We start from the raw sequence: 89462 nt of genomic DNA, 5'->3' as shown, positions 1-89462 counted from the left end.
TACTTTTGTCGATACGCTTTTACGCACAGATCTCGCCGTACGCAAGTATCCTAGCTACGCGGGGACTTGGCTCCTCCCGCGACCGGACTTTCACCGGCTAGAAGATGCGTGCTTAGCTGGGCACGCAAACACAAAAAAGCCTCCGTTTCTCAAGGAAACGAAGGCTTCTTCCATTTAAATTTAACCTTGCACAACAGCGACTACGATCGACAGGATAAAGAAACCAGCTGCCACTCCAATCGTTACCCGTTCCAGAACGAGTTCCATACCGCGTGCTTTCGACTTGCCGAAAAGATGTTCCGCACCCCCGGAGATGGCACCGGAAAGACCCGCGCTCTTCCCTTTTTGCAGCAGAACGACTGCGATCAGAGCAATAGAGAAAATAATGAGCAGTACTTCCAAAAAGATATTCATCCAATCCACCTCCTAAGTGAGAACACTTCGAAATCTATTTTCGTTAAACCTAATCATAAACAAATACAAAAACAGCATTATCATTATACCATTGCCCGTCGGGAATAACAACCGGTATCCTTATTTTACGCCTTGAAGTTTATAAACCCGTGCTTCATAAGGCCGCAGGGATAACTGGTGGAAATCCTCGTCTACCGAAACCTCGTAATTTCCGATAAGGAGTTCTTTGCTTTGGAAGCGGATCTCTTGATCCAGCTTGAAATCCGCCGGCTTTTCATAGAAATTCAGAACTACCAGCAGTTGTTCCTCGCCCAAGGTCCGGGTAAAAGCATAAATCTGCTCGTTTTCTTCATTAAGGATCGCGTATTTGCCATAGACAATAATATCATGTTGTTTACGCAACTCGATCAATTTCTTGTAGTAATGAAACACCGAATTCGGATCGTTCAGCGCAAGCTCCACATTGATCTCTTTATAGTTCGGGTTGACGGCTAGCCAAGGGGTACCGGTTGTGAACCCTGCTTGGGCTTCCCCGTTCCATTGCATCGGCGTTCTTGCATTGTCGCGGCCCTTCGCATAGATCGATTCCATGATCTCGGCAGCGTCATGCCCTTTGCTCAGGTAGTCTTTATACATATTAAGCGTTTCGATGTCCTGGTACTCTTCGATCGTTTCGAACCGGACATTGGTCATGCCGATTTCCTCACCTTGATAAATATACGGCGTACCTTGAAGAGTATGCAGCAGCGTGGCCAGCATTTTGGCCGACACGTTGTGATGCTCCCCGTCATGGCCGAAACGGGACAGCAGGCGCGGCTGATCATGATTGTTCAGGTAAATACTGTTCCAGGCTTTCCCCTCCAGCTTGGTTTGCCATTTGCTTACGATCTCTTTAAAGCGGGTCAGCTTCCACGGCGCAACCTCCCACTTGCCGGTCGGCCCCGAATCGATGCCCATCAGCTCGAATTGGAACACCATATTCAGCTCTTTTCCGTCGCTTCCGGCGAACAGCACTGCTTCCTCCGGTGTCACGTCGACCGTCTCCCCGACCGTCATGATATCGTATTTGGACAGCACTTCCCGGTTCATCTCCTGCAAAAACTCATGCACGCGCGGGCCGTTGATGTAATGCTCCCCGCTTCCCGATCCGTCCGAGCTGTCCGGTAACCCCGGCTCCTTGGAGATCACGTTGATGACGTCCATCCGGAATCCGTCGATGCCTTTGTCCAGCCACCAGGTCATCATATCGTACACCTCGCGGCGAAGCTTCGGATTCTCCCAATTCAAGTCCGGCTGCTTGGTGGAGAACAGATGCAAGTAATACTCGTCTGTTTGGGCATCATATTGCCAAGCCGGGCCGCTGAAGAAGGAACCCCAATCGTTAGGCTCCTTGCCGTCTTTACCCGGGCGCCAAATATAGTAGTCGCGGTACTCGTTATCTTTAGACTTGCGGGACTCGACGAACCAGGCGTGCTCATCCGAGCTATGGTTGACGACCAGGTCCATAATCAGCTTCATCCCCCGCTCATGCAGGCCGGCAAGCAGCTCTTCCCAGTCCGCCATCGTTCCGAACTCATGCATGATCCCTTGGTAGTTACTGATATCGTATCCGTTATCATCATTCGGTGACTCGTACACCGGGCACAGCCATACTACGTCGATTCCGAGCGTCTTCAAGTAATCCAGCTTGGAGATGATCCCTTGCAGATCCCCGATCCCGTCTCCATTGCTATCCATAAAGCTGCGAGGATAAATTTGATATACAACGCTTTCCTTCCACCATTTCTTCTCCATAATGGTGCCTCCTTCATTTTCTGTACTTTATTATTACCCTTTGACTTGGTTTCTAGATGGCTCGTTTTCTTTTCAATGTTTTCAGGTACGTAAACGTTTACCCTTTGAGCATACCTAGCCTTCCCAGTCCTCTGTAAAAGTAACCAGTCCAACAAGAAAGTGCCGGTAGATGATGGGCACAGCCGGGAACACCCCGTTGCACGGGAGTCGGATAGTCAACATCTACCGTTACTTCAACGCTTCTTGACCGTCTGCCGCTCGATTACCCGGTGCGGCACGACTTCGCTGGCCGCCGGCTGCCCGGTGGCGAGCATCTCGATCAGCTTCTCCGAGGCCATCCGGCCCATCTCATGAAGCGGCTGAGCCACCGTCGTAAGCGGCGGATTGCTCATCTCGGCCAGCTTCAGGTTGTCGTAGCCGATGACGGCCAGCTGATCCGGGACGGCGATGCCTAGCCTCGCCGCTACAGAGATGACGGCAATCGCCATCTCGTCCCCGGCGGCGAATACCGCCGTCACCTCGGGCGAGGCCGTAAGCAGCCGCTCTGCCGCCCCGCAGCCGCCTTCGAACGTGAAGCCGCCGTCTTGCACATGGTCCTCCCGAAGCGGGAGACCATGATCCCGCAGCGCTTGGCGGAAGCCCTCATATCGCGGCTGGCCCGCGATGCTGTCGCTCTCGCCGCCGCCGATCATCGCGATCTCCCGGTGCCCCTGGGAGATCAAATAGGCGGCCGCATCATAGGCCGCCTGCCGGTCATCGACTTTGATGAACGGTACGTCATCCCAGTCCGACTTTGTCGCCACCAGGACCAGTGGCACCCCCATAGCCTGGACGGCTTCATAATATTCCGGCTCAAGTACGCCGCTGGAATAAATGATTCCGTCCACCCGCTTCTCCCGCAGCACCTGCAAATATTTCATCGTCCGCTTCCCGTCTTCCGCGGTATTGCAAACGATGACGCTATAGTTGTGCTTATGGGCCACTTCCTCGATGCCGTGCAGAATCTCGGACGAGAATGAACTGGACACGCTGGGGAACAAAACGCCAATGGTCTCCGTCCGCCTATTCACAAGCCCTCGGGCAATGGCGTTGGGCTGGTACCCTAACTCTTCCACAGCTTGCTCCACTCTACGTTTCGTTTCCTCAGAATACCCTGGCAAGTTATTCAGAACACGGGATACCGTCGCCACCGATACGCCTGCCTGTTTAGCCACGTCCTTGATTGTTGAGCTCATCGACATACCTTCTCCAATTCGCGCTTTATCTTATCCACTTTGAATCGCAATGTTTACGTAAACGTTTACCTTTATGAATTTACTATAAATAACACGTTCCCTATTGTCAATTTAGTTTTCGCCTAACCAAAAAGACCCACCCGAATCAAATTCGGATGGGTCCTTGACGCTTATATTAGTGTTTCAGGTTGTAGAAAGATTTCAAGCCGTTGTATTGAGCCAGTTCGCCCAGTTGGTCCTCGATGCGGAGCAATTGGTTGTACTTCGCAATACGGTCGGTACGGGAAGGCGCACCGGTTTTGATTTGGCCTGCATTCGTAGCAACCGCGATGTCAGCGATCGTGCTGTCTTCGGATTCGCCGGAACGGTGGGAGATAACTGCTGTGTAGCCTGCGCGTTTCGCCATTTCGATCGCGTCGAATGTTTCAGTCAGCGTACCGATTTGGTTTACTTTGATCAGGATCGAGTTACCGATGCCGTCTTTGATACCTTTTTCAAGACGCTCAGTGTTAGTTACGAACAAGTCGTCGCCAACGAGTTGGATTTTGTTGCCCAATTTTTCAGTGAGCAATTTCCAACCTTCCCAGTCGTCTTCGGAGCAGCCGTCTTCGATCGTGATGATCGGATATTTGTCAACCCAAGAAGACAAGAGGTCAACGAATTCAGCAGGCGTGAAGGATTTGCCTTCGCCTTCGAGATGGTATTTGCCATCTTTGAAGAACTCAGTGGAAGCTACGTCCATACCCAGGAATACGTCAACGCCTGGTTTGTAGCCGGCTTTTTCAATGGCTTCCATGATCGAGGACAAAGCGTCTTCGTTGGAAGAGAAGTTAGGAGCAAAACCGCCTTCGTCGCCTACAGCTGTGTTCAAGCCTTTAGCTTTCAGAACGGATTTCAGGTTGTGGAAAATTTCTGCGCCTGTGCGAAGAGCTTCTTTGAATGTAGGAGCGCCTACAGGCAATACCATGAACTCTTGTACGTCAACGTTGTTGTCGGCATGTGCGCCGCCGTTTACGATGTTCATCATTGGAACTGGCAGTTGTTTAGCATTGAATCCGCCGAGGTATACATACAAAGGCAGGTCCAAAGCGTCAGCAGCAGCGCGGGCTACGGCCATCGAAACAGCCAGGATTGCGTTTGCGCCGAGTTTGCCTTTGTTGTGCGTGCCGTCCAAAGCGATCATCAATTTGTCGATGCCGAGTTGATCAAGCGCGTCCATACCGATTACTTCAGGAGCGATGATTTCGTTCACGTTCTCAACGGCTTTCAATACGCCTTTACCGAGGTAACGGGATTTGTCTTCGTCGCGAAGCTCAACAGCTTCGTGAGCGCCGGTGGAAGCACCGGATGGAACGATTGCGCGTCCGATTGCGCCGGACTCCAGATATACTTCAACTTCTACAGTCGGGTTGCCGCGGGAGTCGAGGACTTCGCGTGCGTATACGTCAGAAATAATAGTCATTGAATATTCTCCTTTGTGGGTTATAGTAATAGATTGCTATTCGTAAGTTTAACCAAAAATACTGTAACGGACACCAGAGCCGCTATTTAAGCCAAACCGGGCTATTTCAAAACCTAACGGACACCAGAGCTCTTAATGGTCTACTTTGATCGGAAAGCACCACTTCAACCAACAGATAAGGGCTGCCATGTCCGTTAAAAAATATAACTTGGCGTTTCGGGCGTTTTAACGTCCGTGGTGTCCGTTAGCCTGCCGCAAAAGCAAAGCAGGTCAGGGGATCAAGACAATCCTTAAGGGACCGGACCACTGCCTAGGTTGTGCACGACCTCTGCAAGCCAGTCCCTTCGGCTTGCTCCTCCTGCCGCAACATGACTACCTTAAGCCTTGCGGCTCGCGATCATCGATTGACCGGTCATTTCCGCCGGTTTCGGCAGACCCATCAGATCGAGGAGTGTTGGAGCCACGTCGGCCAAAATGCCGCTTTCGCGCAGGATTACGTTCTCGTCAGTTACGATGAACGGAACCGGGTTGGTTGTATGCGCCGTGAACGGACGACCATTCTCGTCGAATACCATATCCGCGTTACCGTGGTCAGCGATGATAATAACAACGCCGCCTTTGGCTTTAACCGCGTCTACGACTTTACCAACGCATTCGTCGGTCACTTCTACCGCTTTCTTCGTCGGCTCCAGCATGCCGGAGTGTCCGACCATGTCCGGATTGGCGAAGTTCAAAATGATCGCATCATGCTTGTCGGCTTCAATTTCCTTCACGCAGGCTTCAGCCACTTCATAAGCGCTCATTTCAGGCTTCAGGTCATAGGTAGCTACCTTCGGCGAATTGATCAGGATGCGTGTTTCGCCCGGAAGCTCAACATCGCGTCCGCCGCTGAAGAAGAACGTGACATGCGGGTATTTCTCGGTTTCCGCGATTCGAAGCTGCTTCTTGCCTTGCTGTACGAGCACTTCACCGAACGTATTATCCAGGTTCTTAGGCGAGTAAGCCACATAACCTTCCACGGTTTCGGCAAACAGAGTCAAGCAGACAAAGTGCAGATCTTTCGGGAATTTCGGTCCGCGGTCGAAGCCGTGGAAATCCTGGTTCGTGAACACGTTGGACAGCTGAATCGCGCGGTCCGGACGGAAGTTCAGGAACACGACGGAGTCGCCGGATTCCACCAAAGCAATCGGTTGGTCATGTCCGTCGACAATGACCGTAGGCATCACGAATTCGTCGAATACCGATTTCTCGTACGATTCCGTTACGGCCGTAATCGGATCGGTATATTTCGGGCCTTCGCCGTATACCATCGCACGGTACGATTTTTCAACGCGTTCCCAACGCTTGTCGCGGTCCATCGCATAGTAGCGGCCTTGTACCGTGGCAATTTTGCCCACGCCCACTTCTTCGATTTTGGCGATCAAGCGCTCGATGAAGCCTTTCGCACTGTCCGGAGCAACGTCCCGGCCGTCAAGGAAAGCATGGATATACACGTCGTGCATATCTTCCTTCTTCGCCAGGTCGAGCATCGCGAACATATGATCAATGTGGCTGTGCACGCCGCCGTCGGAAAGAAGGCCGTACAAGTGCAGCTTCTTACCCTTCGACTTCGCGCTGCGAACCGCATTTACCAGCGTTTCGTTTTGGAAAAACTCACCTTCGCGGATCGACTTGGAAATGCGGGTCAAGTCTTGATAAACGATCCGGCCGGCGCCGATGTTCAAATGGCCTACTTCGGAGTTCCCCATTTGGCCTTCCGGCAAGCCTACGGCTTCACCGCAAGCGGTAAGGGTTGTGTTCGGATACTCCTTCAGGTAACGATCGTAGTTAGGCTTGTTTGCCTGAGCTACCGCGTTGCCTTCCACTGTATTCCGAAGTCCGAAGCCGTCCATGATGATCAGTGCTACTGGTTTTGGAGTGGCCATCTTACTTTGCCCCCTCGACCAATTGGATATAGGATGCCGGTTGCAGACTTGCGCCGCCCACGAGAGCGCCGTCGATGTCGCTTTGGCCCATATATTCCTTCACGTTTTCAGGTTTTACGCTGCCGCCGTATTGGATACGGATCTTGTCGGCCACTTCAGAGCTGTACAGATCTTTCACCAGACTGCGGATATAAGCGATTACTTCGTTGGCATCCTGAGAAGTGGAGGATTTGCCCGTGCCGATCGCCCAAATTGGTTCGTAGGCGATAACGACTTGTTCGGCTTGCTCCGCGGACAGTCCTTTCAGAGCCGCTTCGGTTTGAACCTTCACGACATCCTTCGTTTGGCCTGCTTCGCGTTCTTCCAGCTTCTCGCCGACGCAAGGAATCGGAGTCAATCCATGCTTGAATGCGGCATGAACCTTTTTATTCACGATCTCGTCGGTTTCTGCAAAATAAGCGCGGCGCTCGGAGTGTCCGATAATGACATAGTCTACGCCCAACTCTTTCAGCATTCCGCCGCTAATTTCACCGGTGAATGCACCTTCGTCTTCGAAATGCAGGTTTTGAGCGCCGATTTTGATCGACGTTCCTTTGGCCGCTTCCACCAAAGCCGGAAGATTGGTGAACGGAGCGCAAATCACGCTCTCTACGCCTTCTACTTCCGCTTTCCCTTTAATGTCTTCGAAGAAAGCTTTTGCTTCGGAAACGGTTTTGAACATCTTCCAGTTCCCGGCGATAATAGGTGTTCTCATTGAGCACACTCCTTCAAACTTATAGGTAACTCAAATAGTCATCTTTTGAGCTTCAAGAATCTTACTTATCGTTCAGAGCCACAACGCCCGGAAGCGCCTTGCCTTCCATGAACTCCAGGGAAGCGCCGCCGCCTGTGGAGATGTGGTCCATCTTGTCGGCCAATTTGAATTTCTCTGCAGCTGCCGCGGAATCGCCGCCGCCGATAATCGTATAGCCTTCAGTTGTTGCGCAAGCTTCAGCCACTTCTTTTGTACCGTTTGCGAAAATATCGATTTCGAATACGCCCATCGGTCCGTTCCAAACGACCAATTTGGAGTTCTTGATGACATCAGCGTAAAGAGCGCGAGTTTTCGGTCCGATGTCTACGCCTTCCCAATCTGCAGGAATGCTGTCGATGTCCACTTCTCTGTGGTTAGCATCAGCGCTGAAGTCATCAGCAATGACAACGTCAACCGGCAGCATGAAGTTCTTGCCGAGTTTCTTGGCCTTCTCGATAAAGCCGAGCGCTACGTCAAGCTTGCTGTCATCCAGCAACGATTGACCGATCTCGTAACCTTGAGCTTTAAAGAAGGTATAAGTAAGACCGCCGCCGATCAGCACGTTATCCGCAATGTTAAGCAGGTTGTCGATAACATCGATTTTGTCCTTAACTTTGGAACCGCCGATGATCGCTGTGAAAGGACGATCCGGATTCGACAACGCTTTGCCGAGAACGGACAATTCTTTTTCCATCAACAAGCCGGATACAGCCGGAATTTGGTGAGCGATGCCTTCTGTCGATGCATGCGCACGGTGAGCGGCGCCGAACGCGTCGTTCACGAACAGATCAGCCAGCTCGGCAAATTGTTTTGCAAGCTCCGGATCGTTCTTTTCTTCGCCCGGATAGAAACGGACGTTTTCAAGCACGAGCACGTCGCCGTTGTTCATAGCGTCAACTTTCGCTTTTACCGCTTCGCCGATTGCTTCGTCAGCTTTGGCTACTTCTTTCCCGAGCAATTCGCCAAGGCGTTTAGCAGGCAGCGTCAAACGCATATCTTCGTTCACTTGGCCTTTTGGACGTCCCAAGTGGCTAGCCAGGATCACTTTCGCGCCATTTTCGATCAAATACTTAATCGTCGGCAGCGTCTCGCGAATCCGGGTATCATCCGTAATTTTGCCATCTTGCATAGGTACATTGAAATCTACGCGGACAAACACGCGTTTGCCGGTTACTTCCACATCACGTACACTTTTCTTATTCATCTCCACGTTCCTCCTATAGGTATGCGCGGCGCCCACCAGGGCTTGAGCACAGACAGGCTGCGCATTTCCGTTGCGACTTCGACTCTTGATTTCTCTCCTAAGCGGTACTACTTCTCTTTTTATATAAAAAAACGGTGTGTGTGTGAATGTCGGATTACATATAAAACCATGAACCAAAGAGGAGTCCTCCATAAAGGTTGCTCCTCTTCGGTAATGTTATCAAGGAAAAACGATATTACTTAACTTTTTTTGCGAAGTATTCCAAAGTACGAACCAATTGAGCAGTGTAGGACATTTCGTTGTCATACCAAGCAACCGTTTTAACCAGTTGTTTGTCGCCAACAGTCAATACTTTAGTTTGTGTAGCGTCGAACAGGGAACCGAAAGTCATACCTTTGATGTCCGAAGATACGATTTCGTCTTCTGTGTAGCCATAAGTTTCTGGGTCGGAAGCAGCTTTCATAGCTTCGTTGATTTCAGCTGCAGTTACTTTCTTCTCAAGAACAGTAACGAGCTCAGTCAGGGAACCAGTTGCAACTGGAACGCGTTGAGCCGCGCCATCCAATTTGCCTTGCAGTTCAGGGATAACCAGGCCGATAGCTTTTGCAGCGCCAGTTGTGTTAGGGATGATGTTCTCAGCAGCAGCACGAGCACGACGGAAGTCGCCTTTCGCATGCGGAGCATCCAAAGTGTTTTGGTCGCCAGTGTAAGCGTGGATCGTAGTCATCAAGCCTTCAACGATACCGAATTTGTCTTGAAGCGTCTTAGCCATAGGAGCCAAGCAGTTCGTTGTGCAAGATGCACCGGAAATAACGGTTTCCGAACCGTCAAGGATTTCATGGTTTACGTTGTAAACGACAGTTTTCATATCGCCTGTAGCAGGTGCGGAGATAACGACTTTCTTAGCTCCGCCTTTCAGGTGAAGCTCAGCTTTTTCTTTAGTAGTGAAGAAGCCTGTGCACTCAAGCACGATGTCTACGCCAAGCTCGCCCCAAGGCAATTCTTCAGGGTTGCGGTTAGCAAGAACTTTAACTTCTTTGCCGTTTACTTTGAAGAAGCCGTCATGTACTTCAACTTCGCCGTCGAACTTGCCTTGCGTCGTATCATATTTCAACAAATGAGCCAACATTTTTGCGTCTGTCAGGTCATTGATTGCTACTACTTCGATGCCTTCCACATTTTGAATACGGCGGAAAGCCAGGCGTCCGATACGTCCAAACCCGTTAATACCAACTTTTACACTCATGAATAGATCCTCCCAGTGTTTTTTTTATTATTCAAGACAGGCTGAATAACCCGCCATGAGTAAACCATTTAATAAACTTTCTTGTTTTGAGTGCGGAAAAGAGTTATTCCGCTTTGCGGCTCTCGCTTCGCTCGATCTCTTCCACGATTTGTTCCGCCGCGGCTTCATCGATCACAAGAATATCTTCGTGTCCGAATTTCAGCACGGCAAGAATAGCCTTCGCCTTGCTCTTACCGCCCGCGATGCCAATGACGGTTTCGGTACTCTTGATGTCTTCCAGCCGAAGACCCAGAGTCAGCATTTTGTGAACGACAACGCCATTTTCATCAAAATAGTATCCGAATGATTCCGCTAACGCGCCTTCCTTCTGCAGCTCTTGGACCACGGAAGATTCCAATTTGCGGCGGCGCGCCATCTCCATAGCATCACCGATTCCATGAATGATAATCCGCGCCTCGCGGATCATCTCTACGATATCGTGGATGTTAGGATCGCCTACGAGTGACTCGTACGCTTCTTTTCCGAGCAAATCAGGCACATGCAGCAGACGATAGCCCGCTCCAAGCCGTTTTGCCATCCCGGAGGCAATCGTGTTGGCCTGTATCTCCAGACTTTCACCCAATCCGCCTCTCGCCGGCACAAACCAACATTGCTTCAGCGAAAGATTTGCCGGCGGGCTAAGTTGCTCCGCTACCTCGGCAATAGTAGAACCGCCGGTAACCGCAACTACGTCCTGGCTGCTCATGGCACCAAGCAGAGCTTTGGCTCCTGCCCGGCCCAGTTCCTTCTTCGTCAGCGGGGAAGCCTCGCTGTCGCCGGGAACGATCACAACCTTACGAAGTCCGAAAGCCTTCTGAATTCTTTCTTCCAGATTGGATAATCCGAAGATTTCCTTAACGATCGGCTCCAAAGCCTCCAGCAGTTTCCTGCCCGAATCACTGATTCTCATGCCTATATTCTCGATTTCAATCAGGCCCTGAGCCTTCAGGAGATCCGTCTCGGCCCGCAACACTCGTTCTGTCATGTTCAGCGATACCGCAAGCGTTCTGCGGCCAATCACGTCCGACAACAAGATCTGGTGAAGAATGGTATACCTTTTCTTGAGAATTTCCATGAGATCAGGAAGAAGCTGCTTTTGCATTTCCAAAATAGTTCGCATGCTTTCCACTCCTGCAAGCTTCGTCTTCTCTCTCCTTCTCCTTGGTCCTAAAATGTCCCGGGTAAACTTTTTAAGTCCCACTGATATTCTAACCAATTTTTTGCTCTGATGCAAGCCTGACGTCCGTATAATTTACATTCTCGCCAAAGCCTATGCATGGCCTGATTTCGAACCTTTGGGGGACAGGCCCAGACAATAAAAAGGCTCCTTAGTGTTGTAATAGACGTCTTACCATCTATCCGACCATAAGGAGCGTTGCTCTTTAAGAGGTTGTTCAAATAGTCATCTTTCCACGACGAAGCAGATTATGAAGCAGATTCGACGTCGAATCTTGAATTCAGCCGGGCCTTCCGTTGCTCACGTACCCATGAAAGCAGATGCTTACGAAGTCGTTTTCTACGAAAACGTTTAGCTCCGCTACTCAGTCCCTAACTTCATCCGACCTAAAGCGTTTTGTAAAAACGCACTCCGGAAGCATACGCTTCGGTCCTGAAAACCCGACTTTTTGAACATGCAATTAAACTACATATATCCGTAAGCTTTAAAAGGCCGCTTTAATTGATATCGCGCTTTTAGGGGCCATCGAGAAGGAGAGTTCCGCTTCTCCTCGCAGCCGGAGTGATACATTCTCTACACCCTCCCCATCATTAAACAAAACGACGGCAATTGAATCATCCGTATTTTTGAAGGCGACGGAGCGAATGTGGTCTACGGAGCTGTCGGAGTGTATTCGCACCGCTTTGGGGCGGATGATCTTACTGAAATGCGCCAGCGCGTAATAATCCAGCGTATAGGTCAGCTCGCGGGTTTGTTGATTGACCGTCACGATGCCGCGGCAAGTACTGCGCCCGAATCCCGGCACCACCGGGCCGTTGTTTTCATCGAGGGCCATGTTCCATAACACGAACGATTTGCTATGATTCCTTAGGATCTCGATCCCCGTCCGGAACACATTGGAGAAGGCCGGCTCGAAGGCAGGAATCCATTCTCCGCCCGATCCTTCGGTGAAATGAACTTCCTTGGCCGGAAAAGCCCGGCTGACCTCGCTCTGTGCCGACGCCTGACCTCCGTACCAGTGCCAGGCCACGCCGTCCACCTCTTCCTCCGCTTGGTTCAGCACCGTCAGCGGGTACTCCGGTTTATCCCAGTTGTGATCATAACAGAGAATCTTGGTGGAAATTCCATTCCGCCGGAAGGCAGGCTTTAGAAAATCTTTGATGAACTCACTCTGTACTTCAGGCAGCATCAACATGCCGGGGTAATGTCCCGGAACAAATAACGGTTCATTCTGCGGAGTTACGGCATAGATCTGAAGCCCGTTCTCTGCGTAGGCCTGAATATACCGTACAAAATACTCCGCATACGCTTCATAATATTCTCTCTTCAGCTCCCCGCCGATCATGGAGCCGCTTGTCTTCATCCAGCCCGGCGCACTCCATGGCGAAGCCATGAGCTTGAGTTCCGGATTCCACTTTACCGCCTGCCGCAGTAATGGAATGATGTCCTGCTCGTCATGGGCGATCGAAAACCGGTTTAACGCCGGATCTGTTTCTCCCTGGGGAAGATCGTCGTAGCTGTACATTTCCCTAGCATAGTCCGAAGCTCCCATAGGGTTACGAACCACCGAAAGCCCGATCCCCTCATTTGGATCAAACAGTCTCTGCATTACTTCCGCTTGCTGCTCCTCATTCAAAATCTGGTTCATCAAAAAGGCGGCTGAATCGGTAAAAGAGGCTCCAAAGCCGTCCATTTCTTGAAAAGTCCGGGTTTCATCCAAAACCACCCGGACGGCTTCCACACCGATGTCAGCCGGCGTCAATTCCTGAGGGGATTTCTTGATGAACAGCTCGCGTTCTCCCAAAGATTCATATATCGTAAGCTCCTGCATGCTGTGTCCCTCCGTTTAATGGGTTAATCCGTTTTTACTTTATGCCCAGTTTTTCTTTGTTTTGCTTCATCTTCTCGCTGCGAATTTCAACGATCTTACTCCAGTTGTTGTCTTCCAGGAACTTTTTGTAGATCGACAAATTGTTGTTGAATTCATCGTCGCTCTTGGAGCGGATCATGCTGACGAGCGACGTGCTCCACTGGGTGTTGATAGCGGTCAGGGCGCGCGCTTCCTGCGTTCCTTGATCCGGATTTGTATTTTCCAGGATGAAATGCGGCTTCATTTTGCCTTTGCCCCACTCCTGCATTTGCTTGATCGCCTCAGGGAAAGCGTCGGCGCTCAGCGCTTTATGACGGTCATGTCCGAAGAACATGAATTCGCCCATCCGGTAATCCTTTTTGAATTTATCGGCATTGTTCAATTGAAGGTCTTTCACTTCCGGCGTGAATTGCACGCTTCCGTCGGCGGCTTTCGTGTATGTTTCGCCTTCGATACCGTAGTTCATCAGCATTTGGCCTTCTTCGCTCAGCAGGTACGTGAACACCTGAATCGCTTTAGCCGGGTCTTTGCATTTCTTCGTGATGAAGCTGACCATCCAACCGGAAATGCCGGACTGGTTCAAGGTCGGCTGGTTGCCGACAGTGCTTTGTGGACCGTCGATCGCGATGTATTCTTTTCCCGGATTCGCGCTCATGAAGATTTGCAGATTGCCGCCTTGCTGCGGCGTGCCGTCAAGCAGCAGCGTAGCGTATTTGCCGGACTTCACTTTCTCTTCAAAGGCCGGGCCGTCATCGGCAAAGCTGTCGTCGCTGATCGCTCCGTCGCGGTACGACTGATTCAGCGTTTTCAGCCAGGTCAGATAGTCTTCATCGAGGTTACGGTCGTAGAACCCGCCGTTCGCGTCTTCCAGGGGCACTCCGATGAAGTCCTGCAACACATCGCCCAAAGAACCGGTGCCGGTGCCGATCGAGTTAAAGCCGAATGGGAACAGTTCAGGGAATTTCGCCTTGATTTGCTGCATCGAATTTTTGAAGTCGTCCGGCGTAGCGAAGCTCGGCTGCCCCAAAGCTTCATAAACATCCTTCCGAATCACGAACGCTGTCTTCGCCGGAATGTTACCGCTGTCATAATCCTCTTGCGTATTGGAGTAGTTCGGATAGCCGTAAGTTTTGCCGTCTTTAAGCTGGAACCAGTTCAGTGTGTCTTGAGCCGCTACTTTATTGAAGTAAGGATCGTATTTCTCGGCCAGCTCCGTCAATGGAAGCGCCCAGGTTGCCGCCTTCTGTGCGGCCGGTGAATTGTTGTCGAACGTCGTGAGGATGTCCGGCATGTCGCCTCCCGCGAAGAAGGTGTTCAGCTTCGTGTCGTCGCCTTTGATGAATTTGATGTTGATATTCAAGTCTTCCTTAATCTTCTTGGTGACCACATCATTACCAAAGTCGGTGTTCCACCAGTCGGCATTCACATACCAGGTCAAGTCCGTAGTCTCTTCTTTCGTATCCAGCTGCCAGGCCGGCTTCTCCGGATCCGGCGTATATCGTCCCTCCAAGGACACCTCTTTGCCGGAGCTTTTCGAGCCGCCGCCGGATCCCCCGCCGCAGCCCGTTACGACCAGCGCCGCTGCCAAAAGTGCCGTGCCCACCTTAAGCCCTGTTTTGCCAAAAGCCTTGTTCATCTTCAACATCCAAACCCCTCCTCTTTTGTATTAAAGCGCTTTCTAATCCGCCCGGAGCCTACCCCGTATCGGTCGTTTTCCCCGGTTTCACAACATATACCTTATCTCTACTCCTTCACCGCCCCCAGCATCATGCCCGAGATAAAGTACCTTTGCAAAATTGGATACATCACAACAATCGGCAAGGTTGTAATGACGATCGTTGCTAGTTGAACCCCTTTCGTCGTCGTTTCAATGACGACCGATCCCCCGATATTCTGCATCGACTGCGTCTGGGACTGAACGATAATCTCGTACAGCTTCATTTGCAGCGGATAGAGGGCCTGATCGGTAATGTACAGCTTGGTCGTCATGAAATCGTTCCATTGTCCGACCCCGTTAAACAAGGCGATCGTCGCCATGGCCGGCATCGACAGCGGAATAAATATTTTCAGGAAAATGCGCCAGTCTCCGGCCCCGTCGATCTTGGCCGACTCTTCCAGCGAATCCGGGACATTTCGGAAGAAATTCATCAGGATGACCACATCGTAGTAACTGAACAGCGCAGGGATGATATACACCCAGAAGCTGTTGAGCAGCCCCAGCGATTTAATCAGCAAGTAGGTCGGAATCATACCGCCCGAGAAAAACATGGTGATCACGCCCATCGCCACATAAAGCTTGCGGCCGCGGACATATTTTTTGCTCAGACCGTAACCGATCATGGCGCAGAAGAAAACGTGCGTAATGACGCCGAGAAATGTTTTTGAGATCGAAATAAAGAAGGATTGCCAGATGCTCGTATCCCGAAAAACAGCCTGGTAGTTCTCCAATGAAAACTCCTTCGGCCAGAAGACGAAGCCCCCCTCAGCCAGCGATTTGCCGGAACTGAAGGATGAAACGATGACGTTCCAAAGCGGTACCACGATGATGATCGTAAAAATACTCAGTAAAATCAGATTTATCGCATCAAAGACCCGGCTATCGAGATCTTGTTTAGCCACCGTTCTGCTCACTCGGATGCCCCCTTACTAAAGCACGGATTGATTATCGTTCAATTTGCTGGTGACCTTGTTTGCCGTGACTAACAGAATGACGGAAACAATCGAGACACCCAGGCCGACCGCCGTAGCGTAGGAAAAGTCGCCTTGCGTCATCCCCATGCGGTAGACGTAGGAGTTAATGACTTCCGCTCGGGCCCGGTTCTGCGAGTTCATCAGCACCAGTGTTTGATCCAGGTTGGAGCCGAGCAAGCCGCTGATCGTCAGAATCAGGTTCAAGCTGATGATCATTTTCATGTTCGGAATGGTGATGTTCCAGATTTGCCGCAGCCGGCTGGCTCCGTCAATCTTGGCCGCCTCGTAGTAGGTCGGGTCGATCTTCGACATAATCGCCAGATACAGAATGGTTCCCCAGCCCGCTTCCTTCCAGATGTCGGACAACGTGGCGATCCACCAGTACTTGCCGGCATCCAGCATAATATTGTGAGGTTGAGAGATCACCCCGAGATCCAGGAGCAGCTGATTGAACATCCCTGTCGTTGAGAACCAGGTAATCAGCATCCCGCCGAGCACGATCCAAGACAGAAAGTGCGGCAGATAGGAAACCGTCTGAACGATCTTTTTGAATCGGGTGTGACCGACTTCAAAGATCATGATCGCCAGCACAATCGGAATGACGAAACCGATCAACAGCTTCAGAAAGCTGATCCCCAGCGTATTGACGACCGAATCCCAGAAATATTTGTCGGACAGAATGATTTTGAAATTTTCCAGTCCCACCCACGGGGCCGTGTCCAACGTATCGATGACCGTGTAGTTTTTAAAAGCGATCGTCAGTCCATAAATCGGAATGTAACAAAAAATAATCATAAAAATGACGCCAGGCAAAATCATCGACTGCAGTTCCCATTGCCTTCCGTAGTCGACCATAAAGTCTCTAATCCTTTGCCCCATGGGCTTTCTCTGCTCCAAATGCGCGTCTGATTTGGCCATCCCTTGGTCCCCCTTTTGGCTTCCATGCAATAAAAACGTTTTTATTTTCACATATAAAAATCTATCCCTGGCCCCGCCGAATTTTCGCGGATTCTTCAGAATACAGCCTTCTTACTCTTGACCAAGGTCGTTTCTTTGGATTTTCACTTGGCTTGATCCTCTGACAACCAGTTCTCCCGCCAATTTCTGTTTCTTGCCCTGTTCCTTCTTCTGAATCATGCGTACCAAATGGTCGATGGCGAGCACGCCCTGCCTGGCGATCTGGTTCCTCACCGTTGTTAATGGAGGCGTGAAGTATTGCGCGATGTCGATATCGTCAAACCCGACCACGCTGATGTCTGCAGGAACGTCGAATCCATGGGATTTCAGCGCGCGGATACAACCGATCGCACTCAAGTCGTTCCCCGCCAGGAACGCATCCGGCAATTTGTCCGGGTGCATATGAAGAAATGATTTTACCGCGTTGTAGGTGCCTTCTTCCTCAAAATAACCTTGGAGCACATAATCTTCATCCACGAGTAACTGATGCTCCCGCAAGGCCTCCAAGTAACCGTCCCTCCGCTGCACGCTGTCGAACATCGTGTCCACGCCGGAGATATAAGCGATTTTCTTGTGTCCGAGACTGATCAAGTATTTGGTTGCTTCGTAACCGGCCACGAAGGAATCGAAAATCACGCTGCCCATCGTTTCATTCTCCAGAAACCGATCCAGAAACACGGCCTTGATCTTTTCCTTCATCATCATGCTGACGTCTTCATCATCGATGCGCAATTCCTCATAAATAATGACGCCGTCGACCCGCCGGCCCAAAATATTGCTCATTATGACCTGTTTGTCGCGGGTTACAAATACGTTCAGCCCATAGCCGAGCCGGTCGCATTCACGGGCCATCGATTCAACCAGCGTATAGAAGTAGGGACCCGATACGCTGGTTGTAAAGAAGCCCAGCATTTTCGTTTTGCCTGTTTTAAGCTGCTTGCCGTTCAAATTCGGAACATAATTCATTCGTTTCGCCACGTTTAGCACATGCGATTTGGTCTCGGGGTTCAAAACATCGACATTGTTTAACGCATTGGAAACTGTCGAGATCGATACACCCGCCTCTCTAGCCACATCCTTGATGGTAACCTTACCCATATCCAATCTTCCTTTTTATAAAAACGTTTTTATAATTCTAAATTAGCATAGAAGCGCTTTCATGACAATGCCTATTTTGCAAAAATAGTTCTCGTCTACCACTCTCGCCCGTTCTCCATATATTCCCCTGGAACTTTTTTAGAGAACTTGCTTGCTTTTTAAACTCGTATGTCATATAATCATTTTTGCTACGCTAAATGGATGTAACTAATTCATACAACTTGCGCCCGTGGTCCAATGGATATGACGTAGGCCTCCGGAGCCTGAGATCGAGGTTCGATTCCTCGCGGGCGCGCCATTATACTTATCAGCAGATTGCTGGATATCATATGTTTTACCCACTAACCCTTATGCACGGGTTTTTTTATTACACAGAGTTTGACTTTCTTTGACTTTCTGTTTTAAATTGTTTATTATGAGGTTAATATTCATCGATTCCGTCAATTCTGAAATTGATTGAACCGATTTCGTTCCCATGGTTGATCCAACAAATAAGGAGGTTTTATCGGTGAGTTATATTCCTATGGTCGTTGAACAAAGTAACCGCGGTGAGCGCGCTTATGACATTTACTCCAGACTGTTGAAGGACCGCATCATTTTCCTGGGTTCTCAGGTGAATGACGTCGTCGCAAATGCGATTATTGCCCAAATGCTGTTTCTGGACGCGGAAGAGCCGGGCAAGGATATCCATCTCTACATTAACAGCCCTGGCGGTTCCATTACAGCCGGTATGGCCATTTTCGATACGATGCAGTTCATTAAGTCCGATGTCTCCACCATTTGCGTGGGTCTCGCGGCTTCTATGGGCGCCTTCCTGCTGAATGCCGGCGCCGAAGGCAAACGCTACGCGTTGCCGAACAGCGAGATCATGATTCACCAGCCGCTCGGCGGAGCCGAAGGCCAAGCTACCGATATTGAAATCCGTGCCCGCCGCATTCTGAAGATGCGCGACAAGCTGAACAAGATTTTGGCCGAACGCACTGGCCAGCCTCTTGACCGGATTGAGAAGGATACGGACCGTGACTACTTCATGAGTGCTGCCGAAGCTAAAGAATACGGCCTGATCGATCGCGTTATCGAAAAAGTTACGCCCCAAGGCGTATAACTAAACTTAATATCGCATTGAAGCCAAGGACCGTCCCAGGAGTGTATCACGCTTGCGGGACGGTCCTTTTCTTATTCACGGTATCTTGCCATCAGAAACGGGTTACTCTTCGATTGTCTTGCATTTTCGCCGATTCGATGAAAAAATATGAGCAGAGAAGTTAGCTATCAACTAAGGAGTGAACAAGATGAGCCACACCAAGGAACAACAATGGACCGAGGTTCGCCGGACGCTTGCCCAAGTGGCCACCGGAACTAAAAAGGCCGAACTGGTCGTTAAAAACGGAACGCTCGTCAATGTATACACCGGACAGCTTCAAGCGCATACCGATGTAGCCGTAGCCGCAGGGCGGATCGCTTATGTCGGCGATGCCAGCCATACGATCGGCGAAGATACGGTAGTGCTGGATGCGAAGGGACGGTTTATCGCCCCGGGCCTGCTGGACGGACATATGCATGTCGAGAGCACGATGCTCTCGGTCACCGAGTTCGCTAAAGCCGCATTGGCGAAAGGTACGACCGGCATTTTTATGGATCCTCATGAAATCGCCAATGTGTTTGGAGCCGACGGCGTACGCTGGATGCACGAGGAAGGGCGGGCTTTGCCGCTGAAGGTATATACAACCTTCCCTTCATGCGTTCCCGCCACGGACAACCTCGAGGACGCCGGAGCCGAGCTGAACGTAGCCGATATCGAGGACGGGATGACCTGGGAAGGAGTCGAGGGGCTCGGCGAAGTGATGAACTTTCCGGGCGTCGTATACGGCGACCCTAAAATGACCGGTGAGATCGCTGCGACATGCCGGGCAGGCAAGGCGGTCACCGGCCATTTTCCGAGCGAGGACGAGCCGATGCTGCAAGCCTACATCGCCACAGGCGTTACGTCCTGCCATGAGACAGTGACGCGCGAGCAAGGCCTGCTGAAGCTGCAGCTCGGCATGCATCTCATGATCCGCGAGGGCTCCGCCTGGCATGATGTGAAGGAAGTGATCAAGGTCGTGACGGAAGATCACGTGCATCCCGGTAACATCATGCTGGTCACGGACGACGTTTACCCTCAGACCCTGATCGAGAAGGGTCACATGAACCATGTCGTCCGCCGGGCTATCGAGGAGGGCGTCGAGCCGGTCACCGCCATCCAGATGGGTTCGATCAATACGGCCCGCTATTTCCGGGTCGACGGTGACGTCGGCGGCATCGCGCCGGGCAAATGTGCCGATCTGCTGCTGATCGACAGCCTGAAAGACATGGAGCCGTCCACCGTCATCACGGACGGCAACGTGGTGTTCGACGGTGGCGAGCTGCAGATGGCCTTCCCGGCCTATGCTTATCCGGAAGCCGCACGGCAGTCGGTGCACTTGGCGCGGCCGCTGGAGGCGCGAGACTTCGCGCTGGCGAGCAGCCGTAAGGATGCCGCCGCCGAAACGGAAGTGAACGTGATCCGCGTGATCGAGAACAGCGCACGAACCGCACGCGGCACTGCACGGCTCACCGTAAAAGACGGCTTCATTCAGCCAAGCTTGGAGCAGGATGCCATTATGCTGGCCTGCATCGACCGCCACCACGGCACCGGGCAAATTTCCCTGGCCTTCGCACAGGGTTTTGGATTGCAGCGCGGCGCGGTCGCATCGACCGTGGCGCACGACAGTCACAACCTCCTGGTCATGGGTACAAATTCGGAGGATATGGCTTTCGCTGCGAATGAGTTAGCCAAGCTCGGCGGCGGCATGGTCGCCGTTCTGGACGGGCGGATACTGGCCTCCGTACCGATGGTTATCGCCGGGCTGATGTCCGATCAACCACTTGAGGTCGTCGTGAAGGAAGTTCAGGCGCTGGAGCAAGCGTGGAAGACTCTGGGCTGCGAGCTGAACGCGCCATTCATGACGTTCTCGCTGATCGCCCTGCCTGTCATCCCCGAGCTGCGCATTACCAACCGTGGCCTAGCGGACGTCGACAAGTTCGAGCTGATTCCTGTAGAGATCGAATAATAATGCTTCATTAATATAGGGGCGTCCCTTTGCCATCAATGATGACTAGGGACGCCCCTTCAGTTTTAATAGATCTTAATGGAAGATGTAATATCGCCCGTTTGAAAAGCGAATGAGTGTATCTTACTAAAATCAACTTGGCAGAACGAGATTCAGTATTCACTAACTTCCGGCCCGTCCTTCTGTATAAACACATGCGTGCTTTAGCCTTGGACGCGTACGTTCGGCGCGTTGTGCTGCAACCGGGAATGACGCGTCAGCTCTGCGTAATATCCATCCTGTTGGAGCAATTCCTCATGAGAGCCTGCCTCCACAATTCGTCCGCTGTCGATGACGATAATCCGGTCCGCATGCTGTACAGTAGACAGCCGGTGAGCAATAACCAAGGTGGTTCGCCCGGCAGCCACGACGCTTAACGCATGCTGGATCAGTTGCTCCGTCTGAGAATCGAGGTTGGCGGTTGCCTCATCCAAAATGAGGATCTTCGGCCGGAAAACCAGAATCCGGGCGAAGGAAATCAACTGGCGTTCTCCGGCGGAGAGCCCGCTTCCGCGATTGGACAACTTCGTATCATAGCCGCGCCCCAGCCGCTTGATCATCGGATGCGCGCCGACCTGGCGGCAGGCCTTGATGACCTCCTCACGGGTAATATGCTCCTGGAAGAGGCGAACATTATCCACGATCGTTCCGGAGAACAGGTAAGGCTCCTGCTGGACCAAGCCTACGATTCGGTGCAGGTCCTGCTGAGGCAAACGCCGAATATCTATGCCGTCAATCTCCACGCTCCCGCGGTCAACATCATAGAAGCGGGCCAGAAGGTTAACGAGAGAGCTTTTCCCAGCGCCCGTGGTGCCGACAATGCCGATAAATTCTCCCACTTGTATATGCAGATTCAGACCATGAAGCACCTCTTGCCCGTCTACATAGGAGAATCGCACCTGATTGAAGTCTACCCGCCCTCGTACAGCGGCAGGGGCCAGCGTCTTCTTTTCTTCCGGTGCGGGCTCCCTAACCTCCGGTTGGGTAGAGAAGATGCGCCACAGCCGGTCCATGGACACCGTGGTGGATTGAAGGGTATTCCACTGTTGAGTAATTTGGTTAATCGGTTGAAAGAACTGGCGAATATAACTGATGAATGCATACAGTACGCCGAATTCGATTTGCTGGTCGAGCACGGCAAACCCGCCAAGCCAGATGACAAACGCAACGGCCAGATTGCCCAGGACATCAAAGGATCGGTTAAAGAGCACCGATGCGCGGACCTCCCGAAGATTCGCCTTCAAGTAGGAGGTGTTCCGATTCGTAAAACGGTCTTCCTGCTCTTGCTCCTGATGAAAGGACTGAATCAGGCTCATACCGGATAAGTTCTCCGCAGTAAAGGCGATGAGCCGGGAAAGCAGCGAACGGGCCTGCTGGTAGCAGGATCGCAGATGCTTCCGGAAAGCCACCGCGATGCCCGTAATGATCGGAAACAGGATCAGGCAATACAGGGCAAGCCGCACATCCAGCGCAAACATAAAGACTATAACAAGAATGAGGGAGAGTCCATCCCGGACGAGACTGAACAGAACCTGGGTGAAGAACTGATTGATCGTCTCGGTATCACTGGACTCATTCGTGACAAGCCCTCCCATAGAGTTCCGATCGAAGAAGGACATGGACTGTCCGGTGATATGCTTGAACAGGTCTTTGCGCAGGAGAGCAACAATGCTCTGTCCAACACGCTGCAGCAGGTTCGCCTGAACATAGGAGAACACACCACTAAGCGCTTCGAGAAGCAGATATCCTACCGCCAGCCCGATCAGAATTTTAGAACCGTACGCACCGAAGAGCACCTTTTCATCTATCGCGTATTTGATCAGGAACGGCTGGAGCAGATCGGCCGAAATAGCTAGGAAGGCACAAATGAAAACCCCGAGAAAGGATTTGCGGTGAGGCTTGGCATATGAAAATAGTGCCTTGAAGGCTTGACGGCGTTCTTCCGGAGAGACGGTGTGCTTATTATCCTCGCGCTGCTTGGGTTCAGCCGGCATGGTTACCCTCTCCTTCCTGAATCTCATGCAGGGAAGCATACAGACCCTGGAGGCGGAGCAGCTCCTCATGAGTTCCCTGCTCGGACAGCTTGCCGTCCTCCAGTACAATGATATGATCAGCGTGCTTAACGGCACTGATCCGATGAGCAATAATAATCGTCGTCTTTCCTTGTCTAGACTGGCGCAGATTCGCTAGAATCTTTGTCTCCGTTACGGCATCCACGGCGCTCACGCTGTCGTCCAGCAGAAGAATCGGAGCCGATTTGATAAGCCCCCGGGCCAGACTGGTTCTCTGACGCTGCCCGCCGGAGAGGGTGAGCCCCCGCTCGCCAAGCTTCGTATCGAATTGATCGGAGAACCCGGTGATACTCTCGTGCAGCTCTGCCAGCCTTGAAGCTTCCTCGACCTCATGCAGCTCTGCGTCCCGATTGAAAAAGGCGATATTGTCGCGGATGGTGGTACTGAACAGGAAGCCATCTTGAGGAACATACGCAATCTGTGTGCGCAGGCTGCATAGAGACAGATCCCGAATATCCCTTCCTCCGATGTAGATCGTTCCGCGAGGAGCATCATATAGACGCAGCAGCAGCTTAACCAGGGTCGTCTTGCCGCTCCCGGTGCGTCCTACAATCCCTAAGGTCTCGCCGGGCTTGATCGAGAAGCTGATATCATCCAGGCTCGCTTCCCCGGCATCAGGATAAGCAAAGGTCAAATGGTGAATATCGATGCCAAGGTGCTGCTCGGACGGCGGAAGGGTGTCATCGCCCTCCTTGATTTCCGGTTCTACCGCCAGCAGCCGGTTCAATCTGTCCAGAGATGCCCGGGAACGCTGCATGGTATTAATGACGTTCCCGATGAGCCGCAGCGGATTCATAATCATGCGAAGGTACAAGGTTAAGGCCACGAAGAGACCCAGCGACAACTGTCCGCGGGTGACCAGAAGTCCGCCGTAAGCGATTGCAACAGCCATCGAGACAGCCCCTGTGAAGGGAAGGAGCGCCTGGAACATGGAGGTGATCTTAACCAGGGAGAGCTGACGATGCAGGATGTGATCCACAGCAGCCCCGAAGCGGTCGCGAGCTATATTTTCCGCAGCAAAGCTCTTGGTCACCTTTACGCCTTCGAATTGCTCCTCGGCAGACTCCGTCATTGAAGCCAGCGCTTCCTGAACCCGTCGGGAACGGTCGCGGATTTTCGGCCCGAAGCCGATAACCATAAAGGGAATCGCGAGCAGCGGCAGCACGCAGACCAGAATGAGCAGTACCGGAATATCGCTCACAGCCATCATAACGACCACGGAGATGATCAGCACGGACGCATTGGTCATTTGATTCAGTCCGTTGGCAATCGACTCGCGTACTCCGGTCACGTCGTTCATGACATAGCTGAGCAGCTTGCCAATTCCGTTTCGAGAGTAGTACGACTCGCTTAATTGAGTGAAATGATGAAAGAGTTCTTGTCTTGCCCGAAACTCGAAGATCCGTCCCAGGCGGTGATTGATATACTGTCCAATGCCGAAGCAGAGCCCGTATACAATCGCAATTCCGACCAGAAGCATCGCATAATCTCCGACATCGGATCTGGTCAACGCCCCGCTTTGCAGGTGGTCGGTGAAATCACCCAACACCTTGGGGAAGTAAGCATACGTAACATTTGCGGCAATCAGAGACAACACCGCAGCCAGGTAGAACATTAAATGGGCCTTCATGTGATTCAACAGTAATGTTTTTCCACGCACAGACACCTGTCCTCTCTTTTAGATCTCAGCCTTTTATTTCGATCAACATGGATCATCTATAACATGACCTATGCACTTCAACCCACTAACTGGTATCCGGGTGCTTGTCGTGGCCTTCATGGCTACATAAGTTCATCAATCTGTTTTTCTATCGTCGTTGTAATCTTCTCTTTTTAAGTCTTTATGATTTTATTACCCATTGGGGGAGATATTAAGATTAAGAGTTCATTCCATATAGATTATAGGCGATTTGCTAATGTCAGTGCTACAAAAGGTGAAGATTAAAGAGCTCCTTCGAACTTGTTTCCAAATGTTCTTCTGTTGTCCAGATGGCACAGCTTGCTGAAAAGGATACCCGGTTATTGGTAGCCGTGGACCACTAGTACCTATGCAAGCATTTCTTCCCGTTCCTTGAAGAGAACAGCTTTAATTGGGTTACCAAAGCCAAGCGTAACACATCGTTGTTCGTCTTCTTTCAATCGCATGGCTGCTGCAGCAGCTATTTGAACATAAAGCAATCACTGCGATGTTCCGAAAGACGCGCACTATCACGCCCACCTTGGACTTTCGTTTGCCGGCGAAACCTTATTGGCTATTGCGATCTTTGAACAAAACAAAGAAAAAACGAGTAGTGATGAAGGCTGCACCCACGGCGAAATGGTTCGCAGCCTCTTCCACACTCGTTGCTAGGTACGTCATAAAAACCCGCAAAGAGTATTATCTACTACTTTTTTGGGCAACGCGCAAACCCGAGGTCTACCGGGGTTTCCTCGGGGTGCATAGTTCATAAAAATAAGCTCCTATGAAAAACGATTCAATGTCACCTTTAGGGTTTTGATTTCATAGGGTGCCAATGATATTTCAATTTGCTGTTCGAATATCGTCAAGTCTGCCTCAGGCTCTTCCAACAGATTCGTTTCCTGTGCTGTCTGCACCGTACCCAGGGCCGGGTTCATCTCCATCGCGGCTGTAGTCCGGATACCTCCGAATTCATATAAGCGAATGATCAGTTCCCGTCCAGCCTCGGCTTTTTTTATCGTATCAATCATCACGTTGCGGGCATTGATCCTAAGCATGCCCATTTCATTTGACTCTTCTGCGGCTCTCCGAACAGGCACAGCCAGCAAAGGTGCATTCAATTCACACGCCGCCTCCTGCGTCCCCGCTTCGTACCAGCCCCCGCAGTGCGGTAATAGAGAATAGGTAAATGTATGCTCTCCTTGGTCCGCTTCGTGGTCCGGATAAATGCCGGATTTAATCAAGCTGAGGCGGATGATATGATTATGGATGTCATGGCCGTATTTGCTGTCGTTGAGCAAGCTGACTCCGTATCCGCCTTCGGACAGATCCACCCAACGCTGGGCCACCGACTCGAAACGGGCCATGTCCCAGCTCGTATTCCAGTGTGTCGGCCTTTCCACGTTTCCGAACTGAATCTCGTACGTGGCCTTCGTCGAGCGAATTTGCACCGGAAAGGCTGCTTTTAACAACTGCTGATGCTCATGCCAAAGGACACGGGTCTTGAAGTCAATGCGGGGATGGTTCCTGTATACCGTCAGACGCTGTTCGATGACAGAGCCCTGGTATCGGTAGACCAGCTTCAGCACACCGCGTAATGGACCTTTCTCCAGGACAGTAATCTCCTGCAGATCGTCTACGACGGTCATCTTATCCTGATAAAAGATGTCGATGTCCCAGGCATCGTACTTTAGAGGTTTATCCTCGAATACCTGAAGCACGTTGGCCGGCTCTCCCGGTTTCAGCACCTCTCTCCCTATCCGTTTGTCATAAAGCGAGCTCAATTGCCCCCGCTCGTTCAATAGGATGGTATAGAAAGGAGTCTCCAGACGATCGATACCGATGGCCCATGTCAAGTCTGCCTGTGCAGGCACAGAAATGGATGTGAGGGAACGAATTCCCCCTGCCTCAAGATCAACCTCAGGCCGGCCGTAAATGGTAGTATAGCCGTACCCCGGCACGTTCTCGACTTGTACGAGTATCCGATCGGGCTCTGACAAATCCTGCTGGGTTTGCAGCTTCACACCTGATACTGAATACCAGGACCGTGAACCGTCTTGGATGAAGCCAACGTCTATGGAAACCGGGAAGGAACGCTCCCATCCCAGCGCATTATAGACGCGTATTGCCGTTTCCCCGGATGCCGATGGTTCGATCCCCCCGGGGGATATAGTTCCCTCTAGGACAGCTAATCCCGTCTCCATAGCCGAAAGCGCGAGCGTCTCCGCTTCCTCATACTCCAGCCTGCTGTCCTCATAGACCTCATGGATCGACGAGCCCGGAATGATGTCATGGAACTGGTTGCGCAGTACGATCTCCCAGCACTTATTAAGCTGCTTCGTCGGATAAGCATGCTCCGGATCAAGCGCCAGTCCGAAGGCATTCAGAAATTCCGCCTGATGCAGCAGATATTCCATCTTCCGGTTCATCCTTTTAATCCAGCCCTGTGAGGTATATGTGCCCCGATGATACTCCAGATACAGCTCACCGTCCCAAAGCGGAAGCTTGGGGTGTTCCTTGACGTGTTCTTCCAGTCGGGTAAAATAACGCTCTGCTCCCCCCGGCGTAACCTGCGGGGCTCCCGGCATATCTTCATAACGCCGCACGGCCTCCAGCATATCCCGGGTCGGGCCTCCGCCCCCGTCTCCCCAGCCATAGGCGATCAGCAAATTATCGTTCAGGTCTTTCTGACGATAATTGTCCCACAAGCCCTGAATGGATTCGCCGGTTACATTTCCGTTATAGGTATAGTAGGTGCTGTGGTAGTTATCAGGGGTCGTGATGAAGTGGGTCAAAATCTCCGTCCCGTCGATGCCTCTCCAGGTGAAAGTATCGTTCGGGAAACGATTATACTGACTCCAACTGATTTTCGTTGTCATGAAATAATCGATTCCGCTTTTCTTGAGAATCTGAGGCAATGCCCAGCTATAGCCGAAGACATCCGGCAGCCACAGGACGCGGTTGTCAACGCCGAACTCCTCCCGAAAGAAGCGTTTGCCGATCAGAATTTGCCGCACAAGAGATTCGCCAGAAGGGATGTTACAATCCGATTCCAGCCACATCGCACCGGTCGCCTCCCAGTGGCCGGATTTGATGCGCTCTTTGATTCTTCCATACAGTTCCGGGAAATCTTCCTTCAGATAGGCGTATAACTGAGGTTGTGACTGCAAAAATACATATTCGGGAAACCGCTCCATCAACGAGAGGGCTGTTGCGAAGGAACGGGCCGACTTCTGGCGGCTATGCCGGATTCTCCAAAGCCAGGCCACATCGATATGGCAGTGGCCGACGGCGGTAATTTGGGGACGCGGTCCGCGCGGGATTTTCTTCAGCCGCTCCTTCAAGACACGCCGCGATTCCGCGGCAGAAGCGTAGAAAGATTGCGAGCCGGGCTGACGCCAATCCAGATGCAGGAATGCCTCATCTACCACTTCGACGAGCCGGTGCTTCTCCGGACTGCTTTCGTTCAACTGCTGAGCGGTCTGCAGGACATGGAGCGACGTGTAATAAAGATCGTCCACGTCTTCATCCAGAATGGCGAGCTCCAGTTGTTCAATGCGATGCATGAACGACGAACGGCCGTCCGGCATCTTAAGTCCGCTCCAGGCATAGATCGCCAGCTCTACCGCCCCTTTATCCAGGGTATCTTGCGGAAAGAACAACTCCGTATGGTTGCGGCTCAAGCCCTGCCATAACTGTCCATCAAGATAGACTTGGGCCTCGCACCCTCGGGTACCGCCGGAACTTGCCTCTCCCAGCCGGAGCAACCCTACGGGATCTTTCCCCTTCCATTCCCCGGGGAACTTCACCGACGCGATAAACCATGCATACCTGTCGGCTCCTCCCCACTGATCACCGGCAACTACGATGTCCGCTGACGCGGCAAGTCCCCGTGCCATGTTCAAGTCTTCAACATCCGGAATAAGCCGTACATCGTTCAAAACCCGCGCTTCCCTATACCTGAGTCCGGCGAGTTCCTGAATTCTGGACGCTAATTTCCGTTCCAAAAATTTCACGTTTGCACACCTCTTCCTTCGCTCATCCGTCGGAAGCTACTCTCCTAAAATCATGCGAATTGCTTGAGCAACTCCATCCTCATTGTTCGTACCGGTCACGGTATCCGCAGCCAACTTCACCGCTTCCTGTGCATTGCCCATAGCGATCCCGAGCCCTGCGGCAGTAATCATCTCCAGATCGTTCAAGCTGTCTCCGCAAGCGGCGACCTCCTCCATCCGGATATCCAGGAGTCTGCAGACCTCCCGGAGCCCGCTGGCCTTGTTGATGCCGCGAGGATTGATCTCCAGATTGCGGGGGCTTGAATTGGTGACTTCAAAATGGCCCAGCGCCTCCACGCGCGCGCGGAGCGCTTGCAGCAGTACCGGCTCATCGCAATGAATTCCGAACTTGAGCCAAGGATCGCCATCCGGGCGTTCCAGTTCCTCCGGCCAGTTCTCCGAGGTGAACACATGATCCACCGTATAGGCCCAATAGCGGCAGCCTTGGTCCTTGGCGATGCCATGCAGTTCTTTCATCCACTCCTCGGTCAGGATGTGCCGCACCAGCAGCGAACCCGGCGAGGTCCAGACCTCGCTCCCGTTCACCGAGACGAGCGGCGACTCCAATCCGAGCTGTTTCACATAACGCTCAATGCTTTGAACTTCCCGGCCTGTGGCGAACATGACAACAATACCGCTGTCTATAGCCCGATGTATCCACTCGCAGGTATTCTTGGATATTTCAAGCTCCCGGTTAAGCAGCGTTCCATCCATATCCAGCGCGAGCAGCTTGTATTTTGACACTACATTCGCTCCCTACATTTTGATCTCCATATGTGTAATTTGGGAATCGCTCTTGGCGGCAAGCGCCGACAATTGCTTCCTCAAATCAGGGGCCTTGTTGGATAATACAAAATGAATACGCACTGCGCCTTCATCAAGCATATCCATCTTGAACGACTTCACCCGGATTCCTTCATCCCGAAAATAGTTCAGAAACATCCCGGGGTCACCGTCACGGTCAACCGTGACGGTGTAGGATGTCGTCTTACTGGACGGGAGGAGCCATTGCTCCACTCGCTGCAATACGAATAAGCTAATGAGTACGCATACAAAGGTGAGTATGGCTCCGAAATAGAAGCCGGCTCCGATACTGATCCCCATGGCGGCGACAACCCACAAGGAAGCCGCCGTCGTGAGCCCTGATATTTTATTGCCGTTTCGAAGAATCGTACCTGCCCCAAGGAATCCGATACCGCTGATAATTTGGGCCGTTAAGCGCGCAGGGTCCATACGCACATTCGGTTCATTGGCGAACTGACCGAAACCGTAAGTTGAAATTAATGTAATCAGGGTCGAGCCGAGACAGACCAGAATGTGCGTGCGGAATCCCGCATGATGCTGGCCACGCTCCCGCTCCAGACCGACTACACCGCCAACGAACAGAGAGATGCCGATTCGAATGGCTATCTCCAGGTTGTCAATGTGCCATATTGCGGGATTCGCAGTCACTTCCATCGTCCTCCTCTAGACAAGACGTCCATGTCCTTCGAACGGATAGTCAATCGCAATGCGCCCTGCCTGGGTATCGCCAATGCCGCTGTACAGATCGGCCTTGCCGTCCGGGCGCATTACGATGCCTGAAGTAAAGGCGCAATCCACTAAATGAGGCGTCTTGGCAGGTCCCGGCGGGTAACAAGGCCGGCTGCCGATCAGATGAAGATCTGTCGACTTGCGCGTCGCAGGATCAAAGATGAAGGACATGTTCAGGTATACCTTCACCTCGCCCCCGTTCTCATCCTTATCCCGGTAGCAGATATGTCCGATGACGCCGATTTTACCGCTGTCGAGCAGATAAGCCTGGTTGACGCCGCCCCATTCGCCTTCGCCAAAAATGCCGTGGATGTATGGAGCGTTCTCAATCACATCTGCAGTAAGCTCCTCCAGACGGTTGATGACCGTGAAGCCGATCATCGATTCACTGCCGTACTTCCCTTTCGTCTCCGCCCCGCGAGGACGCGAGAAGACACCAATCTTGCCGTCCGCGAGCTGAACGAGACGGATATCCTTCATCTTGTTGGGACCGCTTGTGAAGTAGTAGAGATTGTGAAGATCGGTTCCGCGGAAGAAATAGCCAAAATACGTGCTTACTCTTCCACCTTGATAGTGGACATGCGTGCCGCCCATCACAAGCTCATTGCCGATCTCACTGATATACGGATCTTCCAGAGTATAGATCATGCCGTTCTCTACCAGTGTCCACTCATCCTGTCCCGTCTCTTCGAACAGGCGGACCCAGGAGCGTGCCCATTCTTCGCGGCGTTCTACCCGGCCGAACAAATACCGTTTCCCGTCCCGCTCGAACGGAATCGAGATGTTATAGACATCGAAGCCATCTACGCCATGAAATGTTAAAGTCGCGCTCTCATAAACCTTCTTCTTCGCTTCAAATTCAATTCGTTGCTGCAATAGGTTCAATTTCTCCACTCCTATTCATTTTTTGAAATCTTTTATTTTTGGGAAGCCTGATATTCCTGGAACTGTCGTTGATATTCTGCAACGACCTTATCCAGACCCGCCTTCTTCATCTTTTCAAGCGCTGTAGGGAAGACCTTGTCATAATCCTGAACGCCCATGTAGATCGGGGTAATACTTGCCGCTGCTTCCGACATGATATTGGTGTATTCGGCTCTTACATCGGTAGGGTCGAATACAAAGTTCGCTGCAACACTGTTCACCGCATTCAAGTTAGGCTCGAACAAGACCTTGTTGTTATCCGGGATGCTGTTTTCCAGGTCAAACCGCATGAGATTTACATTACCGTTTTGCGAGTCAGAGCCTTTATATCCCGGCTTGTTATTGTTATTCGGATCGTTGATCGCTTTAAAGCCCTTGTCCCCGTCCTTGGTATAATGCTTGCCCTCAATGCCGTATTGAACCAGGTCATAGTTCTCTTGGCTGGCCAGCATCCAGTCCATGAATTTCACAGCTGCCTCTGGGTGCTTGCTGTTAACCGGAACCGCATTGCCGTTCTTAAAGGTAAGGGGACGCAAGTATTCCTTCTCGGGATTGAACCATACGACACCGATGTCATCGACTTTAGCTTCCGGATTGTTCTTCTGCAGTGAGCCCAGGTTGCCGCCGGTTCCAAAGTTTACGAACCATTCACCGCTATCCAGCTGTGCCTTTACCTGCTCCTGCTTCATGACCAGGATATCCGGATTAGTAATACCTTTGGTATACATTTCGCGCATGAAAGCCGCATCTTTCTTGAACTCTTCGGTCTCGATCCAGGACTTGACTTCGCCATTCTGATTCACGTAGAAGAACTTATCCTTTACGGTGAACGGGAACGTATCATAGGTCCGATGCAGAATGGAAGTATGCAGCGAAACCGGATCAAAGTCGGCACGGGTGCTGTAATACGGCTTGTTGCTGCCCTTCCAGTTCTTCATGACGACTTCCCAGGCGCTGATCAGCTCTGCTGGGGTCTTCGGCTCCTCCAGATTATTCTGGCGGAGAACGTCGCGGCGGATGTTAAACTCGCCTTCGCTCGCCATTTCTACCCAGTAAGATGGTACTGCATAGTACTTGCCGTCAATTTTGGCCCCGTCGAAAATATCATCCGGAATGTACTTCTTCAAATTCGCTCCGTACTTGTCAATCGCCTCGGTGATATCAGCCAATGCGCCGCGATTATAGTAACTGGAGAATGGCGTGCGGTCCTGCATGATGTGGAACAGGTCGAAGTCTTCGCCGGTAGATAACATCAGGTTCAGTTTCTGATCCCACGCATCGCTCGGAATATAGATTTTCTCTACTTCAACACCCACCCCGTCTGCAGCCAGCTTCTCGTTCACTTTCTGGAACACTTCTTTGTAGTCTTTTTGTTCGGTACCAGGAACGACGTATTTGATTTTGACCGTTTCGACAGGCTTATCGGTATTCTCCGATTTTGCGTCAGGCGTGTTGCCCCCTTTATTGCCGACATTGGCTGATTCCTTGCCACCGCTACATCCAATTAATGTAGAAAGGACGAGAACCGTAGCTAATAGTAATGCATAATGCTTTTTCATAAAAAATAGCGACCTCCTCATATAGAGCTTTATTTATATAAACCCCGAAGGGATTATATCAACCTTTGACCGATCCGATAACGAGTCCTTTAACAAAGTACTTCTGCAAGTAGGGATACAGGAAGATAATCGGCCCGATCGTCACGATTGCCGTCGCCATTTTGACGGATTCAGTCGGCAGCGTCATATCGCTGGCTCCGGCGAGCATCGTCATCTCGTTCAACATGCTGATTTCCGATTTCAACTGCAGGAGCATAAATTGCAACGGGTATAGTTCCTTGGTATCGATCAGCATGATCGCATTCCACCAGTTATTCCAGTAATCCAATCCGTAGAAGAGCGCAATTGTCGCCAGGACGGGCTTACAAAGCGGCAGATAGATTCGGAAGGCAATCGTAATATCGTTGGCTCCGTCAATGGTCGCCGATTCACGCAGCGAGTCGGGCACCCCGTCCATGAAGTTCCTCACCAGAAAGAGGTTGAACGGACTGAACAGTAATGACGGAATAATGAGTGCGAATATGTTATTGGTCAATCCGAGCGACCGGTTCATCAAATACCAAGGTACAACCCCGGCGGTGAAAATCATGGTAATAAAGAAATAGAGCGCGAGCAGATTGCGGTTTTTCACATTTTTATTCGCCAACGTATAGCCCGCCATCGAAGTCACCAGAATCGCTAGAATCGTGCCGACGAGCGTAACTAAGATCGAAATCCCATAACTCTGCATCACCTGAGAGCCGCCCGTGAAGATTAACTTATAGGCATGCAGGGAAAACTTCTCCGGGAAAAGACTATATCCGTTCTTTAAAATGGCATCCTCATCCGTGATTGAGATCATCAACACCAGTAGCATCGGAATCAGACAAAGTGCCGAATATATTGTAACCAGGGTGTACATGATCGTCTTGCTAAGGGAAAACCTCTTCATTTCTATTCCTCCTAAAACCTTCCTTTGGCTGGCTGTTGCCGGAACCGTATTCTAATACAAAGCCCCGTCCTTGAAATATTTGCGGGTAATGGCATTTGTTCCGAAGACGAGAATGAACCCGACGACGGACTGGAACATCCCGACGGCCATCGCCTCGGAAGGGTCGCCGATCTGCCTTAAGGAACGGAATACATACGTATCGATGATATCCGTTGTTGAATACAGGGTCCCGTTGTCGCCAATCAGGGCATAGATCATGCCGAAATCCCCATACATGATCTTACCGATAGAGAGCAGCGTCAGGATGATCACCGTCGGCATCATCAGTGGAATCGTAATGCGCAGGCACATCTGCCACCGGTTTGCCCCGTCAATCTCGGCCGCTTCATACAAAGTCTCGTCGATCCCGGTAATCGTAGCCAGATAAATAACGGCGCTCATCCCCGCTCCCTTCCATACATGCATCGTGGTGAGAATAGCCGGCCATACCTTCGCTTCGGTATACCAATTGATCGAGGAGATTCCGAACTGATTTAGCATTTTGTTCACGATCCCCATATCCATGGAGAAAAAGGCATACAGCACATAGCTGATGACGATCCAGGAAATAAAGTTCGGAAACAACATGACCGACTGACTGATCTTGACGAACAGCTTCTTGCGCAACTCGTTCAGCACGAGTGAAATGACAAGCGCCATCAGCGTACCGAAAGCAATAAAGAGTAAATTCAGGAATATCGTATTGAAGGTGACCGTAAAGGCTTTATTCGAGCGAAAGAAAAACTCAAAATTCTTCAACCCCACCCATTCGCTGTGAAATATCCCTTTTGTATAGTTGAACCGTTGAAAAGCAATGATCATATACGGATACGTCATATACCCGAAGATAAAGGTGTAAACCATCGCGGGCAGAACCAGCAGATAAGACGTCCCGTTTCTTCGGATATCGGAGAACACCCCGAGTCCCCGTCGCTGTTTCTTTTCCAATTTCTTATCCTCCCATGCATTTAACATTTCTTGTCTAAGGCGTCGCCTGATTTAAACTCTATCCCACTACCTGAACGATGCCTATTTTAAATACCGGTTTTGGCTTCTACAATCCGGCTAAAGGGCTTTCAAAATTGCAATTCCAGTTTCAATAACCGGCTAAGTCCGGGATTTCCACGGTTAACTGGACCGGGAAGTGATCGGAGGGATAACGTCCGTTCTCGTGATAATCGTTGATTTCAATCGCATGCAAGGCCGTACAATTCCGCTGGAAGATCCAATCGATATGTTCCAGATTCCGTGTGCTTTCAAAATTGTTATAAGTGCCGTCATGGATATAGCTGTGTCCCAAGGCTGCCCAAGTATCTTGAAGATTCGCTTTCTCGATTCGTTTAAAAAGGCTGCTGGTCTCTTCCATATTGAAGTCCCCTCCAAGAAACAGAGGAATCTTTGGATCATCTACATATCTTTGAATCCGATCCAACACGATATCAATACCTTGAGACCGGGCCTCCTCTGTCAATCCCAAATGCGTATTGAAATAATAGAATGCGGCCTCCCCTTCATTAAGCATTCGGAATTTCGCCCAAGTACAAATTCTTGGATATTTTGTCTCGTGCTTGCTGAAGCTGCCCGGCGAATCCGGGGCGTCACTAAGCCAAAATTGCCCCCAATCCACTATCCGTAACTTATCTGAGCGATACAGGATATTGTTGTACTCGTCTTCTGTATTGCCATAGCGGGAGATACCGACCGATCCATAAGGAACTGGAAGCCCCTCCAGGATATCTTGAATCTGTTCTCTATACCCTTCCTGCATTCCCAGAAGATCGGGGCCGAACGATTCAATGGCTCGAATCACGAGGGACCGTCGGTTCACCCAGGCAATATTACCCGTTCCTGACCGGTTCCTGATATTGAAGGTCATTATTTTTAATTGCTGTGAAGCTGCTTCTGATTTTTCTGTATCCATCTACTCCACGCTCCTTCTACACAACATCTCTCCGCCGCTTCACTTCGGCAGGTGATGCTTACTTTTAGCGTAGCCAGCGTGACTTGCTGTTGTCTATTTTGAAATCCGGAGAACTCTTCCACAATGTGGCGCACGGCTTCCAAATATCCGAACTGACTTTCATTTTTGCGAAATGGAGTACCTTTTTAGCCGGATATGTCCTATAGTGAAGAAGTTATATTGCTGCAATGGGGGGATTCTTCATGCGGACCACCATGAATCGGCTTGTTCGATATAGGGCGTTCCAGAAGCTTACAATTTCATACTTTCTGCTCATTCTCTTCACGGTCAGCCTGCTGTCGAGCGTTCTCTTCTATCTCTTCTCCAAGAGCGCCGTGAAGGAAATCGACCGCAATTCCAGGGCAATGTTATCCCAAGTCACTTATGCCTCCGACGTGGTCTATAATCAAGTCATGGCGATTGGCAACGCGTTGCTCACCCAACCGGAGATCACCTCGTTCCTGAATGATACGAAAGAAGACAAGACGAGCAATTATCATGTCTTTCAACAGCTATCCCAGATTAAAAGCGGCTATCCTTACATTTACAGCATCGGAATCTATCGGCCGTCGACGATGACAACGGTTGATACAGCCGGGCTTCCGTTCGACTCCTCACTTTACGCCATCAGTGCGGAGCAGTATATGGAGTTCTATCCGCGGGGTTTGATTGCCCCTGACCGCAATCAGACGCCTCTACAGTTCCTGACCTTTCTGCTATACCCGGATTTTTCATTTCGGACTTCCGACAACCCGCTCATCTACATCAACGTAGAAGAGCAGTCGATCCTGACGACAATCCGCAAGATCAGTAAGGCGGATTCTGCCAACAACGTGTTCGTCATGAATAATGAAGGAAGCGTCCTATCCCATACAGACTCCAATCTGTTTCTGGAGGACTTGTCCGGCGAACAATACGTACAGCGGATTCTAAATCAGCATGAGACGGAGAACAGCTTCACGATCGATATCCATAATAAGAAACACCTGATCACTTATGTGAAATCAGAAGAAATGAACTGGTATTTTGTAAGCGCTACCCCTTACTCTGGACTAATCTCCAATATTGACAGGTTACGCAATGTCACATTGCTAATTACGGTAGGCATCGTGCTGGCCGGTTTGCTGGCTTCCATTTTCCTGACGAAAAATATATATAAGCCGCTTTCGACACTGTTTGAGAAGATCATGCCGGATTCCCCCGCTCCCGCTTCGCCGTTCATTGACGAATATCAGATAATGGCCGAAGTGTTTACTTCGCTGGAGGAGAGAGAGAAATCCATGCAGTTCGTAATCAACCGGTCGTCCCGGACGATCCGGGAGCATTACATGCATTCGTTGCTCCGCGGTCATCAACTTGACAACTCTGTGCCGGGAGAGCTGATTCGAGATATTGAAGGAAAGATTTCAGGACCCTATTTCTGTGTCATGGTATTCAAAATCGACGAAATGGAGCCTGCCCGGGAACGGACGGAAACCGAGCAGCAACCCCTCCTGGGGTTTGCCCTCGGCAATATTGCGAAGGAAATGCTGGACCCTTTTGGAGCGTGCGATTATCTGATTACGGGAGGGAATGAGGCGGTTGCTATCATCCAGTATGCGAAGAATGAACTTCCTGAGGAATTTAAGCCTGCCCTGTACAATATACAGAGCTTTCTGAAACGTTATTTTAAAGTGACGGTCTCTATCGGGGTTGGTGACATGAGCTACGGCAGAAAAAACATTCCGTTCTCCTATACCTCGGCTCAGCAATACGTCAAGTATCGGTTGATCTATGGAAAGGAATCAATCCTGGATGCGCAAACTACCCGGTCGCATATTATGACTACCGTAAGCTACCCGACCGGCTGTGAGAAAAAGCTGATCGAGGCTGTCCAATCCGGCAAAACGCCTGTCATACAAGAAGCTGCCGAACAGTTTATCGAGCAAATCTCATCGGGCTCCGTTAACCAGGTAGTCACGTACAGCATTCAACTGATGCTCTCCCTGCGCAAACACTTTGAATATTTGCAGCATGTGCCTGAATCCAACTTCAATGAATACCTGGACACGATTACCGATATTGAGACAGCTGAGAACATGGCGGAAATCATAGAGGTCTTCAACCGCTACTGTGCCAATATTTGCGCCCTGATTGAAGAGAAGAATCATTGGATGAATGCGCAGAAGCATAATATAGTCATTGAAAAAGTGCAAAACTACATTCAAGAGCATTATGCCGAGCCCAGCCTTTCGCTGGAGATGGTCTCCAGTATTGCCGATCTTTCACCCAGTTATCTCGGCAAGCTGTTCAAGAACGCTACCCAGCAATCATTTAGCGAGTATCTGAACCATGTCCGCTTGGAGAAAGCGAAAGTGCAATTGGCATCCTCTCAAGAAACCGCAGCAAAAATCAGTGAATCCGTGGGCATATATAACATTTCGTATTTCTCCACGTTGTTTAAGAAGAAGTATGGACTGTCCCCTTCCGCTTACCGGGAGCAGATCGCAATGAGGGCAACGGGTGTTCCTGAGAAATAGCAAAAAAGAAAGATAGCGTCCAGTAAAAAGCAGTCGGCCTGATCAGGTCGACTGCTTTTTATAATCACTCCATATCGAAAGCGCTTATCTGAATTTGAAAGTTCTTAATTAATATATGAAAGGGAAAACCAGTTTTTAAAATAGACGCCTGATAGTAGCTCTATCTATGATTGAAGAAGCACTGCAATAACAAAGGGGGGATACACTCACGGAAAGCAATCGCTCAATGAAGAATAAGGAACGAGGAGGGCTTAATGTGAAAAGAAAGGCCGTGAAGGCAGTCTCTTATGTGCTTTTGATCGGGATGTTGGTTCCGATGTTTTCCGGCATGGGTATAAGGGGGGCTAGCGCGCAAACGAACGATGACAAACTGAAGATTATCAGCTTTAATGTGATGACGAGTTCGACCGAAACGATTGAACGGGAACAAGACGGGAAGACCCGGGGAGAAATGCTCACAGCTCTGATTAATGGGAAGCAGCCTGATTCCATGGGTCTGAATGAGATTACTCCGGAATGGATGAACTATCTTCAGAGTAGTGTGCTCACTTACGGGTATCAAGACGGAGCAACCTATGCCCTGACAGGCAATAAGGCAGAAGACGGCACAACAGATTTAACAAGCGGCTACAACGAGTATTCACCCATTCTTTACAGAAGTGATCTATACGAAGTTGAAAAAACCGGAGGTTACTGGTTCTCGGAGACCCCCAACGATAAAACCTCCAAATATACGGATATACTGGGTGATCAAGGCGGAGTTCTTTATAAAGGGATGTCCAAGCCCCGTGTCATGTCCTATGCGGTTTTTAAACTCAAAGGAACAAATGAAATCGCATACATCCATGTCAACTCCCATTATGACCACCAAACCTCGGACTATATCCAACGCCTTTGCTCCATTCAGGTCAAAAAAACAGCGGATGAACTGGTCTCCCAATATCATGCGCCTGTTGTCCTGACGGGAGATATTAACGCTACGGAGAAATCCGAGGGCTATAACTATCTTGCAAACGGGGAAAACGGTTATCTGAATGCCAAATATGTGACCCATGACTATTCGACGCTTCCCAGTTCAGCCGGCTTCGGCAAAAACTACAATGAAGGAACCAAAGACGTTATTGACCATATCTTTATCTCGGCAGGCAATATCGGCGTCTATAAGCATGACATTATCAGAAATGAGTATCTTTCCGATCACTCTGCCGTATATGCGGAATTATCGCTGAACCAAATGCCGAAATTAGACGCTATTGAAGTAAATCATAAAGCTGTTGCGGAGCTTTCAGGAAGCCGCTTCTCCTATGAACTGTTTTTGGCTGAAAATGATCTGTCCCTAAACGTGAAGCACAACGTCGGATATACGGTTACCGCACGTATCAACGAGGGTCCGAATCAGGATTTTACCGGAGCCGGGGGACAAAGCACATTAAATTTCAATATCACACAGGCGGATAATTCTATCCTTCTTTACGTAACGGATACTGCCGGACGCGTGACAACCTACACCTTAAGAATCTATCAAGAATCCGGGGAAGCAAATCCGGTCATTTCGGAGATTTATCCTAATGCCAGTCCGGGATATAAATACTTTGAAGTCACAAATCTTGGCACAAAGTCCATGTCCACGGAGGAATACGCGTTCCTGTGGGGAAATATCGGAGCGGATCCTGCCCGGGGAGATGCTGCCGTTAATTGGGAAGGCCGGCTGGAATTATCCGAGAACAGAATCATCAAGCCGGGCGCATCCGTAATTTTCTGGTTTACGTACAATACGGATGGCGTATTCCCCCATGAACCGAACGTTGCAGATTTTAACGCGCACTATTATACCGCCCTCACCGCAGAGGACATCATTATTTTCAGCGCCTCGCAAGCCTTTAAGGGGTACGCCGTCTCTGATACGGATCCAGATAAGACAGTAACCTTTACCATGGGAGCGAATAAGGACCGGGGAATGCGTATTGCTTATGCAAAGGATAGCCAGGGGCAACCATATGACTGGACGAAAAAATCTACAAATTCTTCGTTTAACGGCCCGACGGTTTCCGTCTCCTCCTATAAATCCATCTCTACGAAAGATTTGACACCAAACCAGTTGTTCAAATTCAAATCTGTAGAAGGCCAAAAGATTGCTGCCTCCTCTGACATCATAGATGCCCTTTATGCATCGCCCGGCGTATATGATAAGAAGATTGGCAACGAACCCAAGGATGCCTACGCAAGGATTGAAGCGGGGGAATATGACACCTATCATCTTGTGCATGCAGAAGGCGATAATATGGATAATTTGGGCGGCTCCCTCGCAGGATCATGGGCATTTTACTCCAATGTCCAGTTCGGAGGCAACGGAGCTGAGTCGGCCACTTTCTCGGCAGCGGTAAAAGAAAGCAACGCATCAGGCATCATCGAGATTTACATTGACGGCAATTCCGACGGCAGTCTGACAGGGGCCAAAAAAATCGCTTCCCTTACTACAACGCCGACCGCGGCCGATTGGAGTGTCTTTAAGGAATTCAATGTAGACTTCAGTGAACGGATCACGGGTACACATCATGTCACCTTGGTGTTTAAACCGAACGCCGGGAAGACGTATGTGGGGAATTTGGATTATTTCATATTTATTCCGTACGTAGCCAAGGCTGATCTGACAGAACTGATCGAGCTCACCTTCCTTCTGGAGGGCGAACCGTTAACGTCAGATACCCCGTTGAATGCCGCCCAGGGGAAAACGGTCTACACCATGAGCGCGGAAGCAACCTACTTGCCGTCAAATGCCGATTTTTCAATCAAGTGGTCATCGTCTCGTCCTGATATTGCGACCATAAATGAAACAACCGGCCAGATCAACGTGCTAAGATACGGGGACTTTTCTGTACAGGCTTCCGTATATTCAAACTATAAGCTGTTCAATACCTACACCGCACCGACCCTGTCCACCAACTATAAAGTATCCGCTTTTAGCTATATAGAAGGAGAATGGGCTTCTGAGTTTACCCCCGGGAAAGACAAAACGCCCAATGCGAAGAAGGCTGCTGCAGCCGCTACGGGCATGTCCGGAAACTTGACCAATGGCTTCAATTATATAGGAGATGTGGTGGACAGCGGCAGCATGACCATTAACTCCGTGGATTTCGGGAATAACGGCATTCAAAGTTTCATAATGAACATGGCGCTCAAATTTTCAAACTGCGGGGGAACTGTCACCATCTATGTTGACAGCGTTGACGATGCCCATAAAATCGGCTATCTGACGGCTGCTGTTACTCCGGATGCACCCGACAACTATAATACTTATCTTAAGTATACGGGAACAATAGAAAAGTCTGTTACGGGCGTACATGATATCATTCTTACGTTTTCAACGGATAGAACGTATGTCGGTAATATCGACTACTTGATTTTTGAGGAAATGGAAGCACCTTCCCAAGGCGAGGATATAGTGAAACCCGTGATTACCTTGCGGGGGAACGCTCTGGTGACCCTGAATGTAGGCTCCGAATATTTAGATGCCGGCGCCACTGCCATGGATGACCAAGATGGAGATATTACAGACCGGATCATCACCGGTTACAGCTGGAATGGGCTTCCTGCGGACGGAATCAGCACCGTGACGCAATCTACCTACAAGGTCCATTACAATGTCAGAGATCTGGCCGGAAATGTGGCAAACGAGGTCGTCCGGACGGTAGTCATCGGAACAGATGGCGAATCGGATACGGTGCAACCGGTAATCACGCTGTTGGGTGACGCAACGGTGTATGTGGCAAACGGTGCGGTATACACGGATGCCGGAGCCGTTGCCGCAGATGACCGGGACGGGGATATTACGCATCGTCTGGTAACCACCGTTACTTTTGCCGACAAGTTGGTAGATGCCGTGAATACTGGGTTGGCAGGAGCCTACAAGGTTCACTATAATGTGCAGGATGCGGCGGGCAACGCGGCAGTGGAAGTCATCCGCACAGTCCATGTGGCCGCACCCGTGAATCAACCGGGGGTTGAGGAAAATCCGGGTTCCTGGACCCCTTCCCTACCCTCCACACCGGTTCCTGTGCCCCAGCAGCCCGATGGGATCCAGCGGCTGAGCCAAGGAGATTTGAAGCCGGAAGGAACGGGTAGCTTCACTGTACAGTGGAGCAAAGACAAGGAAACGCTGCTGCTGCCGGCGGATGTGGCTGGCGCTGTAGGAGAAAGCAGCACTCTGAAGCTGGTGAAAGAGCTTTTAACTCTTGAACTCCGCGGGCAAACCCTGCGCAAGCTGCTGGAAGATGCCGGTAAGGGCGTACAGGAAACACAAATCAGGATTACGACCGTAGCCGCTGATTCCGGACTGATAAAGCAGGCAGTGGGAAGTGTGGCCATTCCGGGAGCCGTTCAATGGACAGCGGCCAGTGAGCCGTATAGCATCAAAGTGGAAGCTGTAGACCAAAACGGCGATCCGTTTGCCCAGGTCTCGGCATTGGAAAATGAGAAGATTGTGCTTACCATCAAGACCGGATACGATGCCGATCCCGAGTTGTTGGGCGTATATGCCATCGGAACCGATGGGCAGCTCGTTTATGTGGGCGGCCAATGGACCGACGGCAAGATTACCGCTGAAGTCCCGCTGGGAGGACAATATGCGGTACTGGCATATGCCCGCAGTTTCGAGGATGTAAGTGACAGTCACTGGGCCAAAACCGTCATTGTACGGATGGCGGCGAAGCACGTCTTTGATGGAATTGATGATACCAGATTTGAGCCTCAGAGGGCGCTCACCCGGGCCGAGTTCGCCGCCATGCTGATACGGTTGCTCGGGACAACCCCGGTTTCAGGCGGCACATCGGCAACCCGGTTTGCCGATGTGCCGCAGGAATCCTGGTATGCGGCAGCAGTGGAGACCGCTGCACAGGCAGGCCTGCTAACCGGTCGGAGCGGTAACGAATATGAGCCGGAAAGCACTTTAACCCGGCAGGAAATGGCCGTCATGCTGGTTCGGGCCTATGAAATGGAAGCAGGCCGTCAGCTCGCGGTCCCTGCGGGAAGCAAGTTTTCCGATGCTGATCAAATCAATGCATGGGCCAAGGATGCTGTAGCTGCTGCCAGCGCGGCAGGATTGCTCCAAGGTCGGGACGGCGGGCAATTTGCTCCGCAGGAACAGCTGACCCGCGCCGAAAGTGTCCAGGTGCTCTACAATTTGCTGAAAAGCTTAAAGTAGAAACCGGAGGGTTGTTAGAAGCTACATCTCCCCGCCGAATTTGTTATGTATTTTTCATTGTAATCTCTTCTAAAAAAAGACGGTGCAAGGATCTTTCCTTGGCACCGTCTTTTTCTTTATTTTCTCGATTTAATTCCGAGCTCAGGGAATGAGAAATAGAACTCGGGGAATCCGAACACGTACGGAAGATAGTCGTACAGCTGGAAGAAGATCACAACGCCGTTATCTTTTAAATAGAAATCCGGGTTGTTTCCGATGGTCTTAAATCCACCGAAATACCCTTCGGTTTGCTGAAGCTGCTTGGCAATGGAAGGATCGACGATGCTGCGGAAATTCGGATTGGCTCGCAATACTTCGTCGAGCGTCAGCAGCTTTCCGTCACTCAGACGGAACGTCAGCCCTTCTCTGACGCTTATGCCATGCGCCCCGCCTGTATAGGCATAGGTTTGCACAAGAATGCTCAGCAGCCCGCCACGGTTGTATGTGACGGTGTAATTGCCGAGGAACTCGTAGGGACTGCCGTTGGGTGAGGGCTGGTTGTTCTTCGCTTCTTTGAGTGATTCTTGCATAAACTTATCGGCTCTGGATTGGAGCAAGGTGTTGATCTTCTCCTCGGCTTGTTTGCTTCGCAAACCGCTGACCTGAGGATATTGTATCTTGATGGAGGCCTCGGGAATCACCTTCTCCAAGTTACGGGTGCTGATCTTGATATCATTTAACCGGTGAGGCGTCAGATTCAGCGCACTTCCCGCCTCATTCCACTGCGTGGTGTAACCCAAATTGTCCGAAAGCACCTTCACTGACACATAGGGGTTGCCGTCAACCACTTTCCATTCGTAGGGAAGGATCTGCGTGCTTCCGTCTACAATCGCTTTGGCCCCCGTTTCTCCGGGTTGAAGCTGTACGACTACATTCTGCCGTTTTAATGTATACGTATTGGATGATTTGTCGTACTTGACCGGAATCTTTAAGTCCTTTCGGATCATCTCCAGAGGAACCAGGACGCCTTCTTTACCCTGCAGGCCTTGCTGTTTGAGCGGTTTTCCCTTCAGCGTAATCTTGACCGGCTGGCCGGCCTCAGGCTTTTGGGTTTGCTTCGCCAAAGACTGGCCATATGCATGGGCTTGCGCATGAACCGGGGCTCCCGGCCCAACGATGCCGCCCCATCCCGAAACCAGCAAACCGATGGCGAGCATCGCGCTCCCTATTTGAAAAACGAACTTTTTCATTTCTCAACCTCATCTCTTCACGGAATTACACCCATTATTTCCGCGAGCGAGGAAAATCATGTAGACCTTCTGGAGTTTACTTGCCGATTGTACCCGCTACGGCGTCGCTCCGGATTTCTCCTTCGATGGGAACCGCCAAAGCCGATGCCATGCCCCCGTTCCCCTCGGAGCTGATTCTGCCGAGCTCCGTGGCTTTCCCGTCAGCGGTTACGGTGCCGTAAACCAGTAATTCCGACATGAAGTTATCGGAGAAAAACACCGCTTCGCCGAAAGACTTCGGAGGTGTCCCGCTCTCGCTTTTTTCACCAAGACTATCCTTCTGCCACTTTACGACCAGCAGACCCTCCTTGTTGACTTCCGCATACCAGGTCATCCCTTTATAATCGCGCTTCAAACGCAGCGCCTCTCCTTTAGGATAGGTGTTAGTGATTGTAAACCCCTCTCCCGTTTCCGGAAGGGGCTTGAAGCTATCCTCATAGACCAGCTCCAGGCGGGAGGCCACTTCCCGGGCTTCCGTCAAATCCCCGCTCATGAGAGTCGTATAATCGGCCTGTCCGGAAGGCGTCCGGATCACCGCCCGGTTCTCTTCCTTGTTAAAGGATACGGCCCCGCCGAGCTGCTCGGAAATGAATCTTAGCGGCACATAAGTCCGCCCCTCCTTCACGGTAACCGGCACATCGATGGCCACCTTTTTACCGTTGATTTCTGCGGTCTTCTCTCCCGCTTTCAATGTAATCGTCTTCTGATTGGACGGGCTGGACACAATTACAGTTTTCTTTTTTGATTCATAGGAAATGTTCCAAGCAGGATCCTTCAAAGCAACGAGTTGAATTAAGGTACGATTATTCACGGTCAATACTTCCACTTGCAATCTTCCGTTGACGAATACACTCGCTTCCTCTTTTACGGCGGGTGCTGCGGAGGCCGAACCCTGGGCCGCAAGCAGGGAGCTTAAAATGCCCGCCATAACTGCTGTTCTCTTTAAGTTGATCATCGTTTAGGACCTCTCTTTACTCGAATTTAAATTATAGACGCAAAAATACGGGGCAAAGTTTCCGCTACCCTACATCCATCCCTACCCCCGATTAAATCTTCACAAACAAAAAAAGAGCGTGTTATCCACGCTCTTCTCAAAGGCATTATTCCCGGCCGCTCTTAAGCTCGGTCCAGAAACGGTCATATACTTGCAGCTTGTCGCCGACATCCTGTAACCACTCGGTCCGGGACAATTCGTCTTCCGACAAGTTGATCATCTTATCGTTGTTGTATTCTTCGCTATGAAACTCGTGAGCTTTCGTGTTCGGATCGCTGTAACCGATCGATTCATAGTTTGTGGCGCTATTCTCGGGATCGAGCATGAAGTTAATAAACTTCTCTGCAAGCTCCTGATGCTTTGCGCCTTTTGGAATCGCATAGTTATCGGACCAGATCGTGCCGCCTTCCTTAGGCACCACGTAGGCCACGTCCGGGTTATCCTTGACGATGACGGAAGCGTCGCCGGACCAAACCGTAGCGATCCAGCCTTCCTCTTGAATCATCTTTTGCTTGATATTGTCGGTGTCAAAAGCGAGCACGCTTGGCAGCAAGTTCTTCAAATCTTCCACAGCTGCGGTAATTTCGCCTTCGTCCGTCGAGCTGTTGGATTTCCCGGCTTTTTTCAACGCCATGCCAATAACCTCGCGGTTATCGTCAAGAAGGATGACTTTTCCTTTGTATTCCGGATTCCAGAGATCTTCCCAGCTGTCGATTTCGTCTTTCACATATTTCGTATTGTATGCGATGCCTGTGACGCCGGAGGTATAAACTACAGAGTACTTGTTATCCGGGTCAAAGGACGGGTTCTTGTAGGTATCGGCAATATTCGCGAAATTCGGGATATTGTCCTTGTTCAACGGGGCCAGCAAATCCTGCTTGATCATGGTCGCAACCATGTAATCGGAAGGCTGGATCAGGTCATAGCCCGAGCCGCCCGCCTTGATCTTGGCAAGCAAGTCTTCATTGTTGGCAAATACGTCATAGTTGATCTTCACGTCGTACTCTTTTTCAAATGCCGCAAGCACATCCGCGTCAAAGTTGTCAGCCCAGCTGTAAATATTCAGCGTTTCCTTGGATGATCCGCAACCGGATAACACCGTAAGCACCATAGCGGCTGCCAGCGCCAGGCCGGCCCATTTCATTTTTTTCAATTCTTTATCTCCTCTCTTTCTTACATCTATGATAAGTTGAAGTATTGAATGGATGCGGAGCAAGTACATAAAATGTTCCTACAATCGCTGTTGGTTCCAGATTTCTTGATCTTATAGAATCAAATGCAGTAGAAATCCGGATCCAAAGGCGAGCGTTCCACTTTTTCGGAATCATTTTACTCCCTTGCTTACATCTTATTCTTTAGTTCATCTAATTTATAGATGATCCCGTTGGTAATAATTCCATCAACTAACTCCGTTAAAACGGTAAGACAGAGCGTTTCTTCTGACCCTTTCCTCTATTTAACACGAACTGGGCCAAGAAAATCAATGTCACACTCACCAGGATCAATAGGGTACAAAGCGCGTTAATTTCCGGGGAAATACCCCGTTTGACCTGTCCGTAGATGTAAATCGGCAGCGTCGTCGAGCTTGGTCCGCTGACGAAAAAGCTGACCATGAAATCGTCCAGCGACATGGTGAATGCAATGATCGCTCCCGAGATGATCCCCGGCATAATCTGCGGCAGGGTGACATGGCGGAAGGTCTGCCAAGCATCGGCCCCAAGATCCTGGGCCGCTTCTTCCAACTGGCCTCCCATGCCGGTCAGTCTCGTCGTCACAATCACATAAACATAAGAAATGCTGAACGTGATATGCGCGATAATAATCGTCAACTTGCCGAGCGGGATATGAAATTGGGTAAATAGCACAAGCAGAGACAAGCCCATAATAATATCCGGAATAATAATCGGCAAATAAAGCAACCCGCCTATGCCGGCTTTACTTCTTCGTCCGACTTTACGGATAGCAATTGCAGCCATCGTTCCCAACAGCGTCGAGAACACGGTCGATACCAGTGCCACGATCAGCGTGTTGCTGAGCGCCTCCATGACACGGCGGTTGCTGAACAAGGAGACGTACCATTCAAACGTAAACCCGCTCCAATCCGCGGCAAGCCGAGAACTGTTGAACGAATACGCAATGATAAAGGCGATGGGCAAATAAATAAAGATCATGACCAGCAGGGAATGGATCCCGAGCAGCGGGTGATTCTTGCTCTTCATCAGCGCCCCTCCTTTGCAGTCATGTGTCTGGATGTCATGGCTTTATTGAAGAGGGCGATCAAGATCAGCGACGTGATCACGAAAATAACCGACAGCGCAGAGCCGAAGGGCCAATTTCGCGCCCCAAGAAACTGGCTTTGGATAATGTTGCTGATCATCGCCGATTTGGCTCCGCCGAGAATATCGGTCACCACGAACATTCCGGTTGTCGATACATAAACCAGCACCGAACCGGTCATGATTCCGGATTTGGTTTGCGGCAGCGTAATATGCCAGAACGATTTCCAACCGGTCGCTCCCAGATCGCTGGCAGCCTCAAGCAGTTTCTTGTCCATTTGCTCCAGCGCCACATAAATCGGCAGCACCATGAACGGAATGAAGGTGTATACCATGCCAAGCAGCACAGCCCCCTTCGTATAAAGCATTTGAAGCGGCTCTTGGATGAAGCCTAAGTCGAGCAACAGATTGTTGACCACGCCCTGCGTCCGCAGCAAAAGCACCCAAGCATAGGTACGGATCAGGAAATTGATCCAGAACGGAACCGTGATTAACGCGAGTCCCCAAGTCTGCATTTTCGGCCCGGCATTCGCAATATAATAGGCCAGCGGATAACTGAGCAGCAGGCATAAGGCCGTTGTCACTATGGACAGGACTATCGTGTCCCAATAAATGCCTAAATAAAGCGGGTCGAAAAACGTGGCGTAAGCGTCGAGATTAAAATGAAATACCACGTTGCCGAGATCGTCCCGGCTCATAAAAGAAATCCCTACCACGATCAGCATTGGCACGACCAGGAACAGGCTCAGCCACAGGAGGACCGGCAGAAGGCCCATGCTAGATTTCTTCATGGCCCGATTACCACCTCATCCTCCGTATTCCAATTTACGCCGACTTTCTCTCCAACCTGCCAAGTGCGTTCATCGGTAAAATCAAGTACGATGGATACCGTCATCGGCTCATCCTCAAGCTGAACGACCAGTTTATGGATGCTCCCCAAATAAAGGACGTCCAACACTTCGCCGATGCGCTTGGCTCCGTCCTGCGAACGGACGGCCCTCAATTTTTCCGGACGCACGGCAAACAACCGCCCATCCTGTGAGAAAATATTGTTCTCTCCCACAAATGTAGCGGAAAACAGCGTAGTCGGCGTAGCGTAGATTTCCCGCGGCGTGCCGATTTGCTCAACCTTACCGCTGTTCATGATCACGATCCGGTCGGACAGCATCATGGCTTCCTCCTGATCATGCGTAACGTACACAAACGTAATACCAAGACTGCGCTGCAGATGCTTCAGCTCCGATTGAAGGTTCTTCCGAAGCTGCAAATCCAGTGCGCCTAGCGGTTCATCCAGCAACAGCACCTTAGGCTTGTTTGCAATCGCGCGGGCAATCGCTACGCGCTGCTGCTGTCCGCCGGAAAGCTGGTGCGGATAACGCTTGACCAGCGGCGTCAGCTGAGTCATTTCTACCGCTTCCTGTATACGTTCCTGCTGCTCTTTGGCCGGCAGCTTTTTCATTTTCAGCCCGAAGGCGATATTGTCCTCTACCGTCATATGCGGAAACAACGCATAATGCTGAAAGACCAGGTTCAAATCCCGGCGATTCGGTGGCAGACTCGTCAGATCGGCACCATCCAGCAGGATTTTCCCCTTGGTCGGATACTCGAATCCGGCGATCATGCGCAGAATCGTTGTCTTGCCGCAGCCGCTCGGGCCCAGCAAGGTCAGGAATTCCCCTTCCTTAATGGTGAGCGAAAGCGGGTGCACAACGACTTGTCCAGCAAAGTATTTTTCAACCCCGGACAATTCAATCATTTATGCAGCAACTCCTTCATAGGTTGTGATTGTGGTTAAAGTCAGCTTTAAGAAAAAAAAAGCCATATCCATTGGTATGGCTTTATCAGGTCCAACGATTCATTTTTTGCATATTCACTATACCTTGTTTTAGTCCCGGTTACAACACTTTTCTAGGGAGGTTGCCGGATCTCGGGCGCAATGCCGATGCTGTTCCACAAAGAAACAAGCCCCCGCCGGAAGGCGGAAGCCTGTTTTCAGAAACATGTTGCAAACTTGTTACAGCTCGCTCCAATTAATTGTAACTTCAATATACCCTTCCGCATCCCTTTCGGAGCCGCTGCTAATCATAGAGCTTTCCTTCGTGCTCTCTCCCATCAAGGATACGCTGGATTCTGTAGAAGCATTTAGCACATCGGCATAACTGCGCTTCTTCAGATAATCGGAATACAGCTCATTCAGTTTTTTCGCGTCTTCTTTTGTTTTATAAATCATCAGTACGGACTTTTTGCCGCCGGAACTAGTATCATTGAGATGAGTTGTCTTGAAGTCTGCCGGAAGCGGAAAATCGGAAGGAAGATGCTGCGGTCTCTTTGAAGAGCTCCCCGATGTGGCCGGAGGCTCAGTCTGAGTCGGCGGAGGTGTGACCACCGGCGAGGCGGAAGATCCGCCGCTGCTGCCGATGCGTACTTTGTTGTTAGCAGCGTCAAATTCAACGGGAACTTGAAGCGCCTCCGATACGGCTCTTACAGGCAGATAGGTCGTGTTGTTATAAGTAATAGGAGTCAGTACCTTACCCTTACTGTCCACCGGTTTAAAATCCTTGTCATTTACAACGATGCCAAGACTGGTATTAAGATAAGCCTTGATTTCCTGCAGGTTGCTTCCCGCATATACTCCAGCGGCACCTGTTGTCAGCATTCCGATGATGGTAGCGCCTGCCACCCATTTCTTTTTGACCATAACTCGTCTCATCTCCCGTCACTACCATTTAATGGACTACCTACGAATTTTAGAATAAATCCCTAAAGATAGTAACAGGCCCATGAGTCTCACTCAAGGTGCTTTATCCCCATTCGATTAGTTCTAACACCCTAAATTCACCCAAATAAACCTAATACCACCACAAGCAAGTCGGCAGGGGCTCGGTTTCTGGGAGTGAGTGGATCCTTATCGCCGTGCCGGAGGGCGGTGCTCAATTCTTAACTAACCCCAACAATCCCCCATCGCTTGACGCTGTAAAAAGAACAGGTTGATTCTTCCGGTTAAATAGCAAGACGAGGGGCTGCTGCCCAGGCTCAAATATGACGATTGCCTCACGAATCATATCGTCAAACCATTCGTTGTGCACGCGTGTATGCAGCGGAACCTTCATTAATATGCCTTTGGGAAAGTCCAAGTTGCTGCGTCCGTTCAGTCGCATGTCAGCTAAAACGACCTTCATCTTATCGCTGAGCTCATTATCGAACTTTACTCTTTTGATCAGCACGTTTTTATCCAGATCCACAATTTCAATAAACCCCTGCGGCGGCTCCTCCTTAGCAGCGACGATATCCGCTTGGCTATAGCATCCAATCATTAGGGCAACGCACAAAATCCCGGTGATCCACTTGCTCCGTAATCGCATCCTCATATCCCTCCATCAGTGAACAAAATTGTGAAATAGTGAGACCATACGGCTCGGATATAATATGTGCATACATATCCCTAAAAAACAGTACAAAAAAGAAGCCAAGTCTCATGACAGTTACAACTGCCTTGAGCCCGGCTTCGATTCGTTTCTTATTTCATTTCAAAAATGACGCTGAGCGTTGTCTTCAAAGTCACTTCGCCCGGCTCAATAGCTGTGCTCGCGGCTGAATCCATGGTCTTCATCTGAAGAGCTTCATTTTGCATATAGACCGGAGTTTCTCCTCCGCCCGATTGCGTTACGCTTACTACTACCCCAAGACTGCGGCCGGCGGATTTGGCAATCGCTCCCGCTTTCAACTTGGCATTGTTCATCGCCTTCTCGATTACTTGCTCCTGGTATTGATCCGGATTCTCGGTGCTAAACCGGATATTGTCGATGCGGTTGGCTCCGGCTTGCGAAACGCCGTCCAGCAGTTGACCGACTTTTGCCAAATCGCGATAAGTCACGTTCAACGTATGCTGCGCGGTGTATCCTTTTACCTTTTGTCCTTCTTTTTCGGTGTAGGTATAGTTAGGCTGTACATAAAATTGACCGGTTTGAATGTCCTTCGCGTCAATCTTCCAGGTATCCTTCAGCAATGTATTGATTTTAGCGATCTTTGCCGCATTTGCAGCTTGCGCTTCTTTTGCCGTATCGGCCTGTGTTTCCACGCCCAGCGACAGATAAGCGACATCCGGCTTGGCTGAAATTTCCCCGCTCCCTACGACGCTAATAATATTCTTCTGCAACTCATTGTCGGCATAGACCGGATGGTTGGAATTGATCGATCCACTCAAAAAAGTCCCTCCTACCAGCAAAGTTCCTGCTATTAACACTGCGCCTACCGGCTTTATCCAGGTTTTCATGTCATGACCCTCCATTTATTGGTGAATTTAACTACTAAACGCAATACAGAATCAAATGTTGCAGGACATACCATAATCAAATTAAATTATCTTACTCCTGTTATGACCGATCGCTTAATCCTGAAAAACCAAAAGGGGATGAAACCGCTCGCATGAACGGAGTCATCCCCTTCTTTTGTTGGATAACAAAAGTGAATTGGAGTAATCTTACTGGTTCTCCAATTCCTCTTTGCTAACCAGATTGATCAAAGCGTTTGCAGCCTGCTCGGCGTCTGCACCTTCCGCGCTGATGTAGATTTCGGTGCCGGTGCTGATGGCAAGGCTCATTATACCCATGATACTCTTGGCATTCACTTTTTTATCGTCTTTCTCAACGAAAATTTCGGACGAGTATTTATTCGCTTCCTGAACGAAAAGCGCCGCCGGCCGGGCGTGAAGACCCGTTTTCAGACGAACGGTTACCGGGTTTTTGATCATCAAACCTTACCCCCTATTACAATTTCGATCACGTGTTCAACAATGTGAACATTTATAATTTATATCATTATATCATACACAGCCTGCGTCACACTAGCAAAACAACTTTAGCTCCCCCGAATTTTTTCCGCCAGCTCGTCAATTTTGCGCAGCCGGTGGTTGACACCGGATTTGCTCACCGTCCCTTTTAACAACTCGCCGACTTCCTTCAGGTTCATATCCGGATGCGCCAGACGCACCTCGGCAACCTCCCGCAATTTATCGGGCAGGTTTTCCAGGCCCATTTCCTTCTGCAGCAGCTTGATGTTGTCGATTTGCCGTACCGCCGCGCCGATCGTCTTGTTCAAGTTCGCCGTCTCGCAATTGACGATCCGGTTGACGGAATTACGCATATCTCGCATGATCCGCACGTCCTCGAATTTGAACAAAGCCTGATGCGCACCGATGATATTCAACAGCTCGATGATTTTTTCGCCTTCCTTGATATAAAAAATAAAGCCTTTTTTCCGTTCAATGCAGCGCGCATTCAGATGAAACTCATTGGCCAGATCGACCAGCGATTGGCAGTGCTCTTCGTACATGGAGGAAATCTCCAGGTGGTACGAAGACCCTTCGGGATTGTTGACCGAGCCTCCAGCAAGAAAAGCTCCCCGCAGGTACGCCCGCTTACAACAGTTTTTCCGGGTAAGCTCCGGATTAATCCCGGGCGTGAAAATAAATCCTTCCGAAACAATATGAAGTTCTTTCAGGACTTCCTGAACCCGGCCAGGGATCCGTACGATGTAAACATTGTTCTTCTTGAGACGCATTTTCTTACGTACAAGAAGTTCCGTATGGATCTGGAAATGCTTCTTCAACAAAGAATAAATCCGCCTTGCTATCGCGGCGTTTTCCGTTGAGATATCCAAAATGACCTTTTTGTTCGAAACCTGAACCGAACCGTTCATTCGAATCAGCGCGGACAACTCCGCCTGTTCACAGCAGGCATCGGCTTCGACCATGGTCAATTCTTTTTTGGTTTGCGCCGCAAACGACAAGGGACTCACCTCTTTCGTAAAATCCAGTTTTGCACCAGCTGATAAATATGGTGGCTCAATTTGTCCGCATCATGCCGCAAATAGCGGCGGAACAGGACAAGCGTATCCGCGATGACTTTATAGCCCCGGCCTGTCACAACATCCCAATCGACCTGAACGGGCTTGGCGCCTTTCTCGGCGTAGAAATCCTGGACCTGGGTCGGGATTTCGCCATCGTTGACAATGACGTAATCAAACAAGTGGTGACCCACATGCTCATACACGGCTTGCAAATGGTCGCTCACCGTGTAATCGTCGGTTTCGCCCGGCTGGGTCATCACATTGCAGACGAATATTTTAATCGCGCTCTCATTTTCCAGAACCGCCTCGGCCAGCTTGGGCACCAGCAAATTCGGAATGATGCTCGTGTACAGGCTTCCCGGTCCGATCAGAATCGCATCGGCTTCCCGGATAGCCTCGACAGCTTCCGGTAAAGGTTCGACCTCTTCCGGCTCGAGAAAAATCCGCTTAATTTTGCCGCCGGCTTCCGGAATCTTGGATTCGCCCGTAATAATCGATCCGTCTTCCATCTCCGCATGCAGCACGACGGCCTGGCCTGCGGCCGGCAATACGCGCCCGCGTACGGCAAACACGCGGCTGAGCTCACGGACGGCGGTGACGAAGTCGCCGGAAATGTCAGTAATCGCAGCTAGAATCAGGTTGCCCAAGCTATGGCCGGCCAAACCTGATCCGGAAGCAAAGCGATAGCTTAACATATCCGACAACAGCGGCTCCACGTCCGCCAGCGCGGTCAATACGTTGCGGATATCCCCTGGAGGCGGCATTTGCAGCTCGCTCCGGAGAATTCCGGAGCTGCCTCCATCGTCGGCTACCGTAACAATGGCCGTGATATCGAGCGGCTTTTCCTTCAATCCGCGAAGCATGACGGATAAGCCGGTTCCCCCGCCCATCACCACGATTCGCGGCACTCTTCCTTCCTTGGCCCGATCTATCACTTCTGACTCACCTCTTGACTTTCTGAGCGGCCTCTAATGCCGGTCCCGGCCCTCGTCCCGGTGACTCACGCGAATACTCTCCGTTTCGCTGGTCCCGAGCATCCGGCCCAAATATTCCGCGATCGCAACCGAACGGTGTTTGCCGCCGGTACAGCCGATCCCGATAATGACCTGGCTTTTTCCCTCTTTATGATACTGAGGCAGCAGGAAGTGCAGCATGTCTAGCAATTTGGTCAGGAATACCTGGGTTTCCGGCCACTTCATAACATAATCATATACTTCACTGTCTTGTCCCGTGTGTGGACGAAGCTGCTCTATATAATGCGGGTTCGGCAGGAAACGGACGTCAAACACCAGGTCGGCGTCGATCGGTATGCCGTACTTGAACCCGAAAGAAGTAATATTAACAGATAAATTGCTGCTCTCCAAGTGGGAGAACCGGGAAATGATCTTTTCTTTAAGCTGCCCCGGCTTCATGTTGCTGGTATCGATCACTTGAGTTGCCGACAACTTCAGTTCCTCGAGCATCTTGCGTTCCAGCCGGATTCCGTCGAGCGGCATTCCTTCCGGCGCCAGCGGATGGCGACGGCGGCTTTCCTTATACCGCTGTACAAGCACGGCATCGGTTGCGTCCAGGAACAGGATTTCGCTTTTGATCGTAAAATGGTCCTTGATATACCCGAGCGATTCCGACAGCGCCGTAAAGAACTCCCGGCCGCGCAGGTCAATGACTAGCGCCACTTTGGCGATCTTACCCTTCGATTGCTCGATGAGTTCGGCAAACTTAGGGATAAGTACCGGGGGCAAATTGTCAACGCAGAAAAATCCGAGATCCTCCAAGCTTCTTACGGCCAACGACTTTCCGGCTCCAGACATGCCTGTGATAATGATCAGATTGGCAACAGAAGAAATATCTTTTTCCGGCATCCTTTTCCCTCCTCGCAAAGTCTCCTATTCCTCTATATCTCTTGCATGGATTCCTGATTACTGCTAATTAAGAACGAAGGAACAAACCGGCGGCCCCAACCATTCCGGCATCGTTGCCCAAAGAAGCGGGAACGATTTGCAATCCTTTTTGAACCGGTTCAGGAGTATGCTTCGCAAACACACTGCGTACTTCATCAAACAGAATATCACCGGCTTTAGAAACGCCGCCGCCGATAATGAACAGTTCAGGGTTCAGCACGACAGCTACTGCGGCCAGCGATTTCCCAAGATAGAATGCAGCACGGTTTACGATGCGTACAGCCGTTTCGTCGCCGGCTTTAGCCGCGTCGAATACATCCTTCGCCATGATGTTGTCCACAAGGGCAAGAGACGTACGTTCGCCGCGGGCAACGGCATCCTTAGCCATCCGAATGATTCCGGTAGCCGAAGAAACCGTCTCCAGGCAACCCATTTGGCCGCAGCCGCATTGAATCGCTTCCAGATCGGGAACGACAGCCATATGTCCAAGTTCCCCAGCCAGGCCGGAGAAGCCTTGATAAATTTTGCCGTCAATGATAATACCGCCGCCGACCCCGGTGCCCAGGGTATAGCATACGCAATTTTCGACGCCTTTGCCTGCGCCGCCCCAAGCCTCGCCGAGTGCTGCCACGTTGGCGTCGTTGTCTATTTTGATCGGCTTGCCCAAACGTTCTTCCAAGATTTCACGGATGTGAAGATCCTTCAAACCTACATTCGGCGCAAAAATAATAATGCCTTCGCGAACGTTAGTAAAGCCGGCCACCCCGGCACCTACACCTGCCACTTGCTCCCACTCAAAAGGGGATTGTTCCACAATCAGGCGAACGTAACGCTCAATGTTATTAATGATCGTCTCCGCGCCTTTCTCCGTTTCGGTGGGCCCTTCGTAAGTATGAAGAAGCTGACCTTCCTCATTACAGATGCCGACTTTAATCGCCGTCCCGCCCAGGTCAACACCAATGTAGATTTTTTCAGACATTGTACAAGCCACCTTTTTCTCTTAAATAGTAAATGATAAAAGTTCGAGTTCAAAAAGTCAGGTTTTCAGGACCGAAGCTTATCCTTCCGAAGTGCGTTTTTACAAAACGCTTTAGGTTGGATGAAGATAGGGACTGAGTAGCAGAGCTAAACGTTTTCGTAGAAAACGACTTCGTAAGCATTTGCTCATGAGGTACGTGAGCAACGGAAGGCCCGGCTGAATTCAGGATTCGACGTCGAATCCTCATCCTGATCTACTTCGTCGTGGAAAAATGACTTTTTGGACAACCTTAAAAAAGAATATTCCTACGTACCAACTATAAGCGAACCCTCCCGTTCGGTCAAGAGACGCAGGGAGACCGAGAATCCAGTAAAGACAAGGCTTCCGGGCAATATGACAACGATCACAGCCCCATAAGTTCAGTGTCCGGCCAGGTCCTTCCGGCAAGGGTATAGGCGGCCTGTCCTTACTGTGGAATGGAAACGATATGCGAGAGCAGTACGCCCATGCCGATATAAAAACAACCCCGACTCCTACCCAAGGAAATCGGGGCTATCCATTATGTTAAGACAATATCCGCTTTTGCCCTTCCAAGGCGCGGATCGGTGCGATATTTTGCGTGAATTCCAGAGTTCCGAGATAACGCCCGTCCTCACTGCGGACCGCGAAGTAACGGATGTACACAAATTTATCCTTGACCGGAATCCAGAAATCCTCGGCATCCTTTTTGCCCGATTTAAATTCCGCCAACAGTTCTTCTACGACGTGTACGCTTTGGGGCGGGTGACAGTTCTGAACCGTACGGCCGATTACCGCTTTAGTCCGCGCAAATATGCGCTCCTTGCCGTGCGAGAAATACCGGACCACATCATTCTCATCGATAAAGGTCAAATCGACGGGCAGGTGATTCATGACCGCTTCAAGCTGCTCCACCGACAAAATGCCGGTTTGGAATTTCACGAAGCCCTGCGGTGGCGTTTCGCCTTTCCCCTCCTCTTCTACGGCCGCCAGGCCGGGAAGCGGTACGCGTTCAGGAACCCATTCCTGCTCGGGAGCCGTCAGGCAAAAGCCGATCTGGTCGGATTCCCGGGCGATTCGCACCCACTCGTCCTCCGTTAATTTCTCAAGCGCCATCGGAAGCAGGATGTTCTCCTCTTTAAAGATCATGGCATTCACTTCCTGGATAATCCGCTCAAGATCAATGGACAGCGTCTCCTTGTCCCCATCATAAGCGGCCAGCTTGCCCTTGACCTCCTTGATCATCATGCGAATGCCATCATCGACGCCCCACATAACTTTGGTCGGCCCGTAGATCCCGTACTTCTCCAGATAAGGGAAGAGCAAATTTTCCTTGCGGCTGTAATGCTTGTCGAGATCCATCAGCAGGTTCAAATCCTCCAGCAGCTTTAATATGATGTCCTCGGAGTCTTCTTTCCGGATTTTATCCAGATGCAGTTCCAGCTTAAAATTAACCAAACGCTCAATTTCGCGATTCTCCAGTTTGAAGGTATGCACGGGATGTCCGGGCTGCTCCTCCGGCTTGGAAGAACGGTGAATATCCTCAATCGATCCTTTAAAAATCGCCGTATGCACGGAACACAACCGTTGCACTTCCTCAACCGGAATGCCTTCCTCTTCCATCAGCGCATGCTCCATAGCGGAAATCTCAGATACCGTGACATCGCCTACCGCTTCTTCAAAACGCGCTTTGACTTCCTCCACGCTCTTCCCCTGGTGCAGCTCCTTGATGATTTCCTTCAGCAGAGCCTGACGGCGCGACTGTTCCGGCACCCCATGCTCCCGGTTATTGATGAGTTCGCTCATTGCACGGATCTCCCTTCGTTCTTCCATCTCAATCTATTTGCACACCAATAAGTAAAATTCAATTGATAACCATTCTCATATAAAAAAAGTAACATGGCGGGCAATTTGAACTTGTGATCAGAATCACAAATTTATTATGTTGTTCTTGGCAGTTTATTTTTCCTCACCAATTTGCAACAATAGAGTCGAAAAGCCAGAAAGGAAGGATCCCAGTTATGATACCAGGCAAAAACATTCTATATATTGAAGATGATCCCGAAATCGGGGAATGGGTCAGCAGAGATTTAAAAGAGCGCGGCTATAGCGTCACCTGGCTCACCAGCGGAGAGCGGGCGATCGAGGAGGCAGCCTCGTGCAACTTGGCCATTCTCGATGTCATGCTGCCCGGACTGGACGGATTCACCGTCGGACAGCGGCTCAAAAAGCAATATCCGGGACTCCCGATCTTGATGCTGTCCGCCCGAACCTCTATCGACGACAAGCTGCAAGGATTGCAATTTGCCGACGATTACCTGACCAAGCCTTTTCATCCCGATGAATTGGCTGCCAGGGCGGAAGTACTGCTCCGCCGCAGCGGTCCTCCTTCAGCCGAACCTCTGGAGCTTCGCCACCTGCTCGTCTATGAGAAGGAGAATATCATCAAGAACCGTGAAACCGGCGAAGAAATTATGCTGACGGGAAAGCAATTTCACATTTTTCAATACCTGCTGCGGCATTTAGGTCAAATTATGACGAAGGAACAGATCTATGAGGCGGTTTGGGGTGAGCCCTATCTGGACGGGGATAAAACTTTAATGGTGCATATCCGCCATATGCGCGAAAAGCTGGAGCGTGACCCCGCCGCGCCCGAAATCATCGAGACGATCCGCGGGATCGGTTACCGGGTACGGGCATGAGAAGACACAGCGGCCAGCCTTTCAAGAAGTTCCGCAACTCGCTGTTGTCCCGCTATTTGGGCATCATCGGCTTCGCGCTTGTATTTATACCCATTCTGATCCCGGTGAGCTTTTTGGCGTCATGGGGCGTCAACCGGGCTTTCTTTCCCGCGTCTGTTCCAGACAAAACGGAGGTCGTCCGTTCCTACGGATCGGGACTACAATTGGAGAATGCTTGGCATAATGCAGCCTCATCTCTAAGCGGCAAAACCCCCGAGGAAATTAACGAAAGACTTCGGGCTTTAAAGCAGGATTATCCTGATGCCTCTATGTTTTGGGTGGATGCGGAGGGACTGACCCGCCTGCAATTGCCGGAACAAAGCGGTTTGCCGTCCAAATGGACGCCGGAAGATGCAGTTGCCTATATGAAGCATGCCGTGGATTCCGATCCTTTTACCGTCGTCGCTTTTATTGGCGGCAAAAGTCAGGCCGCTGGCCAAGGCTTTATGGTGTTTGAGCTCCCGCGCAAAAATATGAAACCGTTGACCGGAGGCCGGGAAGGGGATTATCGGTTTTACGGATTCTTTATCTTCTTGATGTTCTCCTTCTTTATTCTGATCTCGTATTTATTCTTTCGCGACATCCGCAAACGCCTGCTTCGGTTGGAATCCGGCATGACCCGTACCGGACCGAACGGATTGCCCGTCCGCGTCCCGTTGGGCCGGCCCGATGAAATCGGACGCCTGGAGCAGGCCTTTAACCATATGGTTGATGAGCTCGATGACAGCCGACGCCGGGAACATGAAGAGGAGGAGCTCCGCAAAAGCCTGATCAGTAATTTGTCTCATGACTTGCGGACGCCGCTGACCGTGCTTGGGGGCCAGCTCTATTCCTTCCGTAAAGAGCCATTGTCGGATCAGGGTCAACAAGCCTTGGCGCTGATGGAGACCAAGATTAATGACCTGAGCGGTCTCATCGATCATCTCCTATCCTACAATCTGCTCGCCAGCGGACGCTATGCTATGAATCTGGAGGATCGGGACATGCTTCGCGTCGTGCGGGTGAGCGCCGCCGCTTGGTACCCGCTGTGGGAAAAAGCGGGAATCGAGGCCGATATCGATCTGCCGGAGGATCCCTTGATTTGGCACATAGATGAGCAGGGTTTCCGCCGCGTACTGGATAACCTGTTCCAGAATCTGGTCCGTCATGCGGGATCCGGCGGTTATGTCGGCATCTCGATCGAACAGCGCCACCGGAAAACGGCGCTGGTCATCGCCGATCGCGGCCCAGGACTTGGCTCCCTTTCCCCTGCCAAGGGTGCCGGGCTCGGCCTGCAAATCGTCGATCTGCTGCTGCGGGAAATGGAGCTGGTGCGGGAGACGGTGTCTTATCCTGAAGGAGGAACGAGGGTGTACATTTATCCCCTTCAGTAAAATTGAGTTATCGTCCATATAGGTTATACTGTAAATATTCATTGTTCGGTCGTGAAGCACACGCCGCTTTGGCATATTTCCCTCCCCGATGGGGAGGCGAAGTTGTCAGGGCGGCTTTTTGCTTTTCTACCCCAATACCCAATGAATGAGAGGATGGTGTTATTAACGATGTTGAGGTTCGAACAAGCTTATAAGGAATGGATTCAAGCAGCTATTGAGGAGGAACAAAACATTAGAAGACGCGAAATATTGGAAAAGGGTCTCGGCCATGGCACAATTGAATTCTTGCGTTCGGTTTGGTTCCCTGCCGTAAAAAACTTCGATCACCTATATCCGGAATGGGAAGTACGAGATGCAAACAACGGCTACCGTTACGTGGATCTAGCCTACCTGCCGGGTGGCGCAGCAAAGGGAGGCATCGAGATTCAAGGTTACGGACCTCATGCAAGAGATCTCGATGTACGACGCTTTAAAGACTTATGTTGGCGGCACTGTTTAATGGCATTGGACGATTGGATTTTTCTCCCGGTAGCCTATCCTTCCATCACCGACGAACCCAAACGCTGCCAACAGCTGGTGCTCGCTTTTATCGGAAAGTTTATCAGCACGGATATACCTTCTTCCTTGACCTGGCTCGAAGCGGAGACACTTCGTTACGCTAGACGGCAGTTTCGCCCGTTTACACCATCAGAGCTAGCGACCCACCTCAGAATAACCCCTCAGCATGCAAGGAGAATTCTTCATAAACTAGTCGATCTCCGTCTTCTGTTCGTCGCCGGAGGCCAGCTACGTTACCGTACGTATGGGTTACTGGGTTGACCTTTTCGCTGAATGTACTCAATAACCGCTGGAGTTTCTTTAGGCAACCATTTTGCCATCCGCCTGTGAACTTCCTGTTTCTGGTCCCTCTGCGCCTAACGAACTCATCAAACCTTATTTGGGCTAAATACCACGTTTTGAGATTCTAACGAATCCAAGTAACCTTATTCCGAGCAAACTGCTACTTTCTATGCCTAAATTTACTCAATAGCGCTGCTGGAGTTCGTTAGATCTGATTTGAGGTCATTTTTTTGCAAATAAGCGCGATACGATTCGTTAAATGCTGGGTTGGTGGGGGTCCAACCAAAGATTTAAACAAAATTTAAACTTGGCCCCCCTTCACCTTTAAACTTCGGACGATATGATCATTACCGAGGTGATATTACGTGAATCATGAAATGATTATTCAAACGAAGGATTTAACTAAAAAATACCGTGGACGGCCAGCGGTGGACCATTTGAATCTGGAAATAGCCAAAGGGGATATCTACGGATTCCTCGGCCCGAACGGAGCCGGCAAAACGACAACAATCCGCATGCTGCTCGGTCTGATCCAGCCCACTGAAGGCTCTATCCGCATCTTCGGCCGCGAGCTGCGCAAGGATAAACTCGCAATACTCCGCCGGATCGGGTCGCTCGTTGAGTACCCGTCCTATTACGGCCATCTGAACGCCGTAGACAACCTGGAAGCGATCCGCCGCATCCTGGGCGCGCCGAAGTCGCGCATCGACGAGGTGTTGGAGATCGTCTCGCTGACGAGTGAGTCCCGCCGGGCGGTTAAAGGCTACTCCCTCGGGATGAAGCAGCGGCTTGGCATTGCCGCCTCCCTGCTTGGCAGCCCGGATTTACTCATTCTCGACGAGCCGACCAATGGTCTTGATCCCGCCGGAATTCATGAGATCCGCGAGCTGATCAAGAGCATGCCGGCCCAGTACGGCATTACCGTGCTTGTCTCCAGCCATCTGCTGGGCGAAGTCGAGCAAATGGCCAACCGGGTAGGTATCATCCGGGAAGGGCAAATGGTTTTCCAGGATACGATCCAGAATCTGCGGCTTCAAGCCTCGCATGACATGGAGCTGGTCGTCTCCGAGCCCGATTCCGCGCTTTGGCTGGCACGCGACCTGGGTGCTGCCGGTATCTTGAAGGAGGGCACGCTGGTATTCCCGGGCATGAAAGATCCGCAGGTGGCCCAACTCGTCAAGCGTCTGGTCGAGAACGGCCATGACATTTACCGGGTGGAACAGAATAAAAAGTCGCTTGAAGATATTTTTATGGAAGTTATCGGGGAGGGAGTCCGGTCATGATGCTACGTTCTTTGTCGGCCGACTTCCTCAAAATCCGCGGGAAAGGAATCTGGTTCCTTATTTTTCTGGCCCCAATCGGTCTTGTCGCCATGCAGGCGCTCAATTTCGGGCTGCGGCTTGATTACCTGAAAAAGCAGTACGCGGAGGACCTCTGGGGCGGCCTGATCGACAATGTCGTCATTTTCGTTCCCATTGCGATTTACCTGGGCGTAACCTTGGTCAGCTCTTTGGTGGCTAATGTGGAACATCAAATGAGTTCCTGGAAACAACTTCTGGCGTTGCCTATTTCCAGAACCGCCGTGTTCAGCGGCAAGTTTACGCTTTGTTTTCTGCTGCTTACGGCGTCCTGTATATTGCTGCCGATCTTTACGATCGTGCTGGGCCTGGCGCTTGGTTTCGGTACTGATATTCCGCTGAGCGACATCCTGCGGATGGGCTTCTTCCCTTACCTGGGCGCGCTGCCTTTGCTCGCGCTTCAGTTGTGGCTGTCGCTAACCTTCCGAAACCAGGCTCTGCCGGTGACATTTGGGGTAGCGGCAGCCATCATATCTCCGTTTGCCCTGCAGCTTCCGGAATGGTTCCCGCTCAATTGGCCGACCTTCAGTTACAGCGGCCCTCATACCAGTTGGTTCGTCGGCGCAGGCATCATCTGCGGCGCCGTTATCATGGTGATGGGTATGATCCACTTCAACCGAAAGGATGTGGAATAAATGGGCTCCTTTTTCCGTGTTTTGTCTTCGGAAAGATTGAAAATGTCGAAGTCGCGCATCTGGCTGCTTCTGCTGGCCAGTCCCCTGTTGTCTACGTTGATCGGCGCGCTGACCGAAACGTCGTATAGCGATGCGAACCCTTGGACCGTCATGCTCGGCGCCATGGCCACGCTTCATGCCTTGTTCTTCCTGCCGATTATGTCCGGCCTGTTCCCGGCCTTCCTATGCCGGTACGAGCATACCGGCGGCGGCTGGAAGCAACTGCTTGTCCTGCCGGTCTCGCGAACATCCGTTTATCTGGCCAAGTTCACCGTCGTGGCTGGCCTGCTGGCCATTTGCCAGCTGCTGTTCCTGGCCGGCATCCTTGCCGCCGGCTGGATCCAGGGCTTCACGGCCCCGATCCCATGGGCCGCAATCGCCTCCAGCCTGCTGGGCGGTTGGGTTTCCTGCCTACCGCTTGTTGCGCTGCAGCTCGGCGTGTCCCTGAGCTGGGCGAGCTTTGCCGCTCCGCTCGCCCTGAATGTCTCGCTGACGATCCCCAACATACTGATCGTCAATTCGGCAAAAATCGGCCCATTCTATCCGTGGGCCCAGCCCGTTCTTGCCATGATGCCAACCAGGGAGGAGAACTTCGGCGCGTTTAACCTTCCGCTCGAAAGCTTGATGATTACCGTCGTCGGCAGCTTCCTCCTGTTCTTCGCAGTCGGACTGATCCATTTCCGACGCAAGGAAATTTAACGCCTGCCAAACAAACAAACCGTCCGGAAGGAGCATCCCAAAGCATCTATAAAGCTAAGGGGGCGCTCGCTACCCGGGCGGTTTTTCTATGGATTGGAACTTTTCTTACTCTATTTGGTATAACAATCGTTCTTTTGATAAAAATATTCTAGCTCACATCGGGCCTGACGCCCGCTTAATGCGCCCCGCCGCTGCCTATGCAGCGGCTTTTTTCGTTCCTCCCGCTTCATTTCATGACAGTTGTCACCCTCATTTCATGACACTCCTTACTAACGACGGTTCCATCCCTCCGGTATTCTATGGATAAGATCAGTAATAACGGAGGCGAACTTATGGAAGCCATTATAGAAATGAAGCATGTCAGCAAAATGTTTAAGGATAAAAAAGCGGTCAACGACCTTTCTTTTCGAATTGAAAAAGGCTCGGTTACGGCAATTCTGGGACCCAACGGGGCGGGCAAAACTACCGCGTTATCGATGATCCTCGGGTTACTTGAGCCAACGGAAGGTGAGATCAAAGTGTTCGGCAAAGCCCCCAAGGACCAATCCGTCCGTGACAAGACCGGGGCGATGCTTCAGGAAGTCAGCATTATGGACCGGCTGAAGGTCAGAGAGGTACTGGACCTCATCCGCAGTTACTATCCGAACCCGATGGATATGGAATCTCTGATAACCCTGACCGGGCTTCAGGACAGCGACCTCAAGCGATACGCGGAAAAGCTGTCCGGCGGACAAAAGCGCAGTCTCGGCTTCGCTCTCGCCATGGCGGGCAATCCCGACCTGCTCTTCTTCGATGAGCCGACGGTCGGACTGGATATTACCGCCCGCCGCCGATTCTGGGACAGTGTCCGGAAGCTGGCCGGACAGGGTAAAACAATTATTTTCACGACCCATTATTTGCAGGAAGCTGACGATACCGCCGATCGGATTCTTCTTTTTCATAAAGGTGCCCTGGTAGCAGACGGAACGCCGGATGAGATCAAGTCCCGGATCGTGAAACGCTCGGTCTCCTTCATGCCCCGCCAAGATGGACCGGGATTCCGCCAACGGCTCAAAGCCTTGCCGCTGCTAACCGATCACTATGACAGGGATGGACGGATCTACGTGAATACGGACGATACCGACCTGGCGCTGGAGTCCATTTTTGCGGAAAAGCTCGAGGTTCGGGATATCCGGATCGACCAAGGGCGATTGGATGAGGCTTTTGAACAACTGACCGTAAATCAAGAGGAGGCCGTATAACTATGAAAACGTCCATGCTGTTAAAACAATGCAAAGCCGAGCTGTTGCGGGTAATCCGAAATCCCTACTATGTATTCTGGTCTCTGTTGATGCCGATCGTGTTCTACTTCATCTTTACCCGGGTCGTCAATACCGGGGCGGACAATCAGGCGGAATGGGCCGCACATTATCTCATGTCGATGACCACCTTCAGTGTAATGGGCTCTGCCATAATGACCCTCGGCATTCGTCTGGTACAGGAACGGACACAGGGCTGGACGACTTTCATGCGGGTGACGCCTTTGCCTGGCCCCATCTATTTCTTTGGAAAAATGTTCAGCCAAACGGTAATGCATCTTCTCTCAATCATCTTCATTTTTGTGGCGGGTGTTCTGATCAACAACGTATCGCTGCCTATCTCTATTTGGATCTACAGTGCATTGTGGATTCTGATCGGCTCCTTGCCATTTCTGGCCATCGGTACGCTGGTCGGCACCATGAAACGGGTCGACACGGCCAGTGGAGTCAGCAACGCCATTTACATGGCTCTCGCTGTTATCGGCGGCATGTGGATGCCGATGGAAGTCCTCCCGAAGCTCATGCAAAACATCGGAAAATGGCTGCCTTCCTACAATTTTGGCAACGGAGCATGGGAAATTATTCGCGGGAATGCGCCGCATTGGAGTAATGTTGTGATTTTGCTGGGCTATCTCATTCTGTTTATGATACTATCCACGTATATCAGAAAAAAACAGGAAGTGGTGTAGCCCAAAATGTCAACCGGGAAAAAGTTCACGCTGTTTCCGAGAAAATACGGATTATTTCCTTTCATGTGGCTGATCTATATTGCTCTGCCCATATTTAATATCCGTAACGAGACCGGCCTGAAGCTGATCCTCGGCTACGCATTGATCGCCTTGTTCGTCGTAACATACCGTCAACTCTACATGGTAACGGGAAAAGCCTTTTCCTTATGGCTCGCGCTGCAAATGGCGATCATCGTCGTAATGTGCATGTTCTACAATCCGTTTAACCTGTACATGGGTTTTTTCACGGCTAATTTTATCGGGTGGTATACCGATCACCGCAAATTCAATATCGCCATGATCGCCTTTGCTTTGGTCGAGCTTGTGCCCCTATCGCTAGCAGTAGCAAGTATATCTCTAAATGATTTCGTCTTTACACTGCCCTTCTTTGCCATTATGCTGGCGTCCCCTTTCGGGATCCGCTCTATGGTCCGCAGACAGAACCTCGAAAAGGAGCTGGATCTGGCGAATCAGCAGATCAAAGAGTTGGTGAAACGGGAAGAGCGCATGCGCATCGCCAGGGATTTGCATGACACCTTGGGGCACACCCTGTCCTTGATCACTTTAAAAAGCCAGCTCGTAGAAAAGCTGGTACTCAAAGATCCGGAGCGTGCCCAAACGGAAGCCGGGGAGATCCAGCGGACCTCCCGGGCCGCGCTTCGCCAAGTGCGGGAGCTCGTCTCCGATATGAGGGCCGTAAGTGTGGCGGAAGGTCTGGCGGAAGCCGGGGAAATCCTCCGGGCCGCCGACATTTCTCTGGACATTGAAGGGGATGCTGCTTTGGAAAGTGTATCTGACCTGACGCAAAACATCCTCAGCCTTTGCATCAAAGAGGCTGTCACCAATATCGTAAAGCACAGCGAGGCAAGCCGCTGCTTCATCACGATCAGCACAACCGATGCGGTCGTTAAAGTGTCGGTGGAGGACAACGGAAACGTACTCGAAACGGGAGACACGATTGCCGCTGCCGCCAAGGTTGATCCCGGTAACGGGCTCAAAGGAATGGCCGAACGTCTTTCCCTAATTGATGGTTCCTTGTCTTTATCTTCCGGGGAGAAAAACGGTTTGCGGCTTCTGGTAACCGTCCCCTTAATCGTTAAAGAACAGAAAGAAGGTGTATCGGCGTGATTCGCATTGTCATCGCGGAAGATCAACGCCTCCTGCGAGGCGCGCTCGCCTCTCTGCTGGATCTCGAAGATGATCTCGAAGTCATAGGACAAGCGGCGGACGGGGTTGAAGCGCTTGACCTGATTGAGCGGCTCCAGCCCGATGTCTGCCTGATGGATATCGAAATGCCCCGGCTTAGCGGGCTCGATGTCGCAGACAAACTGAAGGCGCAAGGGTCTCCGTGCAAAGTGATTATTTTGACTACCTTCGCCAGACCGGGATACTTTGAAAGAGCCGCCAAGGCAGGCATTCAAGGCTACCTGCTCAAGGACGAGTCCAGCGATGAGCTGGCCGAAGCGATTCGACGTGTCATGGCCGGACACCTGGAAGTATCGCCCGAGTTGGTTTTCGGCAGCATGCGGGAGGAAAATCCCCTTACCGCGAGGGAACAGGATATCCTAAGGCTTGCAGCAGATGGAAATAGCGCCGGCGAAATCGCCTCAAGCCTGCATTTGTCCTACGGGACGGTTCGCAATTATATTTCCGAGATTTTAAACAAACTCGAGGTGAAGAGCCGGATCGAAGCCGTCCGTCTTGCTGAAGAGAAGGGCTGGATTTGAGATGCTGTCAAAATAAATAAGCGCCGATTAACCCTGCTACCAAGGTTAAACGGCGCTTTGCTTATGCCAAAATAGATCGCGCATTGCGAAGGACGGCTCTCATAAATTCCGACTCCGGACTAATATGTCCTGCGATATGGATTCGCCGCTTTCTCACGTCCAAACTTTTGAATTGATCCGTAAGAACAACCCCGGAAAACGGAAGTCCCTCCGGCAAAACAACCTCGAATGGATAGTCTTTAATCTGACTCGTAATCGGACAAACGACTGCAAAACCGGTCAATTCATTAAAGTCGGCCTCGGACAACACAATTGCCGGTCTCCGACCAGCTTGTTCATGACCCGCTTGCGGATCAAAATCGAGCCACACCAAATCTCCGCGCCGCGGATGGGTCAAATTAACTCATCCCCTTCAACACCGAGATCGATCTCCTCATGACGAGCATCCGGCTTAATCTTTGAAAGCAGCCTCTGCAAATGAGCTCGTAGCTCCTCATTCGATTCTTGCGGTTTATCGACAGGACGAAGTAACAAGTCATTTTCTGGTGTCACAATAATCTCAACTTCAGTTCCCTCTTCCAGATTGAGCCGTTTCAGTAATTGATTCGGAATACGAATAGCTGTACTATTTCCCCACTTGCTGAGCGTTGCCGTAGTCATCACTGTCGCATCCTTTCCTTTCTGATGAGCCAATTATAACTCACTCCTCCCAAAGTGTATATACATAGGATATACGACTGATCAGCCGTTGATACCAAAATTTACACTTCTAGCTTACAGATAGTCTACTCCGGCATCTCAAAAAGCCTTTCCCATAGTCCGGCCCGGTCAGGCCGGGCGGATTAGGGAAAGGCTTCTCATTTATGCTATCTTACGGGTTCAAAGTCTCGCTCCAGTCATGTACCATGCTGCCTTCGAGGTATTTCTCGCAGTCCATCGCGGCCATGCAGCCCGACCCGGCAGCGGTGATTGCCTGACGGTAGCGCGTATCCTGTACATCTCCGCAGGCGAATACGCCCGGGATATTCGTCTCCGTCGTACCCGGCTTCACGACAATGTAGCCATGATCGTCGGTAGTAATCGCGTTACCCAAAAACTTCGTGTTCGGTGTATGCCCGATCGCCACAAAGACGCCGTCAGCCTCCACGAGTTCTTCCTGATTGGTTTCATTATTTCGTACCTTCAAGCCTTTCACTATGCCGGTCTCATCCGTTTCAACCGATAGCGGAGTCCGGTTCAGCGCCCATCTCACTTTCTCGTTGCTCTTGACCCGGTCCTGCATAATCTTGGAGGCCCGGAGTTCGTCCCGCCGGTGCACTAACGTCACGCTGGAACCGAAACGTGTCAGGAAGTTAGCCTCTTCCATAGCGGAGTCACCGCCGCCGACCACGACAATCTTTTTGCCGCGGAAGAAGAATCCGTCGCAAGTCGCGCAAGTACTGACCCCGCGACCGACGTTTTCCTGCTCGCCCGGAATACCGAGATATCTCGCCGAAGCTCCGGTCGACAAAATGATGCTCTCCGCTTCCAGTTCTTCTCCGCCCTCTACCTTCACTTTGAACGGACGACCGGTCAAATTCACTTCTTCCACCCAACCGCTTCGGAACTCGGCACCAAAACGTTCGGCTTGTTTACGCATATTGTCCATTAGCTCAGGTCCCTGAATGCCCTCGGGAAATCCCGGAAAGTTCTCCACTTCGGTCGTCGTCGTCAACTGCCCGCCCGGCTGAACTCCTTCAATGACAAGCGGGTTCAAATTCGCGCGGGCCAGATAAATGGCCGCCGTCAAACCTGCGGGACCGGTTCCGATTACAATTGATTTATACATGGCGCCTCCTCCTTGAAATATGTAATTCTCAACATAAAAGATATTCAAAAGCCAGGCCTCTAAAGCCTGACTTATTGAAACTCATTCTTATAGAGGTTGTTCAATAAGTCACCTTTTGATCAAGAAGTAGCCCAGGTTGCATACCCGGCGTCGAGTCTTGAATTCAGAAGGGCCTTCCGGTACTCACGTAGGTTTTGCCTACGCTCCGCTCCTCAGTCCCTCCTTCATCCAACCTTCTCGGTGCTGAAAAGTCGACTTTTTGAATATCTACTTATACTAAGTTTTACCCAAGTTGGACTTGCTTTACCCGTTTTTGTACAGCTATTGGACGGAAGGAAAGATGGTTTCCATCTTCTCCTTCACTCCGCATACTTCATCGATCCGTCGGGTATACCGGCGGGCCGTGGATGCCGAAATCCCATAGCGCTCCGCCACAGCTTCGTAAGTGACAGGACGATGGTGGATTTTGGCCGTCAAATATTCCAGCGCGGCGGCCCATCCTTCGATATGCGTAATTTCGGGAGTCTCCGGATATAATAGGGTGAGAAATTCCGCCCATAAGGTTTCAAGATCATGCTGCTGCTGAAGGTCAAAGCTCCGCTTCATCTGCTTCAACGCCAAATCGACGACCGCCTGCCACTCGGTCTTCCAGACCGGTAAACCAGATGCGACCCGGCTGGGATCTACCAGCGTGGTTTTTTCGCCGAAGCAGACGGGCAACGGGTGATTAACGCCCAGGTTACGAAGGACGAACAAGGCGATATCTTTTAAATACTGATCTTCTTCAGGTTCCAGCAGAAAAGCCTTCAGCGCTTCCTCCACTTCCAGGTCGGCAATCAGGCCGAATGCCTGGATGACCTGCAGCTTCGTCTTTGCGTCCCCGTGGCGCAGCGCCCAGAAAAAGGACGAGCGTACCAACGGATTCCCGCTAATTTCGGAAGCCAGATTGTCTTGGGACGTTTCCCAATGCTTGAACTGCTCTTCAAATGGAAGATGATAATGATAGCTAACCGTCATAGAGCGGGAAATTTGAGCCCCGGTCGTCTCCCGTTCTTCCAGGCCCTGCAAATAAAAGTCCGCTACTCCGCTGCCAGGATCCAGCCTCTTAACCTTGCGCCACAATGTCTTGGCAGCGCTCATACGCTGCGTATGATAGGCCGCTACCGCGGCATAATGATACAACGAAGGGTCCTGGTCCATCTCTCCATTTCGAAGCAGCCGGCTAAAATGTCCGAAGGCCGCTTCATGCTCGCCCAGAATCCCCATCGTTGTCGCTAACTTAAACACATGCTCCTGGTGGAAAGGAATGATTTTGCGCAACCGGCCCGAAAGCTCCAGCAGTGCAGCGCTATTGCCCGCATGCTGATAAAATATAGCCAAATTGCACAGCCCATGCAGATTGCCCGGCTCTTTCTTCAGTACCTCTCCGATCGTATCCATGGCTTTGTCGAACAGGCCAAGATAGTAATAGCCAAGCGCCAAATTGTTGTGGGCCGCATGGAAATCCGGGCGCTTCTCCACGATTTCTTCCAGGATCGCCACGGCTTGCGTAAACTTGCCTTCTTCCAGCAATTCACGGGCCCGGTCGTGCTCGACTACGCCTTCCATTGATTTGATGCTCTTCAGCTTCGTCGGACGATCCAGCTCGTATTGGAGCAGGTCCATCATTTCCTCCGCCTCCGTCAGGAACTGGCCGTTAGCATCCTCTTCCAAATACGTTACAAGCGCCTCTTCGGCAGCCTCGAAATTATCCATGTTCGCATAGTTATTTGCCATATAGAAATAACATTCCGTCATATTCGGGTCGATCTCCTTCAGAACGACGGATAACGCGGCGTTAGACGCCTCGTAGTCCCCCATTTCCGACAAAATCCCCGCCATATTGCAATGGTTTACCGGATTGTTCGGTTCATACTCCACCGCTTTGCGAAAATATTTTAATGCCTTGTCGTAGTGGTAACGGTCCAATGAAGAGACAGCCCGCTCAAAGAAAAAGCCCGCATCCATAGAGATCGGCAGTACGTTTCCCCGTTTCTCTTCGGGTTCCCTTTTCTCTTTCAAACAAGGCACCTCCCTTTTCTTACTCTCAAGTCTTATTCTCCATCTCACAGTATACCATAGTGAAAGCTGTCCTCCCACGGGAAATACTTACGGAAAATTGCACATTCAAGAGGAATTTCCACCAGCAAAAGGAAAGGTAGAGGATTGTCGAATCAGATGGAAATTGAATGTAAGGCGACCAAAACAAAAAAGACGGTCCCAAGACCGTCTTAAGATTTACTCAGTAACCTTTATTTCGTTAAAAGAAGCGGAATCATCGTTCTCCGCCGTCCCTCGAACGTGGCCAATTCGCGCACACCGAGCTCGTACAACAACGCCCGCGCCTTGTCCAGATGCTCGCTCAACTTGAGCGGATCATGCGCGTCCGAACCAACCGTAAGCGGAATGCCCATCTGTACGGCAGTCTCCAGAATCCGGCGGCTCGGGAACATTTCCGCCACAGGCTTGGACAGCCCGGAAGCGTTCAGCTCCATCGCTACGCCGGCCGCTTTGACCGCGCTCAGCGCTTGCCGCTCCAATTCGATGGTTTCCTCTTCTCTCGCCGGGTCCGGCCGGTTTCCGAAGCGCTTAATCACATCGAGGTGGCCCATGATGTCGTACAACCCGGTCCGTGCCGCTTTGGCTACCGCATCATAGTACCGCTCATATACGGCAAACACATCCTGGCCCTCCCAGTTATGCACTTGCCGGAAGTCCGAAATATCCCATTCCCCGAGGAAATGAACCGATCCGATCACATAATCCCAAGGATACTCCCGGATAATGGAACTGATCTGCTCTTCCCAGCCTTCGATGTAATCTCCCTCTAAGCCTACCCGGACGTCGATCTGACCGCGGTACTTTTCCTTGAGGGCAAACGCCTCTTCCACATAACGCGGCAATTCTTCCATCGGCATGGCCATTTCCGGATAATAGGTTGCCGGATCGACATGCAGCAGCGGCATATGATCGGACAGCCCGATTTGGGTCAAACAGATCTCAATACCGCGCTGTACGTACTGTTCCAACGAACCAACGGCATGCCCGCAACGGGCGTGATGGGTATGATAATCGATCAGCATCCTGGATCACCCCGCCTTAGTCGCGGCGCGGCCGTTCATGACGCCGCTCCAGTTCGCGCATGATGTCATCGAGCGGCAAGTTGCGCTCGCGCAGCAGCACCAACAGATGATAGATCAAGTCGCTAACCTCGTATCGCAGCTCGTCGTTATCCCCATTCTTGGCGGCGATGATGGATTCGGCGGTCTCCTCGCCTACTTTTTTCAAAATTTTATCGATACCTTTATCGAACAAATACGTGGTATACGCGCCTTCCGGGCGTTCTGCGTAACGTTCGGCGATCAGACGCTCCAATTCGTCCAGGACCGCAAATCGGCTGCCAAGATCCGTGCTTTGCACAACCTGATTTTCGGGAACGAATTCAGTCCAACCGGTAGATGCTCCGGGTACTGCGTCGCCTGCCCCAACGGCCGCCGTACGGAAGAAACACGTATCCTCTCCGGTATGGCAGGCCGGTCCTTGACGGTCCACTTCCACAAGCAGCGTATCCCCATCGCAATCATAGCGGAGCGCACGAATTTGCTGGGTGTTGCCCGATGTCGCGCCCTTATTCCACAATTCGGAACGGGAACGGCTCCAGAACCAGGTTTGGCCGGTTTCCACCGATTTGCCTAAAGAGTCCCGGTTCATGTAGGCGAGCATTAGCACTTCTTTGCTGGACGCATCCTGAACGATGGCCGGAACCAGTCCGTGCGCATCCCATTTGATCTCCTGCACAAGCGCCTCCAGCGGCAGGGAAAGCTGCAGCGATTGGTTTTGTGTCATCGTATTTCCACCCCTCTGGACTTCAGGTCCTTCTTTAAATCCGGTACTGCTATTTCTTTATAATGAAAAATCGTCGCCGCCAGCGCAGCGTCCGCCTGTCCTTCCGTGAATACTTCATAAAAATCATCCGCCTTGCCAGCGCCTCCGGAAGCGATGACCGGAATCCCTATCGAGCGGCTTACCGCACTCGTAAGCGGCAGATCGAATCCGTCCTTGGTGCCATCGGCATCCATGCTCGTCAGCAAAATCTCGCCCGCACCCCGCGACTCGGCTTCTTTGACCCAATCCAGAGCTTTAATTCCGGATGCCTTGCGACCGCCATGCGTATAGACTTCCCATTCCCCCCACGCCGGATTGAACTTGGCATCCACCGCCACAACGATGCATTGGGAGCCAAAACGGCGCGCTCCGTCGGAGATCAGCTGAGGGTTCAGGACGGCCGCCGTGTTGATGCCGATTTTGTCGGCCCCGGCCCGCAAAATGCGTTTCATATCGTCGACTTGCGAGATCCCGCCTCCGACCGTGAAGGGAATCGCAATTTCTCCGGCAGTCTGCCGGACGACTTCGATCATCGTAGCCCGGCCTTCATTCGAAGCCGAAATATCGAGGAATACAATCTCGTCCGCCCCTTCACGATCATACAGCGCGGCCAATTCAACCGGGTCTCCGGCATCGCGGAGATTAACGAAATTGACGCCTTTCACAACCCTGCCGTCCTTCACGTCCAGGCATGGAATGATTCGTTTTGCCAGCATCGTCCTCTCAACTCCCCTTCTCTATTTCACTGCCGATGAAATGGCTTCGAGCGCCGCCGCTAGGTCAATATTGCCGGTGTAAAGCGCCTTGCCGACAATGGCCCCGCCGATACCTTGATCGGCGTAAGCGGCCAGTTTCAGAAGATCGTCCTGCACGGTTACTCCGCCGGATGCAATCACCTTGCGTCCCGAAGCCTGAGCGAGCGAACGAATGGCCTCCACGTTCGGCCCTTGCATCATCCCGTCCCGGGAGATATCGGTGAAAATAAACGTCTCCGCCCCTTTGGAGGCAAGCTCTTTGGCCAACACTTCCGCTTGGACCTCGGAGGTCTCCAGCCAGCCGCGCGTCGCCACGTATCCGTTACGCGCATCAATGCCGATGGCGACCTTGTCGCCGTAGGTGCCGAGCACAGCCTCGGTAAAAGCGCGGTCTTCAATCGCCGCGGTGCCGATGATGACCCGGCTGACGCCGAGGCCAAGCAGCCGTTCTACATCGGCCAGCGTCCGCAGGCCGCCGCCGACCTGAACCGGCACCTGCACGCTGCGGGCTATCTCGCCGATGAGCGCATCATTCACCGGATGCCCGGCTTTGGCTCCGTCCAAATCGACCAGATGGATGAAGCTTCCCCCTTGCGCTTCCCAAGAGCGGGCGACTTCCACCGGATTCTCATTGTATACCGTCTCACGGGCATAGTCCCCCTGGACAAGCCGTACACATTTCCCTCCCCGGATGTCGATCGCCGGGTATATCACGAATGAAGACATGTTTCTTCCTCCCGTTCTTTTATATATAAAGTTTGTCGCGGAGTTCCCTTCATTGGAAAAATTCCAACGAAATTGCGTTGTAACACTCAACGCTGGTGGCCTGGTTGGATATTCTCCAATCATTTTGGCCTTGTCGAGCCCGATTCGGGTACATTTCGGTCACCTCATTGGATAATCTCCAATGAATCAGCCCGCTCTGCCTACTTGGACCCTTTTCGTTGGATATTCTCCAACAAGGGGATCCACCCTCCGCCACTTGCCCTTTGCTCAAATAGTAGTCTAGTTACCTATTTCCGCTCAGCCAGCGACAGGAAGTTGCGAAGCAGCGCCATGCCGAGCTCGCCGCTCTTTTCCGGATGGAACTGCATGCCATATACGTTCCCGCGGCCCACGATGGCCGTAACCGGATGGCCGTAGTCCGTAACGGCCAGCAGATCTTCCCGGCGCTCCGGCAGCACGTGATAGGAATGGACGAAGTATACATGTCCTTCCTCAAGGCCCGTCAGGAGCGGGCTATCCGGCTGCAGGAACGCCAGCCGGTTCCAGCCCATATGCGGCACCTTCAGGCCGCCCATAGGGCCACCGGCACTCGCTGCGGCGCCATGATCGCCGCTAGTGCTGGTGCCCGCATCGGCACTGCCGCTTACCGCGCTGCCTCCTGCAAAGCGCACCGCCTTGCCCGGCAAAATGCCGAGCCCCTCGTTCCGCCCATGCTCTTCGCTCTCGCTGAAGAGCAACTGCATGCCGAGGCAAATGCCGAGCAGCGGCATTCCCGCCGCGGCCGCCTGGCGCACCACGGCGTCCAGCCCCGACGCGCGGAGATGCTCCATCGCGTCGCCGAAGGCGCCTACGCCGGGCAGCAGCACGCCGTCGGCGCCCAAGATCGCGTCAGCGTCACCGGTGACGAGCCCCTCGTAGCCGAGCCGCTCGACAGCCTTGCTGACGCTGTGCAAATTTCCCATGCCGTAGTCGACAATTGCAATCGTCACCTACAGCACTCCCTTCGTCGACGGCACGCCCGTCACGCGAGGATCCAGGCTCGTCGCCTCATCGATAGCACGGCCGAGCGCCTTAAACACGGCCTCAATCATATGGTGCGTATTCTGGCCGTAATGCACGATCACGTGCAGCGTGATCCGTGCCTCCAGTGCCAGCTTCCAAAGGAATTCGTGTACGAGTTGAACGTCGAAGCTGCCGACCCGGTCGGACGGATACTCCGCACGATATTCAAAGTGCGGCCGGTTGCTGACGTCGATAACGACCTGCGCAAGCGCCTCATCCATCGGGATGAATACGCTGGCGTAACGCTTGATGCCCCGCTTGTCGCCGAGCGCCTCACGGAGACATTGCCCCAAACAGATGCCGATATCCTCAACCGTGTGATGATCATCGATATCGATATCCCCGTGCGCCTGCACCGAGAGATCAAAATGCCCGTGCTTCGTAAATAAATCCAGCATATGGTTCAAAAACGGAACATCCGTCTCCAGCTCCGATTGACCGGTGCCATCGACCGCAAATTGCAGCTTGATGTCCGTTTCATTCGTTTTGCGGCTGATTTCCGCGCGGCGTTCCCGCGCCTCAGAATTATTGGTTGTCATTGTTCGTCCCCGCCTTTCCTTCTTTAAGCAGCCGGATCTCAATCGCCCGGGCATGACCTTCCAGGCCTTCCCGACGCGCCAGCTCCATGATCGTCGCGCCGTTTTGCAGCAGCGCTTCCTTGCTATAGTAAATCAGACTCGATTTTTTAATAAAATCGTCCACATCGACCGGCGACGAGAACCGCGCCGTGCCGTTGGTCGGAATAATATGGTTCGGTCCGGCAAAATAATCGCCCACCGGCTCCGAGCTGTATGGACCAAGGAATATAGCCCCGGCGTTTTCGATCAAGCCGAGATATGCCATCGGCTCCTCCACGATGAGCTCAAAATGCTCCGGCGCCAGCTTATTGATAACGTCGATTCCCTCAACCACGGAATCGACGAGAATGACTGCGCCATAATCCCGAACCGACGCTCCGGCGATGTCCCGGCGCGGCAGCTCCGCCAGTTGGCGCTCCACCTCCGCCTGACATGCCTTGGCAAAAGCCTCGGACGGCGTCACGAGGATCGCTGAGGCCATCTCGTCATGCTCGGCCTGCGACAGCAGGTCCGCCGCCACGTAAGCGGGATCGGCGCTGTCGTCCGCCAGCACAGCGATCTCGCTCGGCCCGGCGATGCTGTCGATGTCGACCACGCCGTACACTTCGCGCTTCGCCAGCGCGACGTAAATGTTGCCCGGTCCGCAGATCTTATCGACCGGCGCAATCGTGTCCGTGCCATAGGCCAGCGCCGCTATGGCCTGAGCCCCCCCGACCCGGTAAATTTCGTGCACACCGGCTTCTGCCGCCGCGACGAGGATATACGGGTCGATACCCGCTTTCCCGCCGGTGGCCGGCGGCGTGACCATCACGATCTCCGGCACGCCGGCAACTTGTGCCGGAATGACGTTCATCAGCACCGAGGAAGGGTACGATGCTTTGCCGCCCGGCACATACACGCCCACCCGCTTGAGCGGGCGGATGATTTGACCGAGCAGAGTGCCGTCCGGCTGCAAATCCATCCAGGAGTTACGCTTCTGTCTCGTATGAAAAGATCGTATATTCGCCGCGGCCGCCGAAATAGCCTCGACAAACGATGGCTCCACCTGGCTGTACGCCGCCTGCAGCTCCTCCTGCGTCACCCGCAGTCCGGCCGTTTCCAGCTTCACTCCGTCGAACTTCTCCGTATACCGCAGCAGAGCGGCATCTCCTTCATTTTTCACATCCATGACGATGGTCCGGACCGCTTCATTTTGCTCCGCCGATCCGTATTCGACCTCCCGCCGCAGATCAAATTCCTGTGCCTTTACGATTTTCATCCCGCAGCCCTCCCCGGCTTCCGTCATTCCTTATCTTCAAACTTCCTTACATCTTCTTTACTTGTATCTTGTTTAAGTTTCCTGTTTGCGCCTGAGCGGCAAACTCCCCTACTTACACTTCGCTTTTCGCTGCAATGGCCTTTTCGAGTGCATCGCATACCGCTTGAATCTCCGCATTTTTCATCCGATAGCTGACACGGTTGGCCACCAGCCGGCTTGTAATTTCAAATATACTTTCGAGCTCCACCAATCCATTCTCACGAAGCGTCTGACCCGTTTCGACCATATCGACGATCCGGTCCGCCAGACCGATCAGCGGCGCCAGCTCGATGGAGCCGTTCAGCTTAATGACCTCCACCTGCTGCCCATGCTCGCGAAAATACTGCGATGCGACATTCGGATACTTCGTCGCCACACGCTGGTGAATCCCCGGCTTCCAATCCGGCAGCGCAATGACAGACATCCGGCAACGGGCGATCCCGAGGTCCAGCAGTTCGTACACGTCCCGATTCTCTTCCATCAGCACGTCTTTGCCGACGATCCCGATGTCAGCCACGCCGTATTCCACATATGTAGGCACGTCGACCGGCTTAGCCAGAATGAACTCCATACCGATCTCCGGCAGCGGAATGACCAGTTTTCGGGATTCATCCACATCCGTCGGAATTTGAATCCCCGCCTCGCGGAACAAGGCCGACGCTTTTTTATAAATACGCCCTTTAGGCATAGCAACCTTTATAATTTCGCCCAAGACAGATCAGCCTCCTTTCGACCACAGTATTACAATTAATGTCCATTCGCCTCATTTGCCTCACTAGCATCAGCTATTCCAACCAACACTCCATTGTAGGCGGGCTACTACTCTCAACTATTGGTCCCCATCACAATTAACTGGAAAATCTGCAGCTAAATTCTCTCTAAGCAGCCAATTTTAACGATTAGATGGAAAATCTACAGTTAATACCCCAAATAACCGATCAAACTCTCGAGAATCCATGAAATAACTGCATTTTTTCCAGTTATTTATCCTTAACTGCTGGTGTCCAGCAAATTAACTGTAGTTTTTCCAGTTAATTTGCTGCGGAGAAGACAGCTTCATCGCAAAGATGATCTACATCTTTCCGTCCTCCCTAAAAGCTCGTATAAGTCCGGATCTCGCCGTATGCCGGGCCCAGCGGCCCCGTCCGGACTTCCCTGGCAATCGTGTCGCTCAGTACATTCTCCGGCCCTTCTACATGGCGCATCACTACGCTGCGTCCTTCGCCGCGCAGCTGCGCGGCTTCGTCAAACGCCAGCTTGCGGTTCGCGGCATCATACTGCATCAGCACCGGCAGGTCCCGCTCCGGCTTGATACCATCCACTCCGTCAAGAATCCGGTTGGTCTTAAGCGAGAAGCCCGTTGCCGGTGCCGGACGCCCAAACTGCTGCAGCAGGTTGTCGTAGCGTCCGCCGCTGCATACCGGGAAACCCAGCTCGGCGGCATATCCTTCGAACGTCATGCCCGTATAGTACGAGAAGTCGCCGATCATCGTCAGATCGATCATCACGTGCTGTGCCACGCCGTAATCCTCCAACGTGTCCCAGACCTCGCTCAGATGCTGAACCGCATGCTGCGCCAGTGGATTCCCGCTGAGCTCGAGCGCCTGGCGGCAAATCTCTTTCCCGCCGCGCAGCCGAAGGATGCCTTCCAGCTCTTCGCGCTGTTCCTCCGACAAGGACAGACCCGCGAGAGTCTCGCGGTAGCCGACATAGTCCCGGTGAAGCAGCCCTTCCTTCAACGTTTCCCGGATCTCCTCCTGCCCGGGTACCGCATCCTCCAGCAGCCCGTTCAGGAAGCCGACATGACCCAGTGCGATCTTGAATGACGTAACTCCGGCCGCTTTCAAGGAAGCTACCGCAAGGGCCACCACTTCCGCATCCGCCTCCGGGGAGTCGTCACCAACAAGCTCTACGCCGGTTTGAAAAAACTCGGCCTCTTTGCCCGCTTCCTCTTCAATCGCGCGAAACACGTTAGCGTGATAAGACAACCGCAGCGGAAGAGGCTCCTCCTTCAGCATCGATGCAACGACCCGAGCGATCGGGGCCGTCATATCCGAACGGAGAACCATCGTAGTTCCCCGATTGTTGAGCAGTTTAAACAACTTACGGTCCGACGTCGAGCTGGCCATGCCTACCGTATCGTAATATTCCATCGTCGGCGTCAGGATTTGACGATAGCCCCAGCCGGACATGCAATCCAGCACGCTGCGCTCGATCGCCCGCAGCTTCTCGGCCGCATACGGCAGATAATCGCGAACGCCGGCTGGTTTTTCAAAGCCCTTCGGTTTCGACAAAACGCTCACCTCACCACATAGAGTTACTTTTTCATCTCGAAGTTTTCTTTATCATATTAAAGTGCTACCATACTACCAAATTAAAGAATATGGCATATCTTATCATACTTGCTCCAGAACCGTCAACGCCTGCTTAGGCTTGTCCCGGCGATGCCGGAACGAACTGTACTCCTAGTATATTAGGAAAATTATAGAATGTCATGGCCGGTCCGATTCTTTTTCTCGCACACAAAAACCGGCTTGTTCTCAAGCCGGCTTCGCTCCTTACATATTTACATTTACAGTAGGGGTGGAACTGTGGTCTTCTTGCCCCGGCAACATCTTCTTTTTCTTCTTCTTTAATGAATCCGGCACATTTCCAAGGAACCAGGAAGCGAAGGGAAGCCGTTTGAAACAGAACTGCACAAACACCCATGACAGAACCAAGGCGCAAACCGAACCGCCGATGATAAAGAAAAAATAAGCCAGCGAAAAATCCTCTCCCGCCAAACGATTGCGGAATTTCCGGTAGATCAGCAGGACAAACGGATGGAACAGATAGATGGCGAAGGATAGCTGGCCCAAGCGGGTCATCGCCTTCACCCAGAAAGCCGAGCCCTTACGGTAAAGCAGAAAGGCCCCTTTTAACAGTACGACCGCAGAGAGCAGCAAATGGATGTTCCATACAAGCTCAAACGTAGTCGTATCCGGCAAATATAGTTTTTTTCGGAATCCATAGTACAGCTGCACGTCGACAAACGCCATGATCAACCAGCTTCCCCATAGCGACAAGGTGAATACCTTTTGAAGCCTGGTAGCTTGTTTCCACCCTGTGGTCAGCCAACCTTTGATTCTATCGAAGTAAATCGCCAGCACGGCGCCCAGCATGTAAAAAGACATATACGAGGGAGCATAACTCCCTTTATTGGGAAGCTCCAACTGATATTTATTCCAAAAGAAAAAGGCCCATTGAATCGCCAGTCCTGCGGGAAGAATCCATGCGACAGCTACCCTGCTCTTGCCTAGAAACTGAATTAACCAAAGCAGCAGCGGAAACAGAATGTAAAATTGAATGTTAATAAAAATAAAATATAAATGCGTATATGCGCTGCCCGTCAATAGCTTGATCCCCAGCAGTTGAAGCAGTTCCGTGACCGAATGATCGAGGAAATCCCTTTGGATCCAGACTGCCACAAGAAAATAACAGAAGGATACGAGCAAATAAGGCAGGATAATGTAGGTTAGTCTTTTTTTATAGAACCGACCGATCAGGCTCTTACTTACAGGCTTATCATAATAGTTGTAGAACAAAACGAAACTGCTCAGAAAGATGAACGAACTTGTCCCGATTCTAAAAAAGATGTTCATCCAATTGTAAAAGTAAAAAGCGGACGAATCCAGGGCCTGCCACCCGGCCGCAAACGAAGAGGCATGCACTTGAATCACGCAAAATATGGCGAATGCCCGAAACAGATCCAGCTGGGGCAATCTTTCCTTGACCTTCGACTTCACGTCATCAACTCCCAGTATTCATAGGCTCTCTGATGCTAACTACCTCTGCGATGTAACAAGACGTAAGTTAATACCATTTAGTTACCCTATATCCTGCTGAAATGAAGCTGTGAAAATATTGAAATGTCCTTAAACCGCAATCCCAATTCTAATCCCATCATACCTAATTCAGGAAAATTAGGGAACTACATTATCGATTCCAGTCATCGCAGTAACCAATATCCACGATTCATAGGTTACTCCCATAAACTGAATTTGCGCTGAATCGATGCTGAAAGTAAGTTGCTACATTTTTTACCTGACGTTCAAAAAGGCCTATGCGCAATGCGCATAGGCCTCTCTTATTTCTAATAGTCTAAACATCTTTGCCCGTTACTCCCCGTCAAACGTCTTCTCCGTCTCAACGGATCCGCTATTGGCTCCCTCGGGGCTTTTTCGTTCCAGCACCCGCAGCGGGTTTCCCCCGACGAAGGTTCCTGCGGCTACATCCTTATGCACAACCGAGCCGGCGGCCACTACAGCCCCATCACCTATAGTGACTCCAGGCAGAATGGTCGAATTGGCGCCAATCAATACCTCATCGCCAATCCGCACTTCGCCGAGCCGATACTCTTTAATCAAATACTCATGCGCCAGAATAGTCGTGTTATATCCGATGACCGAGTTCCGGCCGATCGTGATGAGCTCAGGATAGAATACATCGACCATGACCATCAGGCCAAAGGCCGTATGCTCTCCTACTCTCATGCCGAGGATTCTTCGATAAATCCAATTTTTCACGGACAATACCGGACAATACCTGCTGATCTGGATAAAAATGAAGTTTTTGACGCCCTTCCACGGACTTACCGTCCGATAGAGCTGCCATAACGCGTTTGGGCCCTCGACCGGATAGCGTTTGACCTTTCTCACTTTTCCACTGACTCCCATCCAAGCATACCGTATAAATCGGTCATGTCCTGCAGGATATAATCCGGATCATATTGACTTAACACTTCTGCGCCTTTCAGCGACCAGGCAACTCCAGCTGCCTTCACCCCAGCCGCCTTCGCGGACTGAATGTCAGCCGCACTGTCCCCTACCATGAGCGTTCGGGACGGATCCGCCCCCAGCTGTTTCACCGCAGTTAATACGGGCTCGGGATGCGGCTTCGGATGCTCCACATCCTGTACCGTCACGATCGTGTCCATATATTGCTTGAGTCCGAACAGTTCCAGTGCCCGAAGGGTCGTTGGTCTGATTTTTGTCGTTACGACGCCCATCTTGATACCACGTTGATGCAGCGTGCTGATGACTTCATTCACGCGGGGAAACTCTCGCACCATCGCGTCATGATGCAGCCCATTGTAGGAACGGTAGTCCGCAACCAGATCGGCGACTTCCTGTCTCCCCGAAAAAGTTTGCATCTGCTGCTCCAGCGTCATTCCCATATGCGGAATGATTTGTTCCCTTGTATACGGCTGTTGGGGAAAATGACTGCCCAGTACATGCATGAACGTAGAGATGATCAGTTCATTAGTATCGATAATAGTTCCATCAAGGTCAAATAATACGGTGTTAATCATGCAGCGGTTGCTCCTTTATTTCTCCGTTGATTCCTTTGTCTCCTCGGTGATAACTTCGTCCCCTTTTACAGCGGATGCCTCATTAGAATGCGCAGTCTGGGACTCCTGTACAGGGGCGGAAGTCAGGCTCTCCACCTCTTTTACCCGCGTTGAAACAATCGGGTCGCAGTACCGCGGCAGATCCCTTACGGTTCTGCGGCGGATGATGATCATGGCTACAGCTACAACTACGAAAAGAATAGCCAACAATTGCGATATTCGGACATTCCCGTAAGACGGAGCCAGATAGCCCTGTTCGAAGCCCATCCAAGTCATAGGCGTCCACAATCCGTTCACGAAGGAAGCAAGCCAGTCTGCGCCTTGGAAAGCCAGGCTGTCCGTTCTAAGCGCTTCGATAAAGAAGCGGCCGATCGAATACCAGATGAAATAGGAGAAGAATAATTCCCCTGCCCGCAAAAACTTCTGTCTCCGCAAAATGATCAGGATAACCAGCCCTACGAGGTTCCATAGAGATTCATACAAGAAGGTTGGGTGATGGAAGGTACCCTGTACATTCATTTGATTCACAATAAAAGAAGGTAAATGCAAATAGTCGCTCAAGAAGCCCTCGGTTGTCGGACCGCCATACGCCTCCTGATTGACAAAGTTGCCCCATCGGCCGATCAATTGGCCAATAAGGAGCGATGGCGCGCATATATCGGCGATTCGCCAGAAGTTGTAACCCCGTCGACGCGTAAAGATGACCGCACAAATAATCGCACCGATGAGGGCACCATATATAGCGATACCGCCATTCCATATTTTAAAAATATCGAGCAGGTTGTTCTTATAATCATCCCACATAAAGGCTACAAAGTAGATCCGTGCCGCGATGATGGCCGAAGGAACTCCCAATAGCAGCAAGTCCATGAAGAACTCCTGTGGAATTTTGAATCGTTTCCCTTCCCATATGGCAAACACCAGCCCCATCAAAGCTCCGAAGCCTAAGATTAATCCATACCAATGTACTTCAAGACTACCGATCGAAAAAGCGATCGGGTTCAATAACAAGGTACCCATCATTCACGCTCCTAATCCAAATCGTCGATATCTTCAGCAATCGTCTCTGTCAGCTTCGTCGTAAATTGCAGGGCGGCATTGTATCCCATCCGTTTCAGACGGAAGTTCATGGCGGCCACTTCAATAATTACCGCCAGGTTTCGTCCCGGGCGAACTGGAATCGTAACCAAAGGCACATCGGTGTCGATAATCCGCGTGGTCTCTTCGTCCAGACCCAAGCGGTCGTACTGCTTCTCCTGCTGCCATGCTTCCAGTCTGACTACCAGCGTAATCCGCTTGTTGTTCCGGATCGCACCGGCTCCGAACAAGGTCATTACGTTGATGATACCTACTCCCCGGATCTCGAGCAAATGGCGGATCAACTCAGGTGCCGAGCCGTGCAGCTGATTATCCGACGTCTGACGGATTTCCACTGCATCATCGGCAATCAGGCGATGGCCGCGTTTAACCAATTCGAGCGCCGTTTCGCTTTTCCCGATACCGCTGGTACCGGTAATCAGCATGCCGACACCGTAAACATCCACGAGTACCCCATGGATCGTCGCTGTTGGAGCCAGTTTCCGTTCCAGGAAGCTGGTGATCCGGCTGGAAAGGATCGTCGTGGCCATACTGCTGCGCAATACGGGGATGTTCTTCTCTGAGCTAATATCGATTAATTCTTGCGGAACTTCCCAAGATCTCGTGACGATGATACAAGGCAATTCCTCGCTGCTGCATAGGCGTTCCATCCGGTCTTTCCGTTCGTCCAAAGGAAGCGTCTCATAGAAGGCCAACTCGGTTTTGCCGAGAATTTGCACGCGCTCAGGCGGGTGATACTCGAAATAACCAGCCATCTCAAGACCCGGACGATACAAGTCATCCACGGTAATAACCCGTTTAAGCCCCTGTTCCCCGGAAACAACCTCCAGCCCGAATTGGTGAACCAATTCGGATACTTTTACTTTTTTAGCCATGGTGTTCTTCCTTTCCGAAATGGCCTTCCGTTAAGTTTACTGGGTAATCCTACCCACTTGCGGACCCGGCCTGCGATAATATGTAAAAATCCGCTTCATCCTTCATTCCTGTCAATGTATTCATCGTAAAGGAAATTACGCTGTAAATCAATCACAGCCCCAAAAAGTAAAATTAAAAAACCGCCCAGAAGGGCGGTTCTTATGTCGATTCTTATCGATTAGGAGAAGAATACGTTCAATTCGGTTTCTTTGTCGAAGATATGAATTTTGTTCATATCGATGGCCAATTTCACGTTGTCGCCTTCGCGAGTATTGGAACGTCCGTCTACGCGAGCGATCAGGGAAGAACTGCTTGCCAAGTAGAGCAACATTTCATGACCCAGGTTCTCGGTTACGTCTACGTTTGCAGTAAAGATCGTGTTAGGGGATCCTTCCAAGAAGATTGGCTCTTCATGGATATCTTCTGGACGCACGCCCATGATAACTTCTTTACCGTTTACATATCCTTTTTCCTTCAGAACTACAGCTTTACCTTGTGGTACTTCTACTTTTGCGAAGTCGGATTGGAAGTAAACCGCACCGTTTTGTTCAACCAGCGTACCGTTGATGAAGTTCATCGTTGGGGATCCGATAAATCCGGCAACGAAGATGTTTTGCGGTTGGTTGTACAGCTCTTCAGGAGAAGCAGCTTGTTGAATGATACCGTCTTGCATAACTACGATCCGGTCACCCATCGTCATAGCTTCTGTTTGGTCATGTGTTACGTAAATGCAAGTAGTTTCAAGACGTTTAACCAGCTTAGTGATTTCCGCGCGCATTTGACCGCGCAGTTTAGCATCCAAGTTCGAAAGTGGTTCGTCCATGAGGAAGACTTGTGGATCGCGGACAATAGCGCGGCCCAAGGCTACCCGTTGACGCTGACCACCGGAAAGAGCTTTTGGTTTACGATCAAGCAAATGCTCGATATCGAGAATTTTAGCTGCTTCGCGAACGCGTTGATCGATTTCTTCTTTCTTCACTTTACGCAGTTTCAAACCGAACGCCATGTTTTGATAAACGTTCATATGCGGATACAAAGCGTAGGATTGGAATACCATCGCGATATCGCGGTCTTTAGGAGCTACGTCGTTCACGACGCGGTCGCCGATGTACAATTTACCTTCGGAGATTTCTTCCAGACCTGCAATCATACGCAGGGTAGTCGACTTACCGCAACCGGAAGGTCCTACCAATACGAGGAATTCTTTATCAGCAATATCAAGATTTACGTCAATTACAGTTGCTTTGTCTGCGCCTGCATATTTCTTATAAATGTGTTCTAAGCGTACGCCTGCCATGGGTTTGGCCTCCTAATAAGTTAATTTTAGAGTATTAATCTAAAAATGAAATCGGATACAATTCATATTTATATATTACCTATTCGGGCGGAAAACCGCTATGCACAAACTGCACAAAAAACATTAGGCTCTTTTTGTCACTTTGTACAATAGTAATTCCAGGTTGATTAATACCGCGTCACGAAAGGTCCGGACATCCAGTCCTGTTTCCTGTTTGATCTTGTCGATCCGGTACATCAACGTATTCCGATGAATATAAAGCCGCTTTGCCGTCTCGCTTACATTGCAGTCCATTTGAAAGAAGGTTTCCAGTGTTGTCCTCATTTCTTCATCCGCAAAGATACCTTGATGTCCGCTCGTCTCATTAATGAAACGTTCGCGATCTTCCGCCGGAATACTGGATACTAACCGTTCCAATTGTAGCTCCCAAGGTAAATGAATATGCTCGGTCACGTCGAACAGATGTCCGATCCTTAACGTTTCCCGCAATGCCAAAGCCGCCCGGGCAATATGATGATCGCCTGAAATCAGTTCGTGGACGGCTAAATGACAGCCTCCCCCAACCCATTCATTTGAAATCAGTTCATAAAGTCCTTGGCACAAGGCACCGAGCAAATCCCTTTCGTTGTCAGCTCCTTCTTCGCTCTCTTCCCGCAGATCTGTCAGTAAGGCTTCGCTTACTAGAATCATCCAATCCTCTTTTATAGGTATCAGCAGCAAGTCACCGCCGAAATAACTCCTCAGCAATTTGTACAGCTTGGAAAATGCTACGCCTTGACCGGCACGATTCTCCCAACTTACGAGAAGAGGCAGCATAGGCGTCTGCAACCGGGATTTTAAGGCCATATTCTCAGGTACCGCGGCATGCAGATCCTCGCGATCCAGACATTCCTCAATCCAAACACCTAGCTCGATGCTCCGGGACTCCTCATCTTTTTTGGCTGGCGAGGCTTTCCCAGCGTCGCGCGTCCCTGCTATCAATAGCCCGATAAGCTTCGCCTCGGTTTCCGTCAAGCTTGCCGCATCCGCTTCAAGGATTTGTACCGACGATGTACTTTTTCTTTTCCATAACCAAATATACCGGTTCTCCAATCGTAACAGGCCATTATGCGTGCCGTTGGCAACTTCACTAGCCTTCGCCGCTAATGACTCCCATTCCGCCATTCCCATCTCCATCACGGTTAAAGGAATGCCCGAGATTTCCTCCACCTGTTGTTTCAGCGAATTCATTTCCATACCCGTTGCCCTTCCACTCCATGAATTATGATTATTAATGCTATTTTAGCATAACCTGTCCGGGTTACGATAATGCCGCCGATCCGTCAGTCGGTCTTTTATGTTAGTAAAATAAAAAAGCCGCCAACCGAAGTTGACGACTTTTTGACATGAGCCATGAAGGACTCGAACCTTCGACACCCTGATTAAAAGTCAGGTGCTCTACCAACTGAGCTAATGGCTCAAAAAAATGGTGGAGGCTGATGGATTCGAACCACCGAACTCGTAGAGAGCAGATTTACAGTCTGCCGTGTTTAGCCACTTCACTAAGCCTCCAGGGTTATGCTGCATTAAGACCGTAGTCTTAAGTAACATAAAGTGGCTCGGGACGGAATCGAACCGCCGACACGAGGATTTTCAGTCCTCTGCTCTACCGACTGAGCTACCGAGCCATATGAAATTGGTCAAAAAAATAAAGCGGTTAAGTTGGTAACTTTCCCACTTCATTGTGGAAATATACATTCTGTAAAAAATGGCGGAGCCGACGGGATTCGAACCCGCGGTCTCCTGCGTGACAGGCAGGCATGTTAGGCCTCTACACCACGGCTCCGCATTTGGTAAAGATGGTGCCGTCGAGAGGACTTGAACCCCCAACCTACTGATTACAAGTCAGTTGCTCTACCAATTGAGCTACAACGGCACGTTGTGAAATATGAAATGGTGGAGGCTGAGGGGATCGAACCCCCGACCCTCTGCTTGTAAGGCAGATGCTCTCCCAGCTGAGCTAAGCCTCCTGGGTAATATGGTAGCGGCGGAGGGGATCGAACCCCCGACCTCACGGGTATGAACCGTACGCTCTAGCCAGCTGAGCTACACCGCCATATTAATAATATTAAGCTTGTACAAATGGCGGAGAGAGAGGGATTCGAACCCTCGCACCGCTTACGCAGTCTAACCCCTTAGCAGAGGGTCCCCTTATAGCCACTTGGGTATCTCTCCAAGCCATAAATTCAAGGTGTTAATCCTTGAAAACTGGATACGAAACTTGAGTTTGCATTAGAAATTTGGATAAGCCCTCGACCGATTAGTACCTGTCAGCTCCATACATTGCTGCACTTCCACCTCAGGCCTATCAACCTCGTGGTCTTCAA

The 89462-nt window shown here is 51.2% G+C and carries 74 protein-coding genes, 9 tRNA genes and 1 rRNA gene; 16 read left to right on the top strand and 68 right to left on the bottom strand.

The annotated features are described in order from the left end of the window. Positions 1–180: 180 nt before the first annotated feature. The 14 genes from secG to KJS57_RS22485 all read right to left on the bottom strand — a co-directional run bounded on the left by secG (position 181) and on the right by KJS57_RS22485 (position 17905). Positions 181–414, bottom strand: a complete 234-nt coding sequence (gene secG / locus KJS57_RS22550; RefSeq protein WP_211025185.1) for a preprotein translocase subunit SecG — start codon at positions 412–414, stop codon at positions 181–183. A 120-nt stretch (positions 415–534) separates the two neighbouring features. After that, on the bottom strand, positions 535–2208 hold the full coding sequence (locus KJS57_RS22545; protein ID WP_213656435.1) for a glycoside hydrolase family 13 protein: 1674 nt from the start codon (positions 2206–2208) through the stop codon (positions 535–537). Between the two features lie 233 nt (positions 2209–2441). Further along, positions 2442–3443 carry a LacI family DNA-binding transcriptional regulator gene (locus tag KJS57_RS22540; protein WP_213656434.1) on the bottom strand — a complete coding sequence of 334 codons (1002 nt, stop codon included), beginning with the start codon at positions 3441–3443 and terminating at the stop codon, positions 2442–2444. A gap of 175 nt (positions 3444–3618) precedes the next feature. Then, positions 3619–4905, bottom strand: a complete 1287-nt coding sequence (gene eno, locus KJS57_RS22535; RefSeq protein ID WP_211025179.1) for a phosphopyruvate hydratase — start codon at positions 4903–4905, stop codon at positions 3619–3621. A 377-nt stretch (positions 4906–5282) separates the two neighbouring features. After that, positions 5283–6830, bottom strand: coding sequence for a 2,3-bisphosphoglycerate-independent phosphoglycerate mutase (gene gpmI / locus KJS57_RS22530; RefSeq protein ID WP_211025177.1), 1548 nt, complete (start codon positions 6828–6830; stop codon positions 5283–5285). Between the two features lies 1 nt (position 6831). Then, positions 6832–7584: a triose-phosphate isomerase gene (gene tpiA / locus KJS57_RS22525; protein ID WP_211025175.1), complete on the bottom strand. Its 753-nt coding sequence runs from the start codon at positions 7582–7584 to the stop codon at positions 6832–6834. 61 nt (positions 7585–7645) lie between these two features. Next, on the bottom strand, positions 7646–8827 hold the full coding sequence (locus KJS57_RS22520) for a phosphoglycerate kinase (RefSeq protein ID WP_211025173.1): 1182 nt from the start codon (positions 8825–8827) through the stop codon (positions 7646–7648). 235 nt (positions 8828–9062) lie between these two features. Continuing rightward, on the bottom strand, positions 9063–10073 hold the full coding sequence (gene gap, locus KJS57_RS22515) for a type I glyceraldehyde-3-phosphate dehydrogenase (protein WP_211025171.1): 1011 nt from the start codon (positions 10071–10073) through the stop codon (positions 9063–9065). Positions 10074–10176: 103 nt separating this feature from the next. After that, complete coding sequence (locus KJS57_RS22510; protein WP_213656433.1) at positions 10177–11232, bottom strand: sugar-binding transcriptional regulator; 1056 nt, start codon at positions 11230–11232, stop codon at positions 10177–10179. Positions 11233–11773: 541 nt separating this feature from the next. Further along, positions 11774–13120: a glycoside hydrolase family 30 protein gene (locus tag KJS57_RS22505; protein ID WP_213656432.1), complete on the bottom strand. Its 1347-nt coding sequence runs from the start codon at positions 13118–13120 to the stop codon at positions 11774–11776. Between the two features lie 34 nt (positions 13121–13154). After that, complete coding sequence (locus tag KJS57_RS22500) at positions 13155–14804, bottom strand: type 2 periplasmic-binding domain-containing protein (RefSeq protein ID WP_213656431.1); 1650 nt, start codon at positions 14802–14804, stop codon at positions 13155–13157. 98 nt (positions 14805–14902) lie between these two features. Beyond that, the gene (locus KJS57_RS22495) at positions 14903–15790 is read right to left on the bottom strand and encodes a carbohydrate ABC transporter permease (protein ID WP_211025162.1); all 888 of its coding nucleotides are present in this window, start codon (positions 15788–15790) and stop codon (positions 14903–14905) included. Positions 15791–15805: 15 nt separating this feature from the next. Then, entirely contained in the window at positions 15806–16768 is a 963-nt protein-coding gene (locus KJS57_RS22490) for an ABC transporter permease (protein ID WP_211025160.1), read from the bottom strand. Between the two features lie 111 nt (positions 16769–16879). Next, complete coding sequence (locus tag KJS57_RS22485; RefSeq protein ID WP_211025158.1) at positions 16880–17905, bottom strand: LacI family DNA-binding transcriptional regulator; 1026 nt, start codon at positions 17903–17905, stop codon at positions 16880–16882. A 223-nt stretch (positions 17906–18128) separates the two neighbouring features. Here KJS57_RS22485 and KJS57_RS22480 point away from each other — a divergent pair. From KJS57_RS22480 to ade, 3 genes are all read left to right on the top strand, one after another. Then, positions 18129–18203, top strand: a tRNA-Arg gene (locus KJS57_RS22480). 210 nt (positions 18204–18413) lie between these two features. Next, positions 18414–19010 (top strand): ATP-dependent Clp endopeptidase proteolytic subunit ClpP, encoded by a 597-nt coding sequence (gene clpP / locus KJS57_RS22475; RefSeq protein WP_280520401.1) that lies wholly within the window; start codon positions 18414–18416, stop codon positions 19008–19010. A 187-nt stretch (positions 19011–19197) separates the two neighbouring features. After that, positions 19198–20997 carry an adenine deaminase gene (ade, locus tag KJS57_RS22470; protein ID WP_213656430.1) on the top strand — a complete coding sequence of 600 codons (1800 nt, stop codon included), beginning with the start codon at positions 19198–19200 and terminating at the stop codon, positions 20995–20997. Between the two features lie 203 nt (positions 20998–21200). Here the strand turns inward: ade and KJS57_RS22465 are convergent, their stop codons facing one another. The 10 genes from KJS57_RS22465 to KJS57_RS22420 all read right to left on the bottom strand — a co-directional run bounded on the left by KJS57_RS22465 (position 21201) and on the right by KJS57_RS22420 (position 35748). Then, entirely contained in the window at positions 21201–23030 is a 1830-nt protein-coding gene (locus KJS57_RS22465; protein WP_213656429.1) for an ABC transporter ATP-binding protein, read from the bottom strand. Next, positions 23020–24768, bottom strand: a complete 1749-nt coding sequence (locus KJS57_RS22460; RefSeq protein WP_213656428.1) for an ABC transporter ATP-binding protein — start codon at positions 24766–24768, stop codon at positions 23020–23022. The genes KJS57_RS22465 and KJS57_RS22460 overlap by 11 nt, the downstream gene beginning before the upstream one ends. Positions 24769–25568: 800 nt before the next feature. Then, entirely contained in the window at positions 25569–28802 is a 3234-nt protein-coding gene (locus tag KJS57_RS22455) for an alpha-mannosidase (RefSeq protein ID WP_213656427.1), read from the bottom strand. A gap of 36 nt (positions 28803–28838) precedes the next feature. Continuing rightward, positions 28839–29585: a Cof-type HAD-IIB family hydrolase gene (locus KJS57_RS22450; protein WP_213656426.1), complete on the bottom strand. Its 747-nt coding sequence runs from the start codon at positions 29583–29585 to the stop codon at positions 28839–28841. Between the two features lie 12 nt (positions 29586–29597). Next, positions 29598–30293, bottom strand: coding sequence for an MgtC/SapB family protein (locus tag KJS57_RS22445; protein WP_373316852.1), 696 nt, complete (start codon positions 30291–30293; stop codon positions 29598–29600). 15 nt (positions 30294–30308) lie between these two features. Continuing rightward, positions 30309–31268 (bottom strand): MTP-1 family protein, encoded by a 960-nt coding sequence (locus tag KJS57_RS22440; RefSeq protein WP_244861672.1) that lies wholly within the window; start codon positions 31266–31268, stop codon positions 30309–30311. A 23-nt stretch (positions 31269–31291) separates the two neighbouring features. Beyond that, the gene (locus KJS57_RS22435) at positions 31292–32857 is read right to left on the bottom strand and encodes an extracellular solute-binding protein (RefSeq protein ID WP_213656423.1); all 1566 of its coding nucleotides are present in this window, start codon (positions 32855–32857) and stop codon (positions 31292–31294) included. Between the two features lie 58 nt (positions 32858–32915). Further along, positions 32916–33788, bottom strand: a complete 873-nt coding sequence (locus tag KJS57_RS22430) for a carbohydrate ABC transporter permease (protein ID WP_213656422.1) — start codon at positions 33786–33788, stop codon at positions 32916–32918. Positions 33789–33839: 51 nt separating this feature from the next. After that, on the bottom strand, positions 33840–34775 hold the full coding sequence (locus KJS57_RS22425) for an ABC transporter permease (RefSeq protein ID WP_244861671.1): 936 nt from the start codon (positions 34773–34775) through the stop codon (positions 33840–33842). Between the two features lie 148 nt (positions 34776–34923). Further along, the gene (locus KJS57_RS22420; RefSeq protein WP_213656420.1) at positions 34924–35748 is read right to left on the bottom strand and encodes an endonuclease/exonuclease/phosphatase family protein; all 825 of its coding nucleotides are present in this window, start codon (positions 35746–35748) and stop codon (positions 34924–34926) included. 242 nt (positions 35749–35990) lie between these two features. Between KJS57_RS22420 and KJS57_RS22415 the strand changes: the two genes are divergently transcribed. Further along, positions 35991–38306 carry a helix-turn-helix domain-containing protein gene (locus KJS57_RS22415; RefSeq protein WP_213656419.1) on the top strand — a complete coding sequence of 772 codons (2316 nt, stop codon included), beginning with the start codon at positions 35991–35993 and terminating at the stop codon, positions 38304–38306. 256 nt (positions 38307–38562) lie between these two features. Further along, entirely contained in the window at positions 38563–43506 is a 4944-nt protein-coding gene (locus KJS57_RS22410; RefSeq protein ID WP_213656418.1) for an S-layer homology domain-containing protein, read from the top strand. Between the two features lie 116 nt (positions 43507–43622). On the opposite strand, the gene KJS57_RS22405 is transcribed toward KJS57_RS22410, so the two are convergent. From KJS57_RS22405 to KJS57_RS22335, 15 genes are all read right to left on the bottom strand, one after another. After that, entirely contained in the window at positions 43623–44735 is a 1113-nt protein-coding gene (locus KJS57_RS22405; protein ID WP_244861670.1) for a PdaC/SigV domain-containing protein, read from the bottom strand. A 76-nt stretch (positions 44736–44811) separates the two neighbouring features. Further along, entirely contained in the window at positions 44812–45729 is a 918-nt protein-coding gene (locus tag KJS57_RS22400; RefSeq protein ID WP_213656417.1) for a copper amine oxidase N-terminal domain-containing protein, read from the bottom strand. A 145-nt stretch (positions 45730–45874) separates the two neighbouring features. Next, entirely contained in the window at positions 45875–46921 is a 1047-nt protein-coding gene (locus KJS57_RS22395; protein ID WP_280520400.1) for an ABC transporter substrate-binding protein, read from the bottom strand. 259 nt (positions 46922–47180) lie between these two features. Further along, positions 47181–47987 (bottom strand): ABC transporter permease, encoded by an 807-nt coding sequence (locus KJS57_RS22390; RefSeq protein ID WP_213656416.1) that lies wholly within the window; start codon positions 47985–47987, stop codon positions 47181–47183. Then, entirely contained in the window at positions 47987–48835 is an 849-nt protein-coding gene (locus KJS57_RS22385) for an ABC transporter permease (protein WP_211025148.1), read from the bottom strand. Before KJS57_RS22385 ends, KJS57_RS22390 begins: the two co-directional genes overlap by 1 nt. Continuing rightward, entirely contained in the window at positions 48832–49800 is a 969-nt protein-coding gene (locus tag KJS57_RS22380; RefSeq protein ID WP_213656415.1) for an ABC transporter ATP-binding protein, read from the bottom strand. The genes KJS57_RS22385 and KJS57_RS22380 overlap by 4 nt, the downstream gene beginning before the upstream one ends. Positions 49801–50058: 258 nt before the next feature. Continuing rightward, positions 50059–50742, bottom strand: coding sequence for a stalk domain-containing protein (locus tag KJS57_RS22375; RefSeq protein WP_244861669.1), 684 nt, complete (start codon positions 50740–50742; stop codon positions 50059–50061). 232 nt (positions 50743–50974) lie between these two features. Beyond that, on the bottom strand, positions 50975–51406 hold the full coding sequence (locus KJS57_RS22370) for a hypothetical protein (protein ID WP_213656413.1): 432 nt from the start codon (positions 51404–51406) through the stop codon (positions 50975–50977). A 155-nt stretch (positions 51407–51561) separates the two neighbouring features. Continuing rightward, positions 51562–52317, bottom strand: a complete 756-nt coding sequence (locus tag KJS57_RS22365) for an SIMPL domain-containing protein (RefSeq protein WP_213656412.1) — start codon at positions 52315–52317, stop codon at positions 51562–51564. A gap of 207 nt (positions 52318–52524) precedes the next feature. Further along, positions 52525–52794 (bottom strand): HPr family phosphocarrier protein, encoded by a 270-nt coding sequence (locus tag KJS57_RS22360; protein ID WP_114497387.1) that lies wholly within the window; start codon positions 52792–52794, stop codon positions 52525–52527. Between the two features lie 107 nt (positions 52795–52901). Beyond that, positions 52902–53831, bottom strand: coding sequence for a DNA-binding protein WhiA (gene whiA, locus KJS57_RS22355; RefSeq protein ID WP_211025137.1), 930 nt, complete (start codon positions 53829–53831; stop codon positions 52902–52904). Positions 53832–53836: 5 nt separating this feature from the next. Beyond that, positions 53837–54781, bottom strand: a complete 945-nt coding sequence (mgfK, locus tag KJS57_RS22350; protein ID WP_211025222.1) for a gluconeogenesis morphogenetic factor MgfK — start codon at positions 54779–54781, stop codon at positions 53837–53839. Positions 54782–54859: 78 nt separating this feature from the next. Continuing rightward, positions 54860–55753 (bottom strand): RNase adapter RapZ, encoded by an 894-nt coding sequence (rapZ, locus tag KJS57_RS22345; protein WP_213656411.1) that lies wholly within the window; start codon positions 55751–55753, stop codon positions 54860–54862. A gap of 67 nt (positions 55754–55820) precedes the next feature. Continuing rightward, on the bottom strand, positions 55821–56771 hold the full coding sequence (locus tag KJS57_RS22340) for an ROK family glucokinase (RefSeq protein ID WP_211025133.1): 951 nt from the start codon (positions 56769–56771) through the stop codon (positions 55821–55823). A 564-nt stretch (positions 56772–57335) separates the two neighbouring features. After that, the gene (locus tag KJS57_RS22335) at positions 57336–58595 is read right to left on the bottom strand and encodes a DUF438 domain-containing protein (RefSeq protein ID WP_213656410.1); all 1260 of its coding nucleotides are present in this window, start codon (positions 58593–58595) and stop codon (positions 57336–57338) included. A gap of 215 nt (positions 58596–58810) precedes the next feature. On the opposite strand from KJS57_RS22335, the gene KJS57_RS22330 reads away from it, so the two are divergent. The 11 genes from KJS57_RS22330 to KJS57_RS22280 all read left to right on the top strand — a co-directional run bounded on the left by KJS57_RS22330 (position 58811) and on the right by KJS57_RS22280 (position 68227). Continuing rightward, positions 58811–59491 (top strand): response regulator transcription factor, encoded by a 681-nt coding sequence (locus KJS57_RS22330; RefSeq protein ID WP_213656409.1) that lies wholly within the window; start codon positions 58811–58813, stop codon positions 59489–59491. After that, positions 59488–60903, top strand: a complete 1416-nt coding sequence (locus tag KJS57_RS22325) for a sensor histidine kinase (protein WP_213656408.1) — start codon at positions 59488–59490, stop codon at positions 60901–60903. Before KJS57_RS22330 ends, KJS57_RS22325 begins: the two co-directional genes overlap by 4 nt. Positions 60904–61071: 168 nt before the next feature. Continuing rightward, a complete protein-coding gene (locus KJS57_RS22320) occupies positions 61072–61722 on the top strand; it encodes a transcriptional regulator (protein WP_213656407.1) in 651 nt (216 codons plus the stop codon). 398 nt (positions 61723–62120) lie between these two features. Beyond that, entirely contained in the window at positions 62121–63026 is a 906-nt protein-coding gene (locus KJS57_RS22315; protein WP_213656437.1) for an ABC transporter ATP-binding protein, read from the top strand. Then, the gene (locus KJS57_RS22310; RefSeq protein ID WP_213656406.1) at positions 63023–63736 is read left to right on the top strand and encodes an ABC transporter permease; all 714 of its coding nucleotides are present in this window, start codon (positions 63023–63025) and stop codon (positions 63734–63736) included. The genes KJS57_RS22315 and KJS57_RS22310 overlap by 4 nt, the downstream gene beginning before the upstream one ends. After that, positions 63737–64474 carry an ABC transporter permease gene (locus KJS57_RS22305; protein WP_213656405.1) on the top strand — a complete coding sequence of 246 codons (738 nt, stop codon included), beginning with the start codon at positions 63737–63739 and terminating at the stop codon, positions 64472–64474. Positions 64475–64562: 88 nt separating this feature from the next. Next, positions 64563–64781, top strand: coding sequence for a hypothetical protein (locus KJS57_RS22300; RefSeq protein WP_213656404.1), 219 nt, complete (start codon positions 64563–64565; stop codon positions 64779–64781). A 25-nt stretch (positions 64782–64806) separates the two neighbouring features. Then, on the top strand, positions 64807–65715 hold the full coding sequence (locus KJS57_RS22295; RefSeq protein ID WP_213656403.1) for an ABC transporter ATP-binding protein: 909 nt from the start codon (positions 64807–64809) through the stop codon (positions 65713–65715). A gap of 2 nt (positions 65716–65717) precedes the next feature. After that, positions 65718–66461 (top strand): ABC transporter permease, encoded by a 744-nt coding sequence (locus KJS57_RS22290; RefSeq protein ID WP_211025121.1) that lies wholly within the window; start codon positions 65718–65720, stop codon positions 66459–66461. Positions 66462–66467: 6 nt separating this feature from the next. Then, positions 66468–67628, top strand: a complete 1161-nt coding sequence (locus KJS57_RS22285) for a sensor histidine kinase (protein WP_213656402.1) — start codon at positions 66468–66470, stop codon at positions 67626–67628. Then, positions 67625–68227 (top strand): response regulator transcription factor, encoded by a 603-nt coding sequence (locus KJS57_RS22280; RefSeq protein ID WP_213656401.1) that lies wholly within the window; start codon positions 67625–67627, stop codon positions 68225–68227. The genes KJS57_RS22285 and KJS57_RS22280 overlap by 4 nt, the downstream gene beginning before the upstream one ends. A 61-nt stretch (positions 68228–68288) precedes the next feature. Here KJS57_RS22280 and KJS57_RS22275 read toward each other — a convergent pair whose 3' ends face one another. The 29 genes from KJS57_RS22275 to KJS57_RS22135 form a co-directional block, all read right to left on the bottom strand. Then, positions 68289–68624 carry a type II toxin-antitoxin system PemK/MazF family toxin gene (locus tag KJS57_RS22275; RefSeq protein WP_213656399.1) on the bottom strand — a complete coding sequence of 112 codons (336 nt, stop codon included), beginning with the start codon at positions 68622–68624 and terminating at the stop codon, positions 68289–68291. Continuing rightward, on the bottom strand, positions 68621–68920 hold the full coding sequence (locus KJS57_RS22270) for an AbrB/MazE/SpoVT family DNA-binding domain-containing protein (protein WP_213656398.1): 300 nt from the start codon (positions 68918–68920) through the stop codon (positions 68621–68623). The genes KJS57_RS22275 and KJS57_RS22270 overlap by 4 nt, the downstream gene beginning before the upstream one ends. 178 nt (positions 68921–69098) lie before the next feature. After that, a complete protein-coding gene (gene trxB / locus KJS57_RS22265; protein ID WP_213656397.1) occupies positions 69099–70055 on the bottom strand; it encodes a thioredoxin-disulfide reductase in 957 nt (318 codons plus the stop codon). A gap of 321 nt (positions 70056–70376) precedes the next feature. After that, positions 70377–72062, bottom strand: coding sequence for a tetratricopeptide repeat protein (locus KJS57_RS22260; protein WP_213656436.1), 1686 nt, complete (start codon positions 72060–72062; stop codon positions 70377–70379). Positions 72063–72346: 284 nt separating this feature from the next. Continuing rightward, complete coding sequence (gene hisJ / locus KJS57_RS22255) at positions 72347–73177, bottom strand: histidinol-phosphatase HisJ (RefSeq protein ID WP_213656396.1); 831 nt, start codon at positions 73175–73177, stop codon at positions 72347–72349. A gap of 16 nt (positions 73178–73193) precedes the next feature. Continuing rightward, positions 73194–73940: a bifunctional phosphoribosyl-AMP cyclohydrolase/phosphoribosyl-ATP diphosphatase HisIE gene (hisIE, locus tag KJS57_RS22250; RefSeq protein ID WP_213656395.1), complete on the bottom strand. Its 747-nt coding sequence runs from the start codon at positions 73938–73940 to the stop codon at positions 73194–73196. Continuing rightward, positions 73937–74695, bottom strand: coding sequence for an imidazole glycerol phosphate synthase subunit HisF (hisF, locus tag KJS57_RS22245; RefSeq protein WP_211025109.1), 759 nt, complete (start codon positions 74693–74695; stop codon positions 73937–73939). Before hisF ends, hisIE begins: the two co-directional genes overlap by 4 nt. 21 nt (positions 74696–74716) lie before the next feature. Next, positions 74717–75460 carry a 1-(5-phosphoribosyl)-5-[(5-phosphoribosylamino)methylideneamino]imidazole-4-carboxamide isomerase gene (gene hisA, locus KJS57_RS22240; protein WP_213656394.1) on the bottom strand — a complete coding sequence of 248 codons (744 nt, stop codon included), beginning with the start codon at positions 75458–75460 and terminating at the stop codon, positions 74717–74719. A 287-nt stretch (positions 75461–75747) separates the two neighbouring features. Continuing rightward, a complete protein-coding gene (hisH, locus tag KJS57_RS22235; RefSeq protein WP_213656392.1) occupies positions 75748–76449 on the bottom strand; it encodes an imidazole glycerol phosphate synthase subunit HisH in 702 nt (233 codons plus the stop codon). Beyond that, on the bottom strand, positions 76450–77061 hold the full coding sequence (gene hisB, locus KJS57_RS22230) for an imidazoleglycerol-phosphate dehydratase HisB (protein ID WP_213656391.1): 612 nt from the start codon (positions 77059–77061) through the stop codon (positions 76450–76452). Beyond that, on the bottom strand, positions 77048–78358 hold the full coding sequence (gene hisD / locus KJS57_RS22225; protein ID WP_213656390.1) for a histidinol dehydrogenase: 1311 nt from the start codon (positions 78356–78358) through the stop codon (positions 77048–77050). Before hisD ends, hisB begins: the two co-directional genes overlap by 14 nt. Positions 78359–78470: 112 nt before the next feature. Beyond that, a complete protein-coding gene (hisG, locus tag KJS57_RS22220; RefSeq protein WP_211025100.1) occupies positions 78471–79109 on the bottom strand; it encodes an ATP phosphoribosyltransferase in 639 nt (212 codons plus the stop codon). A gap of 379 nt (positions 79110–79488) precedes the next feature. Next, a complete protein-coding gene (locus tag KJS57_RS22215; protein WP_213656389.1) occupies positions 79489–80691 on the bottom strand; it encodes an ATP phosphoribosyltransferase regulatory subunit in 1203 nt (400 codons plus the stop codon). A 264-nt stretch (positions 80692–80955) separates the two neighbouring features. Then, the gene (locus KJS57_RS22210; RefSeq protein WP_213656388.1) at positions 80956–82182 is read right to left on the bottom strand and encodes an acyltransferase; all 1227 of its coding nucleotides are present in this window, start codon (positions 82180–82182) and stop codon (positions 80956–80958) included. A 372-nt stretch (positions 82183–82554) separates the two neighbouring features. Then, the gene (locus tag KJS57_RS22205) at positions 82555–83094 is read right to left on the bottom strand and encodes an acyltransferase (RefSeq protein WP_213656387.1); all 540 of its coding nucleotides are present in this window, start codon (positions 83092–83094) and stop codon (positions 82555–82557) included. After that, positions 83091–83747: a pyrophosphatase PpaX gene (ppaX, locus tag KJS57_RS22200; RefSeq protein ID WP_213656386.1), complete on the bottom strand. Its 657-nt coding sequence runs from the start codon at positions 83745–83747 to the stop codon at positions 83091–83093. The genes KJS57_RS22205 and ppaX overlap by 4 nt, the downstream gene beginning before the upstream one ends. Positions 83748–83762: 15 nt before the next feature. Then, on the bottom strand, positions 83763–84806 hold the full coding sequence (gene lgt, locus KJS57_RS22195) for a prolipoprotein diacylglyceryl transferase (RefSeq protein WP_211025090.1): 1044 nt from the start codon (positions 84804–84806) through the stop codon (positions 83763–83765). Positions 84807–84817: 11 nt separating this feature from the next. Beyond that, entirely contained in the window at positions 84818–85759 is a 942-nt protein-coding gene (gene hprK / locus KJS57_RS22190; RefSeq protein ID WP_211025088.1) for an HPr(Ser) kinase/phosphatase, read from the bottom strand. A 218-nt stretch (positions 85760–85977) separates the two neighbouring features. After that, entirely contained in the window at positions 85978–87096 is a 1119-nt protein-coding gene (locus KJS57_RS22185) for an ABC transporter ATP-binding protein (protein ID WP_211025086.1), read from the bottom strand. A gap of 123 nt (positions 87097–87219) precedes the next feature. Then, positions 87220–88332 (bottom strand): PucR family transcriptional regulator, encoded by a 1113-nt coding sequence (locus KJS57_RS22180; protein ID WP_213656385.1) that lies wholly within the window; start codon positions 88330–88332, stop codon positions 87220–87222. A gap of 150 nt (positions 88333–88482) precedes the next feature. Beyond that, positions 88483–88555: transfer RNA gene (locus KJS57_RS22175), tRNA-Lys, on the bottom strand. A gap of 7 nt (positions 88556–88562) precedes the next feature. After that, positions 88563–88647: transfer RNA gene (locus KJS57_RS22170), tRNA-Tyr, on the bottom strand. Positions 88648–88690: 43 nt separating this feature from the next. Then, positions 88691–88763: transfer RNA gene (locus tag KJS57_RS22165), tRNA-Phe, on the bottom strand. 81 nt (positions 88764–88844) lie between these two features. Beyond that, positions 88845–88921: transfer RNA gene (locus tag KJS57_RS22160), tRNA-Asp, on the bottom strand. A gap of 14 nt (positions 88922–88935) precedes the next feature. Further along, a tRNA-Thr gene (locus KJS57_RS22155) sits at positions 88936–89011 on the bottom strand. An 18-nt stretch (positions 89012–89029) separates the two neighbouring features. Next, positions 89030–89105, bottom strand: a tRNA-Val gene (locus KJS57_RS22150). A gap of 9 nt (positions 89106–89114) precedes the next feature. Continuing rightward, positions 89115–89191 (bottom strand) — tRNA-Met (locus tag KJS57_RS22145). Between the two features lie 27 nt (positions 89192–89218). After that, positions 89219–89310, bottom strand: a tRNA-Ser gene (locus KJS57_RS22140). 65 nt (positions 89311–89375) lie between these two features. After that, positions 89376–89462, bottom strand: a 23S ribosomal RNA gene (locus KJS57_RS22135); the annotation flags it as partial.

Source organism: Paenibacillus vini (genome assembly GCF_018403325.1).
Classification (GTDB): Bacteria; Bacillota; Bacilli; order Paenibacillales; family Paenibacillaceae; genus Fontibacillus; species Fontibacillus vini.
This window is presented reverse-complemented; position numbering and strand designations above follow the sequence as displayed.

What these genes read in the sequence shown, in the direction of transcription:
- ade (WP_213656430.1), top strand. Translation starts at nt 19,198, where the DNA reads ATGAGCCACACCAAGGAACAACAATGGACCGAGGTTCGCCGGACGCTT.
- tpiA (WP_211025175.1), bottom strand. Translation starts at nt 7,584, where the DNA reads ATGAGAACACCTATTATCGCCGGGAACTGGAAGATGTTCAAAACCGTT.
- hprK (WP_211025088.1), bottom strand. Translation starts at nt 85,759, where the DNA reads ATGGCTAAAAAAGTAAAAGTATCCGAATTGGTTCACCAATTCGGGCTG.
- KJS57_RS22370 (WP_213656413.1), bottom strand. Translation starts at nt 51,406, where the DNA reads ATGCGATTACGGAGCAAGTGGATCACCGGGATTTTGTGCGTTGCCCTA.
- KJS57_RS22360 (WP_114497387.1), bottom strand. Translation starts at nt 52,794, where the DNA reads ATGATCAAAAACCCGGTAACCGTTCGTCTGAAAACGGGTCTTCACGCC.
- KJS57_RS22390 (WP_213656416.1), bottom strand. Translation starts at nt 47,987, where the DNA reads ATGAAGAGCAAGAATCACCCGCTGCTCGGGATCCATTCCCTGCTGGTC.
- KJS57_RS22485 (WP_211025158.1), bottom strand. Translation starts at nt 17,905, where the DNA reads ATGGGTAAGGTTACCATCAAGGATGTGGCTAGAGAGGCGGGTGTATCG.
- ppaX (WP_213656386.1), bottom strand. Translation starts at nt 83,747, where the DNA reads ATGATTAACACCGTATTATTTGACCTTGATGGAACTATTATCGATACT.
- hisA (WP_213656394.1), bottom strand. Translation starts at nt 75,460, where the DNA reads ATGTCTTCATTCGTGATATACCCGGCGATCGACATCCGGGGAGGGAAA.
- KJS57_RS22185 (WP_211025086.1), bottom strand. Translation starts at nt 87,096, where the DNA reads ATGGCAGGCGTACGCTTAGAACACATTTATAAGAAATATGCAGGCGCA.
- KJS57_RS22420 (WP_213656420.1), bottom strand. Translation starts at nt 35,748, where the DNA reads ATGGATACAGAAAAATCAGAAGCAGCTTCACAGCAATTAAAAATAATG.
- KJS57_RS22490 (WP_211025160.1), bottom strand. Translation starts at nt 16,768, where the DNA reads ATGGCCAAATCAGACGCGCATTTGGAGCAGAGAAAGCCCATGGGGCAA.
- hisD (WP_213656390.1), bottom strand. Translation starts at nt 78,358, where the DNA reads ATGAAAATCGTAAAGGCACAGGAATTTGATCTGCGGCGGGAGGTCGAA.
- KJS57_RS22385 (WP_211025148.1), bottom strand. Translation starts at nt 48,835, where the DNA reads ATGAAGAAATCTAGCATGGGCCTTCTGCCGGTCCTCCTGTGGCTGAGC.
- eno (WP_211025179.1), bottom strand. Translation starts at nt 4,905, where the DNA reads ATGACTATTATTTCTGACGTATACGCACGCGAAGTCCTCGACTCCCGC.
- hisF (WP_211025109.1), bottom strand. Translation starts at nt 74,695, where the DNA reads ATGCTGGCAAAACGAATCATTCCATGCCTGGACGTGAAGGACGGCAGG.
- KJS57_RS22405 (WP_244861670.1), bottom strand. Translation starts at nt 44,735, where the DNA reads ATGAAAAAGTTCGTTTTTCAAATAGGGAGCGCGATGCTCGCCATCGGT.
- KJS57_RS22260 (WP_213656436.1), bottom strand. Translation starts at nt 72,062, where the DNA reads ATGGATGCGGGCTTTTTCTTTGAGCGGGCTGTCTCTTCATTGGACCGT.
- KJS57_RS22380 (WP_213656415.1), bottom strand. Translation starts at nt 49,800, where the DNA reads ATGATTGAATTGTCCGGGGTTGAAAAATACTTTGCTGGACAAGTCGTT.
- KJS57_RS22180 (WP_213656385.1), bottom strand. Translation starts at nt 88,332, where the DNA reads ATGGAAATGAATTCGCTGAAACAACAGGTGGAGGAAATCTCGGGCATT.
- trxB (WP_213656397.1), bottom strand. Translation starts at nt 70,055, where the DNA reads ATGTATAAATCAATTGTAATCGGAACCGGTCCCGCAGGTTTGACGGCG.
- KJS57_RS22285 (WP_213656402.1), top strand. Translation starts at nt 66,468, where the DNA reads ATGTCAACCGGGAAAAAGTTCACGCTGTTTCCGAGAAAATACGGATTA.
- KJS57_RS22315 (WP_213656437.1), top strand. Translation starts at nt 62,121, where the DNA reads ATGATTATTCAAACGAAGGATTTAACTAAAAAATACCGTGGACGGCCA.
- secG (WP_211025185.1), bottom strand. Translation starts at nt 414, where the DNA reads ATGAATATCTTTTTGGAAGTACTGCTCATTATTTTCTCTATTGCTCTG.
- KJS57_RS22300 (WP_213656404.1), top strand. Translation starts at nt 64,563, where the DNA reads ATGGATTGGAACTTTTCTTACTCTATTTGGTATAACAATCGTTCTTTT.
- KJS57_RS22430 (WP_213656422.1), bottom strand. Translation starts at nt 33,788, where the DNA reads ATGAAGAGGTTTTCCCTTAGCAAGACGATCATGTACACCCTGGTTACA.
- KJS57_RS22365 (WP_213656412.1), bottom strand. Translation starts at nt 52,317, where the DNA reads ATGAAAACCTGGATAAAGCCGGTAGGCGCAGTGTTAATAGCAGGAACT.
- rapZ (WP_213656411.1), bottom strand. Translation starts at nt 55,753, where the DNA reads ATGCCGGAAAAAGATATTTCTTCTGTTGCCAATCTGATCATTATCACA.
- KJS57_RS22465 (WP_213656429.1), bottom strand. Translation starts at nt 23,030, where the DNA reads ATGCCGGCTGAACCCAAGCAGCGCGAGGATAATAAGCACACCGTCTCT.
- hisB (WP_213656391.1), bottom strand. Translation starts at nt 77,061, where the DNA reads ATGACAACCAATAATTCTGAGGCGCGGGAACGCCGCGCGGAAATCAGC.
- KJS57_RS22520 (WP_211025173.1), bottom strand. Translation starts at nt 8,827, where the DNA reads ATGAATAAGAAAAGTGTACGTGATGTGGAAGTAACCGGCAAACGCGTG.
- KJS57_RS22340 (WP_211025133.1), bottom strand. Translation starts at nt 56,771, where the DNA reads ATGTCTGAAAAAATCTACATTGGTGTTGACCTGGGCGGGACGGCGATT.
- KJS57_RS22325 (WP_213656408.1), top strand. Translation starts at nt 59,488, where the DNA reads ATGAGAAGACACAGCGGCCAGCCTTTCAAGAAGTTCCGCAACTCGCTG.
- KJS57_RS22500 (WP_213656431.1), bottom strand. Translation starts at nt 14,804, where the DNA reads ATGTTGAAGATGAACAAGGCTTTTGGCAAAACAGGGCTTAAGGTGGGC.
- mgfK (WP_211025222.1), bottom strand. Translation starts at nt 54,781, where the DNA reads ATGGGCGGGGGAACCGGCTTATCCGTCATGCTTCGCGGATTGAAGGAA.
- KJS57_RS22545 (WP_213656435.1), bottom strand. Translation starts at nt 2,208, where the DNA reads ATGGAGAAGAAATGGTGGAAGGAAAGCGTTGTATATCAAATTTATCCT.
- lgt (WP_211025090.1), bottom strand. Translation starts at nt 84,806, where the DNA reads ATGGGTACCTTGTTATTGAACCCGATCGCTTTTTCGATCGGTAGTCTT.
- KJS57_RS22375 (WP_244861669.1), bottom strand. Translation starts at nt 50,742, where the DNA reads ATGGTCAAAAAGAAATGGGTGGCAGGCGCTACCATCATCGGAATGCTG.
- KJS57_RS22435 (WP_213656423.1), bottom strand. Translation starts at nt 32,857, where the DNA reads ATGAAAAAGCATTATGCATTACTATTAGCTACGGTTCTCGTCCTTTCT.
- KJS57_RS22295 (WP_213656403.1), top strand. Translation starts at nt 64,807, where the DNA reads ATGGAAGCCATTATAGAAATGAAGCATGTCAGCAAAATGTTTAAGGAT.
- KJS57_RS22320 (WP_213656407.1), top strand. Translation starts at nt 61,072, where the DNA reads ATGTTGAGGTTCGAACAAGCTTATAAGGAATGGATTCAAGCAGCTATT.
- hisJ (WP_213656396.1), bottom strand. Translation starts at nt 73,177, where the DNA reads ATGCTGATCGATTATCATACCCATCACGCCCGTTGCGGGCATGCCGTT.
- KJS57_RS22305 (WP_213656405.1), top strand. Translation starts at nt 63,737, where the DNA reads ATGGGCTCCTTTTTCCGTGTTTTGTCTTCGGAAAGATTGAAAATGTCG.
- KJS57_RS22505 (WP_213656432.1), bottom strand. Translation starts at nt 13,120, where the DNA reads ATGCAGGAGCTTACGATATATGAATCTTTGGGAGAACGCGAGCTGTTC.
- KJS57_RS22540 (WP_213656434.1), bottom strand. Translation starts at nt 3,443, where the DNA reads ATGAGCTCAACAATCAAGGACGTGGCTAAACAGGCAGGCGTATCGGTG.
- KJS57_RS22415 (WP_213656419.1), top strand. Translation starts at nt 35,991, where the DNA reads ATGCGGACCACCATGAATCGGCTTGTTCGATATAGGGCGTTCCAGAAG.
- gap (WP_211025171.1), bottom strand. Translation starts at nt 10,073, where the DNA reads ATGAGTGTAAAAGTTGGTATTAACGGGTTTGGACGTATCGGACGCCTG.
- KJS57_RS22290 (WP_211025121.1), top strand. Translation starts at nt 65,718, where the DNA reads ATGAAAACGTCCATGCTGTTAAAACAATGCAAAGCCGAGCTGTTGCGG.
- KJS57_RS22310 (WP_213656406.1), top strand. Translation starts at nt 63,023, where the DNA reads ATGATGCTACGTTCTTTGTCGGCCGACTTCCTCAAAATCCGCGGGAAA.
- KJS57_RS22335 (WP_213656410.1), bottom strand. Translation starts at nt 58,595, where the DNA reads ATGAGCGAACTCATCAATAACCGGGAGCATGGGGTGCCGGAACAGTCG.
- gpmI (WP_211025177.1), bottom strand. Translation starts at nt 6,830, where the DNA reads ATGGCCACTCCAAAACCAGTAGCACTGATCATCATGGACGGCTTCGGA.
- hisIE (WP_213656395.1), bottom strand. Translation starts at nt 73,940, where the DNA reads ATGACACAAAACCAATCGCTGCAGCTTTCCCTGCCGCTGGAGGCGCTT.
- KJS57_RS22330 (WP_213656409.1), top strand. Translation starts at nt 58,811, where the DNA reads ATGATACCAGGCAAAAACATTCTATATATTGAAGATGATCCCGAAATC.
- KJS57_RS22510 (WP_213656433.1), bottom strand. Translation starts at nt 11,232, where the DNA reads ATGCGAACTATTTTGGAAATGCAAAAGCAGCTTCTTCCTGATCTCATG.
- KJS57_RS22400 (WP_213656417.1), bottom strand. Translation starts at nt 45,729, where the DNA reads ATGATCAACTTAAAGAGAACAGCAGTTATGGCGGGCATTTTAAGCTCC.